This is a genomic window from Methylobacterium sp. NPDC080182, from assembly GCF_050281105.1.
Lineage (GTDB): Bacteria > Pseudomonadota > Alphaproteobacteria > Rhizobiales > Beijerinckiaceae > Methylobacterium.
Map to the genome: position 1 here is coordinate 109331 of NZ_JBNNWO010000014.1, position 111951 is coordinate 221281.

Consider the following 111951-nt stretch of genomic DNA (forward strand, 5'->3'; position numbering starts at 1 on the left):
GAGACCGCCGAATCCGCCCTCGCCTTCGGGCGGGCGGCCCTGGAGGGGCTCGGCCTGTCGCCGGAGGCCGCCACGGCCCGGACCGACGACGTGCGCAAGCGCGACATCGCGCGGCTGGTCCTGCAGCAGGCGGGCGCCCTGCCGGACGGGTCCAGCTGGATGCGCGGCGCCGCGGCCGGGCTGAAGCCCGAGCCGCTGACCGCCCCGGTCCGGCCGGCCCGGGCGCTCAGCACCGAGACCCGCGACCTCGTGGGCAGCGACCGGCGCGAGGCCGCCGAGCGGCTCCTGGAGAAGCCCGCCCTGGCCCCGCAGGAGACGGAAGCCGCCGAGGATCCCGATCCGGAGGCCGAGCTCGAGGCGGAAGGCAGCGCCCGGGATGCGTGACGGGCGGGATGTCTGACATGTCCGACGGGCCGCCCCCGGCGGAGGCGGGCCGCTTCGTCACCGGCTCGATCCTCCGCCACGTCGTGGTGATGGCGGCCACCGGCTCGGTGGGGCTGATGGCGATCTTCGTCGTCGATCTCCTGTCGCTGCTCTACGTCTCGACGCTGGGCGACCCGAACCTCACGGCGGCGGTCGGCTTCGCCGGCATCGTCCAGTTCTTCGCCACGGCGGTGAATATCGGCCTGATGATCGCCGCCGGCGCCCTGGTCGGGAAGGCCGTCGGCGCGCGCGACCGCGCGGCGGCGCGGCGCCTCGCGACCTCGGCGCTGGTCCTCGGCAGCCTCGTGGCCGCCCTCATCGCGGGGCTGATCGCGCTGCTGGCCGGCCCGCTCCTGGCGCTGATCGGCGCGCAGGGCGAGGCGCTGCGGGTGGCCGTCCTGTTCCTCTACATCACCCTGCCGTCGAACCTGCTGCTCGCCGCCGGCATGCTGTTCACCGGGCTGCTGCGCGCGGTCGGCGAGGCGCGGCAGGCGATGTCGGTCACCCTGGCCGGCGCCGTGATCACCGCGCTCCTCGATCCGCTGCTGATCTTCGGGGCGGGCCTCGGCGTCACGGGCGCGGCGATCACGGTCTGCGCGGCGCGTGCGACCTTCGTGGCGGTAGGCGTCCGCGGCGTCGCCCGGCACGGCCTCCTGGGCCGGCCGCGCCTGTCCGATCTGCCGGCCGACGCGGCAGCCCTGGCAGGTGTCGCGGGCCCGGCCGTGCTGACGAACCTCGCCCCCTCGGTGGCGAGCGCCTTCCTGGCGCGTCTGTTCGCCGGCTACGGAGCGGACGCGGTCGCGGCCGCGTCGGTGATCGACCGGCTGACGCCGGTGGCCTTCGGCGGCCTGTTCGCGCTGTCGGGGGCGATCGGCCCGATCCTGGCGCAGAACTGGGGCGCGGGCCTGTTCGAACGGATGCGCGGCGTGCTCGGCGCGGCGATCCGGGTGACTCTGGCCTACTGCGCCGCGGTCTGGCTCCTCCTGGCGCTGGCCCGGGGATGGCTCGCCGGCCTGTTCGGCCTGCAGGGGGTCGCGGCCGAGCTGTTCGGCTTCTTCTGCCTTGTCGGCGGCGCGATCTGGTTCTTCAACGGGCTGCTGTTCCTCGGCAACGCCGCCTTCAACAATCTCGGCTTCCCGCTGCGCTCGACGCTGCTGAACTGGGGCCGGGCGACGCTCGGGACGATCCCGCCGGCCATGCTCGGCGCGTCGCTCTACGGCCCCCGCGGCGTGGTGGCCGGAATGGGGGTCGGCTCCCTGGTCTTCGGCGCGCTCGGCATCCTGCTCGCCCGCCGCACGGTCGACCGGCTGGAGGGGGTCGGCCCGCGCCGGCCGGAGCCGGACGTCGCCGCCGAGGCGCCCCACCGGGCGGCGCCGCTGCCGCCGGGGCACGCTCATCCCGAGCCGCTGAGCTGAGACGGCGGCGCGGAGGCACAAGTTCCGCGGGTGGGAACTGGTATTTCCCCGCGCAAAGGGTCACGATGCCCTGTCCCGGGCGGTCCCGGCCGGGACAGGATCGAGGCGTCATGTTCAACCCGCTCGAGATGTTCCAGGCCCAGGGCGAGGCCGGGCTTCAGGCCATGGGCCAGCCGTTCGGCCTGACGACCGAGCAGACGGCCCGTGCCTTCGAGGCGCTGATGCCGGCCCTGACGCTCGGCCTCCAGCGCAGCGTCGGCCTGGACCCGACCGGCTTCGCGCGGATGTTCGGTCTGGAGGCCGCCAAGCCGGCGCCGGCGCAGGGGTTCGAGGCCCTCGGCCAGATGTTCGGCTCGGCGCAGCTGATGCAGGCGGTGCTGCGGCAGGCCTCGGCGACGAGCGGCGTCGGCGCGCAGGTCCTGCGCCAGATGCTGCCGATGATGGCGGGCGCCGTGGTGGCGAGCATCGTCCACGTCATGCTGAACCAGCCGCAGGCCGAGCCGGCGCGGCCGAGCGCGCCGCCGCCGCCCGTGCCGTTCCCGTTCGGCCCGGCCTGGGCCGAGATGGCCAGGGCGATGATGCCGGCGGTCGAGCCGCCGGCTCCGCCGAAGCCGGCCGCCAGACCCGCCGCCAAGCCGGCCGCCAATCCGCAGGCGAGCGCGGGCGAGGCCGGCTCCGACATGTTCCAGCAGATGCTGCGCACCGGGGCCGAGGTTCAGGGCAACAACATCCGGGCGATGCAGGAGCTCTTCGAGACCTTCTGGCCCACCTCCGGCACGCCGTCCGCGAGCGCCGTGCCTCCGGCGCCGTCGACCAACCCGGCCCGACCGGATCCGGCGCCGGCCGACCCCGCGGCCGGCAAGGGCCGGCGCGGCCGCCAGCCCGGCGGGACCGGTTGACGCGGGGGCGGGGTCCGGTCGAGCGTTGACCCGACCGATCGGAGCGGCACCCCGCCGGCGAGGAGACCCGTCGATGAGCGATTACCTGACCGCCTGGGACGACCGCGCCGAGAGCCTCGGCGGGAACGGCGTCGCCAAGCGCACGATCCCGGGCTCGGGCGCCAGCCTCGTGCGCGTGGTCGTCCCGGCCGGCGTCTCGGCGCCGGCGCACAGCCACGATCACGAGCAGTTCGTTCAGGTGCTCTCGGGCTCGGGGATCCTGGAGACCGAGCGGGGCCGCGAGCCGTTCTCGGCCGGAAGCGTGTTCCACTTCCCGGCCGGAGCGTGGCACGCGGCCGCGTTCGAGACCGAGACGGTCCTGATCGAGACGAACCTCGCGATGCGGACCTGACGGCACCGCCGAGGCGCGGCGCGCCATCCGGCCTCAGCCGCCCGCGGAGGTATCGAACTGCGCGTCCAGGCTGACGACGCGCGCCACCGTGTCCTGAGCGCAGCGGATCGCGCCCTCGGCGGTGAGCAGCTGCCCCTCTTGCGGATCGAAGACGATACCGTCCGACTGGGCCGCGCAGGCCGCGACAGCCATCCACGCCCCGACGCAAGCCGGGAGCGTGGCGAAGTAGAAGGCATAGACGCACGTCCACGGCCCGCCGAAGTCGATGTCGGTATAGGTGTCCGTCAGATCCGACAGCGGAATGATCTGGCATTCGAAGCCGGCCTCGCGGCGCCGCCAAGTCGCGGGCAGATGCTCTTGCGTGGCCGGCGGTATGCGCGCGGCGTCGAGTTTCAGATCGAACCCGTTTTCGTGGATGGCCGCCTGCCATTCCGCCACGCCAGGCATCGCGCCCGCGCAGAGCGCGTAGGCTTCCATGCTCATGGCAACCTCTCTCCGAGTAGGATCGCGGATATTGACAGTCCCTTGACCGAGTTTCCTCGTCTCAAGTGAACCTCTATGACGGGAAAACTGTCATCCACGCCGACATCTCTGCGCAGTTCGCGCGCGCGAGCCGGCGTCTACTGCGCCTTGCCGGTCTTGATATCCCAGATCGCTCGAACCGGGGCAGCGCTGGTCCTGCCGTCGCGCGATGAAGGCTAGGCCGAGCCGAAGCTCAGTGATGGAATAATCCAGGACATCCGGCAGATCACAATACCGCATCGCGTCTCTGATCCTCGAAACGTTCATGATTTATTCCATGACTTTTTTCCTTTTATCAAGCCGCTGGTGGCAGAGAAGGAAAATATGCCGACAGCACTCTCGAGGTCGCCGCGGCAGGCTGCGACAAATTATTCTTGGCGCGCGAGCAAAATGCCTGTGCTTGGCCTGAGCCCTCGGCGCGTGTAGGAATCCCACCTTCAACGCCCGCCCGTGCACGCCGACGAAAGGCCGGGCATCGCCCCTACCAGAACAGAGGCAGACCATGAGCGCCGGTACCGCCGCCGACAAGCACTTCTCCAACAGCTTCTTCGCCGCCCCGCTGACGGAAGCCGACCCCGAGATCGCCGAGGCGGTGGCCAAGGAGCTCGGCCGCCAGCAGCACGAGATCGAGCTGATCGCCTCGGAGAACATCGTCTCCCGCGCCGTGCTGGAGGCTCAGGGCTCGGTGCTCACCAACAAGTACGCCGAGGGCTATCCGGGCCGGCGCTACTACGGCGGCTGCCAGTTCGTGGACATCGCCGAGGATCTCGCCATCGAGCGCGCCAAGCGCCTGTTCGACTGCGGCTTCGCCAACGTGCAGCCGAATTCCGGCTCCCAGGCCAACCAGGGTGTGTTCCTGGCGCTCATGCAGCCCGGCGATACCTTCCTGGGCCTCGACCTCGCCGCCGGCGGCCACCTGACGCACGGCGCCCCGCCGAACGTCTCGGGCAAGTGGTTCAAGCCGGTCTCCTACACGGTGCGCCGCGAGGACCAGCGGATCGACATGGAGCAGGTCGCCCAGCTCGCCCAGGAGCACAAGCCGAAGGTGATCATCGCCGGCGGCTCGGGCTACCCGCGCCACTGGGACTTCGCCAAGTTCCGCGAGATCGCCGACTCGGTCGGCGCCTACTTCATGGTCGACATGGCTCACTTCGCGGGCCTCGTGGCGGCCGGCGTCCACCCGTCGCCGTTCCCGCACGCCCACGTCGCCACCACGACGACCCACAAGACCCTCCGCGGCCCGCGCGGCGGCATGATCCTGACGAACGACGAGGCGCTCGCCAAGAAGTTCAACTCGGCGATCTTCCCCGGCCTCCAGGGCGGCCCGCTCATGCACGTCATCGCCGGCAAGGCGGTGGCCTTCGGCGAGGCGCTGAAGCCCGAGTTCAAGATCTACGCCCGCCAGGTGGTGGAGAACGCCCGGGCGCTCGCCGACACGCTGATCTCGGGCGGCTACGACATCACCTCGGGCGGCACCGACAACCACCTGATGCTGGTCGACCTCCAGCGGAAGGGCCTCACCGGCAAGGCCGCCGAGGCGGCCCTGTCGCGGGCGCACATCACCTGCAACAAGAACGGCGTCCCCTTCGACACGCAGAAGCCGACCATCACCTCGGGAATCCGGCTCGGCACCCCGGCCGGCACCTCGCGCGGCTTCGGCGTCGCCGAGTTCAAGCAGATCGGCGGCTTCATCGTCGAGGTGCTGGACGGGCTCGCCGCCAAGGGTGAGGCCGGCGACAGCGCGGTCGAGGCCGACGTCAAGACCCGCGTCCACGCGCTGACGGACCGGTTCCCGATCTACGGCTGAGGCAAGAGGGCCGCTTGAGCCGGGGCCGGTCTTCCGGGCCGGCCCGCGGTAGATTAGGAAACGGCCGCGGATCCGACCGGTCCGCGGCCGTTTCCATGCCCGAGTAGCGAGATCCATGCGCTGTCCCTACTGCGGCGGCTCCGAGACCCAGGTGAAGGACTCGCGGCCCTCCGAGGACGGCGCCGCGATCCGGCGCCGCCGGGTCTGCCCGGACTGCGCCGGCCGCTTCACCACCTTCGAGCGCGTGCAGCTCCGCGAGGTCGTGGTGCTCAAGCGCTCGGGCAAGCGCGTGCCGTTCGACCGCGACAAGCTCCAGCGCTCCATCGACGTGGCGCTGCGCAAGCGCGCCGTCGATCCGGAGCGGATCGAGCGGCTGGTCAGCGGCATCACCCGGCAGCTCGAGAGCGCCGGCGAGCCCGAGGTGACCTCCGAGGCGATCGGCGAGCTGGTGATGGCGGGGCTGAAGGGCCTCGACGACGTCGCCTACGTGCGCTTCGCCTCCGTCTACAAGAACTTCCGCGAGGCCCGGGACTTCGAGGAGCTGCTCGGCACGCTGAGCGACGGCACGCCGGTACCGGCGGCCGCGCCGGGTCCGGAGGGCGACCCGGAGCCCGAGGCGTCGGGGCGGCGCCGCGCCGGGCGTCCATGAGCGGCGACCCGAACTTCATGCGCCTCGCCCTGGCGCTGGGCCGACGCGGGCTCGGCACCACCTGGCCGAACCCGTCGGTCGGCGCCGTCGTGGTCGAGCCCGAAACCGGCCGCATCCTCGGGACGGCGGCCACGGCGCCGGGCGGGCGCCCGCACGGGGAGCCCGTGGCGCTCGCCGCCGCCGGCGAGGCTGCCCGCGGCGCGACCCTCTACGTCACCCTGGAGCCCTGCTCCCATCACGGCCGCACGCCGCCCTGCACCGACGCCATCCTGGCCGCCGGGATCGCCCGGGTGGTCAGCGCCCTGGAGGATCCCGACCCGCGGGTGGCCGGGCGCGGCCACGACCTCCTGCGGCGGGGCGGCGTCGCGGTCGAGACCGGGCTGATGCGGGAGGAGGCGGCGCGCGACCATGTCGGCCACGTCACCCGGGTGACCCGCGGCCGCCCGGCCCTGCACCTCAAGCTCGCCCGCACCCGCGACGGCTTCTGCGCTTCCGCCGGGCCGGAGCGCCTGCGGATCACCGGGCCGGTGGCGGACGGGGCGGTCCACCTGTGGCGGGCCCACGCCGACGCGATCCTGATCGGCATCGGCACCGCCCGGGCCGACGACCCGTCGCTGACCGTGCGGCTGCCGGGCCTCGGCACGCGCTCGCCCCTGCGGGTCGTGCTCGACACGCATCTGCGGCTCTCCCCGGCGAGCGTCCTCGCCCGCACCGCCCGCGACACACCGACTTTGGTGCTCACGACCCGCTCGGCCCCGGCCCACGCGCGGCGGGCCCTGGAGGCGCTCGGGGTCGAGGTGGCGACCGTGCCGGCGGACGCGGCCGGCGGGATCGATCTCCCGGCGGCCCTGGCGCATCTGGGGGAGCGCGGCCTGACCCGCCTGTGCAGCGAGGGCGGCCCCCGCCTTGCGGAGGCGCTGGCCCGGGCCGATCTGATCGATGCCTGCACGCTGGTCACCGGGCCGGCGGAGCTGGGCGCAGCGGGCGGCCTGCCGGCGCTGGGCCCGGCCCTGGCGGAGGCCCTGGCGGACGACCGGTTCCGGGAGGCAGAGCGGCTGCAGCTCGGGCCCGACACGGCCGTGACCTACGAACGCAACAGGACGTAAGCGATGTTCACGGGCTTGGTCAGCGCCATCGGCACGGTCGTCTCGGTCTCGGGCGACGGTGACCTGCGCCGGATCGCGATCCGCGCCGCCTACGATCCGGCGACGATCGCGCTCGGCGCCTCGATCGCCTGCGCCGGACCGTGCCTCACCGCCGTGTCGGTGGAGCCCGCCGCGGGCGGCTGCGTCTTCGCGGTCGACGCCGCCGCCGAGACGCTGGCGCGCACCACCGTCGGCACCTGGGCGGCGGGCACGCGGATCAACCTCGAACGCTCCCTGAAGATCGGCGACGAGCTCGGCGGCCATCTCGTCACCGGCCACGTCGACGGCCTCGCCGAGATCGTGGAGCGCGTGAGCGTGACGGCCGATGCCTGGGGCGCCAGCGAGCGCTTCACCCTGCGGGCCCCGGCCGCCGTGAAGAAGTTCATCGCCGAGAAGGGCTCGGTCTGCCTCGACGGCACCTCGCTCACCGTGAATGCGGTCGCGGACGACCTGTTCTCGGTGCTGCTGATCCCGCACACGCTCCAGGTCACCACCTGGGGGGAGCGGCGGCAGGGGGACCGGCTCAACCTGGAGGTCGACCTGATCGCCCGCTACGCCGCCCGGCTCGCCGAGGCGCGTGTCGGCTGAGCAAGCCTCCCGTCCTTGCGCGGCGAAGCAACCCAGCGACACGCCCCGTCTGGCAATCGCGCGCTGCCCTGGGTTGCTTCGCTGCGCTCGCGAAGACGGCGCGTCAGCGCGGCGGGATCGAGTAGGTGCCGGTGGCGTGGCAGACGAGGTCCGGGCTGCCGACGGCGGTGATCGACACCTCGCCGACTGCGAGGCGCCGGCCGAGCTTGAGCAGCCGGCATTCGGCCACGAGATCCCCCGTGGCGGGCTTGCGCAGGAAGTTGAAGGTGAGGCTCGTCGTCACCGCGAGCGCCACGGGACCGATATTGGCCAGGATCGCCGCGTAGAGGGCGTAGTCGGCCAGCGCCATCATGGCCGGCCCCGACACGGTCGCGCCGGGACGCAGGAAGCGCTCGTGGGCTTCGAGCCGCATCCGCGCCGAGAGCGGTCCCACGGCCTCGAGGTGGTAGGCGCGCCCGCCCGCCTGCATCTGCGGGAATTCGCGGTCGAGGAAGTCGCCGGTCTCGGCGAGGGTGAGGATCGTGGCGGTCATTGCCCCATGCAGCACGGCGGTACCGCCGAGGCAATCACGAGGCCTTCGGAACTGCCGTCCTCATCGGAAGGTCCCGGTCGATCGGCCGGTGCCGTCTTGGCGAGCGGCGCGAAGCGATCCAGTCGGCGCTACATTCACCGATGTCGCGCGACCCTGGGTCACTTCGCTGCGCTCGTGATGACAGAGGGCTGCCGCCATCGAGGATTTCGGCCGGACGCCACATCAGGACGGGGAATCGGGCGGGAGGTGCCCTCCCGCCGTCCCGCTCAGAAGAAGATCGGCCGCGCGCTGGCGGTGATCTCGCCCAGCACCGTGCCGGTGGCGGGCTCGATCTCCTTGAGCACCACGTCGTAGCCCCAGAGGTCGGCGAGGTGCTGCAGCACGCGCTTGGCGTCGTCCTTCTGCAGGGTGATCTTGTTGATCGCCTTGTGGTGCAGGATCAGGCGCCGGTCGCCCTCCAGGTCCACGTCCACCACCTCGATGTCGGGATCGAGCCACGCCACGTCGTACTGACGCGCGAAGGAGCGGCGCAGCTTGCGGTAGCCGCGCTCGTCGTGGATCGCCTCCACCCGCAGTTCCGGCTCCTCCGGATCGTCGACCACGTGGAACAGGCGCAGGTCGCGCATCAGCTTGGGCGACAGGAACTGCTGGATGAAGCTCTCGTCCCGGTAATTCTCCCAGCAATCGCGCAGCACCGCCATGGCGTCGCCGACCCCGGCGATGTCGGGGAACCATGCCCGGTCCTCCTCGGTCGGCTGCTCGGCGATGCGGGCGATGTCCTGCATCATGGCGAAGCCGATCGCGTAGGGATTGTGGCCGCCGTAGGAGCGGTCGTCGTAGTTCGGCTGCCGGATGACGTTGGTGTGCGACTGCAGGAACTCGAGATAGGCCGCCTCGGTGATCTGCCCGGATTCCGACAGGGCGTTCATGATCCGGTAGTGGCAGTAGGTCGCGCAGCCCTCGTTCATCACCTTGGTCTGGCGCTGCGGGTAGAAGTACTGGGCGACCAGGCGGACGATGCGCAGGATCTCGCGCTGCCAGGGGCGCAGGCGGGGCGCGGCCTTCTCCAGGAAATACAGGATGTTCTCCTGCGGCAGTTCGAGCAGCGCCTTGCGCCGCTCGGCGGCCGCGTCCGGACGCGCCGTGCCGATTTTCTGCGGCAGGGTGCGCCAGAGATCGTTGTAGATCTGCTCGCCGTGCTCGATCCGCTCGCGCTCGCGCCGCTGCTCGGAGGCGAGGTCCGGCCGCTTCTTGCGCGGGTAGCGGTGGACGCCCTGGCTCATCAGCGCGTGGGCGGCGTCGAGCACCTGCTCCACCGCCTGGTGGCCGTAGCGCTCCTCGCAGCGGGCGATGAAGCCCTTGGCGAAGTCGAGGTAGTCGAGGATGCCCTCGGCGTCGGTCCACTGCCGAAACAGGTAGTTGTTCTTGAAGAAGTGGTTGTGGCCGAAGGCGGCGTGCGCGATGACGAGCGTCTGCATCGTCGCCGTGTTCTCCTCCATGACGTAGGAGATGCACGGGTCCGAGTTGATGACGATCTCGTAGGCGAGCCCCATCAGGCCGCGCCGGTAGCCGGCCTCGTGCTGGGCGAAGTGCTTGCCGAACGACCAGTGCTTGTAGAACAGCGGCATGCCGATCGACGCGTAGGCGTCGAGCATCTGCTCGGCCGTGATGATCTCGATCTGGTTCGGGTACCACGACAGTCCGAGCTGCGGCCCGGCCACCGCCTCGCAGGCGTCGTGGATCCGCCGGATCGTGTCGAAATCCCAGTCGTTGCCGGTGAACAGCGGCTTCTGGTTGCCCGCGATGATCTGGGGCGTGCGTGCCTTGACGAGCGTCATGCGGCCTCCCGATCGGTCGATGCGTGCGCGGCCATCACGCCTCCGCCTCGGCGCGGCCTTCCTTGCGCCCGAACAGCTCGCGGAAGACCGGGTAGATCTCCCGGCGGTGGTTGACCTTGCGCATGGCGATCGGTCCGCCGGCCTTGGCGATGGCCTCGTAGGTCCGCCACAGGGTGGTGCGGTGCTCGACGAAGCCGGCGCGGGGACCGTTCTCGTCGCCCACCTCCAGATAGGCGAAGTGCTGGCAGGCCGGCAGGATGTGCGACCGCAGCAGCTCCGTGGAGGTCGGCCCGTCGGAGGAGACGTTGTCGCCGTCCGAGGCCTGGGCCGCGTAGATGTTCCAGTCGTTCGGGTCGTAGCGCTCGGCGATGACGCGCTTCATCTCCACGAGCGCCGACGAGACCAGGGTGCCGCCGGTCTCGCGGGAGCCGAAGAAGGTCTCCTCGTCCACCTCGGTCGCCCGGTCGGTGTGGCGGATGAACACGATCTCGACGTGCCGGTAGCGGCGCGTCAGGAAGATGTGCAGCAGGATGTAGAATCGCTTGGCGAGGTCCTTCATGTGCTCGGTCATCGAGCCGGACACGTCCATCAGGCAGAACATCACCGCCTGCGCGATCGGCCGCGGATAGGGCTCGAACCGGCGGAAGCGCAGGTCGATCGGGTCGACGTAGGGGATGCGCTTCGCGCGCTCGCGCAGCCGGAACAGCGCCTGCTCCAGGTCCGGCCGCTCCGGATGCCCCTCGGCGAGGGCGTCGAGCCGGGCCTCCAGGGCCGCGACCTCGTCGGGCTTCGGGCGCTTGAGGGCGATCCGCCGCGACATCGAGTTGCGCAGGGTGCGGGTGAGCGCGAGGTTCGCCGGCGAGCCGGTGACCGTGTAGCCCGCCCGGCGCAACCCTTCCGTCTCGACGATGGCGAGGCGACGCTTGGCGAGGTCCGGCAATTCCAGATCCTCGAGGAAGAGTTCCAGGAACTCCTCGCGGGTGAGCACGAAGCGGAACGCGTCCTCGCTGTTCTCGCCGCCCTCCCCGCCCTCGCCGGAGCCGCGACCGCCGCCGCTGCCCGGCGGGCGCTCGATCGTGTCGCCCTCCACGTAGGTCTTGTTGCCGGGCAGGATGTGGTCCTGCAGGCCGGTGCCGGGCTGGCGCGAGAAGCGGGGCTCCCGGACGCCGTCCGCCGGCACGGTGACGCGGCCGTCCTTGCCGAGATCCTTGATGTCCTTCTCGCGGGCGGATTCCCGCACCGCGCGCTGGGCCACGTCCTTCACGCGCCGCAGGAAGCGCTGGCGGTTCGGGAGGCTCTTGCCGCCCGGGTTCAAACGTCGGTCGACGATGTGCATCCGCTGCGAAAACCCTCGTCCGCGTGCTCCGGCCGGGTCCGGACCCTTGTCGTACCATGCTGTCACCGGAGGGAAGGATCCCTCTTTGGCAGCAGGGCCGCGATCTTCGCCGGCCGGTCGTCCGAAACTGTGGCGGCGGAGGGTCGGAACGGGGCCCGGCCGACCGAGCGGGCCGGTCGAGCCCCGTCGTCCCTCAGCCGGCCTGCTTCACCCGCATGTACCACTCCACCAGGCGGCGGACCTGCCGCTCGGTGTAGCCGCGCGCGACCATGCGCTCGACGAACTCGCCGTGCTTCTTCTCGGTCTCGCCGTCCTTCTTCGAGCCGAAGGAGATCACCGGCAGCAGCTCCTCCACCTGGGAGAACATCCGCCGCTCGATCACCTCGCGCAGCTTCTCGTAGCTGGTCCAGCTGGGATTCCGGCCGCCGTGCTGCGCCCGGGAGCGCAGGGCGAACTTCACCACCTCGTTGCGGAAGTCCTTCGGGTTGGCGATCCCGGCGGGCTTCTCGATCTTGGTCAGCTCCTGGTTCAGGAGCTCCCGGTTCATGAGCTGGCCGGTCTCGGCGTCCTTGAAGTCCTGGTCCTCGATCCAGGCGTCGGCGTAGTCGATGTACCGGTCGAACAGGTTCTGCCCGTAATCGTGGTACGATTCGAGGTAGGCCTTCTGGATCTCGTGGCCGATGAACTCCGCGTAGCGCGGGGCCAGTTCGGTCTTGATGAATTCCAGGTACTTCTTCTCGGTCTCGGGCGGGAGCTGCTCGCGGCGCAGCGACTGCTCCAGCACGTACATCAGATGCACCGGGTCGGCCGAGACCTCGGTGGTGTCGTGGTTGAAGGTCGCGGCCAGCACCTTGAAGGCGAAGCGGGTCGAGATCCCGTCCATGCCCTCGTCGACGCCGGCCGTGTCCTTGTACTCCTGCATCGAGCGGGCGCGGGGATCGACCTCGCGCAGGGACTCGCCGTCGTAGACCCGCATCTTGGAGAAGACGTTGGAATTGGCGTGCTCGCGGAGCCGCGACAGCACCGAGAACCGCGCCAGCATCTCCAGCGTGCCGGGCGCGCAGGCCGCGTCCGACAGCTCCGAGCCGGAGATCAGCTTCTCGTAGATCCGCTGCTCCTCGGTGACGCGCAGGCAGTACGGGACCTTGATCACGTAGATCCGGTCGATGAAGGCCTCGTTGTTCTTGTTGGTCTTGAAAGTCTGCCACTCGGCCTCGTTCGAGTGCGCCAGGATCACGCCGGTGAACGGGATCGCGCCGATATTCTCGGTGCCGACGTAGTTGCCCTCCTGCGTCGCGGTGAGCAGCGGGTGCAGCATCTTGATCGGCGCCTTGAACATCTCGACGAACTCGAGGATGCCCTGGTTCGCCCGGTTCAGGCCGCCCGAGTACGAGTAGGCGTCGGGATCGGCCTGCGACAGCGTCTCCAGTCGCCGGATGTCGACCTTGCCGACGAGCGAGGAAATGTCCTGGTTGTTCTCGTCGCCCGGCTCGGTCTTGGCGATGGCGATCTGGCGCAGGCGCGACGGCCGGACCTTGATCACCTTGAAGCGCGAGATGTCGCCGTTGAACTCGTCGAGGCGCTTCAGCGCCCAGGGGCTCATCAGGCCGGTCAGCCGCCGGCGCGGGATGCCGTAGCGGCGCTGGATCTCCTCGCCCATGGTCTCGGGGTCGAACAGGCCCAGCGGGCTCTCGAAGACCGGCGACACCTCGTCCCCAGCCTTGAGTACGTAGACGGGGTGAACCTCCATCAGGAGCTTCAGCCGCTCGGCCAGCGACGACTTACCGCCGCCCACCGGCCCGAGCAGGTAGAGGATCTGCTTGCGCTCTTCCAAGCCCTGCGCGGCGTGGCGGAAGAACGAGACGATCCGCTCGATCGTCTCCTCCATGCCGTAGAATTCGCGGAAGGCTGGGTAGGTCCGGATCGTCCGGTTCATGAAGATCCGGCCGAGGCGCGAATCCCTGGCGGTGTCCACGAATTCCGGCTCGCCGATCGCCGCGAGGATGCGCTCGGCGGCCGAGGCGTACATCAGGGGCTCGTCGCGACAGGCATCCAGGTACTCGGAGAGCGTCATCTCCGTGTCGCGGCGGGCCTCGTACCCTCGGGCGAAGCTCTGGAAAAGGTCGTTCGTCGCATGCATCGGCATTCGATAACCCTCTCAGACCGTGACAGCTTCATCCTGTCTCGGCTCGGATGCAACCGACAGGCCCGCTTTTGTCGCAGTGCGGCGAGCATGGCGCCCGGCATGTCGATTGCATGCAACACTCGGGAGCGCTGAAGGCGTCACGGACGAGACTCCGTGACGCCCCCGGACGGCTGCCCGGGCGGCAGGACTGGGCAGATACCGTTTCGGCCGGAGCCTGCTCACAAATCCGTGCCCTCTTTCTTGCCGTCGTCTCCTGATTTGGTCGCCGCGCCCCCGACCGTGATCTTGACGGTCTGCGTCTGGACTTGGCCGTCGGAGCTCTTGACCTCGAACGTCACTTCGTCGGTGCCGGTGAATCCGTTGTTGGGCTGGTAGAACAGCGCCTGGACGGCCGCTTCCTTGTTGGGGCAGCGGTAGCTCGCCGGCGTCTTCAGCTTGCCGACCTTGGTGATCACCGATCCGTTCTTCGGCGGGCCCGAGACCTTGAACTCCGGCATCGGCCCAGGAGAACAATCCTTCTTGAGGTTGGGCGCGATCTCGATGCGGACCGTCTTGCCGGGCGCCACCGTCTTGGTTCGGTTGGACGGCGTCTGGGCCAGGGCGGGCCCGGCCAGTGCCATGCTCCCTGCGAGCAGCGCGGCGAGCGGACGTAGGGCAATCATGGCAGCGTCTCTCCAGTGCCGACCCGGGACCTCTCCCCGGACACGCGTCCGGATGTCCCGTTCATCGGTGGAGACCATGTGGGGACGCCGCGCACGGGCGTCGAGGGCTCGGGCGGCGGGTTAATTCTGGAGGGCCGCCGCGACGATCCCGGTGATGCGGGCGATCTGCGCCGCGTCGAACTCGCCGGCCAGGGCGGCGGCGAGCCGCCCCTCGACCCGCGCCCGCTCCCCGGCATCGGCCACCGGCACGGGGGGAATCTCGTCCTCGGCCAGCCGGCAGACCCGGCGAATCGTCTCGGCGGCCGCCAGGAGTTTCTCCCGGTCGGTGGGACCCATCTCCCAGAGCGGGTTGCGCAGGCGGCTGATCACCCGCTTGGCGTCGCGATAGTCCCGGTCGACCCCGGTGGCCGCCTCGATCTGGCTGACGAGGAACATCAGCTCCAGGACTTCGGACGCCGCCTCCGGGCAGGAGCGGACGATCCGCATGATGCGGGCCATCAGTTCCTGGCTGGGCGTCAACTTGGGTTTGGGCGCGGCCATGCGGGCGACAACGCGACGTGTTGCCGGAAAGTTCGCCCGCCGCGCGCCGGGGCCGGGGTCGTCGAGCCCGGCAGGCCCGCTCAGGCCCGCTCAGGCCTCCATGTCGGGCAGGTCGCGCAGCCCGTCGAGCAGGGCGCGGCAGGCGCGCAACTCGTCCAGGGCCTCGGCCAGGGCCGCCCGGTCCGACGCGCCGAACGTCGCGCCCCCGGTCCCGCTCCGGGCTCCCGCCTCGGTCTCGACCTCCTGAAGCAGCGGCTCGGCCGCCACGGCCTCGCCGCGGCCGACGGCCTGCACGAAGCGGACGCCGTTCTCCTTGAGGACCCGCTGCGCCCCCGCGATGGTGTAGCGCTGCACGTGCAGGAGATGGCGGATGCCGGCGACGAGCTCGATGTCCTGGGGCCGGTAGTAGCGGCGCCCCCCCGCCCGCTTCACGGGGCGGATCTGGCCGAAGCGGGTCTCCCAGAACCGCAGGACGTGCTGGGGCACGTCGAGTTCCTCAGCCACCTCGCTGATCGTCCGGAAGGCGTGGGCGCTCTTCTCGCCGATCCCGGTCGGCGGTTCGTCGGTCGAGGCGGCGGCGAGGGCTGGCGGCATGGGCGTCTTACGGAGCGGGGCGAAGCGGCCCGATCTTGCCGGCTCGCGGGGCCGCACTCAAGCCTGAAGAGCCCGCCCGAAGAGCCCGCCGACACGGCCGCTTTCGCGGCGCGCTCACTCGTCGTCGTGGTCGCCCGCGCCGTTCAGGCCGTTGATCTTGGCCTTGAGCACGTTGGAGGGCTTGAACACCATCACCTGCCGCGGCTCGATCGCGACCTCGACCCCGGTCTTGGGATTGCGGCCGACGCGCTTGCCCTTGCTGCGGACCACGAAGGAGCCGAACGAGGACAGCTTCACCGTCTCGCCGCTCGCGAGGCAGCTGCAGATCTCGGACAGCACGGTCTCGACGAGGGCGGCCGACTCGGTCCGCGACAGGCCCACCTGGTGGTAGACGGCCTCGCTCAAGTCGGCGCGCGTCACCGTCTTGCCTGCCATGCCGTGTCCCCTCGCCCGCGTCGCTCGCCCCATGACGCACGGCGCGGCACCCTTGGCCGCGCCGAACGCTGAAGGCGTATCCCTATGATCCGGCACGCTAATCGGCGCTCCGCCCCCGGTCAACCGCGCTGGGACAGCGAATCGTTTCGGGCGCGCCGCCCGAAACGCTACCAGCGGATCAGCGCGGCGCCCCAGCTGAACCCGCCGCCGATCGCCTCGATCATCACGAGGTCGCCCGCCCGGATGCGGCCGTCCCGCCGCGCCACGTCGAGGGCCAGGGGTATCGAGGCCGCCGAGGTGTTGCCGTGGCGGTCCACCGTCAGGACGATCTTGTCCCGGGCGACACCGAGCTTGTCGGCTGAGGCCTCGATGATCCGGCGGTTGGCCTGATGCGGCACGAACCAATCGAGTTCCTCCGCGGTGATGCCCGCCTGCGCGAAGGCTTCCACGATCACGTCGGTGACCTGCCCGACGGCGAATCGGAACACGTCGCGGCCCTCCATGCGCAGGTGGCCGGTGGTGCCGGTGGAGCCGGGGCCGCCGTCGACGTAGAGCTTCTCCCGGTGGCGTCCGTCCGACCGCAGGCTCGCGCTGAGGACGCCGCGGTCCCCGGCCCCCTCCTGCGCCTCCAGCACGACGGCGCCGGCCCCGTCGCCGAACAGCACGCAGGTGGTGCGGTCCTCCCAGTCGACGATCCGCGAGAAGGTCTCGGCGCCGATCACGAGGGCCCGGCGGGCGGCCCCCGTGGTCAGGAACTTGTCGGCGGTCGAGACCGCGAAGACGAAGCCGGCGCACACCGCCTGCAGGTCGAAGGCCGCGCCCTGATGGATGCCCAGTGCCGACTGGATCTGGGTCGCGGTCGCCGGGAAGGTGTGATCCGGCGTCGAGGTGGCGCAGATGACGAGGTCGATGTCGTCCGCGCTCAGCCCGGCATCGTCGAGGGCCGCCCTGGCGGCGCGCGTACCGAGGACCGAGGTGGTCTCGTCGGGTCCCGCGAGGTGGCGCTGGCGGATCCCGGTCCGCTGGACGATCCACTCGTCGGACGTGTCCACCCGCTCGGCGAGGTCGGCGTTCGTCACCACCCGCGCGGGCAGGCTCGAGCCGGTCCCGACCACCACCGAGCGCAGAGGGGGGACGCGCCGGTGCTGCTCGGGGTCAGTGCGGAGGGTTGCCATCATTGTCCTTCCCGGACGATCCAGCTTCACAATCGCCGGTTGTGAAGCCGCGGGCGTCCGATTTCCATCCCGTCCGTCGACGGAGGCCCGGTGCCGGCGTCAGGCCGGCGCCAGCGCCGCCGTCTGGTCGAGCATCTCGCGGATCGTGCGGATCATGTCGTGGCGCGCCATGTCGTGTGCCAGATCGATCGCCGCGGCGAAGCCCTGCGCGTTCTCCGAGCCGTGGCTCTTGATGACGATGCCCTCGAGGCCGAGGAACACCCCGCCGTTGGCCCGGCTCGGGTTCATCTTGTCCTTGAGGGCCTTGAAGGCCTGCCGCGCGAACAGGGCGCCGATCTTGGCGGCCAGCGTCCGGGTCATGGCGGAGCGGAGATAGGTGCCGATCTGCTTGGCGGTGCCCTCGGCGGTCTTGAGGGCGATGTTGCCGGTGAACCCCTCGGTCACCACCACGTCGACCGTGCCGCGCCCGAGATCCGTGCCCTCGACGAAGCCGTGATAGGTCAGGCCGGGGCTCTCCATCTCGCGCAGGATCCGGGCGGCCTCCTTGACCGCCTCGTTGCCCTTCATCTCCTCGGTGCCGACGTTGAGCAGGCCGACGGTGGGGCGCTCGAGGTCGAACACGATGCGCGCCATGGCCGAGCCCATCACGGCCATCTCGACGAGGTGCTCGGCATCCGTGCCGATCGTGGCGCCGACGTCGAGCACGACGCTCTCGCCGCGCACGGTCGGCCACAGGCAGGCGATGGCCGGGCGCTCGATGCCCGACATGGTCTTCAGGCAGATCTTTGACATCGCCATCAGCGCGCCGGTGTTGCCGGCCGACACGCAGGCATCGGCCTGCCCGTCGCGGACCGCCTGGATCGCCTGCCACATGGACGACTTGCCCCGGCCCTGGCGCACCGCCTGGCTCGGCTTGTCGTCCATGGCCACGGCCACGCTGGTGTGGCGGATCTCCACGCAGTCCTTGAGCCGGGGCTCCTTGGCGACCAGCGGCGCGATCACCGCCTCGTCGCCGAACATGAGGAAGGTGGTGCCGGGATGGCGCTCCCGGGCCAGCGCCGCGCCGGGCACGACCGTGGTGGGCCCGTGGTCGCCACCCATGGCGTCGAGCGAGATGCACACGCGTTGGGACATGTCGGTAGCGGGTCGCGGGTCTCGGCGGGAAAGGGGTTCGGACGGCGGCGGGACGGGGCCCGCCGGGCGCGGCGGACCATAGCGATACCGGCCCGGCGGGCAAATGAAATCGGGCGGCCGGCGGTTCCGGCCGGACGCGGCGGGCTCAGCCGTCGCGGTCGCGGAGCTTGCGCAGGCCGTCGAGGGGTCCGGCCTCGTCGCCCGCCACGACCGGCTCGAAGGCGATGCCGGGCTTGCGCGGGTACGGGTCGAGGCCCAGCGCCAGGAACTCGGCGGTGAGCGCGCCGAAATCGATGCGGCCGCCGACCAGGGGGTCGGGGATGTCGGCGTCCTCGGCATCGGTGCCGGCGAGCCGGTCGGTGTCGGTGAACACCACCTCGACCGGCTCCCGGACCGGCGCCTCGAAGGGTTCGAGGCTGACGGTGCAGACCTGGGTCACCAGGGCCTCCACGGTGCCGGTCACGGTGAGGCGGCTGGTCGCCCCCTCGATGGCGAAGCGCCCGACGAGGTCGCGGATCCCCGGGATGCCGAAATCGGCGGCCAGCGCGGCGCACTCGGCCGGGCTCGCCTCGACGGTGACGGCGCCGCGCCCCTGGGGCAGGCGCTCGACATTGACCCAGCGCGCGAGCGGGAAAGCGTCCTGGCCGGCATCGCGGCTGCTGGCATCGCGGCTCATGGGCGTCCTCCGTGGTCAGGGCCGGCCGGTACCGGCGCGAAGCCGTCGGGCTCCGGGAAGGGCGGCCCGGCCGCGAGCAGCCCGTCGAGATCGGCCCCGGCGAGGGCGGCGTCGGCCGCCCGCACGTAGGCGGCGAGACCGCGCCCGTCCCCCTCGCCGCCGAGCACGTTGCGGACGAGGGCGGCCGCCAGGGCCGCGGCGTCGCCGGCCTCCAGGGCCGCGTCGTAGCCCTCGGCCCGGCCGTAGAAGGCGGCGCCGAGCTTCTTCATCCGCTTGGACACGCCCATGTCGCCGACGCCGAGTTCGCGCAGGGAGGCGTCGAGCTGAGTGAAGACCGAGTTCACCAGATCCTGCGCCACCTCGGCGGCCGGCGGCGGCAGCCGGTTCAGCCGGCGCAGGACCAGGATCGCGTGCAGGCACAGGGATTCGAACCGGCCCTCCACGGTGTCGGGCACGCCGAGATCCGTGTAGAGGCCCGGCCGGCGCGCGGCCTCGCTCAGGGCGACGTGCAGCCCCTCGACGGCGCGGCGGCGCGCGCCCGCGCGGCGGAACAGCCCGGCGATCATCGGTGTCGAACCCCGGCCCTCTGTGGCCAAGCTTGCCTTGTCAAAGCCATAACCCCGCGGTACGGCAACCCACGCCCAGGGCGCAAGCGCCGTCGGAGCCCCGTGCCGGCGGCGACGGTCGCGCCCCGTCCGTCAACACGCTCTCTGGGGGCCCGATGCGGCGCCGTTTCGTCCAGTCCTTCGCGCGCCTCGCCCTGCTCGGCCTCGCGGCAACCGGTCTATCGGGCTGCATCGGCGAGGAGCTGCGCCACGGCTACCAGGTCGATCAGGCGGCGCTCGCCACGATCAAGCCCGGCATGGGCCCCGAGCAGGTGCTGCAGATCCTGGGCACGCCCTCGACCGTGTCCACGGTCGGCAACAAGTCCTGGTACTACATCTCGCAGAACACCCGCCGGACGATCATGTTCCTGGGCGAGCAGGTCGAGGACCAGAAGGTCACGGCCGTGTACTTCACCCCCGCCTTCAAGGTCGAGCGCGTGGCGCTCTACGGCCTGCAGGACGGCCGGATCTTCGACTTCATCGAGCGCACCACGCCGACGAGCGGCGCCGACCGCGCCTTCCTCAGCCAGCTGTTCCGCGGCCTGACCCGCTACGAGCCGTTCGGCAGCGGCAGCGGCACCAGCGTCGTGCCGGGCGCGAATCGCGGCATGTGACCGGCCTCGCCCGCCACGAGGCGGGCGATCGCCCCGGGCTCCGGGAACAGGTGCTCGGGGCCGTGGGACACGAGGGCCCGCGGGTCGGTGTAGCCCCAGGCCACGGCGCCGAACGGGCAGCCCAGCGCCCGCGCCGCCTCGAGGTCCCGGATCTCGTCGCCGACGCAGAGGGCCCGGTGCGGCGGCACCCCGGTCCGCGCGAGCAACGCCCGCAGCCGGCGCGCCTTCCCGAAGATCGACGCCCCGCAGGCGTAGCTGCCGATGCGGGCGGCATTGTCCGGTCCGAGCACCCGCCGCACCGTGTCGGCGCGATTCGACGACAGGATCGCCAGCGGCACGCCCGCCGCCGCGATCGCGGCCAGCATCGCCGGGACGCCGGGAAACAGGGCGATCTGCGCGGCGTCGCGGGCGGCCAACGCGTGCATGTGGCGGGCGATGAGCGGCAGCTTCCAGCGCGGGATGCCGAGATGGGCGACGATCGCCCGGGCGCCCTGGAGCCGGAGCTCCTCCACCTCGTGGGCCTCGACCCGGCGGAAGCGGTAGCGGTCGGCGACGCCGTTCAGCACCGAGCAGAACCACCCGAAACTGTCGGCCAGCGTGCCGTCGAAGTCGAGGACGACGAGACCCGGCCCGGGCGCGGCCGGCATCCGGGCCGGCATCCGAGCCACGTCAGGTCCGCAGGTTCTCGAGCGGGACGCTGAGCCGCATCAGGAGACCGCCCGGCGCCCAGTCGTGCTCCAGCGCCCCGTCGAGCTGGCCGGCGACGCTGCGCTCGGCCAGCACCGTGCCGAATCCCTTCCGGGACGGCGCGCCGGCGATCTGCGGGCCGCCCTCCTCGCGCCAGGTCAGCGTGTAGCGGCCCGCCTCGCGGGTCCCGCTCAGCGAGACGCCGCCCTCCCGCGTCGACAGGCCGCCGTACTTGACCGCGTTCGTCGCCTGCTCGTGCATGATCAGCGCGAGGGCCGTGGCGGTGCGCTCGCCGATCTCGGCATCGTCCCCCGAGATCACCACGCGGGCGCGTCCGTTCTCCTCGTAGGCGGCCATGATCAGGCGCATCAGCCCGAGCACCGTCTGGCCAGCGACCGGCGGGGCGCTGTCGGGGGAGTGCGGGCGGACGTATTCGTGGGCCCGGGCCAGGGCGCCAAGCCGCTCGCGGAACGCGGCCACGAAGGGCTTGGCCGCGGGGTCGGTCCGCGCGGTCAGGGTGGCGAGGCCGCCCACCACCGCGAAGATGTTCTTGATCCGGTGCGACAGCTCGCGGATCAGCAGGTCGCGGGCCTCCTCGGCGCGCTTGGCCTCGCGCAGGTCGCGGGTGACGGTGGCGTAGCCGAGCTCGGTCCCGGTCGGGTCGCGCACCGGGAAGATGTTGTAGAGCACGGCCAGGGGCTCGCCGGTGACGAAGTGCCGGAAGGCGAGTTCGCCCTCCCAGAACCCGTCCCGGCGCACCGCCGGCATCACGGTCTCGGCCAGGATCCGGCGGCTGTCGTCGGTGAAGAAGTCGGGCACCTTCTTGGCGCGGGCGGCGGCGAGATCGGGCAGGCCGACCAGGGCCATGGCCGCCTCGTTGAGATGGGTGATCGCGCCCTCGAGGGTGCTGAGCCCGATGAAGTCCTTGGACGTCTCGACGATCGCCGCGAGCTTGCGGGCCTCGGCCTCGGCGCGCTTCAAATCGTCGATGTCGGTGCAGGTCCCGAACCACCGCTCGATCCGCCCCTCGGCGTCCCGGATCGGCATGGCCCGCCCCAGGGTCCAGCGGTAGTCGCCGCTGTGGTGGCGCAGGCGATACTCGATCTCGTAGGGCTCGCCGGTCGCGAGGCAGTGGCGCCACCGCGCCCAGGCCCTGTCCTGGTCCTCGGCATGGAACACACCGTTCCAGCCCTCGCCGTCGGTGGAGCCGTAGGGGACGCCGGTGAACTCGTACCAGCGATCGTTGTAGTAGTCGTGGAACCCGTCCGGCCGCGTGGTCCAGACCATCTGGGGCATCGCCGAGGTCATCACGCGGAAGCGGCGCTCGCTCGCGGCGATCTCCGCCTCGCGGGCGGCGACCTGCGCCAGCGTCCTGCGGTGCTCCAGCAGGCTGGAGATCTGGCGCGCCAGCGCCAGCAGGGTCGCGGTCTGCTCCGAATCGAGCCCCTCCGGCCGCGGGACGCGGTCCAGCACGCACAGCGCGCCGAGCGGGATGCCGTGGCTGCCGCGGATCACCGCACCCGCGTAGAACCGGAAGGCCGGTGCCCCGGTCACGAGGGGATTCTCGGTGGTCCGGGGGTCCGTGGTCAGGTCCGGGATGACGAGAAGGTCGCCGGCCTCGATCGTGTGGGCGCAGACCGAGCAATTGATCGGCAGCTCGCGCTTGCCGAGGCCCACCTCCGACTTGAACCACTGCCGCTCGGCATCCACGAGGCTGACGAGCGCGACCGGCGCCCGGCAGACGTAAGCGGCGACCCGAACGAGGTCGTCGTAGAGCGGCTCGGGCTCGGAATCGAGGATCGCGAGGTCGCGCAGTTCGGCGATCCGGTCGGCGGCGCGCCAGCGCCCGTCGGTCGGTCCGGCTTCCGCGAGCGCGTGAGGTGCAGGCACATCCATGGTCCTGCCCTCACATAGGCGCGCGACGGCCCGCTGCCAAGGAACCGCCGCGGTTTCCTGCCGCAGCCCTCCGGGCCGCGGCAGGGCGCGCGACCGCGGCGCGTCAGGCGGCGCGGGACTCGGTCAGGGTCGGGTAGTCGACGTAGCCCTCGGGGCCCTGGCTGTACCACGTCGCGGCGTCGTCCTTGGCGAGCGGCGCCTTCCTGGCGATCCGCTCGGCGAGGTCCGGGTTGGCGATGAAGGTCCGGCCGAACGCGATGGCGTCGGCCTCGCCGGCATCCAGCGCCTTCTGGCCGCTGACCCCGTCGTAGTCGGCGTTCAGGATCATCGGGTTGCGGAACACGCGCCGCATCGCCGGGGCGATCGGCGGGTGGTCGGCCTTGCCGAAGGTGCCGTTCGGCCCCGGCTCGCGCATCTCCAGGAAGGCGATCCCGGCATCGGCGAGCGCCTGGGCGGCGGCGGCGAACAGCGGCTCCGGGTTCGAGTCGTTGCAGCCCTGGATCGCGCCGTTCGGCGAGAGACGCACGCCGGTGCGCTCCGGCCCGGCGACCTTCGCCACCGCCTCGGTCACCTCGCGCAGGAGCCGCACGCGGTTCTCGACGGACCCGCCATACTGGTCGGTGCGGTGGTTGGTGCCGTCGCGGAGGAACTCGTCGATCAGGTAGCCGTTCGCGGCGTGGATCTGCACCCCGTCGAACCCGGCAGCCAGGGCGTTGGCGGTGGCCCGCTCGTAATCGGCGAGCAGGCGCGGGATCTCGGACACCTCCAGGGCGCGGGCCTCGCTGTAGGGCTTCTTGCCGGAATAGGTGTGGGCCTGGTCGGGCGCCGTCGTGGCCGAGGACGAGACCGGCTTGGCGCCGCGGAGGAAGTCCGAATGGACCATCCGGCCCATGTGCCAGATCTGACAGACGATCTTGCCGCCCTTGTCGTGCACGGCCTTCACGATCGGCCGCCACGCGTCGACCTGGGCATCGGACCAGATGCCGGGCGCGTAGGGCCAGCCGAGCCCCTCCTGGCTGATACCGGTGGCCTCGGTGAGGATCAGGCCGGCGCCGGCGCGCTGGGCGTAGTACTCGGCCATGATCGGGGTCGGAACGTGCTCGCGGGTGCCGCGGCCGCGGGTCAGCGGCGCCATGAAGATCCGGTTCTTCGCCTCGATGGCGCCGATGCGGATCGGGTCGAGCAGGGACGGCATGGGTTACCTCGTGCTGGTGCGGCGGGGGCCGCGTCCGGGTTTTAATCCGGCGCCGAGGTGGCGCTGCGGCGCCGCGATGCCAAGGTGCTGCGCCGCGGGACTGGCCGTCGCGTGCGGGGGCGCACACGGCGAAACGGGCAGGGCCGGGCTCGCGGAGAGCCCGGCCCCGTCGGCCGATCCGGTCTTCGCGGAACTCAGCTGTGCGCCAGCACGGCGAGCAGCAGCAGGGCGATGATGTTGGTGATCTTGATCGCCGGGTTCACCGCCGGACCGGCGGTGTCCTTGTAGGGGTCGCCCACCGTGTCGCCGGTCACCGCCGCCTTGTGGGCGTCGGAGCCCTTGCCGCCGTGGTGGCCGTCCTCGATGTACTTCTTGGCGTTGTCCCAGGCACCGCCGCCCGAGGTCATCGAGATCGCCACGTAGAGGCCGGTGAGGATCACGCCGAGCAGGCTCGCGCCCACGGTGGCGAAGGCCTGGCTCTTCCCGGCGATGAACTGGATCACGAAGAACAGCACTATCGGCGACAGGACCGGCAGCAGCGACGGGATGATCATCTCCTTGATCGCCGCGCGGGTGAGCATGTCCACCGCCCGCCCGTAATCCGGCCGGTCCGTGCCCTGCATGATGCCGGGCTTGGCCCGGAACTGGCGCCGGACCTCCTCGACCACCGCGCCCGCCGCGCGCCCGACCGCCGTCATGGCGATGCCGGCGAACAGGAACGGGATCAGGCCGCCGAGCAGCAGCCCGACCACGACGTAGGGGTTGGAGAGCGAGAAATCGACGCTGACGCCCTGGAAGAAGCGGTACTGCGTCGGGCTCGCATGGGCGATGAAGTAGTTCAGGTCCGACGTGTAGGCGGCAAACAGCACCAGCGCGCCGAGACCCGCCGAGCCGATCGCGTAGCCCTTGGTCACCGCCTTGGTGGTGTTGCCGACCGCGTCGAGGGCGTCGGTGGACTTGCGCACCTCCGAGGGCAGGCCCGCCATCTCGGCGATGCCGCCGGCATTGTCGGTGACCGGCCCGAAGGCGTCCAGCGCCACGATGAAGCCCGCGAGCGCCAGCATGGCGGTGACCGCGATGGCGATGCCGAACAGGCCGGCGAGCGCGTAGGTGCTGATGATGCCTGCCACGATCACGATGGCCGGCAGCGCGGTCGATTCGAGCGAGATCGCCAGCCCCTGGATCACGTTGGTGCCGTGGCCGGTCACCGACGCGTCGGCGATCGACTTCACCGGGCGGAAGTTGGTGCCCGTGTAGTACTCGGTGATCACGACGATCAGCGCCGTGATGGCGAGCCCGATCACCGCGCAGCCGAACAGCGCGGCCGACGTGAAGGTCAGGCCGGTCGAGGTGGTGAAGCTCGTCGAGAAGCCGCCGAGCAGGGTCATGTTGACCGCCGCGATCGCCGCGATGGAGAGCACGCCGGCGGCGATCAGCCCCTTGTAGAGCGCCCCCATGATCGACTGGTTCGCGCCGAGCCGCACCGCGTAGGTGCCGGCGATGGAGGTGAGGATGCAGGCCGACCCGATGGCGAGCGGGTACAGCATCATCGGCTCGAGGACGTCGCGGTTGCTCCCGCCCGCGCCGGAGAAGAAGATCGCGGCCAGCACCATCGTGGCGACGACCGTGACCGCGTAGGTCTCGAACAGGTCGGCCGCCATGCCGGCGCAGTCGCCGACATTGTCGCCGACGTTGTCGGCGATGGTGGCGGGGTTGCGCGGATCGTCCTCCGGGATGCCGGCCTCGACCTTGCCGACGAGGTCGCCGCCGACATCGGCGCCCTTGGTGAAGATGCCGCCGCCGAGGCGGGCGAAGATCGAGATCAGCGAGGCGCCGAAGCCGAGCGCCACGAGGGCGTCGATCACCTCGCGGCTCGACGGCTCGAGATGGGCGGCGCGGGTGAGGAACAGGTAGTAGAGGGCCACGCCCAGCAGCGCGAGGCCCGCCACCAGCATGCCGGTCACCGCCCCCGACTTGAAGGCGACGTCGAGGCCGCCGCCCAGCGAGGTCGAGGCGGCCTGGGCCGTGCGGACGTTGGCCCGCACCGAGACGTTCATGCCGATGAAGCCGGCCGCGCCCGACAGAACGGCGCCGATCAGGAAGCCGACCGCGACCTTGATCCCGAGGAAGACGGCGAGGAGGACGAACAGGACGACGCCGACGAGGCCGATCGTCGTGTATTGCCGCCGGAGATAGGCCTGCGCGCCCTCGGCGATGGCGGCGGCGATCTCCTGCATGCGCTGCGTGCCGGCGTCGCGCCGCATCACGTCGAGGATCGTGACGATGCCGTAGGCGACGGCGCAGAGCCCGCCCGCGATGATCAGGACCAAGGGAATCATTCGACCGTCCTTGTTATTATCGTGCCTGGCGTTGGCTTGTGATTGTCGAGCTTGACCGCCGGACGACGGCCATGGGACGCGGCGCTCGGATTCGGGGCTTTCCTTCCCAGTACAATGCCTTGATTGCCAAACTTCGCCGGGGAGCGCAAACGCCGCGTCGGCGGGCGACGCCGGGAATCGGGTCTCACGACCCGCGGGCCAAAAAGCCCTCGAACCCGCAATGCTGCATTATGTTGCGGATCCGGTTTCCCGCCGGCCGCTGCACCCGGTTCCATGGGCGCGAGCCCCCTCTTCCGTGCGGGAGAGGGGGCCGAGCGCGGCTCCCCCGAGCGGAGATGCCCGTCCCCCGAACCGGAACATCACGAACGCGAGCGGCTCGAGCGGCCGTTAACGTCGCCTTAACCAACCGATATTCTATTTTTGGTTGTATTCGGACGAGGGACTCGCCATGAGCAGCGACCAGGCCGCCAGGTTGGCGGCGACCATCGAGGTGTTGAGCGGCGCGGTCGGCTTCCTGATCGCAGAGCGGGTCGCGGCGCAGCCGGTCACGATCCAGGACGACCTGCTCTGCGTGCTGCAGCGCGCCCTGTCCCGGGCGCCGGGCGCGGGCGGGGACCCGGCCGGCCGCTGGATCCCGGTGGTCGCCGCCGCGATGATCGGCGAGGTCCGGCGCCAGATCGGCCACCCGGTCGGGGATTCCGCCGGCCCGATGATCTCGGGACCGGACGCGATCTGGGCGTCAGAAGTGGCTGAAGGCTCCGGCCGCGAACACGCGCTCGGCGCCATCGCGCATTTCGAAGCGCGGCGGGCCGTCGCCTGAGGTGACGGTGCCGATGGCGGCGACGGCGACCCCGGCCGCCGCGGCCTCAGCCCGGAAATCCGCCAGGCGCTCCGGCGCGACGGTGCAGAGGATCTCGTAATCGTCGCCGCCGGTCAGGACCGCCTCGATCAGGGCGGGGTCCGCCGCGCAGGCGCACCGGGCCGCCTCCGAGAGCGGCACGTCCGCCGTCGCCACGCGGGCGGTGCGGCCCGCGCCCAGCATCTTGGCGAGATCGCCCGCGAGGCCGTCGGACACGTCCATGGCCGCCGAGGCGTGGCGGCGGATGGCCGGCGCGGCGGCGAGCCGCGGGCGCGGGTGCAGGTAGCGGTCGGCGAGTTCGGCCCGCAGCGCCGGATCGAGGCCGGCCGCCCAGGGGGCGCCGGGCTCCAGGCGCATCCGCAGGCCGAGGGCGGCGTCGCCGATCGTGCCGGTAACGCAGATCCGGTCGCCGACCCGCGCGGTGGCGCGCCGCACGATGGCGCCGGTCGGCAGCTCGCCGAACACGCTCACCGAGATCAGCGCGGGGCCGCCAGAGCGCACCGTGTCGCCGCCCAGCAGCGGGCAGCCGGCCGCCTCGGCCGCCGCGCCGAGCCCCTGCGCGAATCCGTCGAGCCAGGCCTCCGTCCAGTCGTCGGGCAGCGCGAGGGTCAGCAGGAAGCCGCGCGGGACCGCGCCCTTGGCGGCGATGTCGGAGAGGTTCACGCCGAGCGCCTTGCGGGCGATCGAGGCCGGCGGATCCTCCGCGAAGTAGTGGATCCCCGCCACCACGGCGTCGGCGGTGAGGACGAGGTCGTGGCCCGGCGCGGGCGTCAGCGCGGCGGCGTCGTCCCGGAGCCCGTCGGCGCCCGGTCCGGCCAGCGGCGCGAAGTAGCGGGCGATCAGCCCCTCCTCGGAGGCGCGGGCCGGCCCGGCCAAGACTCAGGCCTTCCCGGCCGACGGTTTCCCAGCCGCAGCTTTGCCGGGGAGCGGCTTGGACGAGCCCGGCTTGCCGGAGGCCTTCGGGGCCCCGACCTCGCCCGGCCGGACCTCCCGGGCGACCCGGTCGAGGACGGCGTTGACGAGGCCCGGCTCGTCGGCCGTGTAGAAGCTGTGGGCGACGTCGACGTATTCCGAGATCGCCGCGGCCGCCGGCACGTCGCGACGGAACATCAGCTCGTAGGCGCCCGCCCGCAGGATCGCCCGGAGGACGATCTCGATGCGGCGCAGCGGCCAGCCCTGCGCGAGGGCCTGGTCGAGCTTGGGGTCGATGGCGCGCTGCTCCTCGACCGTGCCGCGCAGCAGGTCGCGGAAGAACGCGGTCTCGGCCGGGGGATGGGCGATCCCGTCGACCTCCTGGCCGATCCAGAAGGCCTCGAACTCGGCGAGGGCGTCGAGCACGCCCTTGCCGGAGACGTCCATCTCGTAGAGCGCCTGCACCACCGCGAGGCGGGCGCCGCTGCGCAGGCTGATCTTGGCGGGGGCGCCGGCGGTGCCGGTGCCATTCTCCGCGCCGGTCTCCGGCTGGGTCTCGGGGGTCCCGGTCATGGGTGTATCCGTCATCGCGGGCGCGCGCCTTCGGCCGCACGCTTCAGGGCGAGCACGCCGAGCGCCGCCTCGGCGGCGCCGCCGCCCTTGTTCATCTCGGCGACCCGGGCGCGGGCGAGCGCCTGAGCCTCGGTCTCGACCGTGAGGATGCCGTTGCCCAGCGGCACGCGGCGCTGCACCGACAGGTCCATGAGCGCCCGGGCGCTCTCGCCGGCGACGATGTCGTAGTGGCCGGTCTCGCCGCGGATCACGCAGCCGAGCGCCACCACGGCGTCGTAGGCGCCCGTGTCGAGCAGGATCGCCACGGCGGCGGGGATCTCAAGGGCCCCCGGCACGGTGACCACGGTGGCCTGCGCGTCGGCGGCCGCGATCGCCGCCAGGGCGCCGGCCAGGAGTTCGTCGGCGATCGCGTCGTAGTAGCGCGCCTCGACCACGAGGATCCGGGCGCCGGCGAGCGCCGGGTCGGTGGGCTTGGGCGCCGAATCGGCGCGGGTATGGGCGACCATGGCTCTCGTCCGGCCGGGTTTTCGGGAACGGGCGGGCGGCACGTCGGGCACCCGCACGGGGGAGGACGGTTAGACCGAAGCGGCCGGCGCCACAAGCCGCGCGGGATCGCCCCCGGCCCGCGCCGCGGCCGCGGCGGCGCGCCCTACCCGACCAGCGGCGGCAGCGGCGGGGCCGCGGGGCCGCCCTCCGGCAGGGCCGTGCGGGCGACGTTCATCGTCATGGCGAGCAGCGCGTAGTAGCCGTTTATGCCGGTCAGATCGATCGCCCCCTGCTCGCCGAAGCGCGCGACCAGGGCCGCGTAGGTCGCGTCGCTCACCCCGCGGTTGCGCATCAGCTCGGTCGAGAACGCGTAGGCGAGGGCCTCGTCGGCGCTCATCGTGTCGGGGCGGCGCCCCTCGGCCAGCGCCCGCGCGGTCTCGGGGGCGACTCCGGCCTCGAGGGCGATCGGGTGGTGGATCGCCCACTCGACCGGCTGGCTCCACTCCCGCGCGACCACCAGGATCGCGAACTCGCTGATCCGCAGCGGCAGGACGCTGCCGTAGCGCAGGTACTGGCCCATCCGGCTCGCGCACAGCATCAGCTCGGGGCTGCGCAGGAGTGGCACGAACGGCCCGAAGACCTGGACGCCGCGCTCGGCCCGGAACGCGGCCGCCGCCTCTTCCTGCGCCGGGGACAGGCCGCCGGCCGGGATCTCCGGCATGCGCTCCGCGCTGGTCTGCCCGCTGGCCATGCGTTTCCCCTCCGTGCTCCGGCGCCGACGCGCGGCCCGCTCTGGATTTCCGGTGCCCGTGCGCCTAGACCATTGGGGCTCACCGGCACGCACCGCGCCCGACCGGGCGGCGATCCCTGAACGCCAGCGAGGCTTACGGCTTTGGCCCTCCCCGTCAACGAACGCCGGCGCATCATGCTGCTCACGGGCGCGAGCCGGGGCATCGGCCACGCCACCGTCAAGCGCTTCTCGGCCGCGGGTTGGCGCGTGATCACCTGCTCGCGCCACGCCTTCCCGGAGAACTGCCCCTGGGAGATGGGGCCCGAGGACCACCTGCAGGTCGACCTCGCCGACGCGCAGGACACGGTCCGCGCCGTCGAGGAGGTGCGGGGCCGGCTCGCCGCCGAGGGCGGGGTGCTGCACGCGCTGGTCAACAATGCCGGGATCTCGCCGAAGGGGCCGGAGGGCGAGCGCCTCGGCGCGCTGGCCACCGAGTTCGACACGTGGCAGCGGGTCTTCCAAGTCAACCTCTTCGCCACGATCCTGCTGGCCCGGGGCCTGCGCGAGGAACTGGCCCGGGCCAAGGGCTCGGTCGTCAACGTGACGTCGATCGCCGGCTCGCGCGTCCACCCCTTCGCGGGGGCGGCGTACGGCACCTCCAAGGCGGCGCTGGCGGGCCTGACCCGCGAGATGGCCGCCGATTTCGGGCCGCTCGGCGTGCGGGTGAACGCGATCTCGCCGGGCGAGATCGACACGTCGATCCTGTCGCCCGGCACCGAGAAGCTCGTCGAGCAGATCCCGCAGCGCCGGCTCGGCACGCCGGACGAGGTCGCCAAGGCGATCTACTTCCTGTGCACCGAGGCCTCCTCCTACGTGAACGGCGCCGAGCTCCACATCAACGGCGGCCAGCACGTTTGACCAGATCGGTCGCTTCCTGGGGCGCTTCCGCGCGCACGGCGCTACCGCGCCGTCACCCGACGGCGCGCCGCGGTCGGGTCGCACTCGTCCTGGGCCTCCTCGCGTGCGTCGCGCCCGTCGCGGGGGCGCGGGCCGAGCCCGGGATCCGGATCCTCGACCTGCCCTTCAAGGTGCGGGCGCTGCGCGGCTCGCGCAGCGAGGCCGCGGTCTCGGTGGCGACCTCCGGGCTCCTGCCGATCACCGGCGGCACGGCAGGGGCAAAGGCCGGCGCGCAGGGCGGTGGCCAGCAGGCCGGCGACGAGGAGAGCGCGCCGATCGCCGTGGTCTGGGGCGACGACGGCGGCGCCGTGCTCGCCCTCGCGGAGGGCGGCGTCACCGTGCGGCCGATCGGCCGGGACGCGGTCGAGGGGCTGACCGCCGCCGAGACGCCGCGCGGGGCCCTGCCGGGCTCGCGCCGGGCCCTCTCGGGCCCCCTGAGCGCCTATCTCACCGGGCGCACCCGCGCCCCCGACGGCGGCGCGGCCGCCGCGGTGCTGACGATCCGCGAGCGCCAGCCGATGGCGGTGAGCACCGATCCGAAGCCCGTCCCCGTGGCCACCGTGACGGTGCCGGCGGGGGGCGAGGCCGTGTTCGCGCCGCTGCGGCCGCGCCTGCTGCGCCTCGGGGACCGCCCGGCGCTGCTGGCGGCGACGCTGTCCGGCGCGGATGCCGGCAGCCTCGTGCTGATCGACCGGCCCGCCGGCGATCCGGGCGCGGCCTGGGCCGTCGCCGCCCGCACGCCCGCCCAGCCGGGCCCGCCCCTCAAGATCGCCGGCATCGCGGATTTCTCCGGATCGGGCGCCACCCAGGCCGCGACGGTCAGCGCCAAGGGCCGGCTCCAGCTCTGGACGCTGCGTCCCGACGCGATCGAGCCCGCTGGCGAGGCCGCGGGCTACGCGGCCGGCGACGGCGATTCGGATCTCGCCGTGACCGTTCCGGCCGGCGGCAGCCCCGAGCTCGTCCTGCCGGTGGCGGGCCGGCCGGAGATCGCCTTCGTGGCGGCCAAGGGCGGCCTGCGCGAGCGGGCGCGCGTGCCGCTGCCGGCCCCCGCGGAGACCGGCATCGTCGTCCTCGGCGAGGGCGCGGCGGCGCGGCTGCTCGTCGGCCTCGCCGACGGCCGAGTGGCCGTCGTGGCACCGGACGGGGGTAAGCCGTGACCGCGGGCGCACCGGATCCCGACAGCCGGCTGTTCCCGGCCCGGCCCTTCGTGGGCGCGTCGATCGCGGTGATCCGCGGCGAGCGGGTCCTGCTGGCGGCGCGGGCCAACGAGCCGATGCGCGGCGTCTGGACCCTGCCGGGCGGCCTCGTGGAGGCGGGCGAGTCCCTGGCCGAGGCGGCCCTGCGCGAACTGTCCGAGGAGGTCGGACTGCCCGCCGAGGTGGTCGGCGTGCTCTCGCCCACGGAGATCATCGTCCGGGACGAGGCCGGCCGGGCCCGCCACCACTACGTCGTCCACCCGCACGCCGCCCTGTGGTGCGGCGGCGAGCCCGTGGCCGGGCCCGAAGCCCTGGGCACCCGGTGGGCGACGCTCGCGGAGGTCGCGACCCTTCCGACCACCCCCGGCCTGGTCGACACCCTGCGCGAGGCCTTCGCGCGGGTGGCGGCCCGGGACACGGACGGGAGCGCGGATCGGCGCGTGAATCGCGCGGGAATGCCGGGCGGGGAGCCGACGGCGTGAGGCGCCCCGCGACCGTCCTGTGCCTGCTGGCGCTCCTGGCAGGCCCGGTCTCCGCGCCGGCGCTGGCGCAGCAGCGCTCCGGCCGGAGCGGCGCGCCCGCCAAGGAAGCCGCGAAGGAGCCGTCCAAGGAGGCGCCCGCCCCCGCGGACGTGCCCGCGCCCTACGACCGCGACCTGCTGCGCATGTCCGAGATCATCGGGGCCCTGGCGTTCCTGCGGAACCTCTGCGCGGCCCCGGACGCGGCCGACTGGCCGGCCCGCATGAAGGCGCTGATCGACTCCGAAGGCGTGACCCCGGCCCGCCGCGACCGGCTGGCCGGCGCCTACAACCGCGGCTATCGCGGCTACGCGCTGACCTACCGGGTCTGCACGCCCGCGGCCCACGAGGCGGCCGCACGGTACGTCGCGGAGGGCGACCGGCTGTCGCACGCTCTGGCCGGGCGTTTCGGGGGGTGATGCAGGTACAGCACACATACCGGCGATGCCGGCGAAACATCGGATTTGAGCGCTCGCGTTAACCGATCCGAAATTCTCGGCTGGCCGAGCCGCCGGGACCTGCTTATCATCCATTGCGTCCGCCGGGCCCCGTGTCCGGCGCAATGGAAGTATCCGGCCATGCAGCACAGCTCTCACACCGCCCCCATCGAGGTCGATGTCGAGGAGAAACGCGTCGCGCTGAGTTACGTCTCGGAAGCGTTCGCGGAAGGCTGCCTCGATGGTCTCGACGGTGACTGCATGGCCCAGGCCGCCCTGTTCGCGGCTTTTCAGGAACTCGTGACGACGTACGGCGAAGAAGCCACGGCCCGTTACGCGGAGGGATTCCCGGAGCGCATCCGCGGGGGCGCGTTCACCACGACGCTCCAGCATTGAGCAGGTGAGCGCGGACGGTTGAGGCGCGGGCGGTCAGCGACTACGTCCCGGGTCCACGGTCCGGCCCGCCGGACCGTTCGCGCCCCGAGGAATCGCCGCCCATGCCCGTCGCCCTGCTGCCGGACCGCGCCCTGGTCACCGTCACTGGACCGGACGCCACGACGCTGCTCCAGGGCGTCCTGACCTGCAACGTCGAGACGCTCCAGCCCGGTGAGGCGCGCCTCGGCGCCCTGCTCACGCCGCAGGGCAAGATCCTCTTCGATTTCCTGGTCTCGCGGATCCCCGACGGCTTCCGGTTCGACGTGCTGGTCGAAAGGGCCGCGGACCTCGCCAAGCGCCTGACGCTCTATCGCCTGCGCGCGCAGGCGACCATCGCGGCCAACCCGACCGTCGCGGTCGCGGCGGCCTGGGCCGGCGCGGCCCCGCCCGCCGCGGAGGCGCTGGCCGATTCCCGCGCGGCCGATCTCGGCGCCCGTCTCTACGCCGAAGCGGGCGCCTTCTCGGCGGACGCCGCCGAGGCCGAGTACCACGCGCACCGGATCGCCCTCGGCGTGCCCGAGGGCGGACGCGACTTCGCCTTCGGCGACGCATTCCCGCACGAGGCGCTGATGGATCAGCTCGGCGGCGTCGACTTCCGCAAGGGCTGCTACGTCGGCCAGGAGGTGGTCTCGCGGATGCAGCACCGCGGCACGGCCCGGACCCGCATCCTGGCGGCCGCCTACGCGGACGCCGCGCCCCCGCCCGGCACCGAGATCACCGCGGGCGGCAAGGTGCTCGGCACCACGGGCAGCGCCGCGGGGAACCGCGGCCTCGCCACGGTCCGCCTCGACCGACTGGGCGACGCGCTCGCCTCCGGCGAGACCCCGCGCGCGGGCGACCAGCCCGTGACGCTGGCGCGCCCCGCCTGCGCGACCTTCGCCATGCCGGACGCGGCGGCGAGCGCGGCCGGGTAGGATCGCGACGCGCGGGATCGGGCCGCGTGACCGCGGCTCGTCTTGCACCGGCGGAAGGGACCGTCGAAGTGGCCGTGCGGCCGCCGCCGCGACGGTGGCGTTCCGCTCCTGTTCTCGTTACCATCGCTGTATGTCCGAGACCGGCCTCATCGCCCATCCTGACGGCTGCCCACGCTGCTGGTGGGCTGGGCTCGACCCGCTCTATGTCGCCTATCACGACACCGAGTGGGGCGTGCCCGAGCATGACGGCCGCGCTCTCTACGAGAAGCTGATCCTCGACGGCTTCCAGGCCGGGCTGTCGTGGATCACCATCCTGCGCCGCCGGGACGGGTTCCGCGACGCCTTCGCGGATTTCGATCCCGAGCGGATCGCTCGCTTCACCGAGGCGGACGTCGCGCGGCTGATGGCCGACACCCGCATCATCCGCAACCGCGCCAAGATCCAGGGCACCGTCGCGGGCGCCCGGGCGTGGCTGCGGATCGAGGAGCGCGGCCCCGGCTTCGCGCACTTCCTGTGGGACTTCGTCGACGGCCGGCCGGTCCAGGGCACGGCGCGGACCCGCGCGGAGATCGCCACCGAGACGCCGGTCTCCCGGGCGATCGGGAAGGCCCTGAAGGCCGAGGGCTTCTCCTTCTGCGGGCCGACCATCGTGCACGCGTTCATGCAGGCGGTGGGCATGGTCAACGATCACCTCGTCGGCTGCCACCGGCACGGGCCCTGCGCTGCGCTCGGCGGGTCCCGGTGAGCGCGCCGCCGCGCGCGTGGCAGCGCATGCTCTCTGGCCGCCGCCTCGACCTCCTCGACCCGGCGCCCGGGGACATCGAGATCGCCGACATCGCCCACGGCCTCGCCCGGGTCGCGCGCTGGAACGGCCAGACCCGCGGGCCGCACGTCTTCTCGGTGGCCCAGCACAGCCTGCTGGTCGAGGCGGTGGGCCGCCACCTCGCCCCCGGCTGCACCGACCGGGACGGGCTCGAGCTGCTCCTGCACGACGCGCCGGAATACGTGGTCGGGGACATCATCTCGCCGCTCAAGGCCGCCATCGGCGACGCCTATCGCGGCGTCGAGCTGCGCCTGCTCGCGGCGGTGCGCCGCCGCTTCGAGCTGGCCCCCCCCTCGCCCGCCCTTGCCCGGCTCGTGAAGCGGGCCGACCGGATCGCCGCCCACGCCGAGGCGGTGCGCCTCGCCGGCTTCGCGCCGGAGGAGGCCGAGCGCTATTTCGGCCCCTCGGTCGACCTGCCCGAGCCAGTGTCGGCCCTGGCCGGGCCGTGGCCGACCGACGAGGCCGAGGCGCGATTTCTCGCGCGCTTCACCGCCCTGTCCCCGCCCTGACGGATCTTCGCCCTCGATCCGTCACGATCGCAGGTCACTGGCGCCCCACCATGCCGACCCTCCACGTCTGTCCGCTCTCGCGCCTGCCCGAGACCGTCGCCGCCACGGGCGCGAGCCACGTGCTCACGCTGATCAATGTCGGCACGCCGCTGGAGCGGCCGGCCGTGATCCACGCCGCGAACCACGCCATCATCTGGGTCAGCGACATCGCGGCGGCCCGGGACGGACACGTTTTGCCGGCTGAAGAACACGTGGCCCGGCTTCTCGACTTCGTCCGGACCTGGCCGCGGGAGAAGCCGCTGGTGATCCACTGCTACGCCGGGATCAGCCGCTCGACGGCCGCCGCCTACATCGCGGCCTGCGCGCTGGCGCCTGAGCGCGACGAGGCGGCGATCGCCGACGCCCTCCGGTCCGCCTCGCCCTCGGCGACGCCCAACGCCCTGTTCGTGGCGATCGCCGACCGGATGCTCGACCGCGACGGCCGCATGGTCGCGGCGATCGCCCGCATCGGGCGCGGCGCCGACGCCTTCGAGGGCACGCCGTTCACCCTCGCGCTGGCGTGAACCGAACGCAGGTGCGAAGTGTGGCGCAAACGCCGCCGCGGCCGTCCAAAACGGTGCGGACCCGGCCGGCGGACTGGCCCCCAGGGTTGTGGCGACCGGGGATCGCGCCGTACAAACACCCCCAAAGGAAGTATCTGGGATGAGTGCGAGCAGACCCGAGGTGGCCCCCGCCGCCGGCGACCTGCCCTTCGAGAAGGCGCTGGAACAGCTCGAGGAAATCGTCCGCCGGCTCGAGCGCGGCGACGTGCCGCTCGACGAGTCGGTGGCGATCTACGAGCGCGGCGAGGTGCTGAAGAAGCATTGCGAGGCGCTGCTGAAGCGGGCCGAGGCGCGGATCCAGCGGATCACGCTGGGCTCCGACGGGCGGCCCGAGGGCGTCGCCCCGCTCGACATGTCCTGAGGCTCGGCGGTCGAACCGATCCCATCCGTTAGAGGTTGATGCCGTGGCGATTACCCCCGAGCAGAGTGCACTTCTCGACCGCGTTCCGTCTCCTTCGGCGCTGCGGCGCCTTCCGGAGTCGGAGCTGCAGGCGGTGGCGGACGCGGTGCGCGCCGAGATGATCGACGCGGTCTCGATCACCGGCGGCCATCTCGGCTCGGGGCTCGGCGTGGTCGAGCTGACGGTGGCGCTCCACCACGTGTTCGACACCCCCGACGACCGCATCGTCTGGGACGTCGGACACCAGTGCTACCCGCACAAGATCCTCACCGAGCGCCGCGACCGCATCCGGACGCTCCGCCAGGGCGGCGGCCTGTCCGGCTTCACCAAGCGGAGCGAGAGCGTCTACGACCCCTTCGGCGCCGCCCACTCCTCGACCTCGATCTCGGCCGCGCTGGGCATGGCGGTCGCCCGCGACCTCGACAACGCCGCCGCCAAGCAGAAGAACCGCCCGCCCAAGCGCCGCAACGCCATCGCGGTCATCGGCGACGGCTCGATGTCGGCCGGCATGGCCTACGAGGCCCTCAACAATGCCGGCGCCCTGCACTCGCGCCTGATCGTCATCCTCAACGACAACGACATGTCGATCGCGCCCCCCGTCGGCGCCATGTCGGCCTACCTCGCCCGCCTCGCCTCGGGCGGCGCCTACCAGTCCCTGCGCGAGACCGCCAAGCAGCTCGGCAAGCTCCTGCCCAAGGCGCTCTACCAGCGCGCCGCCGCGGCCGAGGAATACGCCCGCTCGCTCGTGGTCGGCGGCGGCACCATGTTCGAGGAGATGGGCTTCCACTACGTCGGCCCGGTCGACGGGCACAACCTCGACCACCTGCTGCCGGTGCTCAAGAACGTCCGCGACGCCGAGCACGGCCCGATCCTGCTCCACGTCGTCACCCAGAAGGGCAAGGGCTACGCGCCGGCGGAAGCCTCGGCCGACCGCTACCACGGCGTGGTCAAGTTCGACGTGGTGTCGGGCGTCCAGGCCAAGGCCAAGCCGAACGCGCCGGCCTACACGCGGGTGTTCGGCGAGAGCCTGATCAAGGCGGCCGACGCCGACGACAAGGTCGTGGCGATCACCGCCGCGATGCCGGGGGGCACCGGCATCGACCTGTTCGGCAAGGCGCACCCGGACAAGACCTTCGACGTGGGCATCGCCGAGCAGCACGCGGTGACGTTCGCGGGCGGTCTGGCGACCGAGGGCTACCGGCCGTTCGTGGCGATCTACTCGACCTTCCTGCAGCGGGCCTACGACCAGGTGGTGCACGACGTGGCGCTGCAGAACCTGCCCGTGCGGTTCTGCCTGGACCGGGCGGGGCTGGTCGGCGCCGACGGGGCGACGCACGCGGGCGCGTTCGACCTCGCCTACCTGTGCTGCCTGCCGAACATGACCGTGATGGCGGCGGCCGACGAGGCCGAGCTGGTGCACATGGTGGCGACCGCCCACGCGCACGACACGGGCCCGATCGCGCTGCGCTACCCGCGCGGCGAGGGTGTGGGCGTCGAGCTTCCGGAGCGGGGCGAGGCGCTGGCGATCGGCAAGGGTCGGGTGGTGCGGCGCGACGCGGAGGCGCGTGTGGCGCTGCTGTCGCTCGGCACGCGCCTGTCGGAGGCGCTGAAGGCGGCCGACACGCTGGCCGAGCAGGGCGTGGCGGTGACGGTGGCGGACGCGCGGTTCGCCAAGCCGCTGGACGAGGCGCTGATCCTGGATTTGGCGCGCGACCACGAGGTTCTGATCACGATCGAGGAGGGCTCGCGGGGCGGGTTCGGCGCGATGGTGCTGCACCTGCTGGCGGAGCGGGGCGCGCTGGACGCGGGGGGCGTGCGGGTGCGGACGATGACGCTGCCGGACGCCTACCAGGACCACGACAGCCCGGAGAAGATGTACGCCGAGGCGGGCCTCGACGCCACGACCATCGTCAGGACCGCCCTCGACACACTGCCGGCGGAGACCGGCAAGGCCGAGCCGGCGAGCAACGTGGTGAGCGTGCGCCGCCGCCCCCGCTGACGCCACGGAGAGCGCGGTCTCCCGCGCTCATTCCGTTCGCTGTCGATGTGTTCGGACCTCCGCTCGTGATGACGGAGAGGGCATCTCAACCACAGCCTTGAGACGGAAACGGAATCCCACCTCATCCTGATGGGCGGAGCGCAGCGTAGCCCTCGAAGGAGCCCTCCAGCGGTCTCCCGATCCCTGGAGGGCTCCTTCGAGGCCCGCTGATGCGGGCACCTCAGGATGAGGGCGTGGAAGGGAGGCTCGGGGTGATTGCCCTACCCCAGCGCCTGCTCCACCGCCTTGCCGCAGGCCTGCGTGTCGGCGTTGCCGCCGAGGTCGCGGGTGCGCAGCGTCCGCTCGGACAGCACCCGCTCGATCCCGCCGACGATCTCGGCCGCCGCCGCGTGCTCGCCGAGATGCTCCAGCATCATCGCCCCCGACCAGATCTGGCCGATCGGGTTGGCGATCCCCTGGCCAGCGATGTCCGGCGCCGAGCCGTGGACCGGCTCGAACACCGACGGGTGCACCCGTTCCGGGTTGATGTTGCCGGACGGCGCGATGCCGATCGTGCCCGTGCAGGCGGGCCCGAGATCCGACAGAATGTCGCCGAACAGGTTGGAGGCCACCACCACGTCGAACCGGTCCGGGTTCAGGACGAAATGCGCGGTCAGGATGTCGATGTGGTACTGGTCCCACCGGACGTCCGGGTAGGCCTCGGCCACTGCCTTCACCCGCTCGTCCCAGTACGGCATGGTGATCGAGATGCCGTTCGACTTCGTGGCCGAGGTCAGGTGCTTCTTCGGGCGCTTCTGAGCCAGTTCGAACGCGAACCTGAGGATCCGGTCCGTCCCGTGCCGGGTCATGATCGTCTCCTGCAGGGCGAACTCCCGGTCGGTGCCGGCGAACATCCGGCCGCCCGCGTTCGAGTACTCGCCCTCGGTGTTCTCCCGGACCACCCAGAAGTCGATGTCGCCGGGCTTGCGGTCGGCGAGCGGGCACTTCACCCCCGGCATCAGCCGCACCGGGCGCAGGTTCGCGTACTGGTCGAATTCCCGCCGGAACAGGATCAGCGAGCCCCAGAGCGAGATGTGGTCGGGCACGCGCTCGGGCATGCCGACGGCACCGAAATAGATCGCGTCGTGGGTCTCGATCCGCGCCTTCCAGTCCTCCGGCATCATCCGGCCGTGCTGCTCGTAATAGTCGCAGCTGGCGAAATCGAACCAGTCGAGCTGGAGGCCGAAGCCATGCCGCTTGGCCGCCTGCTCCAGCACGCGCACGCCCTCCGGCACCACCTCCTTGCCGATGCCGTCGCCGGGGATCACCGCGATGCGGTAGCGACGCTGCTGGCTGTTCTCTGGGGCGGCCATGAATCCTCCAAGCGTTTCGAGGGGCGGGCCTCTGCGGGGCCCGGGTCGTCGGCGTCAGGTGATTGGTCCGCGCCGGGATCGGGTCAACACCCCGACCTGACAATCAGTCGGTTTCGCCCGCCATCGCCCGGCGCTGGCGGTCGAGCTCCTCGCTGTAGCGCTTGAGCGTGTGGCTCTCGGTGAGCAGGCCCAGCACCTTCCGGCTCTCGGCGCTCTCGACGACCGCGAGCGCCTCGCTCTCGGTCCGGTCGAAGGCGGCCGCGGCGTCCTTGGCGTTCATGCCCGGCGTCAGGAAATCGTCCGCGTGCAGGAGCAGGTCGGCGAGGACCGGCTGCGCGTCGGCGCCGGAATCCCGGGCGGCCGCGTGCGTCTCGGGCACGTTCAGGATGCCGGCGTAGCGCCCAGCCCCGTCCACGGCGATCACCCGGGAGGGCGAGCCGAGGGGATGGGCGCGCAGGAAGGTGGGCAGCGGCGTGTCCAGGGCCACGGTGCCGGGATTGCGGCGCATCAGCCGGCCGACGGTGAGCGAGCGGATCCAGCCGACGTCGTGGGGGCTGCGGATGCTCTCGCCGCGCAGGTGGAAGCGCCACGTGGCGAAGGAGTAGCCGAAGGTCTTGCGCACGGTGAGGGAAGACGCGATCACCGCCGCCAGCACGACGCCGGTGATCGGCAGGCTGCCGGTGACCTCCAGGGCCAGGAACGTCATGGTGAGCGGGCCGCCGATGACCGCCACCGCCAGGGCGCTCATGCCGATCACCGCGTAGGCGAGCGGCGTCAGGCCGAAATCCGCCAGCGGCGGCACCAGCACGGGGGCGAGGGCGGCGAACAGCTTGCCGGCGATGGCCCCGAGGAACAGCGACGCGAAGAACAGGCCGCCGCGGAAGCCCGAGCCGATCGAGATCGCCGAGGCCGTGGCCTTGGCGGCGAACAGCCCGGCCAGGACCGCGATGCCGTGCCCCTGCCCCTCGGCGGCGAAGTGCATGTGCAGGGCGCCGTGGCCGCCCGAGAGCACCTGCGGCGTCGCGAGCAGCGCCAGCGCGCCGACGCACAGCCCCCCGAAGGCGGGCGCCGCCACCCGCGGCACGCCGGAGGCCTGGACGAGGCGCTCGACCAGCGTGACCCCGCGCATGATCAGGATCCCGAGGCCCGCGCAGAACAGCCCGAGGGCGAGGCTGGGCAGGATCTCGAGGCTGGTGACGTGCGAGGTCGTGACCGCCTGCATGTCGCCGAGATCGACGAGCGGCTGCGCCTCGATCAGGGCGCGCGAGATCAGGTTGCCGCACAGCGCCGCGACGACCACGGGCGTCAGCGTGGCGATCGAGTAGGTGCCGATGATCAACTCGAAGGCGTAGAACGCGCCGGCGAGCGGCGCCCCGAAGCCGGCCGCGATCGCCCCGGCCGCGCCGCAGCCGACCAGGGTGCGCAGGTCGCTGCGCCGCACTTCGAAGGCGATGCCCAGGCGCGAGGCGAGGCCTGAGGCGATCTGTGTGTAGCCGGCTTCCAGCCCCACCGAGGCGCCGGACCCGTTCGAGATGACGTTCTGGAGGGCGAGGTAGAGGCTGTCGCGCAGGGACATGCGGCCGCCGTGCAGGGCGTTGGCCTCGATCGGGTCGATGGCCGGGCGCTTGCGCGGGCCGCGGACGTAGTTGGCGGCGACGATCAGCAGGCCGAGGACGGCGCCGCCGAGGCACGGGCCCACGAGCAGGAGCGCCGGCGGCACGGCGTCGACGGCGCTGAGGCGCGCGCCCGCGGGCAGCTGGTAGAGATGCTCGCGCAGGGTCTGGGTGATCCAGGTCATGGCGGACACCGCCACGCCGGCGACGCAGCCCACCAGGGTCGCGAGGGCGACGAGGCCGCCCTCGCTCCGTCGGACGAGGCTGCGGAGCCGCCCGGGGGCCTGGACGAGCCCGATCCCGGTCCAGCGCCGACGGGGCCTCCGCGCCGGCCTGACGGGCCGCCGGGCCGGGACGTCGGCCGATCCGTCGCCGGGCGCCCTGCCCCCGCCGGCGGCGCCCGATGGCTGTCGCGCGCTCACGGTCCGCCCCCTCGCCTCCGGTCCGCCCGATCGGCGGGGCCGACGCGTCGGCCCCGCCGCCGCAGTTACAGCCGGGGCCGAGCCCGTTGCAAACGGGCGGTGCTGCGGGAGCGCGGCCGGCCCCGGCGCGGGGGGCTCGGACGGCGCTGTCCACGAAGTCCAAATCCCGTGCACGCATCGCCTTGAAAACTGCCGCGGCCCACGATACACCCCGCGCCAGTGCCGCCGTAGCTCAGTTGGTTAGAGCACCAGATTGTGGATCTGGGGGTCCCCCGTTCGAGCCGGGGCGGTGGTACCATCGAATTTCCGATGACGGGTCAAGGGGTTGGCGTAGCGCCGGCCCCTTTTCCGTTTCCGGCCTGCTTACTGGAAAGTGCCTGTAGTAAGCGCACAGTAAGCAGAAGGCGGTCCGCTGCTTACTGGCGGGCTCACAGGGCGAGGCGTCCGACCCCGTTGGCCGCTGTGTGACGTCCGGCTTCCTTGTATCCCTCACAATCCACAGGGCGACTCACCGGCGGCGTTCAGCGGGTCCGGCTGGATGATGATGCCTTGGCGGCCGGAGGGGCCTCAGCGGGCTTCTGTGAAGCTTCGTCGTCGGGGACGTACCCGGTGCGAGACCGCTCGCGGAACACCTCGTTCACGATGTCCTGCATGCGCCGGCCGTCCAGGCGTCCGATCATGCGGGCGATCTCGGCCAGCTCGTCCACGGTGCCCCGGCTCAGGACCGCACGCAGGGCGTCGGGCGATGCTTCGACCTTGGCCTTCTCGGCTGTCTGTTGCTCAGCCATTAGGGCTTCGCGCTTCTCCAGGATTGCGGCCAAAGCGGCCCGCTTCTCGGGGGTGGACTTGAACTTCTCGCCTCTGGCCTTCGCGGCCTGCTCGCGGCGTCGCATCTCGCCGAGGCCCATCATTGCAGCAGTGTTGCTCATGCTCGTTCTCCGGCCTCAAGCCGCAGACGGCTGGCCATTTCGGGGGCCACGTTCTGGACGTAGGCCATGTGGGTGCGATTGCCGGTCTTCCACGGGTTGCCGTAGGTCCGGACAAGGGCGGAGGCTTGGTCTCGCTTGCGGGCGTCGGCCCCGGTGCGGATCGCGGCGTTCATCGCCACCGCGCGCTCTGTGGCGTTCGAGCCGGCCGGGATCGAGCTGCCCGGCGTCGAGACTGTGACAGGCGCTCCCATGCCGACGCTCATCATCGTGAGGGCGTCGTCCAGCGTGCCAACAGGACCGGCGCCAAGGTCGAAGCGGACGTGGCCGGCGTCATCGAGGCTGGCGACCGCGTTCATGGTCGTCTCGATGGTCTCGATTTCCGCCGTGGTGAACTCCCGGCCAGCGGCCTTGCCGAAGGCGCGGATTTGAGGGGCAAGGTGAAGACTGACGCTCACTGGCTGGCCTCACGGATCGCGGGTGCCAGTTCACCGGCTGCGATGAGGGCGGCTGCGAGAGTAGTGCGGAGGTATGCGGGCCGGCTGAGACGCTTGTTCTTGCGGTCGCGGTCCATGGCTTGAGCCATGTCGGCATCGATTTCGACATACGTGCGGACCGCCGCCGGGGCGGGGTTCGTGGTCATCTTGGGTTCTCCTGTGGTGATGGGTGAAGGCATGCGAAAACACGCCGCGGACTGGTGTCCGAGACGTTGAGGCCGGAACGGTATCCGGCGAGTCAGAGGTGTGAGGGGCAGCTACCAGATGCGAGACTGGCAGTATGCCTTGTCTTTAGCACAGAAGGCCCTGTTTGTCAAGCATCCATGCTTCCGAGAAGCAGCCCTCTGCTTCGGGACTACTTCACCAGAAGCTTGGCCGTGGCGGTATCAATGGCTCTTGCGCCCTTCGGGCTTCTCCGGCTTTCAGGATGATGAGGGCTGCTGCCAGCCCTCCACCGTCGAGCCTGTCAAATGGCCATCGAAGGCTTACTCGGCTTCCGGCTTTCGTTCCTGATCCGTATGGCGCCCTTGAAGTAGTCCATCCACGCCTTGTGCCAGTCAGCGTATCTCAGTCCCTTGTTCTTCGCGTGATCCCTGAACTTGTAGAAGGTTGCTTTCAGCTCATCCGGATGGAAGCCGCCGTAGTGATCCACTGCCATGTCCCGGATTTCCCTGGTCCATCCCAGGGTATCCGGCCATGTCGTCGGTTTGGACTGGTTGGTGTGTGTGCTGTCCTGCGCTCCCTGGTGCCCCGTCGAGGGGCGGAAGGGAGTGGCAGGACCGTCCGAAGCTCTTGAGGGAGTAGAGGGAGAGAGAGTTCCTTCGGGAGTTAGAATGGGAGAGTTGGTGTCCGGCTGGCCGGACGGTTGACGGTCCGGTGGGCCGGACGGTTGTAGTCCGGCGGGCCGGACGGTCTCGGATGCCGGAACGTCGTCCTTCGGCACCAGACGGAGATGCGGAGCCTTGCCACGTTGAGGGGCCGGAGAGGCTGGTTTCGCTGCGCGGTCGTGGATCTCCACTCCCTGTAGGACGTACCTGTTGCTGCGGGAGCTGTTGCCGGAGGTCCAGTCAATGAGGCCGGCGTCTCGGAGCGCGTTCAGGTTCTCATGAACCACGCTTCGGGAACGGCCCGTTCCTTCGGATAGCACCAGGAGGGATGGGTTGCACTGGCCCGTGCGCTGGTTGTGGTGGTCGGCCAGACGCCAAGCCAGGACTTTCGCGGAGTCGGTAAGGTCCTTCCGCCTCATGATCGCGTCGAGCCAAATTTGCTTGTCGAACAGGGTCGGGTGAGTTTGTGTCTCTTGCGCTACTGGCGCGGTGCTACCATCTTTCACTTGTTGATCCTTGCAGTGGGTCTTCACCTCTGGCCCTTCCCGTCTTACGCGGTGGAGGGCCATTTCTTTGCGCGCCCTATTTTAGCGGCTCACTTCATGTGGTAATTCGGCGGCTGAATTGCACCAACCGCTTGATGTTGCACTATTTTTCTGGTTGATCCCTATTTCCGCATTTTCCTGCATGTCTTTTGTGGCGTGACGGGATCGTGCCGGCGAAATACGGACGCCCTTCGATCCCCATGCCTGTACAATTCGCCAAGATCGCTCAGGACTGGCGCGAGGTTCGACAGATGGGTTTCCTTTGCTGGCCCTTGTCCTCGCCTTCTGAGCCCTTCTCTGCAAATCGCTGTAGACGTCAGCATTCCTTGGGCCCAACTTCGATCAGCTTGGCCGCTGCAATGTCAGGAAAGCCTGGAGTGCTGGAGGTAACCGCCCGCCGCAAGCGGACGTTCCGCAACCGACCCAACCTAGCCACCCGGACAACTATTGGCGCTTCTCAAAAGCAACCGTTCGCCAAAATTTCCGGCGACTTCGGCTCGGGTGGCAACCGAACCTTGGCCTTTCGTCCCGAAGCAAACACTGAGCCTCTGGCCTGCGGCGGTCGCTGCCCGTAGTCCAAGCATGCGCCGAAGCAGACGTCGTCTGCGCTTGTCCGTTCCGACAGGGCGCATCCGTTCACGGCACCAGATTAGCTCGGCGTCCACCGGGCTTGTCGACCAAATAGTTTTGCCAAATCTGGTCGCTCGCAATCCGTAGAACGGTCCAAATTCATCATCGAATGCATCATTGTCAAGGTTACACGTCGATGGGGGTGTCATTGAGATTTTGTTTTTTGCACTCAGGGCATGAAACATTTTAAGCTGAAGCCCGCTTCGGACGAGAAGATCTAACGCAGGGGAATGAAAAAGCTCATACATGTTAGGAGATTTCCCATGAGGGCGCTGGTTTGGCACGGCACTGAGGACATCCGCTGCGACACGGTCCCGGACCCCAAGATCGAGGATGATCGCGACGCGATCATCAAGGTCACCGCCTGCGCGATCTGCGGCTCGGACCTGCACCTCTACGACCACTTCATGCCTGGCATGGAGAAGGGCGACGTCATGGGCCACGAGTTCATGGGGGAGGTCGTCGAGACCGGCAAAGGCGTCAATGGCGCGCTCAAGAAGGGTGAGCGCATCGTCGTGCCGTTCACAATCATCTGTGGCGAGTGCGACCAGTGTAAGCGCGGCTACTTCTCCGTCTGCGAACGCTCGAACCGCAACAAGGACATCGCCGACAAAGCCTTCGGGCACACCACCGCGGGACTGTTCGGGTACACCCACCTCACGGGCGGGTACCAGGGCGGGCAGGCCGAGTACGTCCGCGTGCCGTTTGCCGACAAGACGCACATCAAGGTGCCGGAGAACCTGAGCGACGAGCAGGTGCTGTTCCTCGGCGACATCTTCCCCACCGGCTGGCAGGCAGCCGTACAGGCTGACATCCAGCCGACCGATACGGTCGCGATCTGGGGCGCTGGCCCCGTCGGTCAGATGACGTTGCGCTCCGCGCTGCTGCTCGGGGCAAAGCAGGTGGTCTGCATCGACAGCGTGCCCGAGCGCCTGGAGATGGCGCGCGCCGGCGGTGCGATCACCATCGACAATAGTCAGGAAAGCACGGTCGAGCGGCTGAACGACCTTACGGGCGGCAAGGGCCCGGAGAAGTGCATCGATGCCGTCGGCATGGAGGCGCATTCACCGCGCGCGCTCGAACACGCTTACGACCGCGTCAAGCAGGCGGTGATGCTGGAGAGCGACCGCGCTTCAGTGCTGCGCGAGATGATCTATGTCTGCCGGCCCGCCGGCATCCTCTCGATCCCGGGCGTCTATGGCGGGCTCATCGACAAGGTGCCGATGGGAGCCCTCATGAACAAGGGACTGACCATCCGCACGGGGCAGACCCACGTGAACCGATGGACCGATGATCTCGTCAAGCGCATCGACGACGGTCAGATCGACCCGTCCTTCGTCATCACCCATCGGGCCAAGCTCGAACAAGGGCCCGAGATGTACAAGACATTCCGCGACAAGAAGGACAACTGCATCAAGGTCGTGCTCAGACCCTGAGTGGCTCCGCGGCCCGTCGCGCTGCGGCGGGCCTGCTCCCTTCGCCCTCCGTGCTCCAGCGAGGAAGTCAGCATGTCTGAGTCCATGTCTCAACGCCGCCGAAGCGGCGATCCCGATCGCTCCGAGTTGCCGAGCTATCTCGTTTCAGATCCGCGCCGCAGACCAGATCCCGCAACTCGGGAGCTTGCCCAAGGCTTAGGTTGGTTCTCGATTGGCCTCGGAGTAACCGAATTGGCGTGCGGCGGCGCCATCGCTCGATGGCTCGGAATGCCGCGCTCGGCTCCGGTCATCCGAGCGTACGGAGTGCGCGAACTCCTCCAAGGGGTCGGGATCCTGGGTGCACGCGACCCGACCCCGTGGATCTCGGCACGTGTGGCCGGCGACGCGCTCGACATCGCCACGGTGCTGCCCGGGCTGGAGGGCCATAACCCGCGCAAGGACAACGTGCTGATCGCCCTCATGGCTCTGGCCGGCGTCACCGCACTCGACGTCATCTGTGCGCGAAGCCTCGCGGAAGCACCCCTCGCTCCGTCTGAGAAGGTCCGACGCGACTACCGCCGCCGCAGCGGCTTCCGCCGTCGTGCCGAGGTGATGCGGGGCGCGGCACGCGGCTTCAAACCGCCGTCCGACATCATCGGCCCAGAAGCGATGCGTCCTTGGACCCTAACCAACGCTTGAGGTCGGAAGGATGGCTGGCCTGATCCTGCCCGCCCTCGAACAGGCATCGGGCGTGCTAGTTATGGGCCTCGTCCTCGCCGACATCTTCCTGACGGTCCTCTACGCGCGCATCGGGACAGGTCTGATCGCGGACAGGGTCGCCCATCTCACCTGGGCGATCTTCCGCGCCGCCGCCGATGCGGCCGGGCAGAAGCGGGGCGCCGTGCTGTCCTTCTGTGGCCCGGTCATCCTCATCGTCTACGTCCTGCTCTGGGCCTTGGGGCTTACCCTCGGAGCCGGCCTGATCATCCATCCCGCGCTCGGTGCGGCGGTTCGGGCGAGCAGTGGCGAGACGCCGGCCGACTTCATGACCGCGCTCTACGCGGGCGGCAGCAGCATGGCGATCGTGGGGGCCAGCGACTTCAAACCGGTCACCGACAGCTACCGCGTCCTCTATCTCGTGAACTCCCTCGTCGGCATGTCGGCGACATCGCTGGTTCTGACCTACGTGATGCAGGTCTACAGCGCGCTCCGGCAACGCAATGCCCTTGGGCTGAAGCTGCATCTCTTGACGGGTGAAAGCGCCGACGCGGCCGAATTGCTGGCGCGGCTCGGGCCCCAGGGACAGTTTAGTTCAGGCTACACCCACCTGGCCGATCTGGCGGCATCCTTGTCTGAGATGAAGGAGGCGCATCATTTCTACCCCGTGCTGTTCTACTTCCGTTTCCGTCAGCCCTATTATTCAGTCTCGGCACAAGTCTTCGTCGCCCTCGACACGGTGTCGCTGATCCGCAGCGGGATCGGAGGCCGTCAGGCGGCATGGCTGAAGGAGGCTGCCGCCGTCGACGCAATCTGGCGCGTCGCCATGCTGCTCGTGGTCACGCTTGAAACGACATTCTTACCCGGAGACCTGCCCACGCCAACCGACGTCAGCAGGGCCGAGAGCGAGGCGTGGCGCACGCGCTTCGCAGAAGCTGTCAGGCAGCTTTCTTCGGCGGGGATCGAGGCGATGCCCAACGAGGAAGGCGCCGAGATTTATCTCGCGCAACGGGCACGATGGCAGCCGCACATCGCGCGACTGGCACCCTTGATGGCGTACCACATCGACGAACTGAGACCCGGCGGAGACAATCGCCGATGATATGTTCTCTCCCTGTAAGTGCGCGTAGACGATGTCCGCCTCAATGCATCCGCCGTCCAGAAGCAGACCGGCAGCGAACCACCCAACCCGGTCGTAGGTCTCTGCCTCACCGATCACCCCGTAAGCGGACGTTCCAAGCTTCCCCAAGGGGTCGTGAGCAGCCACCTCACGCTCAAGCTGACCAAGTTCGGACCTTAGAGCCGGAACCGGAACGGTTGGAGGCCGGGGATCTTGAAACCGCCCCTGGCCAGATCGACCGGAATACCGGCGGATGTCGTGCCCCTGAACGTGTGTGCGGCGATGGTGTTGAGCCGGTCATGATGCTTTCCGGCCAACCCCCAGTAGGCGTGCTCCACCGCGTCCGCGAGGGTTGGGTCCAGCGCGTAGGTGCCGTCACGGCTCGCCCACGAGTGCGGGATCGGTCGGCGCGTACCTGATCGCAGCACGTAGCCCGATGTGAACCGGCCGAGGCCGCGATCCTCGAAGTCCTGTGCGCCGAGGACGCAATCGCCCATCGGCCAGCGGCGGACGCCAGCAGGGAGCGAGACGCCTCTGTAGTTCTGACCGTTCTCGATGATGAAATCCAAATCGGCCGGCCGTATCTTCGTGTTCTCGCGAAGTGCGATGATGACCGTGTGGTCACGACTCATGGTAATCGGGTCCTTTTGGCAGAATAAATTTTTCTCACGACAGCCATAGGCCCCCCTATACTGCCAGAAAAACTGACTTGCATTCTTGCGAGTGATGTGTGTTACATGCAAGCGAAGGTGTGTGCCTTATGAATTGATGAACACTGCGGAATGATCCATCTTGCTCTTGCAACACGGCAATGGTTGCCGTAGGTTCAGAGACACACAGATGTTGGATCACGAGACCTACTCGAAGCTGGCCGATCTCGGATGGGATCTTGGCAGGGCTGCCGACCGCATGAATGAGGCTGGAGACAGCAACGGTGCGCTGGTCGCCAGTGACGCTCTCGCTGCGCTGATTGATCTGCTTGAACGATACGAGAGCCGCGTCGAGGCGTAGGCTCAGGGCCTGTCAAAGCGCCGGGACGAACGCGCGTCCCGTGCCGCGTTCCGTCTATCTCTGTCATCCTTGAGGGCTTGCTCACGTAGCAGGCCCTCTCGTTGTTCCAGGGACCGGGCTTGCCGCTCTTGCGCGCGTGCGCTGTCCCGAAGGGCGTTGATCGCCTGCGTGTCGTCCAGGCTCTGGCCGGAGGCCGTCACTGGGGCGAGGGACAGGAGCAGGGTGAGACCGGCGAGACGCATGGGGTAGATGTAGAGTCCCCATGTCTAAGGGCGAGACCTACAGGTCCACTGGCCTCACTTTCTCGATGGTATGTTCGCAAGCAGGCGAGCAACTTCATCGCGACTCATCGGATACTTGTTCGATTTACTCCGTGCAGTTTGCACCAGAGGAACCGAAAGCATCAAATCTATTCGCTGTCGCTTCTCATCGATCTTGGGCGATCCGATGACTCTTACTCTGTCGGTCATTGGCATTTACTTTTCTCAGTTGCAGGGGGACGGCGCGGTCATCACCGGACCGTAGGATGCCAGCACACGCCTCCGGTCGAGGCTGGCGAGACGGTTGAGAGCCGTCAGGGCACGGGCGAGGTGCGAGGCATCGCCCTCCGCACACGCGAGGGCTTCACACAGCGCGGTGGCGCGGGGTCCGGCCATGAGGCGGGCAACGGCCCGTAGGGTACGGCACCGGGCGATACGCTCGCACGGCGGTAGGTTCGGCGCCCATGGGCCGAATGCGTCAGATGAGTTCATGATCGTTTCTTGGTGTTGAGCCGGGCGCGATTTCCTCGCGCGGAGGCCGGAAAGGGAGTTGCGTTACAACTCCAAACGCTCGTATGGTGATGTCACACCGGAGACGCTGACATGTCCGCCACTTCTCGCACCCTGGTTTCCTACCTCCGGGTTTCGACGGATCGGCAGGGCAAGAGCGGTCTGGGGCTTGAGGCACAGCGCAAGGCGATTGAGGCGTTCGCCGCGTCCAACGGTTTCGAGCTGGAGGCCGAGTTCGTTGAGGTCGAGACGGGCAAGGGCGCCGACGCCCTGGACCGCCGGCCTCAGCTCGCCGCTGCTCTGGCTGTTGCTCGCAAGGCCAAGTGCGCGGTGGTGGTGGCCAAGCTGGACCGCCTATCCCGAGACGTGGCGTTCGTTGCTGGCCTTATGGCGCAGCGGGTGCCGTTCCTGGTGGCCGAGCTTGGTGAGGGTGTGGACCCGTTCGTGCTCCACCTCTACGCCGCTTTGGCCGAGAAAGAGCGCGCCATGATCTCAGCCCGCACGAAAGCCGCTCTGGCCGGCAAGGTCGGGACTGGGGTTCTCGGAAACCGGACGAACCTTGCTGAGGCCAGTGCCAAGGGTGCCAGCGCCAACCGTGACGCTGCCCGTGCCTTCGCCGAGAACGTCCGGCCGGTGATCGAGGCCATCCGCGCCTCTGGTGTCACGTCCAACCGTGGGATCGCGGCCGAGCTGAACGCCCGCCGGGTCGAGACCGTGCGCGGCGGAACTTGGTCTGCTGTCCAGGTCGGGCGCATCCTGGCAGCCGCCTGAGGCTCCGGCCTACACCGCTGTGACCGTGATCGTGTCGATCTGCACGAAGTCGGTCGAGCTGTCGCGCTTTGTCTCGGGCGTTGGACCTGTATCAGATCGCCGTTTGGCCTTCTGCCTGTCTCGGCCACTGATCCCAGGTTCTGCCGTCCAGCGTCCGACCTGTAGTGCTTTTCACCTTCCCGCCCCACTGCTTGAAGTGGAACGGCACATTGGCATCAAGGCATCGGTCGCGTATCTCCCGCACCCAATTCGGGTCGATAGGTCTGGCAGCCGGGCCGCTTTCTCCACCAACAATGACCCAATCGATGCCGGTTAGGTTTAGCTCTGGCAGTGGTCCGAGCAGAGGCTCAAGCGATAGGAACTTGACGCGGGCGCCGCTCGCGCGAAGCTCATCGATCCGGTGGACGTATTCCTCGCTCTCGACACTTACGCCCATCCAAACATTCGACGGCCAGCGCAGACTGTCGGATACTGCGGCCAACCTCTCTGCGCGTTTTGTCAAAATCTGGTATGTATGTCGCTCAGTTTCGGACATCACCCGAAAGACATCTCGGATGTATTCTACCGGGACGTCCTCATGGAAAAGGTCGGACATGCTGTTGACGAAGATCCTGCGACCGCGTTTCCACTGACGCGGAACGTCGAGAGACTTTCGGTCTAGAACGATCTTTCCCGTCCAAACATGTCGAGCGCCTGATTTTCGAGTGGTGCCCGCGTATTTCTCTTGCCCCATAATTTGGAGTCGAGCCGCCATACGCATGGCATAACAGTTCGTACAGCCCGGCGAGACGATGTTGCAGCCAGCAACCGGGTTCCATGTTGCGTCCGTCCATTCGATGGATGACGAGATGGCCATGCTACTTCTCCAAAGCCGGAAACTTGACCAGCGTTGCATCGCTGAACGTCCGCTGACCATTTTTCATCGGTCGCTTTGCAGCGGGCTTGTTGGCAACGATCTGACCTTGCTCCTCAAGTTCATTCAAGGCCGCCTTGTAGTTCTTTGCGATGTATGGCTTGTCCACATTGTGGTCTTCGTAGATCTGGAGCATCGTCAAAGTGCGGCCGGCGTAAGATTTCAGAAGATCGCCCTTCAGTGCGCTCAGTGGCTGGGATAGTGAGAATAGAAGAGGTGTATCAGCCTCTGCCGGTGAGTATGCAAACGATGGCACACCTTCATCTTCTGTTGAGCTTTCGCGGGCCATGATGTCTTTCATGATGGCGTATCCGCGAAAATCTTTCGTCACGAAGATCAGGGCGTGTGAAGTTCGATGCCCATCGCCACGCTTGAAACGAAATGGCAGTACGAACCTTGCACCAAGATCCTTCAAGGCACCTGCCAACTCTTCCAGGATGTAGATCTCTCGCTGCCTCGGGTTCATGGTGCGTACAAATCCACGCATCTTTTCGGCCCGCTCTCGGCCGAAGAGCGCATCCATGTGTCTCTCTACATAGGAATTTGTGATGCCGGCGTTGATGCGTCCGTAGTTGAAGAAGAAAACGCAGTCACATCCCCAGTCTTTCACCATTGCGTGAATGAACCGAGACGAAAGCCCTTTGTAACCGAAGGGATCAACGAAGGAAAAAGTGGGACATAGATTTGTTTTGGCGAACATTTCCTCGGCGTCCCGGTCGACCTCTGAGCAGTGTATCTGCGGAGCGTGCTTGAGCGATCCTACCCCGCCAAGAGCGCCTACTGCTTCTCTGAGGGACGAAATGTTGGCCTCGTCCTTGTCGTTGAACATGGTCACCAAAAGCGATGCCAGCTCAGGGTTCTTGATTGCATGCTCAAGAACCATGATCGGTGTAGATTTGGATCCATCGGTATAACGACCTGGTCCGCAGAACAGATCGATGTAGGCGAGCTTATCAATCCTTCCATACTGCTTTCGCACGCCCAGCATCACGTTGCTCCAAGCGTCAAAATACTTGGAGACGATGTGCGCCTTCACCAATGATTGGTCGCGCTGCTCCTCGAAAAATTCCTGACCCTTCGCAGCCACTGAACCTGTCCTCCGGTGTCCAACTTACACCATAGAGGCGCCGCACGGAAACGAAACGGGAACAAGGCCAATCCGCACGCTTTTTTTCGCTCTTAGGTTGCGATGAGTCCTCTTTGAGATGGCCGTTGGGACAGCCCGCACATGCAATCTTGAGATGGCGGGGCTGAGGTCGGTAGCCCCTGCCACCTCAGACATCACGCTGCCTTGGCTCCCTGGCAATCCTTCCACGCCCGACCACTCTCCCGGCAATCCTGCCAATCGAGAAGGTCGCCTATCCTCCAGCCGATGCGTCGCTCGGAAAGCTGAATTGGAGCCGGAATGGTACCGGCCCCTCGCATGTTGCGAAGGGTGTTGACCGAGACACCACAGAACGCGGCGGCGTCCTCGGCCTTCATGATGCGCCGTCTGGCAATATCCGGCGGTAGGGTGTCGATGATGTTCATCGGTGCTCCTTGAGGGTCATGAACCCTCATGTGGGGAGCAATCGGGCTTCATGCGGTTGAAAAATCTACTCTGCCGCGAATTTGGAGATAATTTCTCCATCCGTCAGACATCTCTGACGCCAAACGAAAAGATTTCTCCGCTTCTGTGCTCATCGCGTCAGGTTCGCCAGAAAGTCAGCCCAACGGTTCAGCGCATCGCGCTTTTCCACCCTGTATGTCGCGAGGTTGTAGACCTTCTTCATGCCTTCCGGGGTGTGGTTCGTGATGGCACTGAGGATGTGAGGCTGAACGCCAACGTGCTCTGCCATCAGCGTGGTCGCGGTCCGACGGAGGTCATGAACTGTCCACGGTGCCAGCGTAGCCCCGGCAGCTGCAATCCGCTTGTCGAGCCGCTCCTTGCTGTTGCTCCAACCGGAGAAGCCGCCAACGCCCTGTCCGAACACAAGGGACCGGCCAGCGAGACGCGGCTTGTCCCGGAGCAATTGGACAGCCAACGGGGACAGCGGGACCTCATGCTTCCGGCCGTTCTTCGCGCGGTCACCGGGGAGCATCCAAACTGCGCCGTCGAGGTCCAACTCGGCTTCGTCCATGTTTCCGACTTCATTCCGGCGCTGCGCCGTGAGCAGCAACAGCTTGACCATCACGCCGTGATCGTCGTTCCGGCAAGCCTTCCAAACTGCCTGGACTTCTTCGCATGACAGGAAGCGGTCGCGCGGCTTCTCATCCGCCTGCTTGTTGGTGCCGGTGACAGGGTTGCTCTCTGCTCGCCCATCCCCAATGGCCCAACTGTAGAGGCCGGACAGTGCCGAACGGGCGCGGTTCGCATTCACTGGGCCGTTCTCGGCAATGGTGTTGAGTTGGGCCGCCACGTCCGCCCGCTTGATGCCATTCAGCGGCATGCCGGCGAGAGGCGCCCACGCCTTCATCAGGTGGCGCTCGACCTCTTGGTAGGATCGGGGCTTGAGCCGTTCCTTCGCCTTCGCAAGGTACGTTGCCGTCACCGACCCGAGGGTGATGCCAGCCTGTCGTCTGGCTTCAGCCTTCTCGGCCTGCGGATCGCTGCCGGTCTGCGCTTTGGCCAAGTCCGTCCTGGCCTTACGTCGAGCCTCATCCAAGCTGAGGGTATCCACCCGGCCAAGGGTGATGCGACGAGATCGCCCATCCTGTGTCCGGTACTGTGCAACGTACTGTCGCGCTCCACCGGCATTCAGCTTCACGCCGAAGCCTTTCAGGGTGTCATCCCAGAAGAAGGCATCCTTCTTCCCTGGCGGCAGTGTCAGCGCCTCGATGGCCTGCTTCGTGAGCCGCATCCATCACCCTCCCAACGCGATCCAGTAAGCGCACAGTAAGCAGCTTCATGCCGTCAAACTGTTGCTCATTGCAACGCCGGACTGAGGGTATCTGTTCAAAATCAGCAACTTAAGCTGGTTACTGATGCTCGATAGCACACTGGCCACCAGATTGTGGATCTGGGGGTCCCCCGTTCGAGCCGGGGCGGTGGTACCATCCATTTCAGCTCGACAGCGCGAGGGGTTGGCGGATCGCCAGCCCCTTTTGCTTGTGCGCGGATGGCGCCGCGCCGGATCAGGGCCGGCCCGAACCCCGACCCGATCGGAGTCGACGGGACCGGTCCTCGCGCCGGAGCCGGCCTCTACACAGGCGGCAGCTCCAATGCTCACGCACGTTATAGAATCGCCAAATTTGGTCGCATAGCGTCCCGGCTCGGAGAAGACTATCTTCGTTAGCGTGAAGACTGCCATGAAGAGCACGACACAGCAGGATCAGCTCGAGATCGTGAGCGACCTCGCGGCCTCCCTCGCCGACCGGATGCTGATGGAGCGCCTGACGCAGGGGAAGCTGCCCCTCGCGAACGCGAGCCGCCTCTGGACCGCCTCGCTGCTCCTGGAAGAGCACGCGCGGCCCATCCCGCGCATCGTGACGGACGTCCTCGAGCAGGTCCGGCACGTCGAACCGGGCGAACCGGGCGAACCGGGCGACGACCCGGCCGACGGGGACGACACCGACGGGACCGGTGCGGGGCCGGAACCGGACCGGGCCGCGGCGCGGCGTCCGGCCCGGCCGACGCCCCGGCGCGGGCTCACCCGCCTGCTCCGACCGTTCCGGCAGGCGGCCGAAGCCTGACCCGCATCGACGGAGCCGCCCGGTGACGGCGCGGGACCATCGTGGCGGATCCGGAGTTCCCCGCGCGCGCCCGGGACGCTAAGACCGTCTCCGAGCGTGGCGGCGGACTCCGCCGCGCCAACGGGCTTCGGGACACGAGAGATGAGCATCCCTGAACGGCGCGTCCGGACCCTGTTCGACGAGGCGGCCATCGCCAAGCGCAACGACGAGCTCGCGCGCGAGATCCTCGCCGCGCGGCCCGAGAACCTCCTCGTCGTGGCGGTGCTCAAGGGCAGCTTCATGTTCGCGGCCGACCTGCTCCGGTCGCTGCACCGGGTGGGTCTCGCCCCGCAGGTCGAGTTCGTGCACCTGTCGAGCTACCGCACCGGGACGGTCTCCAGCGGGCAGGTCGAGATCCTGCGCGACGTACAGAGCGAGGTGCGCGGGCGGGACGTGCTGCTCGTGGACGACATCCTGGAATCCGGCCGGACCGTCGTCTTCGCCAAGGACCTGCTGATGGCCCGCGGCGCCCGGCGCGTCCTCACCGCGGTGCTGCTGGAGAAGCCCGGCAAGCGCGCCGTGACGATCGACGCGGATTTCGTCGGCTTCACCTGCCCCGACGTGTTCGTCGTCGGCTACGGGATGGACGCCGCCCACGCCTTCCGCCAGTTGCCCTTCGTGGGCGTGGTCGATTACGGGGACGGCGCCCCGGATCTGTTCGACGCCTGACCGTGCCCGCGGCGCGGCATTTTCGCCGCACGCCGCGACCCGCGGGACGATTCAGCCTGCAACGACTTGACAGACGGAGAATTCGTCTGCGTCTGTCGACATTTGAGCGTGCGCGGCGTCGCGACGCGGCGCGTGCGGATTTTGGGGACGGTTACGGGACCACATGGCGCGCATCCTCCTGGTGGATGACGAAGAGACCGTCCGGGGCTTCCTGAAGCGGGGGCTCGAGATCGACGGGCACGCGGTCGTCACGGCCAACGACGGCAGCGACGGGCTCGACCGCCTCAACGAGGCCGACGGCGGCTTCGACCTGATGCTCACCGACATCCGCATGCCGCTCATGGACGGCATCGCGCTGGCCCTCGCCGCCAAGCGCGATTTCCCCGACCTGACCATCCTGCTGATGACCGGCTTCGCCGATCAGCGCGAGCGCGCGCGCGGGCTCGACGCCATCGTCACCGACGTGCTGACCAAGCCCTTCTCCCTGGCGGATCTGCGCGCCACGGTGAGGCGGGCGCTCGCCGCCTGAGCCGGGCGAGACCGGTTCAGAAGAACTTAAACATTGCTCTTAGGTTGAGCTTCACGAAAGCGTGGCATCTTCGGTCCGACTGATCAGACCGAGCACGGAACGCCATGTATCGCCGGGACCGGGACATCGACGCGGCGGCGTACCAGGCGGACCGCTACGGCTGGGAGCCGGACGACACGGACTGGGACGACGACCGCGACGCGCGGCGGCCGCGCAGAGGCGTCGTCGGCCGGCTCTTCTCTCCGACGAAGCTCGCCCTCCTCGCGGTGCCGGCCGGGCTGTTCCTGTACGGCAGCTTCGCGGATTGCAGCGCCCGCCCGGCGGCGGGCTGGCTCGGTCTTGTCGGAGCCGGGGCCTGCGCCCGTACCGAGATGCTCGGCAACGTCCTGTCGATCCAGGACAACCTCGCGCTCCTGAAGCGGCTCATCGACTGAGCGCCCGCTCAAGGCCCTTCCGCGCTCCGCCGATCCGCTCCGAACCGACCTCCGCGAGGCCGCCATGTCCACCCGCCCGCTCCTCCCGGCCTCGTCCGGCCGCGTCTCTGACGCCCTCGAGGAGGCCCAGTTCCGCGCTCGCATGGCGCGGGTCGGCCCGGACGGTGCGCAGCGCACCCCGCGCCGGAACCGGGCGCCCGAGCGGCGTCGCGGCTTCCGGCTCGGCTGGAAGGGCTGGCTCGTCGTCGACTGCCTGGTCGTGCTGCTGGTCGTGGCGGGGGTGGTGGCGTGGCCGCCGGTCCAGTCCTGCCGCAACCTGGACCAGACGGTCGGGTTCTACGCCGGCGATTCCGTCGGCAAATGCATCCGGCGCGGCATCGCCGACCGCCTCGACACCGCCGACCAGCGCCTCAAGAGCCTGATCCGCCGCTCGGGCCATTGAGGGCCGGCCGCGCAGATCCTGGCGCGGCTCGGATTGAGCGGCGCTTGTACGCCGTTTCTGCGAACCGAGTATCTGTCTCGCGCGCCCCGCCACCTTCCGTTCTCAGCGCCCCCCACGCGGTGGCGGCGGGTCTGAACCGGTACGCCTGTGCCGACTAACGAAACTATTGAAAAGATATCACATCCAACACTCGAAATGTTCCAGGGCGCCCATACGTTGGTGCCGTATTACACCAGTGGACGAGTGCTCATGTCCGGATATCGAAATCTGGGTCTAGCTGCCGTCTCGACGGCGACTACGTTGTCAAAACTGAGTTGAATCGAACGCCATATTCCTGGCTGCTCGAACGCATGGAGCGCAAGAGCCGGCACTTCAGAACGTTCGCCGACGACATGAAGCAATTCGCCGATTTATCGGACGTCGCTGACCGCGACCTCGACGGCCGGACACCGCTCCTGCCGAACGGCTACTTCAGCTACGGCGACGCATTGGCCCTGACGACTGTCCTCGCCACACGCAGGCCAGCCCGGTATGTCGAGGTCAGAAGCGGCAACAGTACGAAATTCGCTCGCCGCGCAATCGGCAAGTACAAGCTCGACACCAAGATCGAGTGCATCGACCCCAATCCGCGCTCAAGCGTCCGCGACATTGCGGATAAGTGGATTTCTAACGGCCTCCTCGATGTTGACCCGTCCTACTTTCAATCGCTGAAGGGTGGCGATGTGCTGATGCTGGATGGCAGCCATCTCCTGTTCCATGGCAGCGACACGACGCATTTCTTCCTGCGAATCTACCCGCTTCTCCGACCGGGCGTGATCATGCATGCGCACGACATCCATCTGCCATATGAGTATCTTGAGACTGCGACAGGCTTTTTTGGAACGAGCAATACATTCTCGCCATGATTTTTTACTATAAGCCTGCGTCCGACATTATCGCTCCGATCAAGTACAGGCATCGTGAGGGCATGTGCGACGAGGGTGCCGGCTTCTGGTTCGAGGTCTAGCGGGATCCGCACCGGAAATCGCCATCGCTTCTGACACATTGGCAACCGCTCGGCATACGCATGGCGGTGAACGGAATGACGGGCAGGGAATATGTGAGCGATACGGCATTTCGCGCGCATCCAACGGCGAACGGGCTTCGCGTTGATGCGATCATCGGAGGCCTTCTACGCTTCTATACGAACGCGCGGAGTACCGGACGATGCCTGGGCTGACCTGGCGGCCCGCCGGTCCGGGCGAGCTCTCCCTCGGAGGCCAGGCCACCCCGACCGGATCGGCGGCGGCCGCGCCGTGGCGCTGATCCACGGCAACAGCCCCTTCTGCTCGCGCGAGCGGCGCCCTCGACGAACTTCACCCTCGACGGGGATACGTTGGGTCGGACCAACCCTGCCTGCGCAGATGGGGATCGACCCGGTCGACGAGAGCTTCCCGACCTGTCGGACGCGGCACTGGGCTCGAAGGTCGAGCGCGCGCAACACCCGCACGCCACGGTGCGGGCCTGGACCGGGGTCCCGACCTCCATCGGCCTCGGCCCGACCAAACTCTGCTTAAATGGTGCCGGCGCGCGGGGCGGGTGAGTCGGCACGGCTGGAACACCAAGTTGTCGATTCGTACGCAGCGGGACACGACGCAGGTGAGCAATCTGCCGGTGATTGACGCGTGAGCGGTCGTATCACCGACCACGTGCCGCCGACTCCAGCTCAGGCGCGCATAGCCGATTGTTAGCCATAGGCCTCCGACCGACCCAGCGCGTGCAGCGAGCGAGGCGCGCGCACGGCAGTGGATCCTGGCACGCTCTGCAATATCGATGGCCGTCGAGGAATTTGGGCATCAAGCCTTCTCGAAGCCCACACATGTTAGCCATTCGGATATGGTGATACGTTCAATAGCGTAATCTTCTTTATAATATCCAAATTTCCCATTCGGAGGTACGATCCGGATTAAGATATCAATCCCGGCTTCCGGGAGGGACGGAAACGATGACTCTGAGTGAACGCCTCTTCCTGACGAAAGGGCGGCCATCCGGCTTCGATTATATGCGAATTGGTCTCGCCGCAATGATAGTGTTGTGGCACACGGTGATAGTTTCTTATGGCATAGAAGCTCAAAGATGGCTCATTTTGGGACCGTCGCGGCCAATATGGGCCATGATACTTCCCATGTTTTTCGCACTGAGCGGATTCCTCGTTTCCGGAAGTCTAGAACGCTCTCGAACGATCGTTGGGTTCTTGGGACTTCGACTAATTCGCATCTTCCCTGCGCTGGCAGTGGAATCGACAATAGCAATGATGATCGTTGGAGCGCTGTTCACGTATTACCCGCTCCAAAAGTATTTTACGGATCCAGGTTTTTGGTCCTATACTTTGAACATGATAGGCGTCGTTCGTTATTATCTCCCCGGCGTCTTTACTGATAATCCAACTACGCAGGTGAACGCGCAATTATGGACACTTCCTTACGAATTGTATTGCTACATATTGATATCCTTATTCTATATAATCGGTTTCTACAGGTCGGAAAAACTGATTTTGTTCGGCTGCCTGGTGATGCAAGTGTTAGTCATGATCACCATCTATACGCGAACACAGTTTGACGAAGGGACCGTGCGCGGCCCTGTGCTTGTCTTATCCTTTCTGTACGGCGCGTACCTCTATCGGGTCAGAGATCGAGTTCCATATAGCGCCCCGATTTTCTTCGCATGCGCCATTGCCATGGTTGGGTTTCTTTATCTTCCGATCTTCAATGCCCTCTCCGCACTTCCTGCCGCCTATGTGACTATCTATTTGGGGATGCGGAATCCGACACGGTCCGCAATTGTGTCAAGCGGAGATTATTCATATGGCATTTTCCTGTATGGATTTCCGATACAACAGGCAGTGTCTGCAGTTTTTCCGGATCTTCGGCAGTGGTGGATTAATTTTCTAATTTCGACCCCGATAATAATTTCGGTTGCCTATTTTTCATGGCATTGCATTGAGAAAAGAGCACTCCCCCTTCGGGGTCCGTTGATGAAATTCGAAAGCTGGTGCATGTCTTATTGCGGAAAACTACTTCATACATGTAAAAACAGTATCGCATTCGACCTGAAGAGCAGATAGACATCTCGTCGACTTAGATGCATTCCGCACACCGGAAGCAGCGGAAATATCGAAAACCGAATTCAGTATCGACCGCACATTCTAGATATTTGGATCCTGTCCTGTCAGGACGATCCCTCCCAGCGAAGCCGCTACGAGGCGCGAGGGGTTTCGTCGTCGACCCTGCTTCCCGGGTGCGATCAGGATGCACGTGCGCGCCTTGCCAACAGGTCTCCGCCTGCGGCGATCGGTTGGGGAGGCGATCACCCATTCGATGATCTGGCAGGCGACCCTACCACTGACGCCGCTTCCCTGCGCGAAGCCGCTCAACCGCTCCATTACGCGTTCGGCAGTCGCCGCTCGGGCGGCACCGGGATCTATCACGCTCACCCCTATATCGAGTGCCCCAGCAGGATCGCGGTCCGAACCATGTTGCGCTTTCGAGCCGGCTTGTGGGCGGCGCGCAACAGCCGCGCGAGTGTTCTGTCGAATGGTCGCGGTGATGTCACGGCGCCGACCCTTCGGAAGCGGGTAGGTCCTGCCGACGCGGTCGGCCAGCACCGCGACGACCACGGCGCGGATCGCCCGATCGGTAACCTCGTGGTCTCGCGCAGCTCGGCGAGTCGAGGGTTCCTTGGCCATTCACTCCCAAACCGTGGACTTTGCCATGAACTGTGCCGCCTCCCGCATCGCTCGGGCGCCGGCCTTCTTCGGCCCACTCCAAGGCTTGCGCGCACGCACGATGAACGGAACGTGCCGAGATGTGTGCCTTGACGAAGCGCCCCCAAACGTAGTCAAAAGGCGCCTCTGACGCACCGAAACCGCCAATTTTCTCAATGGTTTCAGAGCGCCTGCCGGTGTAGCACAGCGGTAGTGCAGCGGTTTTGTAAACCGAAGGTCGGGGGTTCGATCCCCTCCGCCGGCACCACGACATTCAATCGCCGAGGCCGGGCCTCGCGCCCGTGGGGCGTGACCGTCGTCCGGCACAGCGCGTCGGCTGAGGCCGCGCCACCGCGCCGATCCCGATGTCGCGACGGGCCGGTCTCGGGTGGGAGTTCCGGCCCGATTCCGTCGGCACCGCCGCCGCGACACATCCGGCGCCGGCCTGTCTCACCGCTCCCGGATCCGGTCGCGGACCGCTGCTTGACGCTGGGATGCCAGCGTGCCCTCCTGGCCGAAGGACAGAAACTGCCGCGGAGGACGGTCTGCCATGGCGTCGATCCGGAGTTGCGTGCTCTCGGTCGCGATCGGCTTCGCCGCGCTCGCCGGGCCGACCGTTGCCGAGCCGATCCGCGTCAAGGTCGGCGTCCTCAACGACATGTCGGGCGTCTACGCCGATACCGGCGGCAAGGGCTCCGTCGTCGCCGCGCAGATGGCGGTCGAGGATTTCGCCAAGACCGAGCCGGGCGTGCAGGTCGAGATCGTCTCGGCCGACCACCAGAACAAACCCGATATCGGCGCCGCCGTCGCCCGCCAGTGGTACGACCGCGACGGCGTGGACGCGATCCTCGACGTGCCGACCTCCTCGGTGGCGCTGGCGGTGAGTCAGGTCACCCGCGAGAAGAACAAGGTCTTCATCGACTCGGGGGCCGGCACCACGGAGTTGACCGGCAAGCAGTGCTCGCCGAACACGATCCAGTGGACCTACGACACCTACGCCCTGGCCCACGGCACGGCCGGCGCCATGCTCAAGCGCGGCGGCGACACCTGGTATTTCCTCACCGCCGACTACGCCTTCGGGCTCTCCCTTCAGAACGAGGCGAAGGCCGTGATCGATACGGGCGGCGGGCGCGTATTGGGCGCCGCGCGGGTCCCGTTCCCCGCCACGGACTTCTCCTCGTTCCTGCTGCAGGCGCAGGCCTCGGGCGCGAAGGTTGTGGGTCTGGCCAACGCGGGCGGCGACACGGTCAACGCGGTCAAGCAGGCGCACGAGTTCGGGCTGACCGACGGCGGCCAGAAGCTCGCCGCCCTGCTGATCTACGCCGTCGACGTCCACGCGATCGGCCTGCAGACCGCGCAGGGCCTCGTGCTGACCGAGTCGTTCTACTGGGATCTCAACCCGGAGACCCGGGCCTTCTCGGAGCGCTTCTACCCGCGCAACGGCAACAGCATGCCGACGATGAACCACGCGGGCGTCTATGCCGGGCTCCTGCACTACCTGAAGGCCGTGGCGGCGACGAAGTCGACGGACCCGCAGAAGACCATGGCCTGGATGAAGGCCAACCCGACCGACGACCCGCTGTTCGGCAAGGGTGTGGTCCGGGCGGACGGGCGCAAGATCCACCCGATGTACCTGTTCGAGGTGAAGGCGCCGTCCGAGTCGAAGGGCCCGTGGGACCTCTACAAGGTGCTGGAGACGATCCCCGCCGAGCAGGCCTTCCGCCCCCTCGCCGAGGGCGGCTGCCTGCTCGTCGCCAAGCCGTAGGGCGGGAGCCGAAGGCCATGATGCACGCGCTCGAAGGGCAGGCCGCCTGGGTGACGGGGGCCGGATCCGGGATCGGGCAGGCGGCCGCCGTGGCGCTGGCGCGGGCCGGCATGCGGGTCGCGCTCACCGGACGGGGTCAGGAGGCCCTCGCGCGCACCGCGGAGATGGTCCGCGCGGCGGGCGGCGAGGCGCTGGTCGCCCCGGCCGACATGGGCGTGGCCGACGACGTGCAGCGCGCCTGGGAGGCGGTTCACGCCGCGTGGCGGCGCTGCGACCTGCTGGTGAACTCGGCGGGCCTCAACGTGCCGCGGCGCGGCTGGAGCGAGATCACGCCGGCCGGGATCGACGCCGTGGTCGGCGTCAATCTCAACGGCCCCTTCTACGCGGCGCGGGCGGTGCTGCCGACCATGCGGGCGCAGCGGAGCGGCCTGATCATCCACGTCTCCTCCTGGGCCGGCCGCTACGTCTCCAAGCTGACGGGACCGGCCTATTCCGCCGCCAAGCACGGGCTCGTGGCGCTCTCGGAGAGCCTGAACCAGGAGGAGTGCGGGCACGGCATCCGGTCCTGCTGCATCTGCCCCGGCGAGGTCGCGACGCCCCTCCTCGACAAGCGGCCAGTCGCGGTCACCGCGGAGGATCGCGGGCGCATGCTCCAGCCGGAGGATCTCGCCGAGACGATCCTGTTCGTCGCCCGCCTGCCGGCCTCCGTCTGCGTCAACGAGATCCTGATCAGCCCGACCTGGAACCGCGGCTATCTCGAGGGCGTGAAGCTCTGAGCGGGGCCGTCGCGGCGCGCTTGGCCGGGGGCGCGGTGCGCTCATCCCGCGTTCAGGCACGGAGGACGAGTGTCGCCACGGCCAAGCTGAACACAAGTATTTCTGAATTGTATCTGAGACTTTATGGACTAAATTCGGCACAAGCTGGGCTATTTCAAGATTAAAATTGGATGAATGCGGGGTTCAGAACCGATTAAATCCGTCGCGCCTACCAGCGCTGCCGGAAGGCGATGAGACGCGTCTTCGCCGAACCGATGGGGACAACGGTCCGGCGGACCGCCGGGCCCCTCGGGGCCCCATCGCGCACGACCGGGGGGCGCGACCATGTCAGGGACCGAGGACGATCCAGGGATTCCGGGCTCCGCCGGCGCGGCGGACCCGGCCGGACCGGGCGCCGCGGCCGCATCACGCCCGGTGCCGGTCGGCGGACCCGGCCGGCCGATCGACGACGGCGCGCGGGACCGGATCGGGCGCGGCCTGCGCCTGCACTACGCGGGCGTCCTGGCCCTGCCGATCCCGGACCGGCTCCGGACGCTGCTCGACGAGCTCGCCGCACACTCCGACACGGAGGCCTCGCGATGACCCTGATGCTGCAAGCCGCCCCTGTGGGGAGCGGATCCGGTCCGGCCCCCCGGGGCGCCGACGCGGAGATGCGCGACCTCCTGCTGGGGGCGATCCCGGCGCTGCGGGCCTTCGCGTTCTCGCTGACCTACGACCTCGACCGCTCGGACGACCTCGTGCAGGACACGCTCGTGCGCGCCTGGGTCAACGCCGCAAGCTTCCGCCGCGGGACCAACCTGACCGCGTGGCTGTTCACGATCCTGCGGAACCTGTTCTACTCGGAGCAGCGCAAGCGCAAGCGCGAGGTGGAGGACGCCGACGGCCTCCATGCCGGGCGCCTGACCGCCCTCCCCGAGCAGGAGATCCGGATGGAGATGGCGCAGTTCCAGAGCGCGCTGAACCGGCTGCCGCCGGCCCAGCGCGAGGCGCTGGTCCTGGTCGGCGCCCAGAGCTTCACCTACGAGGAGGCCGCGGCCATCTGCGGCGTCGCGGTGGGCACGATCAAGAGCCGGGTCAGCCGCGCCCGGACCCGCCTGATCGAGGTGCTGGGCATGACCGGCACCGACGACATCGGACCCGACCCGCAGACCCGCGCGGCCCTCGACGGCTCCTGAGGCGCGCGCCGCGGCGAGGACCGCCGCGGCGCCTACTTGATGAGCCTGACGACGTCGCGGAACCGCCCGTGCCGCGCCGTGCCGAGCCACTCGAACACCACCATCTCGGTCGTTACGATCTCGGCGCCGTGGGCCGCCATCCGGGCGAGCGCCGCCTCCCGGTTCTCGATCCGCCGCGAGCCCACGGCGTCGGCCACCACGGCGACGCGGCGGCCGGACTCGCGCAGCCCGAGAACCGTCTGCAGCACGCAGACATGCGCCTCGCAGCCGCTGACCACGAGGTCGCGGTCCGCGGGCAGGCGCTCGAGGAAGCCGGGCGTCCGGGTCGCGCCGAAGCTCATCTTCGCGAAGGCCGTCCCGGGCTCGGGCGCCAGGGCCGGCACGGTCGGCCCGAGGCCGCCGGCATTCTGCTCGGTGACCAGGACCGGGACGTCGAGCAGCTGCGCGGCGGCGAGGAGGCGGCCCGCATTGGCGACGACCCCGTCCCCTTCCGCGATCGTCGGCATCAGCCGGACCTGAACGTCGATGACGAGGAGGAGCGAGCGGGCGGGGTCGATCAGCGGCATCGATGTCTGGTCCCTGCGGACGGGTCGCGTCGGAGACGGAGGAGGCCATCCTGGCCCCATCCGAGCCGTATCCTCGCCCCATCCGGTCCGGTGGGGACCGCGCCCGCCGGCATGACACGTGCGCGCCCCGACCGCGACCCCGCCCAAGAGCCGTTCCCGATCGTGCTGCAACGGTTGGGAAGGGCGGCAACTCCGGTCCCGGCAGCCGCGCCAGGGCCCCTCTCTCGCGCGGAAGAGGGCACCGGTGCCTCGTTCGGCACGGGCCCGGCGATCACCTCCGTCCCGAACCGACAGGGAACGGCTCTAGCGGAGCGCGATGTCGCCGGGGACGTTCGCGGCCGCGGCGCCGCCGGCGGCCTTCTCGAACCACCGCCGGGCGGCCTCGAAATCCTGCTTCACCCCGCGACCGTTGACGTAGAGGAAACCGAGATTGTTCATCGCCTCCGCGTGGCCGGCGGCGGCCGCCTTCTCGAACCAGCGGCGGGCCGCGGCGGCGTCCGTCTTCACGCCCTGGCCGTTCAGGTAGAGGCTGCCGAGGTTGTTCATCGCGTCCACGTTGCCGCCGGCGACCGCCCGCTCGAACCAGCGGCGGGCCGCGGCGGCGTCCCGCTTCACGCCCTGACCGTTGAGGTGCAGGCTGCCGAGGGCGTTCATCGCGTCAACGTTGCCGGCGGCGGCGGCCTTCCCGAACCAGGACGCGGCCGCGCCGTAATCCTGCCCGACGCCCTGACCGTTGGCGTAGAGTAGGCCGAGATTGTACAGGGCCGACGCGGCGCCGGCGGCCGCCGCCTTCTCGTACCAACTGCGCGCGGTGGCGTAGTCCTGCGTCACGCCCTGGCCGGCATCGTAGAGGCTGCCGAGGTTGTTCATGGCCTCGGCGTTGCCCGCCAGGGCGGCCTTCTCGAACCACGCGGCCGCGGCGGCGTAGTCCTGCTTCACGCCCTGGCCGTTGTAGTACAGGCTGCCGAGGTTGAGCATGGCGTCGACGTCACCGCCGGCAGCCGACTTCTCGAACCAGCGTCCGGCCGTACCGAAATCCTGCTTCACGCCCTGGCCGTTGATGTAGAGGATTCCGAGATTGTACATCGCGGCGGCGCTGCCGCTGACGGCCGTCGTCGTGGAGAGGCTCCCGGCGGTCTCCGCCTGTGCGCCCAGCCCGGACAGGACCGAGAGCGCCAGAGACATGGAGACGATGGATGTCGCGCGCATGGCCGTGAATCCCTGTGCGGGCACGCGAACCGTCATGCCCTGCGCGGAAGCCGATCCCGAGCATCTTCCGCAATGCTGAAGGCGTGTTCCCGAACCTTCTTCGTCCGCTGACAGTCTTCCGGGCGAAAAACCCTTCGGCTGGACTGCACCGGACTGATCCTTGACCTATCCGGGCCCGGCAGGACTTTCTGGACCAAATCGCACATGCGGCCCGCATGGTCGGCCGACATCGCCGGCGCGCGCCACGGGCCGCGACAGGGTTCGCGCGCGGCGGGGACCGTGCGGGACCGGCCGGAAGGAGGCGTTGAGGGCTCGGCGGGGCGGGCGACCGGTCCCGGGACGCGTCGCTAGTAGGTCGCGAACAGCCGCGCCACCGCCTCGGGCTCCGCCGTGACGGTCAGCGCCAGGGCGAGCAGGATCCGGGCCTTCTGCGGGGTGAGGTTGTCGGCGCTGAGGATGCCGCGGCTGCGCAGCCGGGTGGTGAGCGGGACCACGCCGCTGCCGGCCCGGGTCGACATCACCACCACGATCCCGGCGGCCGCCGCCGCCTCCAGGGCCTCGGCCTCGGCGGGCGGGGTCATGCCCGGCGCGAGACCGGCCGCGACGAGGCCGCGCGCGCCCGCGGCCAGGAAGGCCCGGACCGCGGTGCCGTCGGCGTCGGCGTACCCGTAGGCGACGTCGACCCGCGGCAGCGCCGGCAGGGTCCGGATGTCGAAGGGCGTGCCCGGCGCGTGCGCCCGCTCGGAGCGGCGGTAGTAGCGGACGGACTCGCCATCGACGTGGCCGAGCACGCCGAAATCCGGGGTCCGGAAGGTCTGGAGCCGGGCCACCGAGGTCTTGGTCACCTCGCGGGCCGCCTGGATCTCGTCGTTGAGCACCACCAGCACGCCGCGCCCGCGGGAGGCCGGCGCCGCGGCCGTGCGCACGGCCGCCACGAGGTTGAGCTTGGCGTCGGTGGAGAGGGCGCTCATCGGCCGCTGCGAGCCGACCAGCACCACCGGCAGATCCACCGTCAGGGTGAGGCCGAGGGCGTAGGCGGTCTCCTCCAGGGTGGCGGTGCCGTGCCCGATGACGATGCCGGCGAGATCCGGGTGCTCCGCCGCGAGGCGCTCACACAGGCGCACGAGGTCGCGCCACTCGGCGAAGCCGATCGCCGGGCTCGGGACCGCCCGGAACGGCACCGGCACCACCGCGGCCACCGTCGCGAGTTCCGGGACGGCGTCCAGGATCGCGCCGGCCTCGAGGCGCCGGTCGGTGGCGGTGTAGTCGAGGATGTCGAGGGCGTCGCGGCCGAGGGACGAGATCGTCCCGCCCGTGCCGATGAACGCGACCTTGGGCAACCCGGTCCCCGATCCTGCCGCCATGCCGTCTCTCCCGACCCTGTCCGACGCCGTGATGCCGCGTCGCGCGGCCGGGGTCGACCCCGCCGCGCGCAGGCGGGCGATGCGCCGGGCGGGAGGCCCGCCGAGCGAGCCCCGACCTCGCGCCCCGACCTCGCGCCCCGACCTCGCGCCCCGGCCGCTCGCCGGGACGGGCCGCGGCCTCAGCTGCGGAAGTCGAGCAGGAGCGCCGAGACGGTGCCGCTGTTGGCGGTGCCGCTCGCCCCGTAGCCGGCGCTGCCCGACTGGCTGCTCTGGAGCTGCTGGATGAAGGTGGACAGCAGGTCGTTCGTCGTCCCCGCCGCCGAGGTGGTCGTCGCCGACGCGGAGGCCGACATGCCAGTCCCGGCGCCGCCCGCGGCGGCGTCTCCCGGGGGCGGGCCGGGCGGGGGCCCGGGCGGCGGGCCGTCCGGACCGGCGACGGCGCCGGTCTCGTCGCCCGCGGCGTCGGTGCTCTGGGTGCTCCGGCCGTGGCTGGCGAACAGGTTCTTCAGCTCCGTGGCCTGGTCGGCGGTGAGGCTGCCGCTGCTGACCTGATCGGCGATCAGGCCGTCGATCCGGTCCTTCATGGAGGACGGATCGAGCTTCGACCCTGTCGCGGTGCTGCTCGAGGCCGAACTGTCCGACGACAGGCTCGAATCGATGCTGCTCAGGGCGCTCGTGAGCGCCGTCGCGTCAGTGCTGCTGATCGTGCCGGCCGACAGCGCGCTGCTGATCGTGTCCGACATCTGTGTCTTGGGCGACGGCGGCGGCGACCATCGCTGCGCGGCGAGCTGCGCTGTCGCGGTGGATGAGACGGTACTCATTGGGGGGCTCGGGTCACGGATGAGCCGGATTCGCCCGGCGGCGGGTCCGTGTGCAAATTACCCACGCGATCCTTAAGGCCGCGTTTCCGCGATCGCCCGGATCCCCGCTGCGGTGAGGGGACGGCCTCGGTGACGGGACGGCCGCGTCGGCGCGGCCGGGAAGAACCCCGATCGCGCCGCTCAGAGGCTCGCGGCCATGCGCAGCGGCGCCGCTTCGGCCGGGCGCGCCGCGGCCTCGGCGTGGCCGTAGAGGCCGCGATGCTTCGGGTTCGGCGACAGCCGGTCGGTCAGGCCGATCACCGTCTCGGCGGCGCCGAGCAGGAGCGCGCCCTCCGGGGCGAGCTGCGCCGCGAGCCGCGCCAGGACGTCCGACTTGGTCGGCGCGTCGAAGTAGATCAGCACGTTGCGGCAGTAGATCACGTCGAACTGGCCCAGCGAGGCGAAGCTGTGCAGCAGGTTGAGCTGCCGGTAATCCACCATGCTGCGCAGGCTCTGGGCGATCTGCCACTGCTCGCCGACCTGGGTGAAGTACTTGATCAGCCACTGCACCGGCAGGCCGCGCTGGACCTCGAAATGGCTGTACAGCCCGAGCTTGGCCTTCTCGATCACCTCGGTCGACAGGTCGGTGGCGACGATCTCCACCTGCCAGCCGGCGAGCCGCGGCGCCGCCTCCTGGAGGAGCATGGCCAGCGAGTACGGCTCCTGCCCGGTGGAGGCCGCCGCGCACCAGATCCGCAGCCGGCGACGGCCGGCATTGCGCACCAGCACGTCGGGCAGGAGCGTGTCGCGGAACAGGTCGAACGGGATCCGGTCGCGGAAGAAGAAGGTCTCGTTCGTGGTCATGGCCTCGACCACGGCCCGCTCGATCGTGCTGTTCTGGGCGAGCTTGAGGGTGCCGATCAGGTCGCCGAGGCTGGCGAGCCCGAAGCGGCGGCAGACCGGGGTCAGCCGGCTCTCCACGAGGTAGCGCTTCTCCGGCGTCAGCGCGAGGCCGGAGCGCTGCTTCAGGAAGGTGCGCAGGAATTCGAACTCGAGTTCGGTCATGCCGGCTGCCCCGTGATCATGGCGCGCAGCGCCGTCGCGAGTTCGGGCAGCGGCAGCACGGCCTCGGCGAGCCCGGCCCGCGCGACGCTGCCCGGCATGCCCCAGACCGTGCTGGTGGCCTCGTCCTGGGCGAGGACCGGGCCGCCGGCCTCGGTGAGCGCCCGGGCGCCGTTGGTCCCGTCCGAGCCCATGCCGGTGAGGATCACGGTCGCGGTGGCGGCGCCGAACACCACCGCCGCGTCCTTGAACAGGACGTCGACCGCGGGACGGCAGAAATTCACCGGCGGGCCGTCGGTGAGCTTGATGATCGGGCCGCCGGCCCCGGCGGCCAGCCCCATGTGGCGGCCGCCCGGGGCCACGTAGATGCGGCCCGGCTCGACCCGCTCCTCGGCCTTGCCCTCGGCCGCAGGGAGCCCGGTGCGGGTGGACAGGTGCTCGGCGAAGACCGCCGTGAAGATCGGCGGCATGTGCTGGACGATCAGGACCGGCAGGCGCCGCAGGGCGGCCGCGCCGATGCCCTCAAGCATCTCGCCCACGGCCCGCGGGCCGCCCGTGGAGGAGCCGATCAGCAGGGCGCGGGGCTGGGTCCGGTTGCGGACCTTGGGCCGGAGCGTGAAGGGAGTCGCGGGGCGCGCCGTGGCGGCCGGCGCCGGATGCGCCGCGGCCGGCACGGCCGCCGGCGCGGGCGCGGCGTGGTAGCCCGGCGCGTGGCCGGCGGGCGCGGCGGACGGGCGCCGGTTCCGCGCGCGGGCGGAGCCGAACACGCGGACGCGCTCGATCAGCTCGACCCGAAACGTGTCCGAGGTGGTGACGCCGCGGCTGCTCTCCGGCTTGGCGATGTAGTCCACCGCGCCGAGGGCGAGGCATTTCAGCGAGATATCGGCGTTGCGCGTCGTCAGCGTCGACATCATCACGACCTGCACGCTCGGGCTCATGGCGAGCATGCGCGGCAGCGCGGTCGTGCCGTCGAGTTCCGGCATCTCGATGTCGAGCAGGACCACGTCCGGATCGTGCTTGGCCATCAGCTCGAGGGCGATCCGGCCGTTCGAGGCCGTGCCGACGAGCTCGAATCCGGCCTCGCCGATCCAGCGGGCCACGAGGCCGCGCACCACGGCCGAGTCGTCGGCCACGAGCACACGGATCGCCGTGGCCGATGAGGTCGTGCTCTGGGTTGGCGGCGTGCGCAGCGGGGCGACCGCGGGACTCAGGGCCATGATGATTGCCTCGGGTGCAGGGTCGCGGGGCTCGGGCCGCGGGTCAGGGAGCAGGCGATCAGGCCGCGTCGGCGACGAGACCGACCTGTTCGAGCTTGGCCGTCAGGATGTCGCGGTCGAAGGGCTTCATGATGTACTCGTCGGCCCCCGCCCGGAGAGCGCGGGCGATCGCCCCGACGTCGTTCTCGGTGGTGCAGAACAGGACCTTCGGCGCGCCCCCGCCCTCGCTCTGGCGCAGGGCCTGGAGGAACGCGTAGCCGTCCATGTTCGGCATGTTCCAGTCGAGCAGGATGGCGTCGGGCATGCTGGCCGCGCAGGCTTCGAGGGCGGCGCTGCCGTCCTCGGCCTCGCTGACATTCATGCCGAGATCCTCGATGATCCGCCGGGCGACCTTCCGGATCACCGCGGAATCGTCCACCACCAGGCAGGTGGTCTCGTGGGGCGCCTTCATCGACCTCTCCCTCAAGCCGCCTTGGCGCCGGCGGGCGTGAAGCCGAGGAGCGCGTCCACGTCGAGGATCACCAGGAGCCGGCCGTCGAGGCGGTGGACGCAGGTGGCGAGGTCGCGGAAGCGCGGATCCAGGTTGATCGGCACCGCCTCGCGGCTGTCGGCGCCGAGCTTGAGCACCTCGCCGACGCCGTCGACCACCAGCGCGAAGGTCTCGCCGGCCTGCTCCAGGCCGATCGCCATCTTCGGGCTGGCCTTGCTGCCGTCCGCCTCGGCCTCCGCGTCCGGCAGGCCCAGGCGCCGGCGCAGGCTCATGGCCGTCACGACCCGGCCGCGCAGGTTCAGCAGGCCGACGATCTCGGCCGGCGCCAGGGGAACCGGCGTCACGCCCGACGGGACGAAGACGTCGTGGACCCGCTCGATCGCCAGGCCGAACAGCGTCTCGCCGACGAAGACCGTGACGAAGTCGTCGGTGGCGCCGGTCTCGGCGCCGTTGGTGGTGGCGCCGCTGGTGTTGGCGTTGGCAGCCTGCATCGGAACTCTCCGGATTCGTTCGTCGCGATCGTCGCGATCGGCCTGGGTCGATCGGCTTGGGTCGATCGGCCTGGGTCGATCGGCTTGGAGCGATCGGCCGGGGTCGATCGCCCGGGGCGGGCGGCGCGGCGGCTCAGGCGGCTTTCGACACCGTGGCGGCGCCGATCTCGGCCAGCGCCGAGATCAGGCCGCTGCGGTCGAACTTCGCCACGAGGTCGCTGATCGCCAGCGCCCGCGCCTTCTCCACCGCGTCGGCGCCGATCGCGCCGGTGAGGCCGATCACCGGGAGCCCGGCGAGGCGCGGCTCGGCCCGCCGCATCGCGGCGACGAGGTCGAAGCCGCTGCGGCCCGGCATCTCCAGGTCGGTGACCACCACCTCGATCTGCGGATCGGACTGGAGGGTCGACAGGGCCGTCTCGGCGCTCGACGCCGTAACCACCTGGTAGCCCGCGGCCTTCAGCACCGGGCTCAGCATGTCGCGGAAGAAGGCCGAGTCGTCGACCAGAAGGACCGTGGAGATCTGCTCGGGCCGCTTCAGGCCGCGCGCCCAGTCGTCGTAGGCCAGCGGCAGGAAGTGGGCGATGTTGATGATGTCGGTCGCCCGGCCCCGCAGCACCGCCGAGCCAATCAGGTCCGACCGGTCGGCCGCGATCTCGATGTCGAGGCGCTCCTCGACGATGTCGACGATCTCGTCGACCACGAGACCCATGGCGCGCTCGCCGTCGGAGAACACCACCAGGGCCTGCGTCCCCTCCGACTTGATGGTGATCGCCGCGTCGGCCGGGACCAGGGGCATCAGGCGCCCGCGGTACTGGATCAGCGCGCGGCCGCCGAGCCACTCGACCTTGGCGCACTCGATCTCCTCGAGACGGGTGACCAGCGACAGCGGCACCGCCTTGAAGCTGCCCTGGCCGCCCTTGAACACCAGGAGCGTGGTCTTGGTGTCGGCCATCTCGACCGCCTCGTCGGCGTCGGCGTCGATGTGGCCGCCGCTGCCCTGGACGCCCTGCGCCACCTGACGGGCCACGCCGTTCGGATCGACGATCAGCACCACGGCGCCGTCGCCGAGGATCGTGTTGCCGGCAAACATCGGGATGTGCCGCAGCTTCACCGACATCGGCTTCACGACGATCTCCTCCGTGTGGAAGACCTCGTCGACGAGGATGCCGAAGCGCTCGCGCCCGACCTGGGCGACCACCACGAAGCCGGCCTGGTCCGTCTCCGCGCCCGGGCTCGTCTGGCCGAGCAGGCCGGTGAGCGAGACGATCGGCAGCAGCCGCTCGCGCAGGCGCAGCACCGGCGCGCCGTTGATGTGCTCGACCCGCTGCGCCCCGGCATCGACCCGGACCAGCTCCAGCACCGCCACCTGCGGCAGGGCGAAGCGGTGCTCGCCGGCCCGGACGATCAGGGCGGCCACGATCGCCAGCGTCAGCGGGATCTTGATGGTGAAGGTGGTGCCGCGACCCGCGGTGGTGGCGATGTCGATCAGGCCGCCGATGGTCTCGATGTTGGTCTTGACCACGTCCATGCCGACGCCGCGGCCCGAGACCGAGGTCACCGCCGCCGCCGTCGAGAAGCCGGCGTGGAAGATGAACTTGGCGACCTGGGCGTCGGTCATCCGCTCGATATCGGCCTGGGAGGCGAGCCCGCGCTCCGCGGCCTTCTTGCGGATGGCCGCGAGGTTCAGGCCCTTGCCGTCGTCGGCGATCTCGATCGTGATCGTGCCGCCCTCGTGGTAGGCGGCGAGGCGGATCGTTCCGCGGGCGGGCTTGCCCGCCGCCACGCGCTCGGCGGTCGATTCGAGGCCGTGATCCGCCGAGTTGCGGACCATGTGGGTCAGCGGGTCCTTGATGACCTCGAGGACCTGGCGGTCGAGCTCGGTCTCGTTGCCGACCATCACGAGGTCGATCTGCTTGCCGAGTTCGGCCGAGAGGTCGCGCACCACGCGCGGCAGCTTCTGCCACGCGTTGCCGATCGGCTGCATGCGCGTCTTCATGACGCCCTCCTGCAGCTCGGCGGTGACGTGCGACAGGCGCTGCAGCGGGACCTTGTAGCTCGAATCCTCGTGCCGGCGGGCGATCTCGAGGAGCTGGTTGCGGGTCAGCACCAGCTCGGAGACCATCGTCATCAGGTGCTCGAGCGTGTCGACGTTCACCCGGATGGTCTGGTTCTTGGCGGCGGCGGTCGTCTCGCCCTCGGCGCCCTCGACCTTCTCGGCGCGCGCCGGCTCGGCCTTCTCGGTCTTCTCGGCCTCGACGGGCTCGGGCTTCTTCTCGGCCTTGGACGCCGCGCTGACGGCGGGCGCGGGCGCCGGGGCGGGGGCGACGGCGGCCGCAGGGGCGGGCATCGCGGCCACGGGGGCCGGCGGCGGGAGGAAGTCCGATTCGTCCGGACCGGGGGCGGCCAGGAAGGCGGCCTCCAGGTCGTCGAGGGAGACCTCGCCGGGCTTCAGCTCGCGGACCACCGGATCGGGCAGGACCGGCTCGGGCGGCGGCGGCGGGGCGGCGGCCTCCGGCTCCGGCGAGCCCTCGGCCATGCGCTCCAGGGCGGAGATGAGGTCGTCGTCCGAGCCCGCGGGCTCCGTGCCGGTGGCCTCCAGATCGGCCAGGATCGCCTTCAGCCGGTCCAGCGTCAGCAGGATCAGGGTGACGGAATCCGACGTGGCGGGCAGCCCGTCGCGGAAGCGACCCATCAAGGTCTCGGCGGCGTGCGCCAGAGCTTCCAGCCGCGGGAGTCCGAGGAACCCGCAGGTTCCCTTGATCGTGTGAACGAGTCGGAAAATGTTCCGCAGAATGGTCTCGTTGTTCGGATCCTGTTCGAATCGAACCAATTCTGCATCGACCGTGTCGAGATGCTCCCCGCTCTCGGTCAGAAACTCGCGAAGCAGGTCGTCCATAGGCGCTACTCGTTACGCGGAGAAGGTCTCGCGCAACCTACTTACTCGCGCGGGGTTAGGGAAGCGTTTCCATCCCGGCCCCGCGCGGCACCTTTTTCAGAGTTTCACGCCAGCGCCGTGTCCGAAGCTTCTCCATCGGAGTCTTCGGACGCGTCGATCACTGCGGGCGTGGCGGTGATAGTCACTTCATCGCCCTCGATGGCGAAGCGGACATCCATGGCGGCGGCCCGGGCCACGAGGCCCGCGTAGAACGGCAGGATGCCGTGGGCATCGACGGTGCCGCTCTCGGGGCTGCCGGCCATCAGCTCCTCGACGTGGGGCGGGATGCGGGCATGCGAGCCCTTGGCCTTCAGCACCAGCGTGGGCGCCTCGCCGTCGCCGGAGACGACGACGTCGATCAGGCCGCCCCGGGGAATCGCCGAGGTCGCGACCATCACGAGATTGAGCAGGAGCTTGACCTTGTTCTTCGGGAACAGCGCCTGCGGGGCGCTCCAGGTCAGCTTGGTCTTGTCGTCGGAGAACATGCCCTTGGCCACGCTCTCGGCGTCGGCGAGGTCGATCGAGGCGCCGGCCGAGCCGGCGGCCCCGAAGGCGATGCGGGCGAATTTCAGCCGCGCCGAGGCCTGACGGGCGCTCTTCCCGATCAGCTCCAGGGCGAAGGTCCGCATCGATTCGTCCTGGTCGTCCTCCAGGACCTCGAGCCCGTTCACGATCGCGCCGACGGGGCTGATCACGTCGTGGCAGACGCGGGAGCAGAGCAGGGCGGCGAGGTCGAGGCCGTCGAGAGTCAGGGTGGGCGAGGTCGGGGAGGACATGGTGCGCTCCGGGCGGGCGGATCTGAGGTGCGGACGTCTGCGGGCCGGGGCCCCGATTGGGGCTGCCGGTTCCCGGCCGCCCGGTTCTCGGTCGCCCGGTCCTCGGCCGCCCCTGCGGCGATCGAGTCGCCCGAAGGGATCCCGCGCGGCCCGCGGGCCGGACCGGGGGCGACGACCGGTCCGCACGGATAGACGCCACGGTCGGCTTTGAAAAGCGTTACCGGATCGGACGGAAGACCGGGACGGCCCCCGATTCCGGGCCCGCGCGGCCGCGAACGCGTCGCCGCTGCCCGGTCCTGGCCGCATCGTGAACGCGCGGCGGGCGCCGCAAGCCATGCGCGCCGGACCGGACACGGGCGGCCCGGTCGGCTACGATGCCGGCCCCGTCGCGCCAGGGAGGATGCGGCATGAGAGATGAGACCGGTCTCCCGAACGGATCGGCGAAGGGAGCGGCCGCCAAGCCAGCCGAGACGCTGCGCGCGCGCCTGCGCCCCCGGCTCGGGCTCGCCGACCCGGACGCCGCGGGGGCTCGGCTCGCCGAGCTCGCGCCGGCGCTGCCGGCCGGCTTCCTGACACCGTCCTGCCGGGAGCTGCTCCTGGGCCTGGCGGATCATTCCCCCTTCCTGTGGCGGGCGGCCACCCGGTCGCCCGAGCGGCTCGTCGCCCTGCTGGATCAGCCGCCGGACGCGGCGAGCCGGGACATCATCGCGCGGCAGCGCGCCGTCGGCGCCGCCTGTGGGGCAAATCCCGACCTCGCCGAGGTCGGCCGGCAATTGCGCGCCAACCGGGAGGCCCACGCCCTCCTGGTCGCCCTGGCGGATCTCGGCGGCTGCTGGGACCTCGACGCGGTGACCGGCGCCCTGTCGGCCTTCGCCGACGCCTCGGTTAGCGGGGCGGTCGAGGCGCTCCTCCGGCAGGGGATCGCGGCCGGGCGTTATAGGCCCAAGGATCCGGAGGCGCCGCAGGACGGGTCGGGCCTGATCGTCCTAGGCCTGGGCAAGCTCGGCGGCTGCGAGCTGAACTACTCCAGCGACATCGACCTCGTCGTCTTCTACGAGGCCGAGCCCGCTGCCGCGGCGACCGGCGGCGATCCGAAGCCCTTCCTCGTCAAGCTGGCGCAGGGGCTGGTGAAGCTCCTGGCCGACCGGACCGCCGACGGCTACGTCCACCGCATCGACTACCGGTTGCGGCCAGACCCGGGCTCGACCGCGGTGGCGCTCTCCACCGGCTTCGCCTTCGACTACTACCAGACGCTCGGCCAGAACTGGGAGCGCGCGGCCTTCATCAAGGCCCGGCCGATCGCCGGCGACATCCCGGCCGGCGAGGCCTTCCTGGCGGAACTCGCGCCGTTCATCTGGCGCCGGCACTTCGACTTCCCGGCCATCGCCGAGATCCACGCCCTGAAGCGGCAGATCCACATGGTCCGCGGCCACGAGACCATCGCGGTCGGCGGCCACGACATCAAGATCGGCCGCGGCGGCATCCGGGAGATCGAGTTCTTCGTCCAGACCCAGCAGCTCGTCTTCGGCGGCCGCAAGCCGGCCCTGCGGGGCCGCCGGACCGTGGCGATGCTCGGCGAGCTCGTCGCGGAGGGCTGGATCGACGGGCGGGCCCGGGACGAGCTCTCCGCGGCCTACGCGTTCCTACGCACCCTCGAGCACCGGATCCAGATGATCCGGGACGAGCAGACCCAGCGCCTGCCCACCGGGACCGAGGCGCTGACCGCGCTCGCCCTGTTCGCGGGCTTCCCCGACCTGGCGGCCTTCGAGGCGGCCCTGCTCCACCATGCCGGCCGGGTCCAGGCGCACTACGCCCTGCTGTTCGAGGCGGAGCCGGAGGCCGGCGCCGACGGGGCCGCCCTGATCTTCGGCGAGAGCGAGCCGGATCCCGAGACCCTGGCGCGGCTCGGCGCCTTCGGGTTCCGGGACCCGCCCCTGGCCTGGGAGACCGTGCAGGGCTGGCATCTCGGGCGCCGCCCGGCCCTGCGGACCGGCCGGGCCCGGGAGATCCTCGCCGAGATGCTCCCGGCGCTGCTGCGCGCGCTCGGCGGCACCGCCGACCCCGACGCGGCGCTCCTCGCCCTCGACCGGGCCTTCGCGCGGATGCCCGCGGTGGCCGAACTCCTCGCTATCCTGCGCTCGCACGAGCGCCTGCGCCTGCTGTTCGCCGACATCCTGGGGACGGCGCCGCGCCTCGCCGACACGGTCGGCCTGAGCCCGCACGTCCTCGACACCGTGCTCGACGCCGACTTCGTGACGCCGACCACGGATCCCGACGAGGTCCGCGCGCAGTACCGGTCGCTCCTGGGCCAGCCGGCTAGCCACGAGGAGAGCCTCGACCGCTGCCGGGACGCCACCCGGCAGATGGCCTTCGTTACGGGCGCCCGTCTGCTGTCGGGAATCCTCACCCCGCGCCAGGCCGGGGAGGCCTACGCGGCGATCGCCGAGGCCACGGTGGCGCTGAGCCTGGAGGCGGAGGAGCGCCGATTCGCCCTGGACCACGGCGCGGTTCCGGCGGGGCGCTGCTGCATCCTGGCGCTCGGCCGCCTCGGATCCCGCCAGCTCAGCGCGGAATCCGACCTCGACCTCGTGTTCCTGTACGATTTCGACCCGGAGAACCGCACCAGCGACGGACGGCGTCCCCTCGACGCCGTGGTGGCCTACAACCGTCTGGCGCAGCGCGTGTTCGCGGCGCTCACCACGGCCACGCGGCGCGGCCGGCTCTACGCGGTCGACCTCCGGCTGCGGCCCTACGGCAGCCACAGCCCGCCCGCCGTGCAACTCAGCGGCTTCGCGGCCTATCACGGCGGCGAGGCGGAGCTCTGGGAGCACATGGCCCTCGCCCGTGCCCGGGTCGTCGCCGGCGACGCCACCCTGGCGGCCGACGTCACGGCCGCGATCGCCGGGATCCTCCGGCAGCCGCGCGAGACCGCCGCCGTCTGCGCCGAGGCGGGCGCGATGCGGGCCCTGGTCGCGCGGGAGCGGGGCCATGCCGGCCCCTACGACCTGAAGCTCGCCCCCGGCGCGCTGTTCGACCTCGACTTCCTCGCCCAGGCCATCGTGCTGAGCCAGGCACGCGACTGGCCCGGCTGCATCGGCCTCGGCGCGGAGTCGCTCTTCCGCGAGGCGGCGGCGCGCGGCCTCCTGCCCGCGGCGGCGGGCGAGGCCCTCGCCGAGACCTACGGCTTCCTCGACGCCGTCTACCAGTGGCAGCGGCTCGTGATGACCGATCCCGCCGCGGAACCGTCCGAGACCGCGTCCCGGCAGATCGCCAAGGCGGTGGGCCTCCCGGACGCGCGCGGCCTCGCGGCGGAGCTGCGCCGCCACCGCCGCCGGAGCCAGGCCCTGCTGGCGCGGATCCGGCGGACGGTTCGGATGCCGGCCGCCGCGCGGGAGCTGCCGGAGCGCCGATGAGGCGGCGCTCCGGCCAGTGGCCGTCGACATTCACCCCCCGCTCGGGCATTCAGGGCGGTGTCGGGAGGCATCATGATGGGCGCGGCGACGATCTCGGGACCGGAGCGTGAGCGGATCGCCGCGGCGCTCGCCGAGATGGCCTGCGCGGCGGGGGAGATCCTGCGCCGCTACCACCGGGGTCCCTGCCCCCACGCCCTGAAGCCGGACGGCTCACCCTCCAGCGCTGCCGACGTCGAGGCCGAGGACCTGATCGTCGAGGCCCTCGCCGGGCGCTTCCCCGGGATCGCGGTCGTGGCCGAGGAGCGCGCCCAGAGCGACGCGACCCGCACCGCCGATCTCTTCTTCCTCGTCGATCCGCTGGACGGCACCCGCGACTTCCTCGCCGGGACGCCGGACTACTCGGTCAACATCGCGCTGGTGTCGGGCGCCCGCCCGGTGGCGGCCGCGCTGGCGGCCCCCGGCCTCGGCCGCGTCTGGTGGGCCGGCCCTGCGACCTTGGAGGGCCCCGTGATCGCGGGCCGGCCGGGGGCCGGGCGGCCGGTCCGCGCGCGGGCGGCGCCGGGGACGGGCCTCGTCGCCCTGGGCAGCCGGCGGCACGGCGATCCCGAGACCGCCACCTGCCTGGCGGCGCTGCCGGTGGTGGAGACGCGCCAGGTCGGGTCCGCCCTGAAGTTCGGGCTGATCGCCGCAGGCGAGGCCGACATCTACGTCCGCTGCGGCCCGACCATGGAATGGGACACGGCCGCGGGCGACCACATCGTCGCGGCGGCGGGCGGCTGCGTGGTGGTGCCGGGCGGCGGCCCGATCCGCTACGGCCAGCACGGACCCGATCACCGCAACGGTCCCTTCGCGGCCCTCGGGGACCCCGCCCTGGCCCCGCGGCTCGCCCTGCCGGCCCGCGCGAGCGACCGGCCGGCGGCGGCGCTCAGCGCGGCGCATCCGTAGGCGGCACCTTGGGCGAGGCGTCGGGCGAGGCGTCGGGCGGGACATCCTGCAGGCGGCGCACGGCGGGCCAGGCCGCCTCCGCCTGCCGGGCCAGGCCGGGCTCCGCCAGGAACCGGGCGCGGCGCCCGGCATCCCGGAACAGGTAGAGGCGCTCGTCGATCACCGCGAAGACCAGGGGATCGGCGTCCACCAGCCGGCCATCCAAGATCCCGGCGGCGTCGTAGCCCCCGAGACGCGGCGCGTAGGCGGGCGGGTCGTCCCGGAAGGCGGCGCGGTTGGCGCCGCTGGAGAAGCGCCAGACCTGGCCGCCCCAGGACAGCTCGAACCGGGCCAGACCGGCCTGCGGCCCGCCCTCCAGGAAGTAGCTGACCGGGTCGAAGCCGTTGAGCGTCAGCAGCTCGATCCGCGTCCGGGCCGTCAGGCCCTCCTCCGCGGCGGCGTGGCCGGGGGCGACCGCCGGCAGGGCCGCCAGCGCGGCTGACAGCGCGGCTGACAGCCCCACCGCCCGCGCGAGCGTGAGCGCCGCCCGCGGGACGCGCGCGCCCGACCGCCCGGCCATGCGGACTGCGGGGTCAGGACGCGTTAACCACATCTTGCGGATTCCCTCAGAAGCTGGTCCGACTCATCCGCCCGGCGCGGCCTCTGCCGGCCCGGCGGGACAGAGCGGCACAGGTCCATCGCACGAACCGTTAATCGAACCGGGCGAGGAGGCAACGATGACGGCACGAGACGATCGCGGCACCGATCGCGGCACCGACCGCCGCACCCTCCTGCGCGCGGGCCTCGGCCTGGCGCTGGGTGCGCCCCTCAGCGGCTCCCTCCTCGGCGCCGCGGGCGCGGCCCGCGCGGCCGGCGAGGATCTCGACACGCCCGAGACCTTCCGTCCCGGCGAGATCGTGGAATCCGGCCATCGGTTCTTCGGTACGGTGTCGCGCGGCCTCGCGCTCACCGTCGAGGAGGCGGGCCGGCGCTGGGGCGAGCCCAACGGCTACATCCTCGGCCAGGAGGGCGGCGGCGCCGTGGTGGCGGGCGTCCGCTACGGCGAGGGCACGCTCTACACCCGCAACGCCGGCAAGCGGCGCATCTACTGGCAGGGCCCGTCCCTCGGCTTCGATGTCGGCGGCGACGGCGCCCGCACCATGATGCTGGTCTACAACCTGCCCAACGTGCGCGACCTGTACCGCCGCTTCGCCGGCGTCGACGGCTCCGCCTACTTGGTGGGCGGCTTCGGGATGACCGCGGTGGTCAACGACCGGGTCATCGTCGTGCCGATCCGCAGCGGCGTCGGCGCGCGGCTCGGGATCAATGTCGGCTATCTGAAGTTTACCCGTGAGCCGACGTGGAACCCGTTCTGATCCGGCCTGATCCGGCCTGAGCCGGCCTTGATCCGGGACGGCGTCGGAACGCGTTCTGATTGACCGGCCCCGCGGGATTTCACCCTCGCGGCCAACCTGGGCTAGAGTGGAGTTGGGTCGGGTTTTCCGGCCGGATGCGCGGGCTGCACCCTCGTGATCGAAACGGTGATGATCTTCGCGCTGGGCTTCCTGGCGGCGAGCCTGTGCGGCCTGCTGCTTCTGCCGGCCCTGAATGCCCGCGCCGCGCGCCTGGAGCGCCGGCGGGCCGAGGCGCGCCTGCCCCTGTCGCCGGCCGAGATCGCCGCCGAGCGCGACTTCCTGCGCGCGCAGTTCGCCGTGCAGCAGCGCCGGTTGGAGCGCCGGGTCGAGACCGTCGAGGCGCGGCGGCAGGCCGACATGGCGGCGATCGGGGCCGGGACGATGCGGGTCGCCGCCCTGGCGCGCGACGTCGCCGCCCGCGATGCCGAGATCGCCCAGGCCCAGGCCAAGACCCGGGAGCTGGAGACCGAGCTGACGCTGGCGCGGGAGGACGGGAGCGCGAGCCTCGCCACGCTCCAGGCTCTCGAGGACGCCCATGCCGACCTGCTCGACAGTCTCCTGGCGCTCCGGCAGGGCGCGGCGCCGGCACCGGACGCCGCCGCGCTGGCGGCCGAGCGCGACGACCTGCGCGCGAGCCTGAAGGCGGCCGAGGAAGCTCTGGCCCTGACCGTGGCCGACCGCCAGAACGAACGCCACGACCGGGCCGGAAACCCGCCGCCGGACCGGCAGGCCGGCATCGAGCGCGAGAACGCCGATCTCCGCCGGCGAATCGTCGAGGTCGCCGAGGCCCTCACGGCCCCGGGCCGGATGCCGCGGACCGCGGCGGCGATGCCGGAACCCGAGCGGGTCTGAGCCGATCCACCCCCGAAACGGGGTTTGGCGACCGGAACGCAACCGAAAACCTGCGATGACTGCCTTGTTTCGACCACGCAAAGGCATCATCGCATCGCCGACGCGTCCTGCATTCACAACTTCGACAGATGGTACGGATACCCATGCGCCTGAAGCCGATCGTCCTCGCCGTCGCGGCGGCCGTTGCCCTGACGCTGCCGGCAGCCGCGCAGCAGACGAAGCGCGGCAACGAGACCCTGAAGAAGTACTGCACCGGGGACTACCTGACCTATTGCGGCAACCTGGCCCCCGACGATCCGGCCACCGATGCCTGCTTCCAGAAGAACTGGAAGAAGCTCAGCGAGAACTGCCGCCGGGCGATCGACGCCTACGAGGCCGAGCAGCAGCAGAACGCCCCCGCCAAGAACCGGCAAGGCTCGCAGGGCGGCAAGGAGCGGCGGGGCTGACGCCTTCCGGCTGTCGAGGCCGGGCCGGGAGCCGCGGGAACGGGCCCCAACCATGCGCCGCGGCCGGCCTGTGGCGGACGGGCGCTCGCGCCGGGACGCGGCAACGGCTAAGGTAGCGCTCCCGCCGGCCCTCGCGTGCCGGTGCCGAGCCCGCCGGACCCTCGCGCGATGTTGTCGAAACCCGCCCTGAAACTCCTCGCCGTGTCCGGCCTCGTGGCCCTGGCGGCTTCCGCCTGCGGGCGGCGGGGTGCGCTGGAGCCGCCCCAGACGGCGGCCCCGCGGGCGGGTGTGCAGGCCAGCGCGGACGCGCCGACCGGGCGGCGAACGCTGCCGGTCTCGGTCGGCCTCGGCGGCGGCGCCCCGGAGCCGGACCCGGCCTCGGTGCGCGCCGGCGACGAGCTCTCCGCGGCGGCGGTCCCGCCGGGCGGCACCGAGGCGCCGGTCGAGACCAGCCGCGGCGCGCGGCGCGGCTACCGGGTGCCGAAGGAGCCTTTCATTCTGGATCCGCTGCTGTAGAGGGCGGAGGCCGGCACGTCGTCGCGGTGCCGCGCGCCCGGTGACCCCGCTCGGACTCGGTCGGACCCCGCCACCGGCGCGCGCCCGCCGCGGCCTGCGGCGGGGTGTTTCACGGGAAACAGCCCGCGCTCCGGCGGGACGAGATACGGCGACGAGACACGGCCGAGATGCACCATTTTCACTATCGCGACGGCCGCCTGCACGCCGAGGATGTCGACCTGACCGGCCTCGCCGCGGAGGTCGGCACACCGTTCTACTGTTACAGCACCGCCACGCTGGAGCGGCATTTCCGCGTCTTCGCGGAGGCGTTCGCGGCCGACGACGCGCTGGTCTGCTTCGCCATGAAGGCGAACTCGAACCAGGCCGTCCTGCGGACCCTCGCGGCCCGGGGCGCCGGGATGGACATCGTCTCCGGCGGCGAGCTGCAGCGGGCCCTGGCGGCCGGGGTGGACCCCGGCAAGATCGTGTTCTCGGGAGTCGGCAAGACCCGCGCCGAGATGGAGGCCGCACTGAGGGCCGGCATCTTCTGCTTCAACGTGGAGAGTGAGCCGGAACTCGCGGTCCTGTCCGAGGTGGCGGTGGGCCTCGGCCTCCGCGCGCCGGTCTCAGTCCGGGTGAACCCCGACGTGGACGCCGGCACGCACGCCAAGATCTCCACCGGCAAGTACGAGAACAAGTTCGGCATCCCGATCACCCGGGCGCCGGCTGTCTACGCCGCTGCGGCCGCCCTGCCGGGGATCGCGGTGCACGGCGTCGACATGCATATCGGCAGCCAGATCACCGATCTGGCGCCCTTCGCCGACGCGGCCCGGCTGCTCGCCGGCCTCGCCCGGGAGTTGCTGGCGGCCGGCCATCCCCTGCGCCACATCGATTTCGGCGGCGGCCTCGGCATCCCCTACCGCGACGACAACGCGCCGCCGCCGGACCCGGCCGCGCTGGCGGCGACCCTGCGGCCGCATTTCGCCCCCCTCGGCCTGCGGCCGGTCTTCGAGATCGGCCGGATGATCGTCGGCAATGCCGGGATCCTGCTGACGCGGGTGCTCTACGTGAAGCACAGCGAGGGGCGGACCTTCGTGATCGTCGACGCGGCGATGAACGACCTGATCCGCCCGACCCTGTACGAGGCCTATCACGGCCTGCGGCCGGTCATCGAGCCGGGTCCCAAGACGCCGCGCCTCGTCGCCGATGTGGTCGGCCCGGTCTGCGAGAGCGGCGACTACCTCGCCCTCAACCGCGAGATGCCGGAGGTGAGGCCCGGCGACCTGATCGCCGTGATGAGCGCCGGCGCCTACGGGGCGGTGCAGTCCTGCACCTACAACACCCGGCCGCTGGTGCCGGAGGTTCTGGTGCGGGGCGACCGCGCGGCGGTGGTCCGCCCGCGCCTCGACGTCGACGCCCTGATCGCCCTCGACCGGGTGCCGGACTGGCTGGCGTGAGCCGCGCTCCGGAGGGCGCCGCCGCCCCCAGGCCGCTCCCGGGAGCCGACGGGCCCCTGCCGCTGTCGGTCTTCATCATCGCCCACAACGAGGTGGACCGGATCGGCGCGACGCTTCGGGCGGTCCGCGGCCTGACCGACGACCTCGTGGTGGTCGATTCCGGGTCCACCGACGGCACGCAGGCCCTGGCGGAGTCGCTGGGCGCGCGGGTGCTGCACCATCCCTGGCCGGGCTACGGCCCGCAGAAGCGCTTCGCAGAGGAGCAGTGCCGGCACGTTTGGCTCCTGAACCTCGACGCCGACGAGGTGGTGCCGCCGGAGCTGGCCCGGGAGATCCGGGGCCTCTGGGCCGCGGGCGAGCCGCGCCGGCCGGCGTGGCGGATCGGCATCGCCGAGATCTTCCCCGGCGAGGGCCGGCCGCACCCGCTCGCCTACACGCTGACGCCGGTCCGGCTCTACCGGAAGGACAAGGGCCGCTACGCCGCCTCGCCGGTCCACGACCGGGTGGCGCTGGAACCGGGGGTGAAGCCGGGCCGGCTCCGGGGCGTGATCCACCATTTCTCGGTGCGCTCGCTCGGCGACCAGCTCGACAAGCTGAACCGCTACTCCGACCAGCAGGCGGACGACTTGGAGTCGCGGGGCGTGGTGATCCCGACCTGGCGGGTGTTCGTCGAGCTGCCGGGCAATTTCCTGAAGGCCTATCTCGGCCGCCGCCACTTCGTGCGGGGCACCTACGGCTTCCTGACGGCGATGAACTACGCGATCTCGCGGCATCTGCGCGTCGCCAAGCACGTCGAGCGCCGCCGCGTGGCCGCCGCCCGCCAGGATCGGGTTGACCCGCCGGATCCGACCTTCTAGAGCCAGAGCGCCGGAGACGTGGCCGAGCGGCTGAAGGCACTCGTTTGCTAAATGAGCATACCCAGAAATGGGTATCGAGGGTTCGAATCCCTCCGTCTCCGCCACCTATGCGCGACCCTAGCTAAGTCGCTGTAAATAAGCGAAGTGCAGGATCATCTACACCGCCGTTTGATCCGATTTGTAACCGCCGCCCTCGGGTTCGTTTGTAACCGTCGGAGTGGTCATCCACAGGATCGGCGGTCCGTTCCCTCAGAGGTCAGCCGTTATGATCGTCCCGCGGGGCGATCACAGCCATGGATGGCGGTGCCCCAGTGACGATTCGAACATCACTCTCCGGATTTTCAGTCCAGCGCTTTCACCGGTTCAGCTGCTGAGGCTTGGGAAAGATTTTCGCACCGCACCGAGGGTTCGCATAGGGCGGCGGACTTGGGCCGCGATCTCGCGGGAAGCGGGCCAGCGACCGCACCGCCTCGGCTTCATCAATCGGCGGGCACGGCGGCTCCCGGTCGTGGGCGGCGCGCCACTCCATCAGTAGGATCTCGACGCAGTGGTCGACCAGGTCCTCGCGGAGCTCGGGGTTGTAACGGACTAGGCGAACGAGCGGATCGATGCAGTCTGCCTCCTCGGCGCGGTCAAGCTCACAGATGATGTCATCTTTCGAGATGAAGTTCCTCCGCACGTTTTTGCCTGCGCCGTGGGTCGGTCTCGGCCAAAAGCGATGGAATCAGGGACGCTGCTGCTGCTTACTTGCGCTCCGCCCAAAAGTATCTCGGCCGCGTTGAGCGCCCTGCTTGGAGGGACCGGCGGGCATTCGGGAGCGTAGAGACGGCCAAGACAGGGGCGGAGCGCAGCTGGCTCATTCTCTCGCGGGCCTAAACCTCAGGCTGGAAGAACGCGCCTTGGCGGAAGGTCAGAATGCGTTATCCTCGACCGAGAGGCCGTCAATCGCGATCAGGTAGAGTGGATGACCGGAGGCGAGCGTTGGATCCGGTTTCTCCGGCAGTACGGCCCTATACCCCGCAACGACAACATGTTCGACGAGCACATCCGCCGCTCGTCACGGCGCCTAGGCATTCGGCCGCCGGCGTTTCCTCATCCCCTCGAACGGGCGGTGCTCGACACCGTCCGCGACGCGGATAAAGAAGGCGGGCTGATCGTCCTCACCGGGACGGCGGGCGACGGCAAGACGCATCTTTGCGGAAAGCTCTGGGAAGCGTTCGGCGGCAACCCCGCGGCCTGGGCTTCCGACGAGACGTTCCATGAGACCTCGGCGACAGTCGGAGGGCTTGTCGTAAACGTGTCGGTCATCCGTGACCTGACCGCGCTCGCCTCCGGCGGCGTCGGTGGTTACGCGTCCAAGCGCGACCTCCTGCTGGAGGCCAGCCGCGCGGCGCTCGGTGAAGGCGGGGGCGGCTGGTTCGTCCTGGCCGCCAACGACGGGCAGCTCGTCGAGTCGTGGCGCCGGCTGAGCGACGACCCGGCGGGGCTGCGCGTGCATCAACTGATCGAGGCACGACTGGTCGGCGAGCCCGATCCGGAAGACGCGCCCGCCCTGCGCTTCTTCAACCTCAGCGACACGCCTTGCCCGGAGATCCTCGACCTCGCGCTGGACGCAATCGTCTTGCACGAGGGCTGGGCGGCGTGCCAGGAGGAAGCCGTCCCCGACGGCTTCTTCGGCCCCAGATGCCCGATCCGCCGCAACTACGAGCTCCTGCGGACCGAGCAGGTCCGTTCGCGGCTGCGCGCGCTGTTCGAGCTTTGCGAGTACGCCGAGCTCCATACCCCGATCAGGCGCGTCCTGATGCTGCTCGCGAACGCGCTCCTGGGTCACCCGCTCGCCCGGGACCGCCTGCTCCAGGCGGCGGACGTGCGCGAGGTGGTCGCGGCGGGTACGGAGGGACAGGCCAGCCTATACGCAAACCTTTTCGGCTCTAACCTCGGCGCGACCAAGCGCCAAGGTCTTGAGATCTTCGACTACCTCGCGCGTTTCGGCATCGGGCAGGAGACGACGAACAGGATCGACAACATCATCGTGTTCGGGAGCGAGGACGACGTCCTGCGTCCATACCACGACGTCCTCCTGGCCGCCGACGACCTCTACGGAGCGACCGACCGGTTCCGCGCCGCACAACGCGAGTACCTGGAAGAACCCTCCGAGGGCGAGGGCGGCGAGTTTCTGGAGATGCTGGCCGACCAGAGGCGCGCCCTCTTCTTCAAGATTCCGGACGAACAAGCGGACGACCTTTCGCTCTGGAACCTCACCGTCTTCACTCGCGCGGGCGAGTACCTCAGGGACGTTGCTGCGGTGGCCAAGGCGGGGGGGCGCGTCCAGCGCCGCATCGTCGCCAAGCTGGCTAATGGGCTCAACCGCGTCTTCACCGGGTTGCTTGTCTCAACCGACCGGGAGCTGCTCCTCGCCAGCAATCTCGCGACGTCGGGGGGCGGCACAAGCCAGCTCCTGGAGGACCGCATCTCCGTCGCGCCGCGCCGGCGCGAGCGGGTTGACGTCGGTTTCGCTGGAGGCCTCCCGACCCTGGAGGTGCACTTCGACCAGGAGGTCAGCCGATCCCTCGCGCTGAACCTAACCCGCTACGAGTTCCTCGTGCGGGTCGGCGAGGGCGCCCTGCCAGGCAACTTCTCGCGGGAGTGCCTGGAGGACATCCTGGCGTTCAAGAGCTCGCTCCTTTCAGCGATGCAAGCCTCGCGCCCGACCGAGCACGCCGACGGCATAACGTTCCGCCTGCTCAGCCTGGACCATACCGGCAATCCCCGGGACGAGGTGATCGAGGTGCCGGCATGAGCGTCGCTCCCGCCGTCGCGGCACCGCCGCCTCCCGCACAGGACCACCCCGACAACAAGCTCTGGATAGACGAGCAGATCTGGGGCCACCGGCTCTGGGACTCTCAGAGCCCGTGGCTGATCCTAATGGAGTTCCTTGTCGTCGCCGAGGCCCAGCACCGGGCCGGGACCCTCCTGGCGGACGGCAGCCCGTACCGCCTCCAGTATCGTCCGCGTAAGCGCATGTACCTGCGCAACATCCTGTACAACAACGAGAGCCTCGTCAGGATCGCCGAACGATACGCTGACGACGGCACCGCCTGGGCGAAGTGGCTGGAGTGGATGGGCGAGAACGCTCAGGCGGTACCCTCGCGGGACTTCTCGTACCTCCGCGCCCGTTTCCCGTCATTCCGCGAGTTCGTGGCGCTGGTCGGGATGCTGCGCTCGTCAACCATCGAGGCCGGCTCCAACAAACGCTGGAGCTCGCGCTTCGTGTTCCCGTTCGGGCCGCACGCGCTATATGAGGACCTCAACGTCGCGTCCGGCAACGCGAGCCGCGAATACATCTACTTCGGGCTCCCGGGCGAATTGCTCTACCAGATGCTCGCTCGCTCGGATCGCGCAGGCGAGCTCGCAACGCATTTCGGGCGGGCCTTCGAGGGAGGCGATCCGTCGGACCGCCTGCTCGGCAAGATGCAGCCAGACATCCCCGAGGATGTCCACGTGCGCGGGAACAGCTATCTCCCATTCGAGCGCCACCCGTGTTTCGACGCGCTCGCCGAAGATTGGGCCGCCATCCTTGGCCAGGGCTTGCCGCGCTTCGACGCCTACCCCCACCTCGCCACGCTGGGGGCCCTGCACATCCTGCTCTATCAGCTACGCGTCGCCGCGGAGGTGCTCGGCGAGGACCGTCCGTCGCTGGTCTGCGAGGTGGTCGCACCCCGCAAGACCCTGGTGCGCGAGCTCTCGGTGGCCAGCTACGCCCGCAACGATGGGCTTCCCGCACGTGCGGTCGAACGCTACGTCGCATCGATCGGCGAGAGCGAGGAATGGCTTCGCGCCGCCGTCGAGCCCGACGGCTTCGCGCTCTGCAAGGCGCTGATGAGCGGCCGCGTTCGCTGGCCGCAGAAACCCGACGACTACGTCGGTCCCCCAGAGCCGGAACGCCTGCTCGCCGACCTACGGCGCACCGCGCTAGCGCGGCATCGGCAGCACGTCGCCCAGGTCCACCGCAGCTACGGGACGGGCGTGGGGCTCGTCTCGCGCCGCGGAACGAACCGCTTCCGCTACGCTCCGACAGACGCGTTCCTGAAGGCTGTCATCCTCGCGAACGTCGAGGTGCGTATGGAATTCTCGGCGTTCCTCGCCCTCCTGCACGAGCGCTACGGACTCGTTTTCGGCGACCGTGAGGCCGCTGCAGTCCTGGAGGCCGGGGACGTCGACTTCAAGGCGTTCCAGGCAAACGCGGACCGCCTTGAGAGGCGGTTGAAGGCGCTGGGTCTCCTGCGGCGGCTGTCCGACGCCTGCGCCTATGTCGAAAATCCCTTCCGCAGGGCTGCCCGATGACCGTCCTAGAACTGCTGGGGCGCCTCGCCGTCCTGTACCTGCGCGAGCAGCTGCCGACCGAGATGGACACCGAGGCGGGGACTGCGCGGTACGCCCTCGACTGCCTCGGCGCCCAGATCACCGCGGCCATCGGTCTCGCGGTGCTCGCCGATCCGTTTCTCTCTCCCCGGATCGAGGTGAAGCTGCCCGGAAAGCTCGTCGGAGGCTCGCAGCTGCCGCCGGATGCACTCACCGACCTCCCAGCGACGCACTTCCGGAACGCAACCTGCACGAAGTCGGCCTTCCTCCTCGCGAACGTCGGCGACGAGGAGCAGCAATCCTTGCAGGAAGCGGCAAGGGTGGGGTCAGCGGAGCTCCTGGACCGACCGGACCTCTGGGTGCGCGCCGCCGCGGACGACCTCGCCCTGTCCGAGGCGGACGCGCGCTGGTGGGAGAAGGCCCTGGCTGGCTTGCGTGACCTTCGGGTGGCATCCCTAGAGCGCTTCGCCGGCTACGTGCTGCGGACCCGGGCGGCCGTCGCGGTCGAGGGATTGCCGCTCGTCCACGCGCTCGGCGCGGCAATGCCGGCGCTACGGCTTCCCCGCGACCAGTGCTACTTCCTCGCGGTCAAGGAAGGCGTCCGCGGCCGGGCCTCCGCCTGGAAGGCGCAGTTCTCCTCCGCCCGGACTCGGCGCGAGGGGCTGCTTGTCAAGCAGACGAGCGCGCAGCTCGCGCTCGGCGAGGACGAGCTCAGGAAGGCGTTCGACCGGGTGCGGGACGTCATTCCCGCCGTCCATCACGGGGCCGTGGAGACGTTCATCGCCGCCCCGGCCGGCTGGAATGAGGCCGCGGCCGCGCTCGCCGAATGCGAGTGGGAGGACGTCAAGCCGCTGTTCGACGGGCTCCAGCGCGAGAAGTTCAACCTCGGCCGCCGCACCCTGGAGTTCTACGAGGAGGGCGAGCCGGGCGTGCTGTCGGAGGATGACAGGCAGTACCTGGAGCGGCTCTCCTCGCGCCGCACGACCGAGGCGTCCCCGGATGACGTAACGTTCTACGAGAGCCGCCGGACCGAGTTTAAGGAAGACCGCAAGCTCAAGTCCGCTTGGGACCGCTTCGTCTACGGCCGGCCCTTCGAATGCGCCGACTTCCTCGTGGGGCTGGCCTCCTCGCTCGAACCTTTGATCAATCGTTCCCCGCCGGGCACCGGACGCCGGCTGCGGGTCCGCTGCGATCGGGCGACCAAGCGCGAGCTGAGGGACCTGAACGTCGAGGCCGGCACCTACTTCGCGCTTCGCTACGCGGGCCTCCGCGCTCTTCTGGGCGAACGGGTGACGTGGGACGTCGGCCAGCTCTTCGAGTTCCCGAACCTGCTGGCTGAATGGCGTGCCGCGGGTTCGTCGAACCTGAACCGTTCGCAGTCCAAGGCGGCGCTCCAGCTTCGGTTCAACCTTGAACTGGAAACGGACCTCGGCTCAGGCGGAACGGACACGCATTCGGCCCAGCTCGTCTGGGTGTACGAGTCGGACGCGGTCGTGAGCCAATTCGCGTCCGATTGGGAACGGCTGGAGACGCGCCCCCTCACCACCTGCCGCGCGAGTCGGGAGCAGTCGGGCGCGCGAGCCCGAGCCTCAACTATCGACCTATCCGACGTGCGCACCCTCGTGCCGGCTTTCGACCGCGACCGCGGCTCGTTCATCCCGGTCTACAAGCGCGAGCGGGATCTCGGCGCGACCTGGCGCACGAACCTCGCGGCGAGGCGGGCGGAGGGCAAGCTGACAGAGACGGACTCGGCCGCGATGCTGCGGGCTTTCGAGGCCTTCGAGACCGCCTACGGTTCCGCGATACGGGAATTCCGAACCGCGGGGGCCGGGTCGGCGGGCAATCTCTCCCAGGCGCGGGCCTACGCAGACCTGCTTCAGATGGTCGTCGACCGCGCGCCGGGCGACATAAACCGCGAAGGGCTGCTGAGACCCCTTCTCCAGATCGGCACGGCCGTTGTCGACGGCGGCTCGCCGGCTTCAGTCGTGCTTCCTTGGCACCCCCTGCGCCTGGCCGCCGCGTGGCGAAAGGCCCAGCTCATAGGAGGTCTGGTCCGCCGGCTCGTCGAACCCGGCGAGCTCCTCTTTGGCGACACGCGCCTGTTCTTCAAGGACGTGAGGCGCGACCTGGGGCATCCGTTCTACCCGGAGGTCGTCCTGGGCTGGTCGGGCGACCAACTAGCCGTGCTCGCCGCGACTGACTTCGTCCAGGACTACAGCCTGCACGAGTCGCCGGTCGCGGGCCCGGACGTCGACACCAACGAGAGCCCGGCCGACGGGGCCGCGACCGTGATCGACTTGGTCCGACGCTACCTGGCGCTTCATCCCCACGAGCGCGCCAACATGGCGGTCGTCCTGTTCAACTGCGACTCGGCCCGTCTCCCGCAGGCCGTGATCGACCGCCTCGGATCGATGGACGAGGACGGTGAGGACACGCGTTGCCAGCTGCTGCTGCGCCACGTCGATCCAGTCCGTCTCCGCGACCTGTACCGCTCCCTCCAGGAGAGCACGACCACGGAGGCTGCCACGGCGGGGGCCAGCGAGGCGGCACAGGACTTCATGTCCCGGCTCCGCATCTCCGTCGCCGCCGACGAGGCGCCCCCGCCCGACCCACGGGACGGGCGTCCGTACGACATCGTCTTCTCGCAAGACGTGGTCTCCCGCCACGCTAGGCTTGAGTGGCTGCCCGTCGACGGCCCGCCCGCCGCGACCGAGGTCCTGCTGCCCTCGCGATGGTCCCGACGCCGACCGGCGGCCGACGACGACCTCAAGTCAGCTAGCTATCTTTGCTGCCCGGTGCAGGGCGAGGAGGGATGGGCCTACCTCGACGCCGTCGCCCGCATGACGCTCGGAGATGCAGCGGTCGACGGAAGGCGGCTGGTGCCCGCGCGGCAACTCGACTTCCGCGACGAGCGCACGGCGCGCATTTTCGAGGAGACCCACAACCTCGCGAACTGGGTCGCCAACTACGACGAGCTCCTGGACCGGAGGCAGCTGCTGAACCAGCGGGTCCGCATCATCCGGTTCCGGCAAACGGACACGTACGGGCGGAACCTGGTCGTGTCGTCGAGTGCCTCGCTCGCCCTTCTGCGCTCGATGGTCGGCGCGAGGCTCCGGGCCCTCAACCTCGACCTCGATGACGCGGCGCGCGCGAAGCTGGTCGACAGGATGATCGACGACGCCAACGAGGTTTCCGGCGACATCGTCCTGCGCGCGGCACGCAGGGGGCGTAGCGCGAGCGAACTGATCGGCCTCGTCCTGAGCCGCTACCTCGTGAGGAAGGAGCTCGGCGACAGGCTCGTCGGCTGGTATTTCCTCGACGACTACGCGGCATGGCTCGGGCAGCGCGAGGAGCATCTCGCCGACCTGCTCGCGCTCGCACCGAGCGTCACGGAGGGTGGCTACCGGCTCGACCTGATCGTGTCCGAGGCGAAGTACGTCCACGCCGACGCCACCGCGAAGGCCCGGCGCGACTCGCAGAAGCAGCTACGAGAAACCCTCCTCCGGATGACGGAAGCGCTGCACGCCTCGCCCGCGCGGATGGACAGAGATGCTTGGCTCGGCCGCCTTGCGGACCTACTGATCGACGGCATCCGCGTGCCCGCGGCGAGCGGTATCGACCTGGCATCGATCGCCCGGGCGGTCCGGGAAGGACGATGTGAGATCGCCGTGAGGGGCTACTCGCACGTGTTCGTTCCGGACCCAGCGGACGGCCCGGACTTATCCGCTGCCGTCGAGGTGCCGGGTCTGAGCTCATCGTACCAGGAGACCTACGGCCGGGCCCGGGTACGCGAGCTGGTGGCGAGCTACGCCCTCGACCGCGACCCCTCTGACATACGGCGTGCGATCGGGATGGAGGATGGCGCCGGCTCGACGACCTACACGCCCAGTCCGGTCGCAGGGCCAAGTCCGGAGGATACGACGGACCCCATCGAGCCTAGTGCCGTGCAGGCTCAAGCCGGCGCGAAGCCAGTCCACTCTGCGGCACCGAAAGACCGGTCGGCCGCGAACGGGACATGGGCCGACCCGGAGGTCGCCAGCCTCCTGGCCGAGCCAGAAGCAGGCGCTTCCTCGGAAGAGGACGAACGCTGGCTCAAGGAAGTGTCGCTCGCGACCCGTAGCGCACTCCAGCAGCTCCGGTTCCAGGCGAAGTCGGTGTCGTCCACGCTCACGCCGAATAGCGCCCTCCTCAAGTTCGCCGGGACCTCATCCCTGACGGTCGAGCAGGTCGTCCGGCGCCGCTCGGAACTACTGACGACCTACGGCCTGAACGTCGTCTCCGTGCGCGCGGAGCCCGGGGCCGTGGCGCTCGCGGTCGAGCGGCCCCGCCGGCAACAGGTGGGGGTTCGCGCCCTCTGGTCGCGCTGGCAGCCACCGACCGGAAGTTGGGGAAACCAGGATCTCCTGGTTGGCGTGCGCGAGGACGACAACGAGCTCCTGGTGCTGTCACCGGGACGTGCTCATGCGCCCCACACGCTCATCGCCGGCAGCACGGGCAGCGGAAAGTCGGTGCTCATGCAGAACCTTATCCTCGGGATCGCCGCCACGAACACGCCGGAGCAAGCGCGCATCGTGCTCGTCGATCCGAAGCAAGGGGTGGACTACTTCGCATTCGATGACCTCCCGCACCTCGACGGGGGTGTGATCGACAACCAGGACGAGGCGTGCGGTCGGCTGCAGGCGCTCGTCGCCGAGATGGACGCCCGCTACGCGCGCTTCAAGGCGGCACGGGTGAACAACCTCGCCGCCTTTAATGCCAAGGTCGCGCCGACCGAACGGCTCCCCGTGATCTGGCTCATCCACGACGAATTCGCGGAATGGATGCTGGTCGAGGACTACAAGCGGGAAGTCTCGTCCACGGTGGGCCGGCTGGGCGTGAAGGCGCGCGCCGCCGGCATCCACCTGATTTTCGCGGCGCAGAGGCCGGACGCGAACGTCATGCCGATGCAGTTGCGCGCTAATCTCGGGAACCGGCTGATCCTACGCGTGGACTCGGAAGGAACCTCGGAGATTTCGTTAGGCGAGAAGGGTGCAGAGCGACTGCTCGGGAAGGGTCACGTGTTGGCGAAGGTCGAGGGTGAACGCGACCTCTGTTACGCGCAGGTACCGTTCGTCGATGAAGCTTTCATCGAACGTATTGTCGCGACGCGATCGCGTACGGCATGAGCCAAGCTGTGGAATGGTTGTCGAACTCCACCCCAATACGAAGATTGCGCGCTGACCTCCAAGGGACGCGGCGGTTGGTTTGAATGCAAGTCACACCGCGGGGGCTAAGCCCCCATTAGGTGGACGGCGACGGCAGGTCCACCGTAACGCAGACGAGTAGTTTCCGGGACATGCCTTCGGTCGGCTTTTTGGTGCAGACGAGCAGCCCGTCACCGAACAGCTTCAAGCCGCCATCGGGCAACGGGAATGGCTGGGATAGCCGGCGCCATTCGGCCGGGTCACCCAGGGACGATCCGACGACGGTGAGCGCTGCCTCGTCTTTTCCCTTCCAATCGTTTCTTCGAGACGTCGCTTCATCGAGACCCTGACGAAGGGCCGACGCGATTTCGACTAGGAACGAGTGAGTAAAAACGATGCGGTCCCCTTTCGAATCCCGAGCCATAACGAAGCGCCCCTGCTGACCGGTCGAGTCTCCCTCCTTCGACCATTTGCCGAAGACGGCTCGGGAAAGGGTGATTCCAACAGGATCGTGAATCGGAGGCGGATTGGGTAATCCGACCCTCGTCAGCTCCGCAAATACTGTTCGCTGTAGGGCGAGACCGTGCACCGGGCGCATACGTGCAATCCGTTCGCGGTCTTTCGACAACCAGTCCGCAAAGCCGGCGTAGGGCACGTTCTCAATTGACCTGCCAGACCAATGGACGCGTTTCGCGACACCGTCGACCTTGAGGAAGGGCGTATCACCAGCCTCGCGCCTTTCCGTCCTTTGCGCGTGATCGATAGCCTCAATGTCGCCGGGAACCAGCAGGATGGAAAGATCGTCGGGTATACGTCGAGAGCCTCGGGGACTTTCAGCGAGGTCGCATTGCGGGTTCAATATCGTGTATGCTCGCACGACCTTGCCCTCCTTCCGCTCGACCAGCACGTCACCCAAAGAAAGCTGCAGACGGGTCTGGTCATCGGCAGATGCGTGGGGGTGGGGTGCCAACGCGCCCACATGCGTGTCGAAGACGGCACTGTTGTACAAGTCGGCTAGCGCGTCTGATGGACCGGTCAGCGCTGGCAAGCTTCCGAAGTCCTGCTTATCCAACTCCACGAGCTGCGACTTCAGCTCGCCCTGAAAGAGTGTGTCTGTCCATAGTCCTGCGAACAACTCCGTTAGATAGTCTCCGAGGGGATGTCCGTCCTTTCTGAGAGCGAGATGCTGAAGATTGGCGTAGTCGCTAACTGTCAGGCGCTCAATGCGCTTAAGGAATGACTGAACCGCTGTGTCGGCGTGCGTTCTCAGGGCCTCGACGAAACTCTGCACGGCGTCGCCGGCTGCGTAGAGATCAAGAATGACGGTTAGGTTCAGAGTGACGTCCACCTCGTTAGCGAGCCAAGCTTTCGGCATTGCGTCGAACATGCCGCAGACCAATCCTGACGCTTCGCTGAAAGCCACTGATGCGTTCTTAACGCCCGGGTCAGACGAGATCAGGACGAGGTACGGCCTGTTGGGTCGCTTGTGGATTTCCCTAGCCGCGGTTGAGGCGACATGCATTGACGCGGGATCGCGGTCGGGGCCCAGTCTCCAATCAAGAAACACGAGCTGCACGCCTTCGATGTGATCTCGCCAGTCGTTAACGCCGTGCGTCCGGACCTCGATATTCAAACGCCTCAGGTACTCGACGACTGCAGTGAGCGCAGAGCCCTTTGACCTATATTCGACGACGTAGGATGATGACTCCAGCACGGGACGTAGTGCCTCCGCGGGGCCGGATAGCGTCTGCTCAACCATCTCGGCAGTGAAATGGCCAGCATCCTCGACACCGAGCTGCAATGCGGCATTAAGCGCGAGCTCGTCCGCCTGCACAATCGCCCATATTTCATCCTGCTGCTCGCGAGATGGCTCCTGCTGGGACAAAGGATCGAAGCCGTCGTCGATAAATAAGACAGTTTCGATCTTTCGGGCCTTTAAGAGAGCGCCAAGCGCCGAAACTTGCTCCACCGGCCCCAGTTCGGCCGCGCTTGTCATTTCAAGCTCCCCAAGTCGAGGACGAAAGTCCGGTAGACGCCATCCTGACCTCGCTCAAGAGTGAGTGTCGCGCCGTGGTACTTCGCGATTTCGCGGCAGATAAAGAGCCCCAACCCTTTTCCCTCCCCCGATGGCTTTTTGGTATAGAAGGCGTCGAAGACGGCATCACGTTCACTATCCGAGATGCCCGGACCGTTATCACTAAACCGTAATTCCTTTGCAACAGTATCCACGTCGACCGAGATGCTCGGCGTGTAGCTGGAGTCAAGGCGCTTTTGTTGCCTTAGCCAATAGAGTGAGTTGGCCAGCAAATTCTCTAGTATTTGGATTACCATGCCTTTGACGAGCATTACGACGAGACGCGATGACGAAGCGGGGCGCACAGACAACGATTTCGTGACCCCTTCCCGCTCGAACTGACTCACGTGAGCATCGACAACATCCCTAGCCAACGTCACTACGTCGACCTTTTCCTTCCGATTTCGGCCTGAAACGCTCAACGGGTCGAGTATCATGAGCCTCTTCTGTAGAGCTTTCAGCTGCGCCGAGAGGTTGGCGAGCGCACGCTCAGTGCTCTGCGATAGCCCGGGTTTGGGCATCAGTGACAGGGTTACCAGTGCCGCTTCGGTCGCCCGGTTCAGCTCGTGGGCCAAGATTTCGACAGTCAACCCGATGCCGGCGAGTGTTACAAGTTGCCGCCGGCCCTCCTCATATTCATGCGTCATCTGCCGGACGTCGTCCATGACGGCCTGAACCTGGGATAGCCCTTGGCCAATTTCTGCAACTACTTCTCTCTGCTCACGCACTGCTGGGACCCGTTGAACGAGCAGAGCGAAGTTACGAGAAAGCTTCTTTTCCTCAGTCTCAAGGCGTCTCTCGACGACGGACCCGCTCACCGGCTCAGCTGCGGGGGTCGCTTTCTCGACGCGAACGAGGAAAGACCAGAAAGTTTGCTGGATCAGGTGCGAAAGTATCTCGCTGAGCGCCCTTTTTTCTTCCGTGTCTACAAGCCCTTCACGGTTAGCTTGGTCCCTAAGGTGCGGATTTCCTGTCTGCGTAATGGCCACGCGGCCGATGATCTGAGCTCGGTTGAGCTTAAAACCGCTTCGAGCGAGCGCTTTTCGGTCAAGATCGAGCCAGTCGTCATCAGACCCGCCGTAGGGTAGAACGCGAAACCCGTCGCGATACATCATCAGACCGCCGGTCCAGGCTGCGAGTTTGCTTCGCACCTCAGCCATGCTGCCAACGCCTTCCATCTCCCTTAGTAGGCGTCGATTGTACCAGAGAAGCTCGACTTCGAAGGGGCCGATGGCACTGACTACGTCGCTACTCGGCGCCTTACTGATAGATAGAAGCTCTGCCTCGTTGCTAGAGAATGTTTCCTCTGATCTGCCGTATAGCATTGTGCCAAAAAATCGTGTTGAGCCGTCGGCCTCGATGGCGAACGAAGCTTTGCATCGGGCGTGCGCGTGATCAAAGATCCATTTGTCGACCCGCGGAATCGGCACGACATCAGAGTTGTGTTTCAGGACTATTGGGAATCGCGCCATTTCCCTGAAGGGGTCGTTGAGGCGCGCTAGGTCAAGTAGCGCAAGTTCCTCAAGGTAGGACTTGCTCCAATCGCGCCGCAGAGCAGATATCGTAATTCTAGTTCCGGAATAACTTGGAGGCTGCTTTTTCTCGCCTTCAACTGGGTTGATGTCGATGGACGAGAGCTCCTGTTCGTTGTCGTGGTCGAACGCGGACCAATCAATGTCGAGCGTTGCCCAACATTCATCCCGCGACGTCGCGCTGCGCAATTGCAACCTTCCGCCAAGTCGCATCGCGGATAGACGGCCAATGCCCTTTTCACCCAGAATCGGTTGGTTGTCGGCAGCCTGACTCGCCTTTTCGACCAGCTTCGATCGCGTTCCGATTGTGAGAAATGACCGCTCAAGATCGACAAGAGACATGCCACGCCCATCGTCCGCCACCACGATCTGGTTGGCATCCATCGCGACTTGGGACAGGTCGAACAGGGTTCGGCACTTCCCTAGGGCGTCCCGCACACTGCCGGCCGTCGGCGAAGACGCATTGAGCTCGGCGCGACACGCGGACACCAAGCGGTGAAGCGTCGCGGTATTGCGCGACGATGGGCTCTTCGGGCTTTGCGCAGCCGAAACGGCCTCGAAAATTTCGCGCTGGAGGCGACGTGGGAGGGCAACTGCCGCGGTGATCCGAACGATAGGAGACTTCGCGTCGTATGCGTTTTTGATCAGCTCGTAGAGGGCTATACCGTCGGAGCTTATCAGCTCCGATCCCAGATGGAGCAGCGTCCGAGCGTTGATCCGGAAGCTCATCGCCAGCCTCGTTTGCTTCGAGGCGAAAATGGCCAATCAACTCGCCTGCAACGGCAGCCACGTCTGCTCGCCGGACGCCACGCCTCAATGGAAATCGAGCAAAGGGTTGAACGGGCTATGCCATCAGTAGCATGCCGACCGTATAGCTGCTCCGCTTTGAAACTATCCGACCCGGCCGGCACATGCCGCTCCTTCAAACTGTGCAGATAACACAGGCTTCATCATCGGCGTCCCCTTCGAGATCCATTAAACGTTGGGCATAAACTTGTGCCAGGGTAAGATCGGCGCGTGCTTCCGCCTTCGCCGCCTTGCGTCGCGCGGCTTCCTTCCGGATCGCCTCGGCACGTTCAGGCCGCTCCAGTTCCACTAGGCTCTCGCCATCGCTCCATGTGAAGGTATTTCCGCTCCCCTCGTAAGGACGCTCGTACTCCTTGGCCTTTTCGTACAGGTCGGGGTGACGCTCCTTAAGATTCAACCACTCGACCTTCTGTTGGTAGAAGCAAAAGAAGCAGCCGGACCGGGTCCGGCCCCAAGACGTGTATGGCGGCATGCCGACGCCCGAGTCCCGCAGGATGCGCTCGATATCAGCGAGGCGAAGGCCTTCCTCACGGAACGGGTAGACCGGCGTGATGTTCGGCTTGTGGCTGATGTAGCCGGACCGGTCCTCGTCGGCCCGCAGGCCGACATAATTCATCACCGGCTCGTCGCCGACGTATGCCTCGAAAGGCTTGAGCTTCAGCATCTTCGTGCACCACCGCCGATGGTTCGACGGGATCATGCCGCCGTAGACGTCGTACCAGTGGTCGAAACTCTGGTCGGCGTTCAGGCGGACGACCGCGCAGCCCAGGTAATCCTGGATGCGGTCGAGGTAGTCGTACGTCTCCGGCAACTCCTTGCCGGTGTCGTTGAAGATGTATTCCATCCCCGGGATCCGGCCGCGCATGTGTATGGCGAGCGCTGCGCTATCCTTCCCACCAGACAGGCTGAGGATGTGGCGGGGTTCAGCCTTCGGCATCGGCGGTCTCCTCAGTTGCTCGCAAGATCTCCTCGGCCAGAAGTTGGCCTAGAACGAAGGCCGCGTCCGACCGTCCGGCGAGCAGCGTGCGGAGCCTGCCTGCCAGCGCCTTGTCGACCCTCTGCTGACCGGGATGGACGATGGCGGCGGACTCGTGGCCGGAGGGATCCACTACGTGCACGCTCAGCACTGGGACCCGCTGAGCGTCCTGTGCACGCGCCGCCGCGAGCCAGCGGGTGAGGCGGATCGCGAGCGCCCGGACCTCGAACGAGAAGCGGTCCAGCGTGTCGTCGCGCCAAGTATCCAGGCGGCGCGTCGTCAGGAGGCTCGCCAGCGAGTCCAGCCAGGCATCGTCGCTCAAGTCTCGATCCAAAGTGCGGGAGACGAAGGAACGCATGCGCGGCTCCGTCAGCTTGCCTTCCACCGGTCCATAATCCGCGGCGACCTGCCGACGGAGTGCCGCCAGCGTGCTCACTCCGAAGGAGCCCAACAAAACGTCGCTTGCGGCGGCGCGCAGGCGGGCAGGTGCCGCACCGATTTCCTGCAGGCTCTCGCCTAGGATAGCCGCGTACTGCGCGACGTCGAGCGCGCCGCTGTCCGGCGTTAGGCCACATGCTTGGGGAAGACGCTCGAACAGCATCTCGACGGGATCGGTCGCTTTGTCGAGGGCGAGCCTCACTGCCCGCGCGATCGAGGAGACCTGCCTGGTCTCGCGCGCGAAGGCGGGAAGGCCCAGATACCAGGTGAAGATCGCCTCGGCGAGCGGTGCGGGCTGCGGGGTCGGTTCCGCGCCCGGCCTCCAGATTCGGACGCCGGCCACCACAGCTCGAAGCAGACCACCTGAGCCGTCGGCCGCCACCACGAGCCGGAACCCAAAGTTTTTCGGGTTCCGGGCGAGCCGCATCATGTGCGCGCCGCCGACGTCCGGGACGAAGGTGTTGCGTTCTAACAGGGCGATCTCGTCCCGGCGCGCCATTAGGTACGCGGTCAGAAGGACCAACGAGACGCCGGGTCGGATGCCGTACGGTGCTTCTTGCAGTTGGGTGAGGATGGCGTCGACCGAGACCGCTTCGCCCCCGGCCAGGATGGCTCCGATCCCCGCCCAGGCGTGGTGCCAACGCCGAGGATGCTCCGGGTCCGGCGCGCTGAAGCGCCAGTTCCCGGACTCGTCCTCCCTATGAAGTCCCGTCGACAGAAGCACCGAAAGATAGACCGCCTTCTCGGGCGGGGTTCCCTCGATCCCGAGGCCTGCCACGTGCCCATGGGTGACCATCCGCTCCAGGAGCCGCATGCGAGCGGTGGCGGCGGCGGACGACAGCTTCGAGCGGTTGAGGAGCTCGTTGTGGACCACGGGGGCAGCCGGGTACCTCTCGTCGCAGATCTGGCTGAGTAGCCGATGGAGGGCAGCCCGTTCCGGAAGGTCGACGACATCTCCCCCCACCAACCAGACACCCTCCGCCTCCTCGGCAGTGACCGGCCGGGTGAACGGCGCGAGCGCCTCGGCGAGGCGGTCCCCCGTCTTCCTGACGCGCTCGCGCACCTCGCGGCGCGCCAGGTCGTCGAGGGCCAGCTCCTGGCAATTCGCGTCGACCCAGCGCCAGACGAGCAGCTCATGGGCCGCCGAGAGCAGCGAAGGTGGCACGTCCCGCACGTTGACGAGTTCGGGCGCGCTTCCGCCGGTCGCCTTGAGGCGCCCGAAGACCTGAGCCCGATCGTCGCCCGGATAGATCATGGCGACCGTGATCCACCCGTCGATCCCCGCCACGATCGGCACCGGCCCGCCGCCTTCCTTGGCGAGACGGACCCCGAACGCCCTAAGGGTTCCGGTCTCGTGATAGTGCCTGTGGGCGACGATGGGTCTGGGCGGGGCAAGCATCTCGAAGGCTGCGTCGAGTCGGGTCGGTGCCGGCACCTGCATCCGCGCCCGCTCCAGCCACCCGTCGAGGTCGACGCTGGTGCTGGCCCACAAGCCGTAGTCGCCCCTGTGGGGGCGCCGGTAAAGGAGCCGGCGCTCGACGAGGGCCGCGAGCGCGCTTGAGACGGTCTCCCGGTCGTCAGATCCGGAAAGGCAGTACGCGACCGTCTCCTCGTCGGGGCCCAGCCCGGGAAGCGGTTCCAAGATGTTGAGCAGGCCGACGCACTTCAGGACGCGGGTCTCGGACGGCGGCAGGTCGGGGTGGCCGATCAGGGAGTCCGACAGGAGGGCCCAGCGCCGGGCCAGGACGCCGTCGCGCGGTCCGGCGACCCCTCGGGAGAGCAGGTGATCAAGGAGATCCGGTAGGCGGTACCAGCGCCCGGCGTCGTAGGGCGCCGTCTCTATGAAGTTCCTGAATCCGTAGGGCTCGTTGCCCTGAAGAAAACCGAATGCGGAACGCTCGTTCTGCCCAAGACGGCGCGCGACTGCAGCGAGCGCGGCCACGGAGGCGGGATGGAGTGGGTAGAGCCGCACGCCGAGGCCGGCGATGTCGTCGCTCTTCCCTGGGAGGATGCCGCGACGTGACGCCTCGGCGTAGAGCGTCCGACCGACCCGGGCCACTTCCAGGTCGTGCTTTACGGGCTTGAGCGCCTCGGCGAGGAGAAAGGCGGTCTGTTCCACGCCTTCCTGGAACGGTAGGTCCTCGAACCGTTCGGCGGATCGCGTCCATTCTTCCTGTGCCCGGTCGCCGAGCGAGGACGCATATTCCGCGAAGCGTTGATGGAGAACGCCGACAATGGCAATCGGAGCGTCCCCGGATCCGGCGGCCATCTCGCCCAAGCGCTGGAAGAGAGATGGATCGACCGACCCGCGGTTGAGGGTGGCATGCTCCAGGCAAAGACCCATCTCGTCCATCAGGATAAGGACGCCGCCACGGCCGCCCTGCGCCTTGTCGAGCGAGCGGGCGTAGTCCCTTACGAGCTCAAGCACCGCGTCGTCGTCGACGCGCCCGGCCATACGCTGCTCGCGGAGCCGTGCGGCCTGTTGCTCCACCGCCGTGCGCCGCCCACGGCCGCGCGGGCACGAGAACTTCTTCTCGACCGCCGAAAGGAGAAGCTCGCCGAGGCTTTCCCTCCTACCCACCACCACGAGTGGCTCGTACCGCCGAGCCTGGCGGACGAGAGCGAGTTGGTCCGGGCTCCGTCGGGCGAGCAGGTCTCTCGCGGAACTCGGTTGCCCGGCCTGCTCGGCGAAAAGGCGGGCGAGCAGGAGGAGGAAAGCGGATTTGCCGGAACCGTACGGCCCGGTTATGCGGAACGCCCGGTGCGTCGATCCCTCGGCCAGGCCCTGGAGGATGCGCTGCAAGGTGTCGAGAACGGTCGGCGTGGCGACGTAGCCCACAAGGGCGGCGGGATCGGCGAGATCACGTTCCAGTTCGATCGAACGCACGTAGCGCCGGGTGAGGCTGACCCGGTCGGCGATGACGGCGGTTTGAGAGGTCATGCCGCCACCTGCTCCAACTCGCGCAAGGCGCTCTTGCGCGTCGCCACGAGGTCAAGCCGGCCGACGCCGTCCTCGCGGATTTCCAACCCCGACACCGACCGGCAGACGGTGAGGACGCGCTCGTGGAGCGCCGCCTCGTCGAGCTTGAACACTCGACCCGGCCCGCCCCGGTCCAGCAACAGCGAACGCAGGCTGACTACTTGGCTCCCGGGCGCGGCGCGCCTCCAGCGGTCGACCAGCGCCTCGGCGAAGGCGCCGACCTCCAGGCCGGCCTTGGCTCCACGTTCGATCCGAACAGTCGGTTCGCCGCCGGCGTCCCCTACGCGGAGGAGCCGCAGTTCCTGGAGCGGACAGCCCAAAGTGTCTTCGAGAACGGTCTCGCCCTCTTCCGGCCCAGCGTAGGTCTGCAGGAGCACGGAAACGTGGGTCTGCAGCGTGTTCGTGCTGACCTCGCCGCGCGTCCGCGCGGCCCGCTGACGCACCATGGAGAGGAGATGGCGGCGTGTCACCTCAGATTCGGACAACTCGGCGAAGGCTACCTGCCAGGCTCCGAGGCGGGTGTGCGTGGTCAGGCGCCAATGGAGCCGCCACAGCGTGTCGGTCCTCTCAAGATAGCGGTCCCGTCCTTGGGTCGGGTCGAAGATCGAATGTGCGAACGGCGTGAGACGCACGAGTCGGCCGTCCGCCTCTATCAAGCCGAGGGCGTCACCCCAGAACCGGAGGGACCGGACCATGTTCTTCCCGATGCCCAAGCGCGCGATCGCAGCATCGTCGTCGGAGAACAGCGCCGCGTCCTCGGTCACCGCATCGTACAGCTTGGGCAGCCATCCGTAGCGGAAAGGAAACGACTCGTGACCCGAGTAGATCTCACGGGGCGCGTCGACTGGCGGTAAATTGGGTGAAGCCATGAAATCATGATCGTCACCGGCGGGAAAGGCGCAAGCGCCGCGGGACCACAGGCCGCGAATTTCCCCCGCGAACTGGTCATCTCAGGATGCGATGAGCGCATTGGCCGCCGCCGATATGCGGTCGGCGGCGAGATCCACATCCTCTTCGCTAGTGCCGCGGCCGAGGCCGATGCGCACCGCTCCGTCCACGACGTCACGGGCGAGGTCCATCGCGAGAAGGACGTGAGACGGTTCGATCGCTCCGGACGAGCAGGCCGATCCAGTGGATAGCGCCACCCCCCGGACAGCCCCAACGATCGCGTCGCCCGCGACCCCGGAGAAGGACACATTGAGATTGCCGGGGAGACGGCGTTCCAGGCTGCCGTTTAGGACGAATGGCGGAGCCTGCTGGCGCAGGCGGGCGAGAAGGCGGCTTCTCAACCGGGTCAGCCTCTCCGCCTCCGCCGCCATTTCCTCGGCGGCAATCCGGCAGGCCTCCCCGAAGCCGACAACGAGCGGAAGCGGCAATGTACCTGGGCGCAGGCCGTGCTCCTGTCCGCCTCCGCTCTGGATCGGCCGTAGCCGGTCCCGCAACTCAGCTCGGCAGAAGAGCGCTCCGACGCCTTGAGGACCATAGAGCTTGTGCGAGGAGATGCTCATTGCACTGATGGCCATCTGCTCCACGTCGACCGTTACCTTCCCGACTGCTTGCGCCGCGTCAACGTGGAACGGGACCTCTCCCATCCAACAGGCTGCCCCGATCTCGGCGACCGGCTGCAGCGTCCCGATCTCGTTGTTCGCCATCATGACCGACACGACCGCGGTGTCGTCACGCAGCGCGTTCGCGACCTCGTCGGGATCCACGAGCCCGTCGCCGTCGACCGGGATCGTCGTGAGCGCCCAACCGGCCTCCCTCAACGCGTGCGCCGTCTCCCGAACGCAGGCGTGTTCGATCGCGCTAACGACCAGGTGGCCGGCCTTGCGCGGTGCCAGCCCCTTCAGGACGATGTTGGTCGCTTCGGTGGCGCCGGAGGTGAAGACGATCTCTTCCGGTTTCGCCTTGATGAGTGCGGCCACGTGCGAGCGGGCCTCTGCCACCGCGGCGCGCGCGGCCTCGGCGCGTCCGTAAACGACGGAATGCGGGTTGCCGAAGCTCTCGCCGAAGAACGGAAGCATCCTGGTGAGGACGCGCGCGTCGATAGGCGTCGTCGCATGGTGATCGAGGTAGATCTCGTCAGGCGCCGGACTCTTGATCCTGGCGGCTCCTGACGTCGGGTCGGGCGGGAGCCTCACGTCGTTCCGCATGCACCTGCTTCCGGGTTGTCCATGTAGGGTTTTACGCACTGACTTCCAACGGTCTATGGCAGGATGGGCGCGATACGTCGGAGTGTGGATCTCGCTGGCAGCACGCACATTCTAGCCGCGCCATCGAGGCGTTAGTTGGTGATCGGAGATCGGTATGACCTGCTGCCTTTCGAGAGGCCAAGTTTGATGTGGCTCGGCAACCCAAACGGGTCTGTGTGCTTTGGGCCGCCCCCAGCGAACGACGGCGATATCGGGACGAAAGGCCGACCGCGAACTGCTCCCCTTCGACGAGTTCAGCTGGAACCCTCTCACCACATGCAGTAAGTCTACTCCATGGAGATCACGCCGCCCATCGTCGGGTTGCACCAGACCGGGCCGGAACCGATCGACCGGACGGCTTTGCGCTCTGACGCCTCGTTTCGGCGCGTGAGTACTGCGTCATACTATGAGCGGCACGCGGAGCGGTATGCGGATGCCACGCTACCCATCGACACTGCGAACCGGATCGCGCGGTTCGCAACGATGGTACCACGAGGAGGGCGCGTGCTCGATGCCGGTTGCGGAAGCGGCCGCGACCTGATCGGGCTCCGCGAAGCCGGCCTCAAACCGGAAGGGCTTGAACTGTCCCCACGCTTGGCGGTCATCGCTCGGCGTAATTCGAACGTGCCTGTCCACGTGGCAGATATCTGCAGCCCTGGATTGCCGTTGTCGTCCTTCGACGCCGTCTGGGCTATGGCATCCCTGCTCCACGTCGAGCGCGACGACATCGAGGTCGCCCTCCGGTCTCTAAATCAGCTTCTTGTCCCGGGTGGATTGCTGTTTGCGACCCTGAAAAGTGGAACGGGGCGCGCCCGTGACGAAGGAGGACGCTGGTTCACGCTCTACGAGCCTCGCGGCTGGAGCGGCCGGCTCCGGAATGCCGGCTTCAGTGAGGTGAGCGTCGAAACCGAGCGATTGGTGGGCATGAGCCCCGAACCGGCGACAGGATGGATTGCAAGCCTCGCGAGGAGGCCGGCATGATCATGGCTCTCTCGGGTACGCCCGCGTGCGTGCGGACCGCCGGCGCCGTCACAGCTATCATCCTCGCTTCGACCTTGGTGGCGAATGCGGATCAGCTGGCAGCCGCCGCGGCGTCTCCTACTTGGGTTACTCCCCTAGTCACGGCTGTATCGGGGCTCTTGGGCGTATTCATCGGGGCGATCTTCGCGACCAGGAACTCTAAGGCCGCGCTCGTGCAGAAGACGAACGAGCTTGAGATCGATTCGATCGACAAGCGGCTAGGAGATTTCGTCGGGCCCTTCGAGCTGCTGAGTGCCGAGAACCTGAAGGTCGCACAGGAGCTGAAGCGCAAGCACGGAGGGGACACGTTCCGCACGCTGCCCGCGCTTCTCGATCCATCGTGGAAACCTTCTCTCACCGCCGGAGACAGAGCGCTGCTCGAAGCGCTGATCGAGAACGGAACGGCCCTTCGCAAATTGATCCTCGACCATGGCGGCGCGGTATCGCCGGCCCTACGCCCCCATATGGCGGCGGCCAGCATGCACTTCAGAATGCTAGCCCTGGCTCACGCGGGCAGCCTCGACAACGATCCAGGCCGTTACGCGTCCTACGTCTTCCCTCGACAGTTCGACGACGTACTCGCACTTGAACGGCGGCGGCTTGAGGCTCGCCGCGAGATCCTACGCAGCCAGCCCGACACTGCTCACCCCGGAATGGCCGATCTGATCGTTCCGACGAATCTGCAGATGCCGGAGGCGTAGCCGAGCCGGGGCCTGTCGGAGCCGTCCTATTCCGGGAAGCACCATGGCAGCACGAGGCCCTTGCGCTGCCGCGTCCGCACGGAGGATGATCACGCGGATCGTGGGGGACCGCATCGACCTGCCGGCCCCGCCCCGGCGGGATCCCGGCGAGGTCCGAGCCCACTTCGAGGCGATGATGGCCGAGCGGCGCGCATCCCCCGCCTAGCGGATCGGGATTCCCCAGATGTCGGTGACCCCGAAAAGCGCCCAGGCCCGCTCGCGCTCGTAGGCGCCCTCCTCCTCGATCCGTTCGATCGCCGCCCGGGCACGCTCCCCGGCCGCAATAAAGGCATCAAGGCGCGGGTCTAGCGTCCGGAGTCGCCTGGTAAGCCTCAGCCTGCCAGCGACGGGGAGCGCGCGGAGACGGCCGAGCGCAGCGACTGGACGGACGCCGCGACGTCGCCCACCGCCTCCGTCAGGTCGACCAGTGTCTCGATCAGGTCGTCGAATCCCGACCCCGTCCCCTCGGCCTCCTGCGGGGCGAGCATCGCCACGATCGCGTGCAGAACCCGGTCCTGCGCGTCGAGCCGGCGCATGATCTCCGTCGTGTCCATCCGTCACCTCCCTGAGTTGCAAACCCTCGATCCTCGCGCGGACGGTCGCCGCCGGGATCCTCGAACCCTCGAACCGCTTGCCGGCCGCGCCGAGCAGGCGTGTCGCAAGACGCGGCGTTCCGCTGCCGTCGACGATGACCGGTCCGGATCTGCCGGCCGCCAGGCGCAGACCGTGTCGCGCGAGCGCCGCCTCGAAGCCGGGTCCGTCCATGCTAGCCCTCCAAGCGTCCAGCGCGGCCCGGCGTACGTCGTCCAGAGTGACGCCGGTGCGTTCTTGGATGAGTCTCTCGACGGGCGACAGCACCGCCACCGGCCGCTCGGCAGCCGTCGAGCCCGAGGCGACAAGCCAGTCCGCCACGTCGGGTCTGCCGTCGTCCCGAAGTGCTCGCTCGATCGCCCGGGCGTGCTTCGACGGCACGGGGGCCAGCCCGTGCTCGAACTCCACGATTCGCGAGACCTTCTCCCGGCGCGCGTAGTCCCACGCGATGTCCACGACCGCTCCCGACGGGCGGACCAGGCTGTAGACGCGGTGTTCATGCCTGCGTCCGTGCTTGACGTGGACCGCCCCGCAGTAGGCCTGCCCGTCGAGACCGAACTCGCGCTCGAACAAGGACCACCACCGCGTCCGCGCCGCGGCTTCGTCGCCGATGTCACCCTCGGGATCGACGTGGACGTGATAGACCGGGCGGTCCGTCCGGCCAGCGGATGACAGCGCGACAAGCTCCCGCAACTGCCAGATGAGGTCGTTCGAGCCCAAGCCACGGGCGGGGATGACCTCAAACGAGTCATTCTCCGGCTTGAGCAGGTGCTTCGCCAGGGCGTCCCCGCCGCGTCCCCGCATCGCCCCGGAGATCATCGCCCTGGACCCCCGGCGACGAGGGGCAGGATCGCCTCCCTCGCGGCCGCCAGGCTTGCCTTCGCAGCCGGGATGTCCTTGCACGTCAGGGCGTGCCCGACCGACACGAGCTCGCGTAGGGCCGAGACGAGCGCCACAGTGTCAGGGGCCGGGCGGTGGACCGGACGCCCGCTGCGGTGGTCAGCGCGCGATTGCAGGGAAAGCCGCTCCATGATGAGGCGGCGCACCCAGGCTCCGGCGGTCAACCCGTCCGACCTAGCGGCCTCGGCCACGGCCGCCCCGAGGTCGCGGCTCATGCGGGTCACGAAGCGCAACTCCAGGCCGCGGCCTGGATCTAGGGGTCCACGGGGCGGAGCCCCTGGCAGCACAGCGCTCGTAGAGGGCTGGTGGAGAGGATCACCGGCGGAGCCGGGGATTATCTCCATGGCTGGCTTAATCTCCATTACTCTTTCATCCTTCTACGGTTGTCATACCTCGACTTGTCATCTCCTCGGCCCGAGGGGCGGGGATACTTCATCCTCGGGCACAGGCACCGGCGCTCCCTGCGTCTCCACGGTCCCGCGGCGCGCACGCCGGCGGACCCGCTCCATGGCGGCCCGGCGGCGGGCCGCAAGGGCGTTGGCGACGTCGACCGGGAGGTGCAGCGGAGCAGGCGGATCCCATCCGAGCCTGGCGGCGATGTCGACCTGGCTGTCGATCGCCTTGAGCGCCGCCTCCCAGCTGTCGAGGTCAGAGGTCCACGCCCGACGGGCGAGTGTCAGGGCGGCGGGGGCCGTCATGCTGTCGCCCGGGCGCCACGGGGGGCGGCGGGTGAGCCGCAGCACACGCTGCCAGCTGGACAGGTCCGGTCCCATCGCCGTGAGGATCTCCTCGCGGTCCCTAGGGAGCTTGTCGTCCCATGTCCGGGCCTCGACGGCCCGGGCGTACCGCACGCATGCGGTGTGGAGGCCGAGCTCGCGACGCGGCACGGGGCAGGCCGGGACGGGTGCCGGGACGCGAACGGGATCCCGGGGTTCGGGGGGCGGCGTCGTGCCCCTAGCCGGGGTGTACCCCCCGAACCTGAGCGCGACCTGGACGAGACGGGCGAGCATACTGTCCTCCACGGCGGCCGCATGACCGCCATGGCTTTCAGTGTCCCACCCCGCGTGGTTACCTGCCTGGGCGAGGGTCGAAATCAGGGCTGAGGATGCCAGAATCGGCGGTGGCAGCCCCTAGACAGGGGGCTTTAGACGCCTGAGAGCGTCATTTCGAAGCGTAATCCCCCGTCCGCGCGCGAATCGGTCATGTGAGCCCTTGCCTCCAGAGATCACGCGTCGGCACATCCTGACCGGACGTGTAAGACGGGACCCCGGTCTCCCGGGGCCCGCGGGCTCAAGCCGCCTCGGCCATCCGGGACTGGAGGGCGGTGAGGTATCCAACCGCCCGGGAGGCCGCAGAAGCCGCGGTGAAGATCGCCTTGGGGTCGCTGCGCAGAAGCTTGATCCAGGATCTGATGTAGCTGGCGCGTGTCGGATGCGGCTCGGCCTCCAACCCAAGCTCGGCCATCAGGAAGGCGCTACCGAGTTCGGCCACGAGCTCCTCGGCGGCGTAGGCTCGGCTCTTGAACCGGCCGGTGAGATCTCTGTCGAGGCGTCCCTTGGCCCCGCTCCAGTGCGTGAGCTCGTGCCCCATCGTCGAAGCGTAGCCGTGGGCGGTTGGGAACCGGGTCCTGCTCGGGATTCGGATCAGGTCCTGGGCCGGGAGGTAACAGGCCATGTCACCGCCAGGGATCACTATCGCGCCCGTGCGCTCGACGAACCCGTCGAACACCGCGGACAGGTTCCACTCGCTCGCCGGCAGTGGCTCCCCGGCCTCGGGCGCACCCTCGCACTGCGCGGCGTTGAAGGCGTAGCTGGCCCGGGCCACGAAGCGCTTCCGGTCCTCGCCGTAAGCGTCCTCGTACTCCTTGAAGAAGACGACCAGGGTGCTGCGCTCACCCTTGCGAACCTGGGCCCCGAGCTCGGCCCATTGCCTGTATGTGGCCCAGCGGTCGTCGGAGTACCCGGAGGCCTGCGCGCCGACCCAGAGGCTCAGGACGTTGATCCCGCGGTAGGGGCGACCCGT

General features: G+C 69.1%; 104 protein-coding genes, 4 tRNA genes and 1 pseudogene (2 of these 109 only partly in view). 54 read left to right on the plus strand and 55 right to left on the minus strand.

What is annotated here, in order from left to right; genetic code table 11:
• The 4 genes from ACQKQD_RS23560 to ACQKQD_RS23575 form a co-directional block, all read left to right on the plus strand.
• Positions 1-384, plus strand: partial view of a monovalent cation:proton antiporter-2 (CPA2) family protein gene (locus ACQKQD_RS23560; protein ID WP_427509703.1) — the 3' portion only. Its footprint begins 1590 nt before the window's first position; only the last 384 of its 1974 coding nucleotides appear in the window; its start codon lies off the left edge, out of view; it ends in the stop codon at positions 382-384.
• Positions 385-401: 17 nt separating this feature from the next.
• Complete coding sequence (locus tag ACQKQD_RS23565; protein WP_020093862.1) at positions 402-1838, plus strand: MATE family efflux transporter; 1437 nt, start codon at positions 402-404, stop codon at positions 1836-1838.
• A 110-nt stretch (positions 1839-1948) separates the two neighbouring features.
• A complete protein-coding gene (locus ACQKQD_RS23570; protein WP_427509704.1) occupies positions 1949-2737 on the plus strand; it encodes a DUF937 domain-containing protein in 789 nt (262 codons plus the stop codon).
• Positions 2738-2810: 73 nt separating this feature from the next.
• Positions 2811-3128 carry a cupin domain-containing protein gene (locus ACQKQD_RS23575; RefSeq protein ID WP_427509705.1) on the plus strand — a complete coding sequence of 106 codons (318 nt, stop codon included), beginning with the start codon at positions 2811-2813 and terminating at the stop codon, positions 3126-3128.
• Between the two features lie 33 nt (positions 3129-3161).
• On the opposite strand, the gene ACQKQD_RS23580 is transcribed toward ACQKQD_RS23575, so the two are convergent.
• On the minus strand, positions 3162-3611 hold the full coding sequence (locus tag ACQKQD_RS23580; protein WP_427509706.1) for a hypothetical protein: 450 nt from the start codon (positions 3609-3611) through the stop codon (positions 3162-3164).
• A gap of 541 nt (positions 3612-4152) precedes the next feature.
• On the opposite strand from ACQKQD_RS23580, the gene glyA reads away from it, so the two are divergent.
• The 4 genes from glyA to ACQKQD_RS23600 all read left to right on the plus strand — a co-directional run bounded on the left by glyA (position 4153) and on the right by ACQKQD_RS23600 (position 7839).
• Positions 4153-5457, plus strand: coding sequence for a serine hydroxymethyltransferase (gene glyA / locus ACQKQD_RS23585; RefSeq protein ID WP_012320887.1), 1305 nt, complete (start codon positions 4153-4155; stop codon positions 5455-5457).
• Positions 5458-5572: 115 nt separating this feature from the next.
• On the plus strand, positions 5573-6106 hold the full coding sequence (gene nrdR, locus ACQKQD_RS23590; protein ID WP_056523583.1) for a transcriptional regulator NrdR: 534 nt from the start codon (positions 5573-5575) through the stop codon (positions 6104-6106).
• Complete coding sequence (gene ribD / locus ACQKQD_RS23595; RefSeq protein ID WP_427509707.1) at positions 6103-7212, plus strand: bifunctional diaminohydroxyphosphoribosylaminopyrimidine deaminase/5-amino-6-(5-phosphoribosylamino)uracil reductase RibD; 1110 nt, start codon at positions 6103-6105, stop codon at positions 7210-7212. The genes nrdR and ribD overlap by 4 nt, the downstream gene beginning before the upstream one ends.
• Before the next feature lie 3 nt (positions 7213-7215).
• On the plus strand, positions 7216-7839 hold the full coding sequence (locus ACQKQD_RS23600) for a riboflavin synthase (RefSeq protein ID WP_020093868.1): 624 nt from the start codon (positions 7216-7218) through the stop codon (positions 7837-7839).
• 103 nt (positions 7840-7942) lie between these two features.
• On the opposite strand, the gene ACQKQD_RS23605 is transcribed toward ACQKQD_RS23600, so the two are convergent.
• The 12 genes from ACQKQD_RS23605 to ACQKQD_RS23660 form a co-directional block, all read right to left on the minus strand.
• Positions 7943-8371, minus strand: a complete 429-nt coding sequence (locus ACQKQD_RS23605) for a PaaI family thioesterase (protein ID WP_091681860.1) — start codon at positions 8369-8371, stop codon at positions 7943-7945.
• A gap of 266 nt (positions 8372-8637) precedes the next feature.
• Positions 8638-10209 (minus strand): SpoVR family protein, encoded by a 1572-nt coding sequence (locus tag ACQKQD_RS23610; RefSeq protein WP_091927321.1) that lies wholly within the window; start codon positions 10207-10209, stop codon positions 8638-8640.
• Positions 10210-10243: 34 nt separating this feature from the next.
• On the minus strand, positions 10244-11545 hold the full coding sequence (locus ACQKQD_RS23615) for a YeaH/YhbH family protein (RefSeq protein ID WP_020093871.1): 1302 nt from the start codon (positions 11543-11545) through the stop codon (positions 10244-10246).
• A gap of 193 nt (positions 11546-11738) precedes the next feature.
• Positions 11739-13691 (minus strand): PrkA family serine protein kinase, encoded by a 1953-nt coding sequence (locus tag ACQKQD_RS23620; RefSeq protein WP_427509708.1) that lies wholly within the window; start codon positions 13689-13691, stop codon positions 11739-11741.
• A 218-nt stretch (positions 13692-13909) separates the two neighbouring features.
• Entirely contained in the window at positions 13910-14353 is a 444-nt protein-coding gene (locus ACQKQD_RS23625) for an Ig-like domain-containing protein (protein WP_427509783.1), read from the minus strand.
• Between the two features lie 120 nt (positions 14354-14473).
• On the minus strand, positions 14474-14893 hold the full coding sequence (locus ACQKQD_RS23630) for a hypothetical protein (protein WP_026605037.1): 420 nt from the start codon (positions 14891-14893) through the stop codon (positions 14474-14476).
• Between the two features lie 90 nt (positions 14894-14983).
• Positions 14984-15487, minus strand: coding sequence for a MerR family transcriptional regulator (locus ACQKQD_RS23635; protein ID WP_132367011.1), 504 nt, complete (start codon positions 15485-15487; stop codon positions 14984-14986).
• 114 nt (positions 15488-15601) lie between these two features.
• Positions 15602-15922, minus strand: a complete 321-nt coding sequence (locus tag ACQKQD_RS23640; RefSeq protein WP_020093876.1) for an integration host factor subunit alpha — start codon at positions 15920-15922, stop codon at positions 15602-15604.
• Between the two features lie 167 nt (positions 15923-16089).
• Entirely contained in the window at positions 16090-17097 is a 1008-nt protein-coding gene (locus ACQKQD_RS23645) for a beta-ketoacyl-ACP synthase III (protein ID WP_056531284.1), read from the minus strand.
• Positions 17098-17196: 99 nt separating this feature from the next.
• On the minus strand, positions 17197-18231 hold the full coding sequence (plsX, locus tag ACQKQD_RS23650) for a phosphate acyltransferase PlsX (RefSeq protein WP_026605038.1): 1035 nt from the start codon (positions 18229-18231) through the stop codon (positions 17197-17199).
• A gap of 145 nt (positions 18232-18376) precedes the next feature.
• Entirely contained in the window at positions 18377-18907 is a 531-nt protein-coding gene (locus ACQKQD_RS23655; RefSeq protein ID WP_020093879.1) for a YceD family protein, read from the minus strand.
• Positions 18904-19473: a ubiquinol-cytochrome C chaperone family protein gene (locus ACQKQD_RS23660; RefSeq protein ID WP_427509709.1), complete on the minus strand. Its 570-nt coding sequence runs from the start codon at positions 19471-19473 to the stop codon at positions 18904-18906. Before ACQKQD_RS23660 ends, ACQKQD_RS23655 begins: the two co-directional genes overlap by 4 nt.
• A gap of 155 nt (positions 19474-19628) precedes the next feature.
• Between ACQKQD_RS23660 and ACQKQD_RS23665 the strand changes: the two genes are divergently transcribed.
• Positions 19629-20126 (plus strand): outer membrane protein assembly factor BamE, encoded by a 498-nt coding sequence (locus ACQKQD_RS23665; RefSeq protein ID WP_020093881.1) that lies wholly within the window; start codon positions 19629-19631, stop codon positions 20124-20126.
• Here ACQKQD_RS23665 and ACQKQD_RS23670 read toward each other — a convergent pair.
• The 4 genes from ACQKQD_RS23670 to ACQKQD_RS23685 all read right to left on the minus strand — a co-directional run bounded on the left by ACQKQD_RS23670 (position 20063) and on the right by ACQKQD_RS23685 (position 26243).
• A complete protein-coding gene (locus ACQKQD_RS23670; protein ID WP_427509710.1) occupies positions 20063-20773 on the minus strand; it encodes an HAD hydrolase-like protein in 711 nt (236 codons plus the stop codon). The genes ACQKQD_RS23665 and ACQKQD_RS23670 overlap by 64 nt on opposite strands.
• A 22-nt stretch (positions 20774-20795) precedes the next feature.
• A complete protein-coding gene (locus tag ACQKQD_RS23675) occupies positions 20796-22709 on the minus strand; it encodes a PAS domain S-box protein (RefSeq protein ID WP_427509711.1) in 1914 nt (637 codons plus the stop codon).
• A gap of 103 nt (positions 22710-22812) precedes the next feature.
• Positions 22813-23904 carry an alkene reductase gene (locus ACQKQD_RS23680; protein ID WP_427509712.1) on the minus strand — a complete coding sequence of 364 codons (1092 nt, stop codon included), beginning with the start codon at positions 23902-23904 and terminating at the stop codon, positions 22813-22815.
• A 194-nt stretch (positions 23905-24098) separates the two neighbouring features.
• The gene (locus ACQKQD_RS23685) at positions 24099-26243 is read right to left on the minus strand and encodes a sodium-translocating pyrophosphatase (RefSeq protein WP_091927315.1); all 2145 of its coding nucleotides are present in this window, start codon (positions 26241-26243) and stop codon (positions 24099-24101) included.
• A 448-nt stretch (positions 26244-26691) separates the two neighbouring features.
• Between ACQKQD_RS23685 and ACQKQD_RS23690 the strand changes: the two genes are divergently transcribed.
• On the plus strand, positions 26692-27063 hold the full coding sequence (locus ACQKQD_RS23690) for a hypothetical protein (RefSeq protein WP_427509713.1): 372 nt from the start codon (positions 26692-26694) through the stop codon (positions 27061-27063).
• Here ACQKQD_RS23690 and thiL read toward each other — a convergent pair.
• The 4 genes from thiL to ACQKQD_RS23710 form a co-directional block, all read right to left on the minus strand.
• A complete protein-coding gene (thiL, locus tag ACQKQD_RS23695) occupies positions 26983-27978 on the minus strand; it encodes a thiamine-phosphate kinase (RefSeq protein ID WP_427509714.1) in 996 nt (331 codons plus the stop codon). The genes ACQKQD_RS23690 and thiL overlap by 81 nt on opposite strands.
• A gap of 3 nt (positions 27979-27981) precedes the next feature.
• Positions 27982-28587 (minus strand): transcription antitermination factor NusB, encoded by a 606-nt coding sequence (gene nusB, locus ACQKQD_RS23700; RefSeq protein ID WP_170863012.1) that lies wholly within the window; start codon positions 28585-28587, stop codon positions 27982-27984.
• A gap of 11 nt (positions 28588-28598) precedes the next feature.
• Complete coding sequence (ribH, locus tag ACQKQD_RS23705) at positions 28599-29093, minus strand: 6,7-dimethyl-8-ribityllumazine synthase (RefSeq protein WP_020093929.1); 495 nt, start codon at positions 29091-29093, stop codon at positions 28599-28601.
• A gap of 143 nt (positions 29094-29236) precedes the next feature.
• Positions 29237-29824, minus strand: a complete 588-nt coding sequence (locus ACQKQD_RS23710; RefSeq protein WP_427509715.1) for a carboxymuconolactone decarboxylase family protein — start codon at positions 29822-29824, stop codon at positions 29237-29239.
• A gap of 174 nt (positions 29825-29998) precedes the next feature.
• On the opposite strand from ACQKQD_RS23710, the gene ACQKQD_RS23715 reads away from it, so the two are divergent.
• The 11 genes from ACQKQD_RS23715 to dxs all read left to right on the plus strand — a co-directional run bounded on the left by ACQKQD_RS23715 (position 29999) and on the right by dxs (position 38593).
• On the plus strand, positions 29999-30721 hold the full coding sequence (locus tag ACQKQD_RS23715) for an SDR family NAD(P)-dependent oxidoreductase (RefSeq protein ID WP_041372745.1): 723 nt from the start codon (positions 29999-30001) through the stop codon (positions 30719-30721).
• The gene (locus tag ACQKQD_RS23720) at positions 30718-31917 is read left to right on the plus strand and encodes a hypothetical protein (RefSeq protein WP_427509716.1); all 1200 of its coding nucleotides are present in this window, start codon (positions 30718-30720) and stop codon (positions 31915-31917) included. Before ACQKQD_RS23715 ends, ACQKQD_RS23720 begins: the two co-directional genes overlap by 4 nt.
• Positions 31914-32438 (plus strand): NUDIX hydrolase, encoded by a 525-nt coding sequence (locus tag ACQKQD_RS23725; protein ID WP_091927311.1) that lies wholly within the window; start codon positions 31914-31916, stop codon positions 32436-32438. Before ACQKQD_RS23720 ends, ACQKQD_RS23725 begins: the two co-directional genes overlap by 4 nt.
• Positions 32435-32893 (plus strand): TIGR02301 family protein, encoded by a 459-nt coding sequence (locus tag ACQKQD_RS23730; RefSeq protein ID WP_427509717.1) that lies wholly within the window; start codon positions 32435-32437, stop codon positions 32891-32893. Before ACQKQD_RS23725 ends, ACQKQD_RS23730 begins: the two co-directional genes overlap by 4 nt.
• Positions 32894-33052: 159 nt before the next feature.
• Entirely contained in the window at positions 33053-33307 is a 255-nt protein-coding gene (locus ACQKQD_RS23735) for a hypothetical protein (RefSeq protein WP_012320917.1), read from the plus strand.
• Between the two features lie 101 nt (positions 33308-33408).
• Complete coding sequence (locus ACQKQD_RS23740) at positions 33409-34260, plus strand: YgfZ/GcvT domain-containing protein (protein ID WP_427509718.1); 852 nt, start codon at positions 33409-33411, stop codon at positions 34258-34260.
• A 130-nt stretch (positions 34261-34390) separates the two neighbouring features.
• The gene (locus ACQKQD_RS23745; RefSeq protein ID WP_091927309.1) at positions 34391-35005 is read left to right on the plus strand and encodes a DNA-3-methyladenine glycosylase I; all 615 of its coding nucleotides are present in this window, start codon (positions 34391-34393) and stop codon (positions 35003-35005) included.
• Between the two features lie 26 nt (positions 35006-35031).
• Positions 35032-35592, plus strand: coding sequence for a hydrolase (locus tag ACQKQD_RS23750; RefSeq protein ID WP_427509719.1), 561 nt, complete (start codon positions 35032-35034; stop codon positions 35590-35592).
• Positions 35593-35642: 50 nt separating this feature from the next.
• The gene (locus ACQKQD_RS23755) at positions 35643-36155 is read left to right on the plus strand and encodes a tyrosine phosphatase family protein (protein ID WP_427509720.1); all 513 of its coding nucleotides are present in this window, start codon (positions 35643-35645) and stop codon (positions 36153-36155) included.
• 139 nt (positions 36156-36294) lie between these two features.
• On the plus strand, positions 36295-36555 hold the full coding sequence (locus ACQKQD_RS23760) for an exodeoxyribonuclease VII small subunit (RefSeq protein ID WP_012320922.1): 261 nt from the start codon (positions 36295-36297) through the stop codon (positions 36553-36555).
• 43 nt (positions 36556-36598) lie between these two features.
• Positions 36599-38593, plus strand: a complete 1995-nt coding sequence (gene dxs, locus ACQKQD_RS23765) for a 1-deoxy-D-xylulose-5-phosphate synthase (RefSeq protein WP_427509721.1) — start codon at positions 36599-36601, stop codon at positions 38591-38593.
• Between the two features lie 260 nt (positions 38594-38853).
• Here the strand turns inward: dxs and ACQKQD_RS23770 are convergent, their stop codons facing one another.
• Both ACQKQD_RS23770 and ACQKQD_RS23775 read right to left on the minus strand, forming a co-directional pair.
• On the minus strand, positions 38854-39945 hold the full coding sequence (locus ACQKQD_RS23770; RefSeq protein WP_091928132.1) for a tartrate dehydrogenase: 1092 nt from the start codon (positions 39943-39945) through the stop codon (positions 38854-38856).
• A 103-nt stretch (positions 39946-40048) separates the two neighbouring features.
• Positions 40049-41980 (minus strand): chloride channel protein, encoded by a 1932-nt coding sequence (locus tag ACQKQD_RS23775; protein WP_244492222.1) that lies wholly within the window; start codon positions 41978-41980, stop codon positions 40049-40051.
• A gap of 221 nt (positions 41981-42201) precedes the next feature.
• Between ACQKQD_RS23775 and ACQKQD_RS23780 the strand changes: the two genes are divergently transcribed.
• Positions 42202-42278, plus strand: a tRNA-His gene (locus ACQKQD_RS23780).
• A 223-nt stretch (positions 42279-42501) separates the two neighbouring features.
• Here the strand turns inward: ACQKQD_RS23780 and ACQKQD_RS23785 are convergent.
• The 5 genes and pseudogenes from ACQKQD_RS23785 to ACQKQD_RS23805 form a co-directional block, all read right to left on the minus strand.
• Positions 42502-42909, minus strand: coding sequence for a hypothetical protein (locus ACQKQD_RS23785; RefSeq protein ID WP_427509722.1), 408 nt, complete (start codon positions 42907-42909; stop codon positions 42502-42504).
• Positions 42906-43265: a hypothetical protein gene (locus ACQKQD_RS23790; protein ID WP_427509723.1), complete on the minus strand. Its 360-nt coding sequence runs from the start codon at positions 43263-43265 to the stop codon at positions 42906-42908. The genes ACQKQD_RS23785 and ACQKQD_RS23790 overlap by 4 nt, the downstream gene beginning before the upstream one ends.
• Before the next feature lie 95 nt (positions 43266-43360).
• On the minus strand, positions 43361-43549 hold the full coding sequence (locus ACQKQD_RS23795; protein WP_427509724.1) for a hypothetical protein: 189 nt from the start codon (positions 43547-43549) through the stop codon (positions 43361-43363).
• Positions 43550-43869: 320 nt separating this feature from the next.
• Positions 43870-44061 (minus strand): hypothetical protein, encoded by a 192-nt coding sequence (locus ACQKQD_RS23800; RefSeq protein ID WP_427509785.1) that lies wholly within the window; start codon positions 44059-44061, stop codon positions 43870-43872.
• Positions 44062-44484: 423 nt separating this feature from the next.
• Positions 44485-44799: pseudogene (locus tag ACQKQD_RS23805) on the minus strand (helix-turn-helix domain-containing protein); the annotation flags it as partial.
• An 869-nt stretch (positions 44800-45668) separates the two neighbouring features.
• Between ACQKQD_RS23805 and ACQKQD_RS23810 the strand changes: the two are divergent.
• The 3 genes from ACQKQD_RS23810 (at position 45669) to ACQKQD_RS23820 (ending at position 48639) form a co-directional block, all read left to right on the plus strand.
• The gene (locus ACQKQD_RS23810; RefSeq protein ID WP_427509725.1) at positions 45669-46841 is read left to right on the plus strand and encodes a zinc-dependent alcohol dehydrogenase; all 1173 of its coding nucleotides are present in this window, start codon (positions 45669-45671) and stop codon (positions 46839-46841) included.
• A 72-nt stretch (positions 46842-46913) separates the two neighbouring features.
• Positions 46914-47519, plus strand: coding sequence for a cyclase dehydrase (locus ACQKQD_RS23815; RefSeq protein WP_427509726.1), 606 nt, complete (start codon positions 46914-46916; stop codon positions 47517-47519).
• Positions 47520-47541: 22 nt separating this feature from the next.
• Entirely contained in the window at positions 47542-48639 is a 1098-nt protein-coding gene (locus tag ACQKQD_RS23820; RefSeq protein ID WP_427509784.1) for a two pore domain potassium channel family protein, read from the plus strand.
• A gap of 194 nt (positions 48640-48833) precedes the next feature.
• On the opposite strand, the gene ACQKQD_RS23825 is transcribed toward ACQKQD_RS23820, so the two are convergent.
• Positions 48834-49289 carry a hypothetical protein gene (locus tag ACQKQD_RS23825; RefSeq protein WP_427509727.1) on the minus strand — a complete coding sequence of 152 codons (456 nt, stop codon included), beginning with the start codon at positions 49287-49289 and terminating at the stop codon, positions 48834-48836.
• A 208-nt stretch (positions 49290-49497) separates the two neighbouring features.
• Here ACQKQD_RS23825 and ACQKQD_RS23830 point away from each other — a divergent pair, with 208 nt between their 5' ends.
• Both ACQKQD_RS23830 and ACQKQD_RS23835 read left to right on the plus strand, forming a co-directional pair.
• Positions 49498-49668 (plus strand): hypothetical protein, encoded by a 171-nt coding sequence (locus ACQKQD_RS23830; protein WP_427509728.1) that lies wholly within the window; start codon positions 49498-49500, stop codon positions 49666-49668.
• An 863-nt stretch (positions 49669-50531) separates the two neighbouring features.
• Positions 50532-51209 (plus strand): recombinase family protein, encoded by a 678-nt coding sequence (locus ACQKQD_RS23835; RefSeq protein WP_427509729.1) that lies wholly within the window; start codon positions 50532-50534, stop codon positions 51207-51209.
• Positions 51210-51300: 91 nt separating this feature from the next.
• On the opposite strand, the gene ACQKQD_RS23840 is transcribed toward ACQKQD_RS23835, so the two are convergent.
• The 4 genes from ACQKQD_RS23840 to ACQKQD_RS23855 all read right to left on the minus strand — a co-directional run bounded on the left by ACQKQD_RS23840 (position 51301) and on the right by ACQKQD_RS23855 (position 54962).
• On the minus strand, positions 51301-52065 hold the full coding sequence (locus ACQKQD_RS23840; RefSeq protein ID WP_427509730.1) for a DUF5131 family protein: 765 nt from the start codon (positions 52063-52065) through the stop codon (positions 51301-51303).
• Between the two features lies 1 nt (position 52066).
• On the minus strand, positions 52067-53209 hold the full coding sequence (locus ACQKQD_RS23845; protein ID WP_427509731.1) for a three-Cys-motif partner protein TcmP: 1143 nt from the start codon (positions 53207-53209) through the stop codon (positions 52067-52069).
• A 194-nt stretch (positions 53210-53403) separates the two neighbouring features.
• Entirely contained in the window at positions 53404-53652 is a 249-nt protein-coding gene (locus ACQKQD_RS23850; RefSeq protein ID WP_427509732.1) for a helix-turn-helix transcriptional regulator, read from the minus strand.
• Between the two features lie 149 nt (positions 53653-53801).
• Entirely contained in the window at positions 53802-54962 is a 1161-nt protein-coding gene (locus ACQKQD_RS23855; RefSeq protein WP_427509733.1) for a tyrosine-type recombinase/integrase, read from the minus strand.
• Between the two features lie 448 nt (positions 54963-55410).
• On the opposite strand from ACQKQD_RS23855, the gene ACQKQD_RS23860 reads away from it, so the two are divergent.
• The 12 genes from ACQKQD_RS23860 to ACQKQD_RS23915 all read left to right on the plus strand — a co-directional run bounded on the left by ACQKQD_RS23860 (position 55411) and on the right by ACQKQD_RS23915 (position 65365).
• Positions 55411-55794 carry a hypothetical protein gene (locus ACQKQD_RS23860; RefSeq protein WP_427509734.1) on the plus strand — a complete coding sequence of 128 codons (384 nt, stop codon included), beginning with the start codon at positions 55411-55413 and terminating at the stop codon, positions 55792-55794.
• A 141-nt stretch (positions 55795-55935) separates the two neighbouring features.
• On the plus strand, positions 55936-56502 hold the full coding sequence (hpt, locus tag ACQKQD_RS23865) for a hypoxanthine phosphoribosyltransferase (RefSeq protein ID WP_020094392.1): 567 nt from the start codon (positions 55936-55938) through the stop codon (positions 56500-56502).
• Positions 56503-56665: 163 nt separating this feature from the next.
• A complete protein-coding gene (locus ACQKQD_RS23870) occupies positions 56666-57031 on the plus strand; it encodes a response regulator (RefSeq protein WP_007567202.1) in 366 nt (121 codons plus the stop codon).
• Between the two features lie 104 nt (positions 57032-57135).
• Positions 57136-57465 carry a hypothetical protein gene (locus ACQKQD_RS23875; protein WP_091682827.1) on the plus strand — a complete coding sequence of 110 codons (330 nt, stop codon included), beginning with the start codon at positions 57136-57138 and terminating at the stop codon, positions 57463-57465.
• A 64-nt stretch (positions 57466-57529) separates the two neighbouring features.
• On the plus strand, positions 57530-57907 hold the full coding sequence (locus ACQKQD_RS23880; protein WP_427509735.1) for a hypothetical protein: 378 nt from the start codon (positions 57530-57532) through the stop codon (positions 57905-57907).
• Positions 57908-58257: 350 nt separating this feature from the next.
• On the plus strand, positions 58258-58812 hold the full coding sequence (locus ACQKQD_RS23885; RefSeq protein WP_427509736.1) for a class I SAM-dependent methyltransferase: 555 nt from the start codon (positions 58258-58260) through the stop codon (positions 58810-58812).
• A gap of 1079 nt (positions 58813-59891) precedes the next feature.
• Entirely contained in the window at positions 59892-61010 is a 1119-nt protein-coding gene (locus tag ACQKQD_RS23890) for an acyltransferase family protein (protein ID WP_427509737.1), read from the plus strand.
• A gap of 832 nt (positions 61011-61842) precedes the next feature.
• Positions 61843-61917 (plus strand) — tRNA-Thr (locus ACQKQD_RS23895).
• 282 nt (positions 61918-62199) lie between these two features.
• Positions 62200-63414, plus strand: a complete 1215-nt coding sequence (locus tag ACQKQD_RS23900) for an ABC transporter substrate-binding protein (RefSeq protein WP_427509738.1) — start codon at positions 62200-62202, stop codon at positions 63412-63414.
• Between the two features lie 17 nt (positions 63415-63431).
• Positions 63432-64190 (plus strand): SDR family oxidoreductase, encoded by a 759-nt coding sequence (locus ACQKQD_RS23905; RefSeq protein ID WP_427509739.1) that lies wholly within the window; start codon positions 63432-63434, stop codon positions 64188-64190.
• 324 nt (positions 64191-64514) lie between these two features.
• Positions 64515-64772 carry a NepR family anti-sigma factor gene (locus ACQKQD_RS23910; protein ID WP_042671734.1) on the plus strand — a complete coding sequence of 86 codons (258 nt, stop codon included), beginning with the start codon at positions 64515-64517 and terminating at the stop codon, positions 64770-64772.
• Positions 64769-65365, plus strand: coding sequence for a sigma-70 family RNA polymerase sigma factor (locus tag ACQKQD_RS23915; protein ID WP_427509740.1), 597 nt, complete (start codon positions 64769-64771; stop codon positions 65363-65365). Before ACQKQD_RS23910 ends, ACQKQD_RS23915 begins: the two co-directional genes overlap by 4 nt.
• Before the next feature lie 32 nt (positions 65366-65397).
• On the opposite strand, the gene ACQKQD_RS23920 is transcribed toward ACQKQD_RS23915, so the two are convergent.
• From ACQKQD_RS23920 to ACQKQD_RS23935, 4 genes are all read right to left on the minus strand, one after another.
• Positions 65398-65931, minus strand: a complete 534-nt coding sequence (locus tag ACQKQD_RS23920; RefSeq protein WP_427509741.1) for an isochorismatase family protein — start codon at positions 65929-65931, stop codon at positions 65398-65400.
• Positions 65932-66234: 303 nt separating this feature from the next.
• Positions 66235-67140, minus strand: coding sequence for a tetratricopeptide repeat protein (locus ACQKQD_RS23925; RefSeq protein WP_056529987.1), 906 nt, complete (start codon positions 67138-67140; stop codon positions 66235-66237).
• 347 nt (positions 67141-67487) lie between these two features.
• Positions 67488-68504: an asparaginase gene (locus ACQKQD_RS23930; RefSeq protein WP_091682811.1), complete on the minus strand. Its 1017-nt coding sequence runs from the start codon at positions 68502-68504 to the stop codon at positions 67488-67490.
• Between the two features lie 179 nt (positions 68505-68683).
• On the minus strand, positions 68684-69088 hold the full coding sequence (locus tag ACQKQD_RS23935) for a hypothetical protein (protein WP_244540863.1): 405 nt from the start codon (positions 69086-69088) through the stop codon (positions 68684-68686).
• On the opposite strand from ACQKQD_RS23935, the gene ACQKQD_RS23940 reads away from it, so the two are divergent.
• The gene (locus tag ACQKQD_RS23940) at positions 69087-69401 is read left to right on the plus strand and encodes a hypothetical protein (RefSeq protein ID WP_244527049.1); all 315 of its coding nucleotides are present in this window, start codon (positions 69087-69089) and stop codon (positions 69399-69401) included. The two genes, ACQKQD_RS23935 and ACQKQD_RS23940, sit on opposite strands and share 2 nt — an antisense overlap.
• Positions 69402-69505: 104 nt before the next feature.
• On the opposite strand, the gene ACQKQD_RS23945 is transcribed toward ACQKQD_RS23940, so the two are convergent.
• The 6 genes from ACQKQD_RS23945 to chpT form a co-directional block, all read right to left on the minus strand.
• Positions 69506-70369: a CheR family methyltransferase gene (locus tag ACQKQD_RS23945; protein ID WP_091928110.1), complete on the minus strand. Its 864-nt coding sequence runs from the start codon at positions 70367-70369 to the stop codon at positions 69506-69508.
• Entirely contained in the window at positions 70366-71583 is a 1218-nt protein-coding gene (cheB, locus tag ACQKQD_RS23950; protein ID WP_427509742.1) for a chemotaxis-specific protein-glutamate methyltransferase CheB, read from the minus strand. The genes ACQKQD_RS23945 and cheB overlap by 4 nt, the downstream gene beginning before the upstream one ends.
• 58 nt (positions 71584-71641) lie before the next feature.
• Positions 71642-72034: a response regulator gene (locus tag ACQKQD_RS23955; protein WP_012320961.1), complete on the minus strand. Its 393-nt coding sequence runs from the start codon at positions 72032-72034 to the stop codon at positions 71642-71644.
• Positions 72035-72045: 11 nt separating this feature from the next.
• Positions 72046-72564 (minus strand): chemotaxis protein CheW, encoded by a 519-nt coding sequence (locus ACQKQD_RS23960; protein ID WP_020094377.1) that lies wholly within the window; start codon positions 72562-72564, stop codon positions 72046-72048.
• Between the two features lie 133 nt (positions 72565-72697).
• A complete protein-coding gene (locus ACQKQD_RS23965; protein WP_427509743.1) occupies positions 72698-75460 on the minus strand; it encodes a hybrid sensor histidine kinase/response regulator in 2763 nt (920 codons plus the stop codon).
• A gap of 104 nt (positions 75461-75564) precedes the next feature.
• The gene (chpT, locus tag ACQKQD_RS23970; RefSeq protein ID WP_091981136.1) at positions 75565-76275 is read right to left on the minus strand and encodes a histidine phosphotransferase ChpT; all 711 of its coding nucleotides are present in this window, start codon (positions 76273-76275) and stop codon (positions 75565-75567) included.
• A gap of 407 nt (positions 76276-76682) precedes the next feature.
• On the opposite strand from chpT, the gene ACQKQD_RS23975 reads away from it, so the two are divergent.
• Positions 76683-79688: a bifunctional [glutamine synthetase] adenylyltransferase/[glutamine synthetase]-adenylyl-L-tyrosine phosphorylase gene (locus ACQKQD_RS23975; protein ID WP_427509744.1), complete on the plus strand. Its 3006-nt coding sequence runs from the start codon at positions 76683-76685 to the stop codon at positions 79686-79688.
• 72 nt (positions 79689-79760) lie between these two features.
• Positions 79761-80633, plus strand: a complete 873-nt coding sequence (locus ACQKQD_RS23980) for a 3'(2'),5'-bisphosphate nucleotidase CysQ family protein (protein ID WP_427509745.1) — start codon at positions 79761-79763, stop codon at positions 80631-80633.
• Here the strand turns inward: ACQKQD_RS23980 and ACQKQD_RS23985 are convergent.
• A complete protein-coding gene (locus ACQKQD_RS23985; RefSeq protein WP_427509746.1) occupies positions 80614-81192 on the minus strand; it encodes a YHS domain-containing (seleno)protein in 579 nt (192 codons plus the stop codon). The two genes, ACQKQD_RS23980 and ACQKQD_RS23985, sit on opposite strands and share 20 nt — an antisense overlap.
• Before the next feature lie 157 nt (positions 81193-81349).
• Between ACQKQD_RS23985 and ACQKQD_RS23990 the strand changes: the two genes are divergently transcribed.
• From ACQKQD_RS23990 to ACQKQD_RS24020, 7 genes are all read left to right on the plus strand, one after another.
• Entirely contained in the window at positions 81350-81988 is a 639-nt protein-coding gene (locus ACQKQD_RS23990; RefSeq protein WP_427509747.1) for a DUF1134 domain-containing protein, read from the plus strand.
• 168 nt (positions 81989-82156) lie between these two features.
• Positions 82157-82879: a hypothetical protein gene (locus ACQKQD_RS23995; RefSeq protein WP_427509748.1), complete on the plus strand. Its 723-nt coding sequence runs from the start codon at positions 82157-82159 to the stop codon at positions 82877-82879.
• A 143-nt stretch (positions 82880-83022) separates the two neighbouring features.
• The gene (locus tag ACQKQD_RS24000; RefSeq protein ID WP_020094369.1) at positions 83023-83325 is read left to right on the plus strand and encodes a hypothetical protein; all 303 of its coding nucleotides are present in this window, start codon (positions 83023-83025) and stop codon (positions 83323-83325) included.
• A gap of 168 nt (positions 83326-83493) precedes the next feature.
• Positions 83494-83841 (plus strand): hypothetical protein, encoded by a 348-nt coding sequence (locus ACQKQD_RS24005; protein ID WP_427509749.1) that lies wholly within the window; start codon positions 83494-83496, stop codon positions 83839-83841.
• 167 nt (positions 83842-84008) lie between these two features.
• The gene (gene lysA, locus ACQKQD_RS24010) at positions 84009-85277 is read left to right on the plus strand and encodes a diaminopimelate decarboxylase (protein WP_427509750.1); all 1269 of its coding nucleotides are present in this window, start codon (positions 84009-84011) and stop codon (positions 85275-85277) included.
• Positions 85274-86134, plus strand: coding sequence for a glycosyltransferase family 2 protein (locus ACQKQD_RS24015; RefSeq protein ID WP_427509751.1), 861 nt, complete (start codon positions 85274-85276; stop codon positions 86132-86134). The genes lysA and ACQKQD_RS24015 overlap by 4 nt, the downstream gene beginning before the upstream one ends.
• 12 nt (positions 86135-86146) lie before the next feature.
• A tRNA-Ser gene (locus ACQKQD_RS24020) sits at positions 86147-86238 on the plus strand.
• 200 nt (positions 86239-86438) lie between these two features.
• Here ACQKQD_RS24020 and ACQKQD_RS24025 read toward each other — a convergent pair.
• Positions 86439-86511, minus strand: a tRNA-Phe gene (locus ACQKQD_RS24025).
• On the minus strand, positions 86490-86813 hold the full coding sequence (locus ACQKQD_RS24030; protein WP_427509752.1) for a hypothetical protein: 324 nt from the start codon (positions 86811-86813) through the stop codon (positions 86490-86492). The genes ACQKQD_RS24025 and ACQKQD_RS24030 overlap by 22 nt, the downstream gene beginning before the upstream one ends.
• A gap of 351 nt (positions 86814-87164) precedes the next feature.
• Between ACQKQD_RS24030 and ACQKQD_RS24035 the strand changes: the two genes are divergently transcribed.
• Genes ACQKQD_RS24035 through ACQKQD_RS24045 form a run of 3 tightly spaced genes read left to right on the plus strand, consistent with a single transcriptional unit; the run spans position 87165 to position 95661 of the window.
• Positions 87165-88934, plus strand: a complete 1770-nt coding sequence (locus ACQKQD_RS24035) for a hypothetical protein (RefSeq protein WP_427509753.1) — start codon at positions 87165-87167, stop codon at positions 88932-88934.
• A complete protein-coding gene (locus tag ACQKQD_RS24040; RefSeq protein ID WP_427509754.1) occupies positions 88931-90478 on the plus strand; it encodes a hypothetical protein in 1548 nt (515 codons plus the stop codon). Before ACQKQD_RS24035 ends, ACQKQD_RS24040 begins: the two co-directional genes overlap by 4 nt.
• Positions 90475-95661: an FtsK/SpoIIIE domain-containing protein gene (locus ACQKQD_RS24045; RefSeq protein WP_427509755.1), complete on the plus strand. Its 5187-nt coding sequence runs from the start codon at positions 90475-90477 to the stop codon at positions 95659-95661. The genes ACQKQD_RS24040 and ACQKQD_RS24045 overlap by 4 nt, the downstream gene beginning before the upstream one ends.
• Before the next feature lie 115 nt (positions 95662-95776).
• Here the strand turns inward: ACQKQD_RS24045 and ACQKQD_RS24050 are convergent, their stop codons facing one another.
• From ACQKQD_RS24050 to ACQKQD_RS24075, 6 genes are all read right to left on the minus strand, one after another.
• Positions 95777-97675 carry a hypothetical protein gene (locus tag ACQKQD_RS24050; protein WP_427509756.1) on the minus strand — a complete coding sequence of 633 codons (1899 nt, stop codon included), beginning with the start codon at positions 97673-97675 and terminating at the stop codon, positions 95777-95779.
• A complete protein-coding gene (locus tag ACQKQD_RS24055) occupies positions 97672-100014 on the minus strand; it encodes a sensor histidine kinase (protein WP_427509757.1) in 2343 nt (780 codons plus the stop codon). Before ACQKQD_RS24055 ends, ACQKQD_RS24050 begins: the two co-directional genes overlap by 4 nt.
• Before the next feature lie 193 nt (positions 100015-100207).
• Positions 100208-101029 carry a phosphoadenosine phosphosulfate reductase family protein gene (locus ACQKQD_RS24060; protein ID WP_427509758.1) on the minus strand — a complete coding sequence of 274 codons (822 nt, stop codon included), beginning with the start codon at positions 101027-101029 and terminating at the stop codon, positions 100208-100210.
• The gene (locus tag ACQKQD_RS24065; protein ID WP_427509759.1) at positions 101016-104447 is read right to left on the minus strand and encodes a hypothetical protein; all 3432 of its coding nucleotides are present in this window, start codon (positions 104445-104447) and stop codon (positions 101016-101018) included. The genes ACQKQD_RS24060 and ACQKQD_RS24065 overlap by 14 nt, the downstream gene beginning before the upstream one ends.
• Positions 104444-105355 (minus strand): DUF4007 family protein, encoded by a 912-nt coding sequence (locus ACQKQD_RS24070; protein WP_427509760.1) that lies wholly within the window; start codon positions 105353-105355, stop codon positions 104444-104446. Before ACQKQD_RS24070 ends, ACQKQD_RS24065 begins: the two co-directional genes overlap by 4 nt.
• Positions 105356-105436: 81 nt before the next feature.
• A complete protein-coding gene (locus tag ACQKQD_RS24075; RefSeq protein WP_427509761.1) occupies positions 105437-106639 on the minus strand; it encodes a cysteine desulfurase family protein in 1203 nt (400 codons plus the stop codon).
• A 333-nt stretch (positions 106640-106972) separates the two neighbouring features.
• On the opposite strand from ACQKQD_RS24075, the gene ACQKQD_RS24080 reads away from it, so the two are divergent.
• Both ACQKQD_RS24080 and ACQKQD_RS24085 read left to right on the plus strand, forming a co-directional pair.
• On the plus strand, positions 106973-107659 hold the full coding sequence (locus tag ACQKQD_RS24080; RefSeq protein WP_427509762.1) for a class I SAM-dependent methyltransferase: 687 nt from the start codon (positions 106973-106975) through the stop codon (positions 107657-107659).
• Positions 107656-108399 (plus strand): hypothetical protein, encoded by a 744-nt coding sequence (locus tag ACQKQD_RS24085; RefSeq protein ID WP_427509763.1) that lies wholly within the window; start codon positions 107656-107658, stop codon positions 108397-108399. The genes ACQKQD_RS24080 and ACQKQD_RS24085 overlap by 4 nt, the downstream gene beginning before the upstream one ends.
• Positions 108400-108600: 201 nt before the next feature.
• On the opposite strand, the gene ACQKQD_RS24090 is transcribed toward ACQKQD_RS24085, so the two are convergent.
• From ACQKQD_RS24090 to ACQKQD_RS24100, 3 genes are all read right to left on the minus strand, one after another.
• Positions 108601-109848 carry a relaxase/mobilization nuclease domain-containing protein gene (locus ACQKQD_RS24090; protein WP_427509764.1) on the minus strand — a complete coding sequence of 416 codons (1248 nt, stop codon included), beginning with the start codon at positions 109846-109848 and terminating at the stop codon, positions 108601-108603.
• A gap of 482 nt (positions 109849-110330) precedes the next feature.
• Positions 110331-110939, minus strand: a complete 609-nt coding sequence (locus tag ACQKQD_RS24095; RefSeq protein ID WP_427509765.1) for a hypothetical protein — start codon at positions 110937-110939, stop codon at positions 110331-110333.
• Positions 110940-111219: 280 nt separating this feature from the next.
• On the minus strand, positions 111220-111951 hold the 3' portion of the coding sequence (locus ACQKQD_RS24100) for an ArdC family protein (RefSeq protein ID WP_427509766.1). 123 nt of this gene lie beyond the right edge of the window; the window shows 732 of its 855 coding nt (coding positions 124-855); its start codon lies beyond the right edge, outside the window — the gene reads right to left on this strand; its stop codon occupies positions 111220-111222.

Coding starts and splice junctions, on each gene's coding strand:
- ACQKQD_RS23565 (WP_020093862.1), top strand. CDS start 402: ATGTCCGACGGGCCGCCCCCGGCGGAGGCGGGCCGCTTCGTCACCGGC.
- ACQKQD_RS23570 (WP_427509704.1), top strand. CDS start 1,949: ATGTTCAACCCGCTCGAGATGTTCCAGGCCCAGGGCGAGGCCGGGCTT.
- ACQKQD_RS23575 (WP_427509705.1), top strand. CDS start 2,811: ATGAGCGATTACCTGACCGCCTGGGACGACCGCGCCGAGAGCCTCGGC.
- ACQKQD_RS23580 (WP_427509706.1), bottom strand. CDS start 3,611: ATGAGCATGGAAGCCTACGCGCTCTGCGCGGGCGCGATGCCTGGCGTG.
- glyA (WP_012320887.1), top strand. CDS start 4,153: ATGAGCGCCGGTACCGCCGCCGACAAGCACTTCTCCAACAGCTTCTTC.
- nrdR (WP_056523583.1), top strand. CDS start 5,573: ATGCGCTGTCCCTACTGCGGCGGCTCCGAGACCCAGGTGAAGGACTCG.
- ribD (WP_427509707.1), top strand. CDS start 6,103: ATGAGCGGCGACCCGAACTTCATGCGCCTCGCCCTGGCGCTGGGCCGA.
- ACQKQD_RS23600 (WP_020093868.1), top strand. CDS start 7,216: ATGTTCACGGGCTTGGTCAGCGCCATCGGCACGGTCGTCTCGGTCTCG.
- ACQKQD_RS23605 (WP_091681860.1), bottom strand. CDS start 8,371: ATGACCGCCACGATCCTCACCCTCGCCGAGACCGGCGACTTCCTCGAC.
- ACQKQD_RS23610 (WP_091927321.1), bottom strand. CDS start 10,209: ATGACGCTCGTCAAGGCACGCACGCCCCAGATCATCGCGGGCAACCAG.
- ACQKQD_RS23615 (WP_020093871.1), bottom strand. CDS start 11,545: ATGCACATCGTCGACCGACGTTTGAACCCGGGCGGCAAGAGCCTCCCG.
- ACQKQD_RS23620 (WP_427509708.1), bottom strand. CDS start 13,691: ATGCCGATGCATGCGACGAACGACCTTTTCCAGAGCTTCGCCCGAGGG.
- ACQKQD_RS23625 (WP_427509783.1), bottom strand. CDS start 14,353: ATGATTGCCCTACGTCCGCTCGCCGCGCTGCTCGCAGGGAGCATGGCA.
- ACQKQD_RS23630 (WP_026605037.1), bottom strand. CDS start 14,893: ATGGCCGCGCCCAAACCCAAGTTGACGCCCAGCCAGGAACTGATGGCC.
- ACQKQD_RS23635 (WP_132367011.1), bottom strand. CDS start 15,487: ATGCCGCCAGCCCTCGCCGCCGCCTCGACCGACGAACCGCCGACCGGG.
- ACQKQD_RS23640 (WP_020093876.1), bottom strand. CDS start 15,922: ATGGCAGGCAAGACGGTGACGCGCGCCGACTTGAGCGAGGCCGTCTAC.
- ACQKQD_RS23645 (WP_056531284.1), bottom strand. CDS start 17,097: ATGGCAACCCTCCGCACTGACCCCGAGCAGCACCGGCGCGTCCCCCCT.
- plsX (WP_026605038.1), bottom strand. CDS start 18,231: ATGTCCCAACGCGTGTGCATCTCGCTCGACGCCATGGGTGGCGACCAC.
- ACQKQD_RS23655 (WP_020093879.1), bottom strand. CDS start 18,907: ATGAGCCGCGATGCCAGCAGCCGCGATGCCGGCCAGGACGCTTTCCCG.
- ACQKQD_RS23660 (WP_427509709.1), bottom strand. CDS start 19,473: ATGATCGCCGGGCTGTTCCGCCGCGCGGGCGCGCGCCGCCGCGCCGTC.
- ACQKQD_RS23665 (WP_020093881.1), top strand. CDS start 19,629: ATGCGGCGCCGTTTCGTCCAGTCCTTCGCGCGCCTCGCCCTGCTCGGC.
- ACQKQD_RS23670 (WP_427509710.1), bottom strand. CDS start 20,773: ATGCCGGCCGCGCCCGGGCCGGGTCTCGTCGTCCTCGACTTCGACGGC.
- ACQKQD_RS23675 (WP_427509711.1), bottom strand. CDS start 22,709: ATGGATGTGCCTGCACCTCACGCGCTCGCGGAAGCCGGACCGACCGAC.
- ACQKQD_RS23680 (WP_427509712.1), bottom strand. CDS start 23,904: ATGCCGTCCCTGCTCGACCCGATCCGCATCGGCGCCATCGAGGCGAAG.
- ACQKQD_RS23685 (WP_091927315.1), bottom strand. CDS start 26,243: ATGATTCCCTTGGTCCTGATCATCGCGGGCGGGCTCTGCGCCGTCGCC.
- ACQKQD_RS23690 (WP_427509713.1), top strand. CDS start 26,692: ATGAGCAGCGACCAGGCCGCCAGGTTGGCGGCGACCATCGAGGTGTTG.
- nusB (WP_170863012.1), bottom strand. CDS start 28,587: ATGACCGGGACCCCCGAGACCCAGCCGGAGACCGGCGCGGAGAATGGC.
- ribH (WP_020093929.1), bottom strand. CDS start 29,093: ATGGTCGCCCATACCCGCGCCGATTCGGCGCCCAAGCCCACCGACCCG.
- ACQKQD_RS23710 (WP_427509715.1), bottom strand. CDS start 29,824: ATGGCCAGCGGGCAGACCAGCGCGGAGCGCATGCCGGAGATCCCGGCC.
- ACQKQD_RS23715 (WP_041372745.1), top strand. CDS start 29,999: ATGCTGCTCACGGGCGCGAGCCGGGGCATCGGCCACGCCACCGTCAAG.
- ACQKQD_RS23735 (WP_012320917.1), top strand. CDS start 33,053: ATGCAGCACAGCTCTCACACCGCCCCCATCGAGGTCGATGTCGAGGAG.
- ACQKQD_RS23740 (WP_427509718.1), top strand. CDS start 33,409: ATGCCCGTCGCCCTGCTGCCGGACCGCGCCCTGGTCACCGTCACTGGA.
- ACQKQD_RS23745 (WP_091927309.1), top strand. CDS start 34,391: ATGTCCGAGACCGGCCTCATCGCCCATCCTGACGGCTGCCCACGCTGC.
- ACQKQD_RS23750 (WP_427509719.1), top strand. CDS start 35,032: ATGCTCTCTGGCCGCCGCCTCGACCTCCTCGACCCGGCGCCCGGGGAC.
- ACQKQD_RS23755 (WP_427509720.1), top strand. CDS start 35,643: ATGCCGACCCTCCACGTCTGTCCGCTCTCGCGCCTGCCCGAGACCGTC.
- ACQKQD_RS23760 (WP_012320922.1), top strand. CDS start 36,295: ATGAGTGCGAGCAGACCCGAGGTGGCCCCCGCCGCCGGCGACCTGCCC.
- ACQKQD_RS23770 (WP_091928132.1), bottom strand. CDS start 39,945: ATGGCCGCCCCAGAGAACAGCCAGCAGCGTCGCTACCGCATCGCGGTG.
- ACQKQD_RS23785 (WP_427509722.1), bottom strand. CDS start 42,909: ATGAGCAACACTGCTGCAATGATGGGCCTCGGCGAGATGCGACGCCGC.
- ACQKQD_RS23790 (WP_427509723.1), bottom strand. CDS start 43,265: ATGAACGCGGTCGCCAGCCTCGATGACGCCGGCCACGTCCGCTTCGAC.
- ACQKQD_RS23795 (WP_427509724.1), bottom strand. CDS start 43,549: ATGACCACGAACCCCGCCCCGGCGGCGGTCCGCACGTATGTCGAAATC.
- ACQKQD_RS23800 (WP_427509785.1), bottom strand. CDS start 44,061: ATGGCAGTGGATCACTACGGCGGCTTCCATCCGGATGAGCTGAAAGCA.
- ACQKQD_RS23810 (WP_427509725.1), top strand. CDS start 45,669: ATGAGGGCGCTGGTTTGGCACGGCACTGAGGACATCCGCTGCGACACG.
- ACQKQD_RS23815 (WP_427509726.1), top strand. CDS start 46,914: ATGTCTGAGTCCATGTCTCAACGCCGCCGAAGCGGCGATCCCGATCGC.
- ACQKQD_RS23825 (WP_427509727.1), bottom strand. CDS start 49,289: ATGAGTCGTGACCACACGGTCATCATCGCACTTCGCGAGAACACGAAG.
- ACQKQD_RS23830 (WP_427509728.1), top strand. CDS start 49,498: ATGTTGGATCACGAGACCTACTCGAAGCTGGCCGATCTCGGATGGGAT.
- ACQKQD_RS23835 (WP_427509729.1), top strand. CDS start 50,532: ATGTCCGCCACTTCTCGCACCCTGGTTTCCTACCTCCGGGTTTCGACG.
- ACQKQD_RS23840 (WP_427509730.1), bottom strand. CDS start 52,065: ATGGCCATCTCGTCATCCATCGAATGGACGGACGCAACATGGAACCCG.
- ACQKQD_RS23850 (WP_427509732.1), bottom strand. CDS start 53,652: ATGAACATCATCGACACCCTACCGCCGGATATTGCCAGACGGCGCATC.
- ACQKQD_RS23855 (WP_427509733.1), bottom strand. CDS start 54,962: ATGCGGCTCACGAAGCAGGCCATCGAGGCGCTGACACTGCCGCCAGGG.
- ACQKQD_RS23860 (WP_427509734.1), top strand. CDS start 55,411: ATGAAGAGCACGACACAGCAGGATCAGCTCGAGATCGTGAGCGACCTC.
- hpt (WP_020094392.1), top strand. CDS start 55,936: ATGAGCATCCCTGAACGGCGCGTCCGGACCCTGTTCGACGAGGCGGCC.
- ACQKQD_RS23870 (WP_007567202.1), top strand. CDS start 56,666: ATGGCGCGCATCCTCCTGGTGGATGACGAAGAGACCGTCCGGGGCTTC.
- ACQKQD_RS23875 (WP_091682827.1), top strand. CDS start 57,136: ATGTATCGCCGGGACCGGGACATCGACGCGGCGGCGTACCAGGCGGAC.
- ACQKQD_RS23880 (WP_427509735.1), top strand. CDS start 57,530: ATGTCCACCCGCCCGCTCCTCCCGGCCTCGTCCGGCCGCGTCTCTGAC.
- ACQKQD_RS23885 (WP_427509736.1), top strand. CDS start 58,258: ATGGAGCGCAAGAGCCGGCACTTCAGAACGTTCGCCGACGACATGAAG.
- ACQKQD_RS23890 (WP_427509737.1), top strand. CDS start 59,892: ATGACTCTGAGTGAACGCCTCTTCCTGACGAAAGGGCGGCCATCCGGC.
- ACQKQD_RS23900 (WP_427509738.1), top strand. CDS start 62,200: ATGGCGTCGATCCGGAGTTGCGTGCTCTCGGTCGCGATCGGCTTCGCC.
- ACQKQD_RS23905 (WP_427509739.1), top strand. CDS start 63,432: ATGATGCACGCGCTCGAAGGGCAGGCCGCCTGGGTGACGGGGGCCGGA.
- ACQKQD_RS23910 (WP_042671734.1), top strand. CDS start 64,515: ATGTCAGGGACCGAGGACGATCCAGGGATTCCGGGCTCCGCCGGCGCG.
- ACQKQD_RS23915 (WP_427509740.1), top strand. CDS start 64,769: ATGACCCTGATGCTGCAAGCCGCCCCTGTGGGGAGCGGATCCGGTCCG.
- ACQKQD_RS23920 (WP_427509741.1), bottom strand. CDS start 65,931: ATGCCGCTGATCGACCCCGCCCGCTCGCTCCTCCTCGTCATCGACGTT.
- ACQKQD_RS23925 (WP_056529987.1), bottom strand. CDS start 67,140: ATGCGCGCGACATCCATCGTCTCCATGTCTCTGGCGCTCTCGGTCCTG.
- ACQKQD_RS23930 (WP_091682811.1), bottom strand. CDS start 68,504: ATGGCGGCAGGATCGGGGACCGGGTTGCCCAAGGTCGCGTTCATCGGC.
- ACQKQD_RS23940 (WP_244527049.1), top strand. CDS start 69,087: ATGGAGGACGGATCGAGCTTCGACCCTGTCGCGGTGCTGCTCGAGGCC.
- ACQKQD_RS23935 (WP_244540863.1), bottom strand. CDS start 69,088: ATGAAGGACCGGATCGACGGCCTGATCGCCGATCAGGTCAGCAGCGGC.
- ACQKQD_RS23945 (WP_091928110.1), bottom strand. CDS start 70,369: ATGACCGAACTCGAGTTCGAATTCCTGCGCACCTTCCTGAAGCAGCGC.
- cheB (WP_427509742.1), bottom strand. CDS start 71,583: ATGGCCCTGAGTCCCGCGGTCGCCCCGCTGCGCACGCCGCCAACCCAG.
- ACQKQD_RS23955 (WP_012320961.1), bottom strand. CDS start 72,034: ATGAAGGCGCCCCACGAGACCACCTGCCTGGTGGTGGACGATTCCGCG.
- ACQKQD_RS23960 (WP_020094377.1), bottom strand. CDS start 72,564: ATGCAGGCTGCCAACGCCAACACCAGCGGCGCCACCACCAACGGCGCC.
- ACQKQD_RS23965 (WP_427509743.1), bottom strand. CDS start 75,460: ATGGACGACCTGCTTCGCGAGTTTCTGACCGAGAGCGGGGAGCATCTC.
- chpT (WP_091981136.1), bottom strand. CDS start 76,275: ATGTCCTCCCCGACCTCGCCCACCCTGACTCTCGACGGCCTCGACCTC.
- ACQKQD_RS23975 (WP_427509744.1), top strand. CDS start 76,683: ATGAGAGATGAGACCGGTCTCCCGAACGGATCGGCGAAGGGAGCGGCC.
- ACQKQD_RS23980 (WP_427509745.1), top strand. CDS start 79,761: ATGATGGGCGCGGCGACGATCTCGGGACCGGAGCGTGAGCGGATCGCC.
- ACQKQD_RS23985 (WP_427509746.1), bottom strand. CDS start 81,192: ATGGCCGGGCGGTCGGGCGCGCGCGTCCCGCGGGCGGCGCTCACGCTC.
- ACQKQD_RS23990 (WP_427509747.1), top strand. CDS start 81,350: ATGACGGCACGAGACGATCGCGGCACCGATCGCGGCACCGACCGCCGC.
- ACQKQD_RS23995 (WP_427509748.1), top strand. CDS start 82,157: ATGATCTTCGCGCTGGGCTTCCTGGCGGCGAGCCTGTGCGGCCTGCTG.
- ACQKQD_RS24000 (WP_020094369.1), top strand. CDS start 83,023: ATGCGCCTGAAGCCGATCGTCCTCGCCGTCGCGGCGGCCGTTGCCCTG.
- ACQKQD_RS24005 (WP_427509749.1), top strand. CDS start 83,494: ATGTTGTCGAAACCCGCCCTGAAACTCCTCGCCGTGTCCGGCCTCGTG.
- lysA (WP_427509750.1), top strand. CDS start 84,009: ATGCACCATTTTCACTATCGCGACGGCCGCCTGCACGCCGAGGATGTC.
- ACQKQD_RS24035 (WP_427509753.1), top strand. CDS start 87,165: ATGTTCGACGAGCACATCCGCCGCTCGTCACGGCGCCTAGGCATTCGG.
- ACQKQD_RS24040 (WP_427509754.1), top strand. CDS start 88,931: ATGAGCGTCGCTCCCGCCGTCGCGGCACCGCCGCCTCCCGCACAGGAC.
- ACQKQD_RS24045 (WP_427509755.1), top strand. CDS start 90,475: ATGACCGTCCTAGAACTGCTGGGGCGCCTCGCCGTCCTGTACCTGCGC.
- ACQKQD_RS24050 (WP_427509756.1), bottom strand. CDS start 97,675: ATGACAAGCGCGGCCGAACTGGGGCCGGTGGAGCAAGTTTCGGCGCTT.
- ACQKQD_RS24055 (WP_427509757.1), bottom strand. CDS start 100,014: ATGAGCTTCCGGATCAACGCTCGGACGCTGCTCCATCTGGGATCGGAG.
- ACQKQD_RS24060 (WP_427509758.1), bottom strand. CDS start 101,029: ATGCCGAAGGCTGAACCCCGCCACATCCTCAGCCTGTCTGGTGGGAAG.
- ACQKQD_RS24065 (WP_427509759.1), bottom strand. CDS start 104,447: ATGACCTCTCAAACCGCCGTCATCGCCGACCGGGTCAGCCTCACCCGG.
- ACQKQD_RS24070 (WP_427509760.1), bottom strand. CDS start 105,355: ATGGCTTCACCCAATTTACCGCCAGTCGACGCGCCCCGTGAGATCTAC.
- ACQKQD_RS24075 (WP_427509761.1), bottom strand. CDS start 106,639: ATGCGGAACGACGTGAGGCTCCCGCCCGACCCGACGTCAGGAGCCGCC.
- ACQKQD_RS24080 (WP_427509762.1), top strand. CDS start 106,973: ATGGAGATCACGCCGCCCATCGTCGGGTTGCACCAGACCGGGCCGGAA.
- ACQKQD_RS24085 (WP_427509763.1), top strand. CDS start 107,656: ATGATCATGGCTCTCTCGGGTACGCCCGCGTGCGTGCGGACCGCCGGC.
- ACQKQD_RS24090 (WP_427509764.1), bottom strand. CDS start 109,848: ATGATCTCCGGGGCGATGCGGGGACGCGGCGGGGACGCCCTGGCGAAG.
- ACQKQD_RS24095 (WP_427509765.1), bottom strand. CDS start 110,939: ATGCTCGCCCGTCTCGTCCAGGTCGCGCTCAGGTTCGGGGGGTACACC.